The organism is Paraburkholderia rhizosphaerae (genome assembly GCF_004366595.1).
GTDB lineage: Bacteria > Pseudomonadota > Gammaproteobacteria > Burkholderiales > Burkholderiaceae > Paraburkholderia > Paraburkholderia rhizosphaerae.
This window is the reverse complement of the sequence record NZ_SORE01000001.1, coordinates 288,069-403,411: the sequence shown is the minus strand read 5'-3', so window position 1 is coordinate 403,411 and position 115,343 is coordinate 288,069. Positions and strand designations below refer to the sequence as shown.

Below are 115,343 nucleotides of genomic sequence, written 5' to 3'. Positions count from 1 at the left end.
GTATGGGGACACAACGCGCGCCATCATGTCGAGCGCGAGGAATATCGGCGAGTGATCGAGCGTCCAGCGGCCGAGCAGCACGTCGAGCGGACTGCGCCGGAACGGGCTGAACAGTGCGCCGTCGGCGACGCGCCGCCAGAACGATTCGAGCGCCTGTCGCGCGCCCGCCGCACCGTCCTTCGCGAGACCGCTGACCAGCACCGCCGCGTTCATCGCACCGGCCGATGTGCCCGAGATGCCTTCGATCCGCAAGCGCGGTTCTTCAAGCAACCGGTCGAGCACGCCCCATGTGAAAGCGCCGTGCGAACCGCCGCCCTGCAAGGCCAGATCGATAAGCAATGGCGGTTCGTTGCCTGATGCTTGAAGAGGAACGGATGGATCGGTCATCGCGTCTTCCGGATCGTCGCAGTATCACGAAGGGTATAAGGCAACTGCCGAATGGTAAAGATTTCGATCGATAACGATGCGCGATGCGCGTTGTGCGATTCAGCAAGCATCGTTGACTCTTTCCGTCGACGCGTACGATAGGAACCGGCTGCGCAGCGACTCCCGAAAAACCTCACCTTGACGCAAGTTCGCGGCCACTCACACGATTCGCGCGATATCTGCGCCGCGCGGACGGAGCGATTAAGCTTCGACTCAACAGGGCACGCCGGCATTTCCCCGACAAGGGGACCTCAACCCCAGGAGGTCAACATGATTGAAGTTGTCCAGGCATTCGACCGTGAACCGATCACGCAGCTTCCGGCCGACGATGCCGCCGCGCTCGAGCGCAAGCTCGCCACCGCGTGGAAGCTGTTCAAGGACCGCAAAGGCTGGCTGAAGCCGCATCAGCGCATCGACGTGCTGCGCAAGCTCGCAACCCTGATGGAAGCAAAGCGTGAGCACTTCGGCCGGCTGATCGCGCGCGAAGGCGGCAAGCCCTATACCGATGCGCTGATCGAGACGGACCGCGCGATCGATGGCGTGCGCAATGCGGCGGAACTGCTGCGCACGCGCGCCGGCTCGGAGATTCCGATGGGCATTACGCCGGCTAGCGACAATCGCCGCGCATGGACGATTGCCGAGCCGATCGGCGTCGTCGCCGCGATCTCGGCCTTCAATCATCCGTTGAACCTGGTCGTGCACCAGGTTGCACCTGCGATCGCCACCGGGTGCCCGGTCATCGTGAAGCCGGCGAGCGCGACGCCGCTGAGCTGCTTTGAACTGGTCGATCTGGTCAACGAGGCCGGCATGCCGGAAGGCTGGGTGCAAACCTTTTTGCCCGAAGCACGCGGATTGTCTGAAGCATTCGCGACCGACTCGCGGGTCGCTTTCCTCAGTTTCATCGGATCCGCGCGGGTCGGCTGGCATTTACGGTCGAAGCTTGCACCGGGTGCGCGTTGTGCACTGGAGCATGGCGGTGTTGCGCCGGCGATCGTCGACAGAAGCGCGGACCTGGACCGCATCATCGATCCGATCGTCAAGGGCGGCTATTACCACGCGGGCCAGGTCTGCGTGTCGATCCAGCGTATCTATGTGCATGCGGACCTGCAGAAGGAATTCGTCGATCGCTTTGCCGCGCGCGTGGCCGCTTTGCGAGTGGGTGATCCGGTTCGGCCCGAAACCGAAGTCGGGCCGCTGATCACGCCGTCGGAGTCGGAGCGTGTGGAAGGCTGGATCAGCGAAGCGGTAGCGGCGGGGGCGACGCAGCTCGGCGGGGGCCGTGTCAGTGCGACCACGCTAACGCCCGCCGTGCTCGTGAATCCGCCGAAAGACGCGAAGGTCTCCACGCTCGAGGTCTTTGGGCCGCTGACCTGTGTTTATCCGTTTCAGTCACTGGACGAAGCGATTGCCGAGGCCAATTCGCTGCCGGTCGCGTTTCAGTCCAGCATTTTCACGCGCGATCTGGCGTCCGCGTTCGAAGCGGCCGAAGGGCTCGATGCATCGGCGGTGATGATCAACGATCACACCGCGTTCCGCACCGACTGGATGCCGTTCGCGGGACGGCATGAGTCCGGGTATGGCATTGGCGGCATTCCGTACACCGCGCATGAGATGACGGCGGAGAAGATGATCGTGTTCAAGACATGATCGTCATGCGCAAGCTGGGCGCGGGGTCGGGTGAGGGAGTCGCGGTGTCCGTTCGTGCGGCATACGTGCGGCATACGTGCGGCTCCTGAAAACGCTCACCTATACGCGATTCGTGATTCGATCAGCGGTAAAACGTCGTCGCGGAAGCTGGCCGATCGCCGGGTTGCGCACGAGTTTTTACCGTTTGGATTGCAGAGTAAATCGACTCGCCAGGCCGGTGGCTTCAATTTACGATGCTGTTGTCATCCGGCTAGGCTTGGCCGCGTGTTGACCGGGTCAACCCTTGTTCGGCCATGCGGGCACGCGGCTCCGGCGCTTGCCACTTTCAACCAGCGACAGGTGCGCGGCCTTACCGGACGCCTTCGGTGACATGCGTGTCTGCCGCCGCGGCGCAGGCGCCACCAATGGCACATCGCCGTCACTGGCGCCATTGACGCGACGACTCGGCGCCATTCTTCGCGCGGTGAGCGACAGCGCGGTCGTCGCAGCGGCGAACACATAAAAATTCGATCCGAGGTTGAACATCGTGCCGGCTATCGAGCACATGATCAACGCCGCGAACATCGCCTGACGCATCGAATGGCAGACCATCCGGCTGAGCAGCGGCGCCTGCACCGGAATGCGCGCGACGAGGCAGTTCCATGCGAACACGCCGAACAGCACCGCTCCGGCGAAGCCAAGGTTCGACAGCAGAGCAAGCACAAAACTGGAGGTTCGCGCGCTACCGAGCCCGATGCCGAACCCATAGGTATCGATAATATTCGTGATCGCCTGCTGGTTCCATGAACCGCGCTCGCGTCCCGAATCGCTGTCGGCCTTCGCCATCACGGTGTCGTTGAAAAAGCCGAGCACCGATTCGAGCATGCCCGGCTTGAATATCAGGCTGAACAACAGCGCAAGGATCGCGAGACAACCGACGGCAGCGAACAAATATCCCTTTCTCGCGCGGGCGTGCGGCCAGATCCGGTCGTCGCGGCTGCATAGCAGCACCATCAGGTAGGCGACCATGCCGACGTACGCGGTGGTCGACGTCGACAACATGATCAGCACGACCGACGCGAGCGCAATCAGGCCCGTCAGGCGCGGCCGGTAGCCGAACAGCCACATGTTGGCCGTGAACGCGAACAGCTGCATCGTGAAGCCGGCATACGTGGACGCTTCGGTGAATGTGCCGGTGATGCGTCGCAGCCCGCCCACTTCCTCGCCGTCGTGAATCGTGTAGCCCGCAGTCTTGATCCAGCCTAGCGCGTTAATTCCAACGGCGCCGCCAACCATATCGACGACGCCCGCGACCACATTCAGCCCGGCGAGCACGAGCATCGCCAGCGCCAGATGCCGGTAGCCGTCCTTTCTCGCGAGAAAAATCGTCATGCAGCAATAGATCACCACGTCGCTGATGAAGTACACGGACTGCGTGAGGTTCCCGGACACCGGCGCAAGCGGCACGGGCCCCACGGCATTCGGATCGGCAGCGTCCTTGCTGATTGCGAACACATTGGTCGCGCCCGCGAACGCACGCGGCAGGAACCACGCGCCGATCAGCGCAACGACCGCGAGCCACACCAGGGGGAAGCCGGGACTGCCGGGCGCGAGTGGTCGCCACAGTCCGGCCGGGCCGCCCATATTGAACGCACGGATAAAGAGGAAGATCAGGAACAGTGTTTCGGGAGGAAGGGTAATGCCGCCCACCGTCAGGGTGGCCGCGGCCGCGAACAGCCAACTGACGACGAGGATGTACATCGACCAATGGGATTCGACGTTCAGCGCGAGCATGCCCAACACGAGCACGACCACGGCGAATACCTGAATTTCCATGTTGGTCGATCCTTTTTAGACGCTAACCCCGGTAGTCGTTTATATCGCCAGCGGCGTCCGGCCGCCATCTGGATCAACCGCTGTTGGTGCGGTGCATAACAAAGCACTAGCGGTTGCGTTCAGTTGCGAGCGCACGGAACGTATCGTCCGGGCTGGAAGATCGACAGCAGGTAATCACGCATGCCGGGATCGAAACTCGGCTGATACACGGTGGCTGGCCACCATCGGCCGGAACCGAACGAAAACGCGACAGGAAACGACCCGTCCAGGTGCCGCTGCAGATCGTCGCGCGACGCGAATTGCGTGAAATCGATCACGCACGCATGGGCATGATGACCGGCAATGGCTTTCATTAAATCCGCGACGCTATCGGGCTTCGAGTACGGACCCGTGCGGATATCGACGATCGATGCATGCGTCGGATAGTAGAGGCGTGCTTCATCGTCCACGGTCTCGGCGACGCGCGGCGGCCGACGCAATGTGACGATCAGGTCGGCGTCCGTTGCAGGGCCGCGATAGCGCTGCAACGCCGCGACCGGTGACGCGTACCCGTTCGCCAGCGTGTCCTTCAGCATCGGTAGCCAGGCACTACCCGAGTACGCCGCCGCGTCGGTCAGCGCCGCCAGCAGGACTAGCACGCCGTAAATCACCGCTGGCCCGGCCGGAAAACGGGGTGTCGGAATGCGGGTCCGCAATCCGATTAGCCCGGCGACGACGAAGGTCAGCCCGTAGCTGAGCGTGCGCGGGTCATACAGGTCGTACTGGGTTCGAAACCGCAGACAGAAAGCAAGCAGCAGAAAGCCTGCGCCCATCAGCGCGAGCATCCGTGATTCGGGCGCGGTGGTGTTGTCGGCGGTTCGGTCCGCAGTTCTATCTTCCGCGCGCTTCGACCAGTATTTGCGCGTCAGCCATAGCAGCGCCGCCACCGAGACGCCGAGTATCACGACCTCCTTCGTCAGTTGCCGAACGAATCGAAACACGAGGAAAGCGGGCGTCTCCGGCGCGGGAATGCGCGGCATGCCGGTGGCAAGGCCGCTGAGCACTGTGTTGAGCTTCAGATAAGCGATGAAGAACAGCGCCGCGGCGATAAACGCGGGTAACGTCCTGAGCGCGGTGCGCGTGCCATACGCCCGCCACGCGCACAAGAAAATAACCGCCGCGAAAGGCGCGAAAAAATAGCGCGACGACACGCCAACGAGCAGGAAGAAGGTCAGCAGCGCGACGGCGCCATACGGATAGGACGCGTCGCGCCGATGCACGCGCGACAGCGCAAACAGGCTACCGCAGCAGGCGAGCAGAAAGAGGTTTTCCGACCACGTGTACAGAAACAACCCGATCGTGAACGGATTGATGACCACGAACGTCGGCACCAGCACGTTGCGCAACGTGCGTTGCAGCAGCAGAAACGCGAAGAACAGCAGGATCACGTTCGTGGCCTTGCTGCTGATCATCAGGCTCGCGATGTCGGCGGAAGGCGCGGTCAGCGCGAGCGCCAGCGGATACCCGCACGGGAACATCGAGAAATACGCGCCTGCGATCGAACAGCCTTCGCCGCGCTTGAGCGATTGTGCGAGAAGCAGGTAGTTCCATGAGTCGTGCGTCAGGAAGCCAAATGCGGCCGCGAGCGACGCGCCCAGAACCAGCACGACGAAGATCGCGAGCAGGTACACGAATTTCGTCGAGTACCAGCATTCCCTGGACTCTTTGTCGAGCGGTCGTGAGCCCAGTTGAGCCGTGCGCATCGTTGCGTCTCCCGTTTTGGCGACTCGTTTATATCGCACGCGCAGCATGCGTTTTAGTGCGACGGGGCACATTCGATCGCAATGAAGCCGTCTGGCGGCGCGCTTCGTCAAAGTCGATGGCTATTCGTTCGGCATCCCACATACCACCGGCGCGCGCGCTTTTACAGTCTCCGGCATCGACCGCGTTCACAGCCCGGGCCGCATGGGCTGCGCGGTTCGCATACTTTCATCGGATCGTCGAGCGCTTTTTTCGCGCGAACGGTCAGACGCGCCGGCACACGACGCAGCACGGGAAGCCGGTCACAGTCATCGGGAGACCCCGGAAATGCCAGCTTCCAGCAGAGGCGCGCGCGTGACAATCACGCCCGCTGTTTCAGTTTCGCTCGATCTGATGCGCTTCGTGCTCGCGATCATTGTCGTGGTCGCACACATGACGCAGCGCTTTTTTCAGAACGAGTGGCCGGACATCACCGGCATCGGCATGATCGCGGTCGGCGGCTTCTTCGTGATGAGCGGTTATACGATCCGCGCGTTCTCGCCGTCCGTCGCCGAGTTCAATGGGCGCCGCTTCGTCGTCGATCGTGTGTCGCGAATGCTGTCCGTCACGCTGCTCGCGCTCGTCGCGACGCTCGCGCTCGACACGTATTCGTCGCTCGCAGCGCCCGGCTGGTACAACCACAATTGGGGTACGCAGGCGGACCATCCGGTGATCCGCATCGTAGCGAACGTATTGCTGCTGAACCAGGTGTGGGGCGTCGATATGTCGCCGCTGTCCAATTCGCCGTTCTGGAGCCTGGGCTACGAAGCGGGTTTCTATGCGATCTGGGGCTCGCTGCTTTTTTGCCGTCACACCGGCCGCACGCTGCTGATTCCGCTCGCGGTCGCGCTGCTGTATGGGCCCAATGTGATCGCGGTGCTGCCGTTCTGGCTGGCCGGTGTGTTTATCTACGACCGTTTCTCGACGCCGCCGTCGCGGCGCCGCGCGATCATCGCGATCTGCGTGTCGGTAGTGGGTGCGCTGGTCGTCGCGCTGCTGTATCGGCAGATGCACGCCGCGCTGACTCATGGGCTCGAAGCGATTTTCCAGCTGATCGGTTGCCCTCGCCGCGTGCAGCCATCGCTGATGTGCGGCAGCCTGTTGTTCGTGTTCGGGCTTACCGCGTTGTTTGCCGCGCTGGAGCTCGCGGGGCCGCGCGTGCATCCGGGCGCGCGGTTCGTCGCGTTTTCACGAAACCTCGGCGACGCGACGTTTCCGCTCTATCTGCTGCATTTTCCGGTGCTGGTTGCGATCGGCGCGGCGCGCGACGGACGCCCTTTGTCGACTGCCGGGATGGTGGTCGCGCTGGTTGCGCTGCTCGTGCTCGCGTTTGCGATGTTGCCGCTCGGAAACCGCCTGAAGAACGCGATGCGCGCGCTGGGCAAAAGAGGCTTGGCGGCGACGCCCGTGCGCGGCGTCGCCGGTGCGGATGATGTGATGCGGTGACAGGCCGCGTCGATTGAATACAGGGCTATCGACCGGTACTGAGTCACGGCCTTAAATCCGGTCTAACCCAGCACTGTGTGTCCGGCCGCAATGTTCCCGAGCTCGGAGCGACTCGCGATCTCGAGCGCTCAAGCTGGTTTACCCGTTGCGCCGCGTGAGCCAGTCGAGGCTGTTGCGCCACAGCCGCTCGTAACCGTGCCACGACGAGAACTCCGGCGGCAACCAGTGCACCGACATGTCGCTAGTCCACGCAAGCGTGCGGCCTGCGCCGAATTGGCCCGCGGCCAACAACGGGTGCGCGGTTCCCGGCACTTGCATCACGAGGGTGGCGTCCGGTTTCAGTTCGACTTCGTTATAGCCGAGCAGATGCGGCCACGCGCCATCGATGCCGTGGACCAGCGGATGCTGCGTCACGCATTCCGGCGTGAATCCCTCCGGTACTTCGACGCGGTCGTCATAGGGCAGACAGCGCACCGGCAACACCTCTTCGACCGGTGTATTCCGGAAGCGCGCGCTGCCATTGATACCCTGGAAGCTCAGATACCCGCCGATCATCATCAGGCCGCCGCCGGCCGCGACGTAGTCGCGCAACAGCTTCAGCCGGTTCGGACTGCGCTGGCTGTTTATCCATGTATCCGGGTGCAGCAGCAACGTGTTCGCGCCGATGTCAGACAGAATCACCGCGTCCCATTCGTTTAATGCTTCCAGCGTCATAGGGAAATGCGTCTGCGCATCGTGGCTGGGCATGTACGTGATCGCATAATCGCCGCGCTCGAATAGCGCGAGAAACTGTTCCGCGCCGTTATGATGGGTGATCGACGCGAACTGGTCGAAGCCTTTCGCATGCGTCGCAGTGGAAGTCCACGATTCGCCGGCCAGCAACACTTTCTTATTCATTCGGTTCCTTGTGAGTCAGGTATCCGCACCTGTACCGCGCGAGAACACGCGGGCTGGATTGTCCACCAGCATCGTCCCGATCTGTTCGTCCGTCACACCGTGGCGCTTGAGTCTCGGTACAAAGTGCTCGAGGATGTAGCCGTAGCCGAACCCGCCATAGTGCGTGAGCATCATCTTCAGAAAGACGTCCTGCGACAGCAGCAGCCGGCCGCCATAGCCGGCATCGATCAACGCACGAATCGCACGCGCATTCTCTTCGTCCGAGGGAGACTGCGCGTCTTCGTCCGCATAGTAGTAGTCCATCCCGATCATGTCGTATTCGAGCCAGGCGCCACGCCGTGCAAGCGTGTGCTGGTAGTCGACATCCGCGTGGCTCGGGTTCATATGACACAGCACGGTGTGTCGCAGGTCCGCTCCCTCTTCTTCGACGATGTCGAGTACGCGGTGGCCGTGCCTGGCCCAGCCCGGCAAATGGACCGATAGCGGGACGCCGGTCGCGGCGCTCGCGCGCGCGGCCCCGCGCAACGACTTCGTTTCTTCATCGGTGAACGCGGCCGATACGCCGATCTCGCCGATTAGCCCCGCGATCACGTCCGGCTTGCGGTCGAGCGCGCCGACTTCGAACATCAGTTGTTCGGCGAGATCGTCGATGCTCCGTTCACGCACATAGGCAGGATGCGAAGGCTCCAGATAAAAGCCCGTCGACATCACGACATGCAATCCTGTGCGGCGGGACACCTGTTGCAAAGCGACTGGATTGCGGCCAATGCCGATGTTGGTCGGATCGACGACGGTCGCGCCGCCGCGTTCGCGAAACTTCATCAATTCGTCGACCGCAAGATCGACATCGAGGAGCCGGCAGTTGTCGCGATTCATCAACGGATTCATCCGCAGCGCGCCAAGGATTCCGATATGCACCTTCTCCTCGCCAGTGTGGCGCCCGCCGCAGCACGACGCCGGCACCCATTTGTTCGACGCGTCGATCAGGATGTGCTCGTGCATCAAAGTCACGCCCATTTCGTCGACAGGCACGGGGCCGCGCACGGTCATCACGTAGCCGCTGTCGACGCCGATCGGCGTCGTGTCAGCGGGTCCAAACGTACGCAGGAAGTCGGTCATCGATAACCTCACGGTCAGTAAAGCGCTTTACAGCAGACGTTATGTCGATCAGGTTGTCCATGTCAATCGAACAAAAAATACGACAGTGGGTGCACCGGCTCAATCTGACATCGCTTAATGCCTTATTTTAGGCACTATTCTGGTGCCCGCCCGTCACCCCACCTCGGGTAACTACTGACCAGCGTATTGTCTGGAAATGCTTGACACGCGAGATATGGCCACGTTCAATCGGACCTAACGAAGTAAAGCGCTTTACAAACCCGGGGCGCGATGCCCTAACCCAAGTTCCTGAATCCGCCGACTCCCAATCGATGAGGCCCGCGTGACGCAACGTCGTTTCGTACCCGGTCTGAAAGACGTCGCCCGCACAGCGGGCGTGTCGATGGCGACCGTTTCTCGATACCTGAACGCCGACCTCGTGCTGCCGGCGGACACCGCGCAGCGCATCGACGCGGCGATCCGGCAGCTCGGCTACGTGCCGAACCTGCATGCGCGCAGTCTCGGCCGCGGCCGCTCGGATACCGTCGGCCTGGTGATTCCGGACATCGCGAATCCGTTCTTCGCGATGCTCGCGTCGTCGGTCGAGCAGGCGGCCGAAGCGAAAGGGCTGGGCGTACTGCTGAGCGCGACGTCGAACACCTCGAATCGCGAACTGCAATACGTGACGCGAATGCGGCGCAATCAGGTCAGCGGCCTGCTTTTCGTCAGCGCGCATCACCACACATCCGAGCTCGCGCAGGCGCTCAACGACACGCGCGGGCTCGTGCTGATCGACGAAGACATACCTGGCGTGCAATGCGCGAAAGTGCTGTGCGACAACTATCGCGGCGGGTGGCTCGCAGGCGAGCACCTGACCGGCTTCGGCCATCGGCGCATCGCGTTTATCGGTGGACCGTCGGAACTGGCGAGCACACGCGAGCGCTTTGCGGGCTTGCGTGACGCCGCTGCGGCGGCCGGTGCGGAAGTCGCGTTCGAACTGTACGGGCCGTATTCGGCTGGACAAGGCGAAGATGCGGCGCGCGCGCTGCTGAGCGTCGGCCGGCCACCGACGGCGGCGTTCGTATCGAGCGGTGAGATCGCATTCGGCTTACTGGATGCGTTGAACCGCGCCGGCGTCGCGGTACCGGACCGACTGTCGCTGATCGTGTTCGACGATGCCGGTCCACTGCATCTGTTCAATCCCCCTTTGACCGCGATCCGGCAGCCGATCGTCGAAATGGGCACGCGCGCCGTCGAACTGGTGCTGGCCGCCTCGCATGGCGACTCCGCGCAACCCGAAATCCGCCTGCCGGTGGAACTCATCAAGCGGGCGTCGGTGGCCTCGCCGCTGTCCGATTAACACAAGCTCAACTCCCTGGAGGTAGTCATGAACAAGGCATTACGCATTGCGTTCGTCAGTTGCACTGCTCTGTTTGGCCTCGTTACACGCACACCGGCAGCCGAACCGCCCACGTACGCACTGATCCTGATCAATCAGCAGGCAGTGTTCTTCAACCAGATGCGCAGTGGGGCGGAAGACGAGGCAAAAAAGCTCGGTGCGAAACTGGTCGTGTTCAACGCGAATGATGCGTCATCCACGCAGGTAAATGCGATCGACGACTACACGCAACAGAAAGTCGACGGCATTGCGATCGACGCGATCGACGTCAATGCGGTGCGCGGGGCGCTGCGTAACGCGAGCGCTGCCGGCATTCCTGTGGTCGGTATCGACGCGGTATTGCCACCGGGACCGCAGAAGGCGCAGGTCGGCGTCGACAACATCGTCGGCGCAAAGCAGATGGCCGCATATTTTCTCGACTACGTATCGAAGAATCTGCATGGCACCGCGCACGTCGGCATTGTCGGCGCACTAAGCTCGGTGATCCAGAATACGCGCCAGAAGGGCTTCACGGATGCATTGACGGTGAACAGCAAGGTGACGATCGCCGGCGTCGTCGATGGACAGAATACGCAGGACGTCGCGCTATCGGCCGCGGAAAACCTGCTGACTGCGAACCCTGACCTCGATGCGATCTATGCAACCGGCGAACCAGCCATGCTTGGCGCGATTGCGGCGGTACAGGCACAAGGCCGCGCGGGCAAGGTCAAGGTGATCGGCTGGGATCTCGCGCCGGAGGTCATCCGTGGCATCGAACGCGGCGTGGTGCTCGGCGTCGTGCAGCAAGATCCGGCCGCGATGGGCCGCGCGGCAATCGCCGCGCTGAACGATGCGCATACCAGCAAGCCGGTGCAGTCGGTCATCGCAACGCCGTTGACTATCGTGACGAAGGCGAACGTCGGCGCCTATCGCAGCCAGTTTGCGGCGGCGAAATGAGCACGAATCCGCACGCGACCATGCAGCCGGGCGCCGCCCATTCCGCCTCTTCGCGCGTGCCTGTGCTCGCGTTGAAGGGCATTCGCAAAAGCTTCGGTTCGTTTCCGGCATTGCGCGGCATCGACCTCGACCTATACCCGGGCGAATGTCTCGGACTGATCGGCGACAACGCTGCCGGCAAATCGACGTTGACCAAGGTGATGGCCGGCACCTACCTGCCGGATGATGGCGCGATTTTCGTCGAAGGCGACGAGGTGCGCTTCAACGGTCCGGCCGATGCGCGTGAACGCCACATCGAGATGGTGTACCAGGACCTGAGCCTGTGCGACACGGTCGACGTCGCCGGCAACCTGTTTCTTGGCCGCGAACTGTGCAAGGGCGGGATGTTGCAGCGCAAGCGCATGCAGGCCGAAGCGCGCACGCTGCTGGAACGGCTGAAGATCCGCATTCCGAATCTGAACCGCACCGTCGAACAGCTGTCCGGCGGCCAGCGGCAATCGATCGCGATCGCGCGCGCCGCATCGTTTTCACCGCGTGTGCTGATCATGGACGAACCGACGTCGGCACTCGCGGTCGCGGAGGTCGAGGCGGTGCTCGAGTTGATCAATCGCGTGAAGGCACAGGGCGTGGCGGTGGTGCTGATCACGCACCGGCTGCAGGACCTGTTTCGCGTATGCGACCGGATCGCGGTGATGTACGAAGGGACGAAGATCGCCGAGCGGCGGCTCGAAGAAACGACCCTTGAAGATCTTGTCCAGTTGATTGTCGGAAGGAGACACGGATGAGCACCACGTCGTACACCGAACGCGAACTCGGGTCGCGTTCACGCGACTACTTCGCCGCCCATGCGCAGGTGTTGTCGATTGCCGCATTTTTCGTCGGCTGCTGCGTGTTCTTCTCGTTCGGCAGCGCGAACTTCCTGACCGCGAGCAACGCACTGAACGTCATGCGCCAACTCGCGCCGATTCTCGTGGTCGGCATCGCGATGACGTTCGTGATCACGACCGGCGGCATCGATCTGTCGGTCGGCTCGATGGCCGCGTTGTGCAATGCGCTGGTGGCGATCCTGATCCAGCACGGCGTGCCCTGGCCGGTCGCGGTCGTCGCTACGCTGCTGCTGGGCGCCGCCATCGGCTGGCTGCAAGGCTGGATTTCCGCAAGCCAGGCGATTCCGTCATTCATCGTCACCCTCGCTGCGATGACGACATTGCGCGGCATCGCCCTGTATTCGACGAAGGGATTCTCGGTCGCGATCGATCCCGGTACCGGCTTCGACTTTATCGGCACCGGCACACTGTTCGATATCCCGGTGCCGGCGTTGATTGCAGTGATGGTATCGGTGGCAGGCTACATCTATCTGAATCGCGGGCGGTACGGCAGGCGCGTCGTCGCAGTCGGATCAAATGCGGAAGCAGCACGGCGTGCCGGCATGCCAACGCTGCGCATCAAGGCTTCGGTATTTCTGCTGACCGGTCTCGCGTCCGCAGTCGCCGGGCTGATTCTCGCGTCGCGTCTCGGCTCGGGCTCGTCGAATGCCGCGGTCGGCTTTGAACTGGAGGTGATCGCGGCGGTCGTGCTCGGCGGAACATCGCTGATGGGTGGGCGCGCAACGATCATCGGCACGATACTCGGCTCGCTGACCATTGCGGTGATCGGCAACGGGTTGATCCTGATGCATATCTCGCCGTTTTTTACGCAGATCGTCACGGGCGCGATCATCCTCGGCGCGATCTGGCTGAACACGCGCGTATTCGGCCGCTACAAGTCGGCAAAGAAATAAGGCACTCGCATGCAGATGAATACGGACATCAAGCAACACTCGCACACGGAGCGCCTGTTCGCGTCGGCTACGGACGTGTGGCAGGCAATGCAGGAGCACCGATTCGTCGTCGATATCGAGCGCGACCGCTTGCCGGCAGACTCATTCGCACGGTATCTGTCGTATGAAGGACGTTTCGTCGAAACGGCAATGGCGATTTTCGGCTACGCGCTGGTGAAGGCCGATACGATCGCGCACAAGCACTGGCTGATCGGCGTACTGAACGCGTTGTCGACCGAACAGGTGCCGTACTTTGAACGCACGCTTGCCGCGCTGGGCCTGCCCGCGTCCCACATCGACGCGCCGCTGCCGGTCCCGGTCACCGCATTCGATTCCGGCATGCTCGAGATCGCGCGGCAACGCACGTATGAAGAGGTGATCGTCTCGATGCTCGCCGCCGAATGGATGTACGGCACGTGGTGCACGCGTGCAAACCAGACGCCGAGCAGCAATCCATTCGTTCGCGAATGGGTCGCGCTCCACGCCGAGCCGACCTTTCTCAACCAGGTGCAATGGTTGAAGGACCAAGTCAACGGATGGTCGGAACAGCGCTTCGACTTCGCGCGCAGCAGCGCGATTTTCCGCAAGGTACTCGCGCTCGAGATCGATTTTCACAGCGCATGTTACGCCGCCTGACACTATTGACGGAGAAACGATGAATACACCGGCAAAACCGGTCTTCCGGACCAAACCGAATGCGATCGAAACGTTGTTCGGTACACGCAAGGCGGTACTGGGCATGATTCATTGCCTGCCGTTGCCGGGCGCGCCTCGCTACGACGGCCAGCCGATCGACGAGATCGTCGATTTCGCGGTGGAAGAGGCGAAGGTCTATGCGCAATTCGGGCTCGACGGCATCGTCGTCGAGAATCACGGCGATATTCCCTTTGCGAAGCCCGAAGACCTCGGGCCAGAAACCGCCGCGGCGATGGCGGTGGTGGCCGGCGCGGTGCGTCGCGCGGTGGGCTTGCCGATCGGCATCAACGTGCTCGCGAACGGCGCGCTGCATGCGATTGCCGTGGCCAAAGCGACCGGCGCGTCGTTCGTGCGGGTCAACCAGTGGGCCAATGCGTATGTCGCAAACGAAGGCTTTATTGAAGGGCCGGCGGCGGCGGCAACGCGCTATCGCGCGCGTTTGCGCGCGCAGGATATCCAGGTCTTCGCGGACGTCCATGTCAAACATGGCGCACACGCGATCACTGCCGACCGCTCGCTGGCCGAACTCGCTCGCGACGTCGAATTCTTCGATGCCGACGCGGCGATCGTCACCGGTCAGCGCACCGGCGATTCTGCGACGATGGACGAGCTTCGCGCGATCGCGCAAGGCACGTCGCTGCCCGTCGTGATCGGCTCGGGAGTGAATCCGTCGAATGTCGGCGAACTGTTCACGGTTGCAGACGCGGTGATCGTCGCGAGCTTTTTGAAGCGGGATGGCGTGTGGTGGAATCCGGTCGATCGCGAGCGCGTCTCGACGTTCATGAAAGAAGCCGTGAAGGCGCGTGCATGAACGGGCCGAACCGACTATTCGTGGTCGGCAATGCGGTGTCCGATCTGACCTTGATGGTGGAGCGCGCGCCGCACGCGGGGGAGTCCATTCTTGCGGACCATATGCAACGCGCACCAGGTGGCAAGGGCCTGAATCAGGCAGTCGCCGCGCACCGCGCGGGCGCCGCCGTCGTATTTCAAGCGACCATCGGCGACGATGGCGAAGGCTCGGACATCGCCGGGCGCCTCGCCGCGGAGCGCATGTATGAGTTGCGGCTGACGCGCCACGCGCTGCCGACTGATCTTTCTGTGTTGACGGTTGCACGTAGCGGCGAAAACGCCATTATCACGACCGCGGGCTGCACGCGCGCACTGAGCGCAACCACCCTCGTCGCGCAAGTCGCAGATATCACGGCGGCGGATACGCTGCTGATGCAGGGCAATCTGTCGCTCGAATGCAGCCGCGCGGTGATCGATCACGCGCGCGCGGCGGGCGCGAAGGTTATGGTCAACGCGGCACCGTGGTGCTGGCCGGACACATCGGCGCTCGCGCTATGCGAAGGGGTGGTTGCGAACGAGGGCGAAATTTGTGCGATCGCCGGTGTGGACGACCCCGAGCTCGGTGCAGCGCAGTTACTCGCACAGGGTCCGCGGTGGGTGATCGTTACACTAGGCGCGCGCGGTGCGCTGGTCGCACGCGGCGACGAGCGCTTGCATTTGCCTGCCGCGGCGGTCGTGCCTGTCGACACGTCGGGCGCAGGCGATGTTTTTTGCGGCGTGCTCGCCGCACTCTACACGCGAGCGGTGCCGTTCCTGCATGCGATTGAATGCGCGCAACATGCCGCGGCAATCACGGTTGGAAGGCCCGGTACTTTTTCGGCCATACCTTCCGCCGACGAAATCCGGCACGTGATACGCACCACGACCGGCCGCGCCGCGGCACACAATACAACGAATGACGTGCTCGTGTGGACGGGCAGCTTCAACCAGGGAAATTAGTGTTGGTGTGGACGGCGCGACGCGCCAACTTTCCCGAAAATTCTCACCGTTTTCCAATTGATACGAGCCCGCTAGAACTTCACCCTCAACTGAAACCCGATCGTAAAAGGCAGGTTATCCGAAGGAATAGGCGGCACGATGATGAAGTTCATCCCGACGCGCTTGTACTCGGTCATCACGATCGGCGCCGCGACCGGGCCGACCGAATGATTTCGTCCGAGGCCCCAGTTGCCGTAGTTATAGCCGGAGATAATGCCGCCAATCACGGCTAGCCGCACAAAGCCCCAATGTGCGAACTCCGGCGCCCAAACACCGCCGCCGTAATACGAAGGACGGCGCAACGAATTGCGAAAGCCGCCCGCAGTGAGCATCCATTCGTTGTTGAGCCAGCATTCGACGCCAAGCCCCGGATTGAACTCCTCGAAGTTCGTGCCCGGATCGGGATCGATGTGATACGACGCGAACATTGCGTCGACCCACACACCGCCCGAGCACCAGTCAGCGTGCGCGGACGTCGCCGCCAGGCCGACCGTAAGCGCCACGATAAAGCGCTGCAAATTTTTCTTGATGTTCTTGATCTGCCGAAAACGCATGTCCTCTCCGCCGGCAGTCGAATGCCGGTGTCGTTCTAAAACCGCGGTCTTTTATCGATTTGCTTCCCGTGCTTCCCGCCGCGCACTCTACCCCACATTCTGTAACGATCGTGTGGAATATCCGTTCGATACGACAGGTTGACGAAATGGCTTGGCCGCAGCAGGCTGGACAATAGCGGAAGGGCGATGACAGAGCGGTGAACGTCCGGTAAGAACGTTCACCGTAGGCTTCACGTAATGATGCTCAGCCGTCGAATTAGAGACCGAGGTCCGACAGCCCCGGATGATCGTCCGGGCGACGGCCGAGCGGCCAGTGGAACAGGCGGTCGCTTTCGCGGATCGGCATTTCGTTGATGCTTGCGTGACGATGCGCCATCAGGCCGTTGTCGTCGAACTCCCAGTTCTCGTTACCGTACGCGCGGAACCACGTGTTCGAATCGTCATGAAACTCGTATGCAAAGCGCACCGCGATACGGTTGCCGGTGAAGGCCCACAACTCCTTGATCAGCCGATAGTCGAGTTCGCGCTTCCATTTGCGACGCAGAAGTTCAACGATCGCCTCGCGGCCGGTGACGAATTCCACGCGGTTGCGCCAGACGCTTTGCGGCGTGTACGCGAGCGACACCCGCTCAGGGTCGCGCGTATTCCAGCCGTCTTCAGCGCCGCGTACTTTCTGGATCGCGGTTTCGCGCGTGAATGGCGGAACAGGCGGGCGGGTTTCGATTTCTGCCATGATGAGCTCCTAGGTTCGATTACGGTCTCTTGCTGTGGATCGCTGTCCGCCGGATGGCGAACGGGCATGGGGGTGATACGCATCAAGTACATGTTCGGCCGCGCTGCGCGCATCGAGCGCCGCGTCGGGGTCACCGCTGACGAGCGCAACGCCAATCGCGCCGTCAATCAGAATCAACAGTTGGCGCGACAGCCGCGCCGCGCGTCGCGCATCGATGCCTGCCGATGCGGCGAAGTCGTCGCATTGCGTGCGCACGAACGCGAGCAGACGTTCCTTATGCTCGCGCGCGACCACGCGGATGGGGTCGTCAGGCGACGCGATTTCGCCGGCCGCGTTGAGAAACGCGCAGCCATGAAACTGCCCGGAAGCAAACCATTCGCGCAATACGTCGAACATCCCGAGCAGACGCGCATGAGGTCGCTTTCCATGACGTTGCGTCCCTTCGATAAACCATTTCATCCAGCGCTCGTCACGCCGCTCGAGCGCGGCCGCGACCAGCGCATCCTTTGATTCGAAATGCGTATAGAAGCTTTTGCGCGCGGTGCCAGACTGCCTGACGATTGCATCGACGCCAGTTGCATGAATGCCGCCCGCGTAGACCAGCGCTTCGGCCGCTTCGAGCAGCCGCTCGCGCGCGGAACCGGATTCGGTCATTGGGGAATCGTTCGAGGTAGCCATGCGACGAATGGTAGAACGATCATTCTACCTACGTCAAGTATGCTCAAGTATGTTTTTTGCGGATACGCACGATGGCGTGCGCGATTGCCTGCGATACGGCGTTGCGCGCGTGCGCGAGCGTGCCGGACGATGCGGGGTCAAACCATTGGAGGAGACGGGACGTGAAGAAAACCGCTGTCTGCGCGGCCGTCGTGCGCGCGCTGCTGATCGTCGCAGCTGCGACGTTTGTATCGACTGCCTGTACGCCGCTGGAGGTGGTCACGCATACCGTCAGCACCAATGAGTCGCGCGTGCCCGTCGGCCAGTACAAACTCGACGCGAATCATTGGAGCGTGATATTCGACGTCGATCACTTCAAGTACTCGCGCTTCGTGATGCGCTTCGATCGCGTCACCGGTCAGCTTGACTGGCGCGAACGCGGGATGGAAAACAGCTCGGTGGCGATCACGATCGATGCGGCCAGCGTCGACACGAATGTGCCGCAGCTCGACAAGATGGTGAAGGGCGACGACATGCTCAACGCTGCGCGCTATCCGGAGATTCGCTTCGTCAGCACGCATTTCGAGCGTACCGGCGAAGCGAGCGGCAAACTGACCGGCGATCTGACGATTCACGGCACCACGCAGCCGGTCACGCTCGATGTGAAGTTCAACGGGTATGGCCGCGACCCGCTGACCAAAGCGGATACGCTCGGCTTTTCAGCGGAAGGCCGTTTCAGCCGCTCGAGGTTCGGGCTGACGACGTGGTATCCGGCCGTCGGCGACGATGTGCACGTGCGCATACAGGCGGAATTCGACAAGCCGCCGGCGGGCGCGGCGGGTTGATTCAAGCAGCGCGGATCAATGCCGCGCGATTGGGAAACACCAAGTCTCGATGGTGGATTGGATCATACGGTCCAGTCGAGAATCACCTTGCCGCTTTCGCCAGACAACATCGTCGCAAACGCGCGCTCGTAATCGTCGAGCGCAAAGCGATGCGTGAGAATCGGCGACAGGTCGAGCCCGCTTTGCAGCATCGCGACCATCTTGTACCAGGTCTCAAACATCTCACGGCCATAAATGCCCTTGATTTCGAGCCCTTTGAAAATGACCTGATTCCAGTCGATCGACGTTTGCGCCGGCGGAATGCCGAGCAGCGCGATCTTGCCGCCATGGTTCATCGCTTCGAGCATGCTGGTGAATGCGCTCGGCACGCCCGACATTTCGAGGCCGACGTCGAAGCCTTCAGTCATATGAAGGTCCGCCATCACATCGCGCAGCGTCTCGCGCGATACATTGACCGCGCGCGTCGCGCCCATCTTGCGCGCCAGCTCGAGCCGGTAATCGTTGACATCGGTGATCACGACGTTACGTGCGCCGACATGTTTTGCAATCGCAACCGCCATGATGCCGATCGGCCCAGCACCGGTAATCAGCACGTCTTCACCGACCAGGTTGAACGACAGCGCGGTATGCGTCGCGTTGCCGAACGGATCGAAGATGGCGGCGAGATCATCGGAAATCTCGGGCGGAATCTTGAACGCATTGAACGCCGGAATGACCAGAAATTCGGCAAACGCACCCTCGCGATTCACACCGACGCCGACCGTATTGCGGCACAAATGGCGCCGCCCTGCGCGGCAATTGCGGCAAAAGCCACAGGTGATGTGCCCTTCTCCGGATACGCGATCGCCGATCGCAAAGCCCTTCACTTCCTGGCCCATTTCGACGATCTCACCGACGTACTCGTGACCGACATGCATTGGCACTGGTATCGTCTTTTGCGCCCAGTCGTCCCACTTCCAGATATGGATGTCGGTGCCGCAAATGGCGGTGCGGGTGATGCGGATCATCACATCGTTATGGCCGACTTCGGGCTTCTTCACGCGGGTCAGCGTCAGACCCGGCGCGCGTTCGAGTTTTGCCAGTGCTTTCATGTGTGTTCCTGCGAATGTTCGAATGATGCGAAGCGCGGCGTTCAGATCACACCGAGCGAGCGGCCGACGCGCGCAAACGCGTCCACCGCGCGATCGATCTGTTCGGACGTATGGGCGGCGCTCATTTGCGTGCGAATCCGCGCGCGGCCGCGCGGCACGACCGGGAACGAAAAACCGACGACATAGACGCCTTCATGCAGCAGCGCATCGGCCATGCGTGACGCGAGCTGCGCGTCGCCGAGCATCACCGGAATGATCGGATGCTCGCCCGGCACGAGCGTGAAGCCGAGCGCGCTCATCGAGCGGCGGAAATGCGCGCCGTTCGCCCGCACCCGTTCGCGCAGACGCGCGCCTTCGTCGCTCGCGAGCAACTCGAGCACCTTCAGTGAAGCGGCCGCGATACTTGGCGTCAGCGTATTCGAGAACAGATACGGGCGCGAACGCTGACGCAGCAGATCGACGACTTCCTGACGGGCCGCGACGTAGCCGCCCGACGCGCCGCCGAGTGCCTTGCCCAGCGTGCCGGTGATGATGTCGACGCGCGACAGCACGCCGCAATGTTCGGGCGTGCCGCGGCCGTGCTCGCCGATGAAACCGACCGCGTGCGAATCGTCGACCATCACGAGTGCGCCGTAGCGGTCCGAGAGGTCGCAGATGCCGACGAGGTTCGCAATGATGCCGTCCATCGAGAACACCCCGTCGGTGGCGATCAGCTTGAAGCGTGCACCTGCGGCATCGGCCTCGCGCAGCTTTGCTTCGAGATCGCCGAGATCGTTATTCTTGTACCGATAGCGCTTTGCCTTCGACAGCCGCACCCCGTCGATGATGCTCGCATGGTTCAGTTCATCGCTGATGATCGCGTCGGATTCGTCGAGTAGCGTTTCGAACAGTCCGCCGTTCGCATCGAAGCAGCTCGAGTAGAGGATGCAATCGTCGGTCTGCAGAAAGGCGGACAATGCGCGCTCCAGTTCCTTGTGCACCGTCTGCGTGCCGCAAATGAAACGGACCGACGCCATCCCGAAGCCGTCGCGGTCGAGTCCTTCCTTCGCCGCGGCGATCAACCGCGCGTCGTCGGCGAGGCCCAGATAGTTGTTGGCGCAGAAGTTCAGCACATCGGCGCCGCTTTCGAGCTTGACTTCAGCCGCTTGCGGACTCGCGATCACGCGTTCGGTCTTGAAGAAACCGTCCGCGCGAATCTGGTCGAGCGTGCCGCGTAGATGGGTAAGGAAAGCATCACGCATGAATGAAGCTCCTGATCGGTTGAGCGGGCCGCGGCACGTGTGAACGGCGACGCGGCGGCCTGCCAGGCCTGTTATAGTCGGTTGTCAGCTTTACCGGACATATTCGATTTTTCGAATTTAAGTTCGATATATCGAACAACTCTAAACGATAGGTCAGCAAATGGCAAGTTCGGTATCCCGCCGTACCGCACGCGGCGCGGCCGCAGCAGCAGCGCCGGTGGCGTCGACGGTGGCGGCGCCGCCGCGCGTCGGCGAGCAGATCCAGCGGCTGCGCGGCGAACGCAAAATGACGCTCGACGATCTGTCGCGCGCGGCCGGCGTGTCGAAATCGATGCTGTCCGAAATCGAGCGCGACAAGGCGAATCCGACCATTGCCGTTGCATGGCGACTGACGAACGCGCTTGGCGTGAGCCTCGATTCACTGTTTGCGCCACCGAAGGCGCCTGAGGCAATCGCCGTGTCCGGACCGCACGAGATCCCTACGTTGAGCGGACACGAGGCGAAATACCAGTTGCGCGTCTGGGGGCCGATCGAACTCGCCGGCAAGTTCGAGTGGTATGAGCTTACGCTTGAGCCAGGCGGTGCGCTGGTGTCAAACGCACATGAACCGGGCACACGCGAGCACCTGACGGTGCTGCATGGCGCGATCGACGTTGAAGCAGCAGGTGCGACGAAACGGTTGAAGACCGCGGACACGGCGCGCTATGTCGCCGACGAGCCGCATGCGATCCGCAATGCGGGCAAAGGCGAGGCGAAGGCGCTGCTGGTCGTGATTCACGGCTGATTTGCGGCGCGGTTGGAGCCTGGTTGGGGCCGGTTGACGGTGCTTGCGGAAGATACTGTATATTTGTACAGTATACGGCCTATCGACAGCGACCGGAGCCGCCATGAACAGCCCGTCCACCGATTCCGACGCCGCATTGGCGGCGTTGCGCTACCGGCATGCCGCACGCGACCTCGAGCACATCGTTCGCCGTATCGCGTCGCGCTATATCGCGCAGCACGTCCCGCTGACATGGCGGCTGCTGCACGCGATCGAAGCAGAAGCGCTCGCCGATCTCGGGTTCGCGAGCCGGCACGACGCGCTGATGCTCGGCCTGTTTCAGCGGCCGACCGGCCTGCCATATCCGGAAACGGATGACCTCGTGAACTTCGGGACATCGAATGCGCTGCCGGCGGTGTTCGCCTTTGCGGTCGTCGCGTATGAGCAGGCGCAGCAAGGAGCGTCTCAACTTGCCGCGCGCACTCAGCCAACGCGAAGCAGGCGGCGCACGCGTGCATGGGGTGGATAGTGGCGTGAGCCGTATGTCCGTTGATGCGTCGGCCGATGCGCGGCGGTCGCGCCATTGAAAGAGCCATCCGCTTGCGTCTACTATTCGCGCAACTCACGGAGAATCGCGCGTGGCTTCTCCTTCACACTCACAGTCATCGGGCACTGGCGACCTGTTCGATCGCGAACGCGAAGACTGGCTGCGCAACCCCGCCATCGCATTCGATGCGTGGCTCGCTACCCAGCAGTTCCGCGCATCGTCGGCACAGGTCTACCGCGCACAGTGGGGACTCTTTCTCGACTGGCTCAGCGTGCGGCGCAAGACGCTTGCGACCGTCGACCGGCGCTCGATCGCCGACTTCGTCGCGGGCCTGTCCATCCGCAAACCACAGCGTGCGCGGTATTTGCGCCTGATCGAACGGGTTCTCGATCACATTCACTATATCGAAGCCGCTTCGACCAATCCGGCGCGGTTCATCGCACAAGATGGCGAGGCGGGCTGGCGCAATGCACGCGACAACGAGCCCACCGGGTTTCTGTCCACCGCCGAACGCGCAACGCTGATGGCTCATCTTGCGTCGCCTGTTATGGCTGCATCGGGTGCACAGCGTTGGCGCGAATATCGCGATCGCGCGCTGGTAGCCGTTTTCCTCGGCGGCGGACTGAAAACCGGCGAGGCTATCGCTTTAACGCTGCGCAACGTCGGCAGCGACACCGCGTGGCTCACCATCGATGATGACAACCCCCTGTTGTCACACCGCACGCGGCTTCTGCCATTTGCCGTCACGATGCTTGGTGCGTGGCTCGAAGTGCGCGCAACAGTAGGACTTCCAGGTACATTGGTGTTTCCCGCTTCGTCGTCAGGACGGCCGATGCATAAGGCAACGACGTTGCGATCCATCGATGCATTGATCGATGCGGCCGGAATTGCCGCATCGCGTGAAGCGCGTGCAAGCCCGCAAACGCTGCGTAATTCATTTGCAGCCGATCTGTTTGAAAGCGGCGTCGATCCGGAACGCGTCGGCGAATGGCTCGGCTTCGTGCAACCGGTGTCGGCCCATCGGCTGCATCGCGCGTGGAAAACGTGGAGTAGCCAACAGGTGGCGCACATCGCCATTGACGGTGAGTCCGACTCAGCTGAAGCGTGAACCGGTGATGCGCGTACGCGCGGCCCCTCACCGAAGCAACACTTCCCGTAAAGGCTCACCCTGGCAATCCCGAATAAGCTCACCTTGACACGAAAACCGTTGTGCAACATGGGGTTACGTCGGCGCGGAGACCGCGCCGACCGACAGGAAGCGCGTCACCGCTTCGAGCCGCGACGTACCCGTTCCCGACGAGTGCTCGCACTCCGGGCAGGACAGTTCATAACGGTGATCGACTTGTGAAAGTTCGGGCTCACCCGCCTCACACTTCGGACAACGTGTGGGCAAAACGACATGGCCATCGACCGCGGTACCGATCGATGCAAGTTCATCGGCAGTCAACCTGTCCGCACTCGCGAGGGCGCATAGCAAAGTCGCGACGGAAGGGTCGATACCTTGCTGCGCGCGCAGCGCCGCGAGCTGTCGTGTCATTAGATCGAGTTCGTCCGATTGCTCGCGCAATTGCGCATCGAGCCGATCAGCGCGCGCCTTGGCCGCCGCGAGTTGCTGGATGAAGTCGAATTCCTTGCGGCTCGCGTCGCGAACACCCGACTGATAGGTAGCGGCCATACTGCGTAGGGAATCGAGCTCGACCAGCATCGGCTTGACGCGCCGCTCCGCTTCGGCCACTGCGTCCTTGATCTGTTGTGCGTAGTGCTCGGTGCTTTCCCGCATCTGCTCGTGCAACGAGTCGACCCGGTCCCGCAACGCGGCGTTTGTCGCCTGCTCGGCCTCGAGGCGTTTTTTTAGTGTGTCGTTTTCTGCATCGAGCCGGCGGACCGACGCCTGCAGATTTTCCTGATGCGCGCTGCCGTGCGTCGACGCAGCGGTGAGTTGTGCCTCGAGCACGCGCACGCGTTCCCATGCGGCGTCCGCGCGCGCTTCGCTGCGCGCGATGGCCTGTTCGGCGGCCTCGTGCCGGATTTTGCCGTCGTGCATTTCCTGTTGCGCGGCCGCAATGGACGCCCGCATTTCGGTGCGTTCCTCGTCGAGCGACGCGCGCGCGTCAGCGAGTGCTTCCTCGTACAGTGTGCCGAGCAATTCGCCGGCTCGTTCTTCCAGTGACTTCGGAATTGCGCCGGCACCGATGCGCACGCGCGACGCGTGACGGATGCGCTCCCAAAAACTGTCAATGTCCTTCGGGATGTCGCTTGCGCTGCCGGTTTGGGTCAGGTCGCGGACCGCGGCCATCGACGGTCGGATACCGAGGTCGAAGAACAATCGTTTGCACGCGTGCAGTGAAAGCTCTTGACGCCGGGCGCCATTCTGCCGCATCGAATCCAGTTCTCGCCGGATCGCCTCGCGCTCGTCATCGAGGTTCATGGTGCCCCATCGAAGGTAGGATTCGATGAATCATAACAAGTTACGTATCATTTGCTACGTTTTTTCGGTGTTTACGCCCCGTATTCCTTGCAGTCTGCTTCGAGCGAGCTATCGACTACGCTTACCGGCGAATCCAAAGGGGCATCCGTGAAACAAAGCGAAGAATAGACGATAACCCACTGTACTTAAAAGATTTTCACGGTTCGTACCATTGCGACCCTATGTTTCACGACGCGAAACGAACTGCAACGTCGGGTTTGCCTCGCATTTTTTTTCGAGACTCACGGGCTTCTCTTGAGAGATATAAAAGTAAACACCCTTGAACCTTGGTTAAAAACGTTAACGCCACGGCAAACCGTTACCGGGTAAGGGTCTCCGGCATATCAGGTGAAGTTTTACGGGAGCCTGGGTGAGCCGGCACGGGATGGTGCAGTGAAGGGATTCGGGGCGCTCGGTGAGTCACTGCGGGAAAGTTCGTGAGCGGGTTCGGGAATACCCGGCAAAAACAAGTTGGGGCAAAGGTGAGTGTTTTCGGGGGGGAAGCTCGATTGCGTCCATATTCTGCATGAAGCGCGACTTTTCCACTGGAGCAGGCCAAGGTGAGACGTTCCGGGACGTCATCCGAACGTCGTTTTTGGCCTTTTTTGCCCGCCCAAAATGAAACCGGTGAGCAGGAACAGGAGCGCAGCGCCCTTTCAGGTGAGGTTTTTCGGGGAGGGACGGCGGTGGCGTGCTGGATTTGGTCTCCGCCGACGCTAAAGGTGAGCGTTTTCAGGAGTCAGGGACGTGCTTTTGCGCCTGACCGGTGGTTTTGAACGGCTAAACGGCAAAAGGTGAGGGAATACAGGGGCCGAAATTCCCGCCGCGGAAGGTCTGGAACCCGGATCGGACCGGGCAAAGGTGAGCGTTTGCGGGACGTGTCGCGATCGCCAGAAGACGTTGAGGTGAGGAAATACGGGACCAGGTTTGCGGTCACTTACGTGAAAAGCACGGTGGATGGGGGTGAGTCCGATCGGAAATTTACAATCCGGCTAGCGAATGGTGAGCGTTTTCGGGAGGTTCTGGATGCGGACCAGGATTAGGGGGCCGTGGCGGGTACCGGACTGAGGTGAGAAGTTTCGGGATCGGCGTGGCGGTCACGCGCTGCTTTATATGTACATCGTAAGTACCAGAATCGATTGGGGATTTTGTGCGGAGCCGCGATAGGTGAGGGTTTCCGGGAGATCGTACTTCAACCTCATATGGCTCACGGTTGCTGCCCGATACCAACATTGAGGTGAGCATTTTCGGGAGTCGGCGACGCGCTTTGGGCAGGTCGCTATTCGCAAAGTCCCGTTTTTCGCGATGTCCGGCGTGGTCAAGGTGAGCGTTTTCGGGAGTGTGGGCGCATCGGGCGTGTGATGCCTGCGCGGATCCCGCGTGAGTCACGGCTGGTGAGGTGTCCGCGGGGAGCGTCGGTCCGGTTGGCGTGGATGCTTGACGGTCGGCTCGGAGGCGCGATGTGATGGGCTTTCGCGGCCGGTCCGCACATCGGGCTTCGCCCGCGAAGCATAAGCTCGCATGTTCGCGGGTCGGGCGTTCGGCGTGATCGTGCCAGCCGGTTGGCGTCGCGAGCTACGCGCGCCACCTCAGCTTCGCGTGCTGGCTGCTGTGCGTTCGCCGCGCCACTCGACGCCCTGCACGTCCGCTAGGCCCGCTAAGCCCGCTAAGGCCCGCCCGCTAAGCCCGCTAAGCCCCGCTAAGCCCCGCTAAGCCCCGCTAAGCCCCGCTTGGCCCCGCTTGGCCCGCCACACCCACCCCGCGCCCCGCAAACGCGCGTCTCGGCGTTGCAGACTCAACCGATGGACATGCCGATTTCCGATGCGGGCCGACGCCACCCCCAAGCCGGACCACCCGCGAAATACATCCCCGGTTCGCCAGGCGGGTCGCCGGCCGTCCATTTTGGCGTCGCAAAATTACGACGTTCATCAAGGTGAGCCGATACGGGAGGCTGCAACCTTCGCAATCGACGGCCTCGTTGAGCGCGATTTTTCCAGATGCCGCGACAAGCAACGAACGAAGGAATCGACCGGAATTTTGACAGGTGAGTGTTTCCGGGACCGCTCGAGGTGAGTCGTGGCCCGTAAACCCGCATCACCAGGAAATGGTGAGGCACGCCCTATAGACGCACATCACCCCAGTCGGTATCCTTGCGCAAAATCCTCCTCGACCCGACGCATGGCCACGAAGCGCGCGAAGAAAACCGATGTGGTGAGCCCGAGTTCGGCTGAGTTGCGCAAGGCCGTCGAAGCCATCGCGATTCAGCCGAAGAGCGGCAAGATCACGCTGCTCACCCGCAAGCTGTTCAACGTGCTGCTGGCGGTCGCGCAGCAGGCGGACGAGTCCGGCGATACATACCGGGCGCTGCTGTCCGACATTGTGGCGAATTCGGCGTTCGATTCGAACGACACCGCGCTCGTCAAGGAACACCTGCGGCGGATGGTGTCGGTCCAGGTCGAATGGAGCACCGGGACATCGAGTCAGAAGCCCGGTCGCAAATGGGGCATCTCGACGCTGATCGCCGATGCCGAAATTCTCGAAGATCCGGCCACCCGTCGCGTGTGGGTCGAATTCTCGTTTGCGCCGAAAATCAAGAAAAAGCTGCTCGACCCTGTCCAGTACGCGCGGCTGAGCCTGCAGTTCCAGAGCCAGTTGCGCAGCAGCGCCGGCCTCGCGCTGTACGAGATCTGCGTGCGCTATCTGACCAACCCCAGCCATTTGACGATGCGCGAGTCGTGGGAATGGTGGCGGCCCATTCTGTCCGGTACGCCCGACACGGAAGCCGGTGACGAGGCAAAGCGCGAATACAAGTACTTCAAGCGCGACTACCTGCGGCCAGCCATTGCCGAGGTCAACGCCGTCACCAACATCTTTGTCGAACTGATCGAGCATCGCGAAGGCCGCCGTGTCGCTGAGATCCAGTTCCGCGTGACCGAGCGCAAGCAACCGATGCTGGCTCTTGACGAGCATCCGAATGTGTTCGACAGCACGCTCGTCGACCGGATGGTGAAGATCGGTATCCCGCTGAAAGAGGCGCAAACCCTTTACGCCGACAGCGAGGAAAACCGGATTCGCGCCGCGCTGCAGATGACCGAGCAGCGGATGCGCAGCACGACGCTTCCGCCCGTGCGCAGCGCGCCGGCGCTTTTCAAGGATGCGTTGAAGAAGGGCTACGCGCCGCCGGTCGAAGCGCTGCCGTCGGCAACGGGCGGCAAGGCTGTCGCGGTGCCTGCCGACGACCTGAAGGCGCGTCTGTTGAGCGAATATGCGGCGTACCGGCGCAAGGAAGCGCAGGCGCTCTACGAAGAACAGGGTGACTCCGAGCAGGCGCTTGCGCGCCAGTCATTCGAAGAAGACGAACTGCCCGCACTCGGCGCGCACATGCGCGACGACTGGCGCCGCCGCGGCCTCGATTCGAAGCTCGCCGAGACGGCATTCTTCGACTGGCTTGCCCGCAAGACCTGGGGCGAGCCGACGGACGGCGACCTGCTCTCCTTCACGTTGAGTCAATCGCGCGCCGCCTAATGGGCCTGATGGCTAGTCGCCATGTTCCGCGAAGTTTTAGTTTCACGAACAGCCCGTACGAAACGCGTGCCGGTGCGAGCGTCCGCACCGGTCACGGCGGTTCACCTTTGCGCTATTTCTTCTGCAACATCTTCTCGATCTGGTGAAGGATATCGTCGCGTTTCTCGCGCGACAGACCTCGCAAACGGAGTTCAATGCGATCGTCTCCGTATGACTTCAGATCGCCGACGGACACTCCATCAAACTTGATCTCGAGCCGCTGCGCGTAACGCTGGCGGCCGGCGGGCTTCGCGCTTTCCTGCGCGCTCGCCCTGCCCTTCACGATATCGGCGACCTGCCGGGTGCTGAGGTCATCGGACAAAATCTTGTTGATGAGGCGCAACGTGGCGTCGGTGCCGCGCGCCGAGTGATAGCGGCCGACCTGATAACCCATGTTCGAGCCGAATCGGTCGGGTCTCGCGACCATTTCCTGCATCACGACTTCAGGGAGCTTGGCGATCGATAGCGCGACGGCAACCGTCGACTCATCCAGTCCGAGATGCTCGGACAGTTCCTTCTGACTCTGGAAGTGCTTGTCATCGAGAAATCGCTTCCAGACGACCGCGTTGTCGAAGACCGTCTGTGAGTCGCGTTGAACATTCAGGTCGTAACCGAGCTTATAGCTCTGAATCCCGATGGGCAGATCGATCACGATCGCCTTCACGGATTCCTTGTTAGCTTCCTTCAGCGCCCGCACGCGTCGTCCGCCATCACTGACGAAGTAGGTGCCAGGATTGTCGTAGTCGGGAATGACGTGGATCGCTTGCTGCTGACCTTGCTTGGCAAGATTGACCGCGAGCTCTGCAATCGAAGACTTCAGATAAAAATGACGTGGGTTGAACGGGCTTGCCTTGATCGTTTTGAGCGCGAGTTCAATTACCTGTCCGGGACGGTACCCGTGCTCGGCGCGCCATGCACGGTATTGCGGCGATTCGCTAATGGCTTCGGCCGATTCGCCTTCGTTCGATGCCGGCGGAGCAATTGACTGGCTCGAGCGGCCGGCGACCTCGTTCATTTTGCGTGGGTCGTTCTGTACAAGGCCCTCGATTGCATTCAGTCGATCGAGTGCCGTGCGCTTCTCGCTGCTGGTTGTATCGGGGCGCGCTTGAAAGCCTTTGGCGAATTGGGAGGGTTTCATTCAGGGACCTTTATGCGCATAAATTCAGGGAAGCAGGGCGGCAATCTCGTCAGCACACGCTCGGATTTCCACGCTGGCGAGTTTGGCTCCGCGATCGTTCATTTGCAGTACCGTTTGCCCAAGGGCCATGGCCTGCTTGTACGCCTCGCGGGTAGGGATTTGTGTCTTGAGTAGCGGGAAGCCAAGCTCCTCCAGCGCGCGTTTGAGTTCGCGGGTGAGCATGCGTTTCTCTTCGGTTTTGTTCAGCAGGAATACCGCACGTAGGTCTTCGTTCATCACCTGTGCTTGCTGGATCAGCTTGACGAGTCCGACGCTGGACCAGTAGTCAGCAGGTGAAGACGACGTCGGAATAACCGCCACCGTCGCGGCCAGCAAAACGACGCCGGACACCTTCTCGGTAATTGAGGGCGGACAGTCGACGACGATCACGTCATAGTCGCCGATGAACTTCTTGATCTCGCGATGGATCTGTCCACCGGCTTCGGAGAGGTTGACGACCGGAAACGGGATGCCGGCGTCGCCATCGGACGAGGCACTGGCCCAGTGAACTAGCGTGTTCTGTCCGTCGGCATCGACGACGAGGACGCGTTTCCCCTTTTCATGAAAAGCGGCGCCGAGATGCATCGCGATCGTGCTCTTTCCGACACCGCCCTTTTGTTGTGTGACTGCGATGATTTCAGCTGCCAAGCTCCACCTCCCCGTTTTTGGACGCTGCTGAATTCTACCTTGATGTATTTTTGTTTCAATGCGTTTTGTCGTGACACTGCGACAGATTGGCCATTTGGCCTAGGTTTATGCGCATAAAGGAGTGGTGTGTTCGCATAGCCGTGCCGTTGACGCTCACTAGAGCGCGATCGGAATTCAGAGCCGAAAGCTAGGGGATAGGTGGTGGGAGTGGATCGTCGTGCCAAAGGCTTTAGTCGATGTCGAGTCCGGAAGCGTCAAATGGGCGACGCGTCGAGAACAGCGCCGCTAATAGCCGCTAGAGAATGGAAGATCGTTTCTTAAGCGCGAGGTCCTAAGCGCAGACGTGTGAAGGTGGACGATAGAGCGAGCCGATAGACCAAACCGTTAAACCGCACAGCCTTAACACCGACCACAACCGCTTTACGCCCCGCGCTCACGCTTAGGCGCGAGCGTCTTTATGCGCATAAAGTCCTGCGCTGACTCGCAAAGCGTAACGCCGCTAAAATCGCAACATCTCCCCCCTGTCCCGCCTTGCTGACCGAACACCAACGACGCAGGCCATCGACACCAGGAGCCTCACCGATGATCACGATCTACCACAACCCCCGCTGCTCGAAATCGAGGGGCGCATGCGAACTCGTCGACACGACCTTCAACGTCACTAACGATCCGGTCAAGATCGTGGAGTACCTGCGCGAGCCGCTGACGGTTGCGCTATTAAAGGAACTGAACCGTATGCTGGGTTGCTCGGTGCGGGAAATGATGCGCGACACCGAGCCCGAGTACAAACAGCTAGACCTTGGAGCGGACGACATGGACGACAATCAGCTATATGAGGCGATTGTCAAACATCCAATCCTGCTGCAACGCCCGATCCTCGTACGCAATGGGAAAGCGGTAATTGGCCGGCCACCGGAAAACGTCAAAGCGCTATTCGATAAATAAATCGAATAGCAACCTTTAGCAAAACAGTAGAAAATCAACCTCAGCCCTTCGCGACTTGCAACACCGCATCCTTCGTGACGATCTGACCAGGAATAATGCGAAGCTGCGTAAACGCATCTGCAATGCGTTGCTGCTCGGCCAGCACTTGCGCGTCGACGGGCCGATACACATGCGCGTAATGTCGAAGACTGGCGTCGATCACGCTTGCATCGAGGCCCTGGATCGGTGCAAGCTGCGCAGCCGCCTCCGCGTAGTGACCGCGCAGCCATTCGCCTTCCTTTCCGACTTCGTCGATTACTGCCGCGATGACCTCGCCATTTTCCTGCGCGTACGCACGTGCGCTCAAAAAGAACTGGTGATGACTGACGATGCCTTCGCCATCGGTTAGCAGTCGGGCGTTGGTTTGCCGCTTAGCCGCTTCGAGAAACGGATCCCAGATCGCCCATGCATCGACGGCACCGCGCTCAAACGCGGCGCGTGCATCGGCAGGCGGCAAGAACACGGGTTGAATATCGGTGTACTGCACGCCCGACTTTTGCAGTGCGGCGACCACGAACCAATGGACGTCGGAACCTTTGTTAAGTGCGATCTTTTTCCCCTTCAGATCGGCCACCGACTGTATCGGCACGTCGTGACGCACCAGAATGCCTTCCGCGTGCGGTGTCGGCACTTCATAGGCGGTATAGACGAAGTTCGCGCCGGCGGCTTGCGCGATCACCGGCGGTGCCTCGCCGACATAACCGAAGTCGATCGACCCGACGTTGAGGCCTTCGAGCAATTGCGGGCCCGCGGGGAATTCAGTCCATTTGACGGAGATGCCAAGCGGCGCGAACCGTTTTTCGAGGGTGCCGTGCGCCTTGAGCAAGACAAGTGTGCTCGCCGCTTTCTGATAGCCGATGCGGATCGCGTTCGCGCGCGCAACGGCAAGCGAGGGCAGCGCGGTCGCGGCCAATACGGCGCCGGCGCCGGCCAGAAACGCACGGCGCGTCAATGAGGAGTGACGGATCATGACGGGAAGTGGATGTCGACTTGACGAAGTACGGACGCAACGTGGACCGGTTGCGCTCAACGATAAGTCGCCCACGAGCCATCGCGAACCGATAAATTTGCATAAGCAAATCACGTCAAAGCGGCGCGCGCGACGCAAACTTCAATCGCCGCGCACTTATTCGCGCGTGCCGCGGTCGTCCACGTCGTCGATCCCGCTCATTGCGCGCGACGCCGCGCGCAGCAATCCGATGTGCTTGCGAAAGTTGCGGCACCCACTGCAGGTCGGCAGATGCGCACCGACAGCCAGCCATTCGAGTGCGCCGAGCCGTCGTTCGAGCGCGTCGGATAGCAGCCGCGTGATGTCCTTACATTTCCCCATGTACATCCCCGCTGGAAAGGCCTTTTTCGGTCAGGCACGTGCGCAACCGCAAGCGGGCGCGATAGATCAGCACGCTGCAGTGGTTCGCCGTCATTTCAAGCTCGCTGCAAATTTCGGTGGTCTCCAGATCGAGAAACTCGCGCATCATGAAGACGCGTCCAATCTGCTCGGGCAAAAGCTCGAGACACATTTCGAACAGCGTCCAGAACTGCTGCTGACGCAATGCCGTCTCGGGCGTGGGCCACGAACGCGGTTGCGCGTCGCGCGACCAATGCCCGTTGTCCTTGAACAGTTCGCGATCCAGCAATTCCTCCCCATCGAGTTCGTCGTCGAGCGCGGACAGGTTGATCGTGCGCTGCCGTGCACGCAGCGTATCGACCAGCTTGTGTCGCAGGATGCCGAATACCCATGTCTTGTGCTCCGATTGGCCGCCGAAACGGTCAGCCTGCGTCCATGCAGCGGCTAGCGCCTCCTGGACCGCATCTTCCGCAGCGGCGGCATCGCGCAGTTGAAGCCGGGCAAAACGTAACAGGTCGCGGCGCAACGTTGCCAGGTAAGCGGGATCGTTGAACGCTTGCTCATCGATCGTGGCTTTCATGCTTGCGCCCGCTGGTCAGCACGGCGTAAGGAGCGCAAACGCAAGGCTGCAAAAAAAACGCTGTGCCGAAACCAGCGGCTGTCGAGGTCGATCGTATTCATTCGCGGATGAAATAGGCACCCAGGCGGGCTTGGCGCCTATTCTCCCGCACGTTATCGCGCATGCGAATGAATTTTGCCGATCAATGCATGAATCAGACGGTCGGTCCAGACCCAGTTCAGTCGCACGGCGTGCGCAGTTATGACGAAGATGGCGGCGATATTCTGTTTTTCGCGGCGCGATGCCGGCAACCAGGCGCCCCAGGCGAGGCGCGCGTCACGAACTCTTACCACCGCCGTCGAGCCCGGCACCGGTCCGCCAAACGTTCTTGCCCTGCTCTGACAATTCGCCGCAGCTATGTTCGGCATCCGACTGGGTGTTGTCGACAGCCATCTCGCCGCCCGGCTGTTCCTGCGCTTTCTGCCGTTGCCCTTTGCGAGCCGCCACGGCTTCGTCATGTGATTTGCCTGATGAAATGCGGGTCATCTGTTAGTCCTCCGTATGAGTCGATGTAACTGACGCGCACCACGAGTCTCATGCCGCAATGTTTGCGCTACGCGACACGTGCGACCTGAAAAAGATTCGAGGAAGCATCGCGCGCTACGTTCAGCGTGACATCTGAAAGCATTGCACTGAGGAATGCGCGGTCCCCGGTACAAATTGCTTCTCGTTCGCGAGCCGACCGCAAGCTTGACTCGCAAGGAAAAGAGACGATTTATCCACAAGGTTCTCCACGAAAACTGTGGATAACACCGGTAGCAATCGACTTATCCACAGATCAATAACCAAAGCCTGAATCCCGGTAAGATGATTGGCGCGTGTCTTTTTGCGCGCCGCACCAACCGCAACACATCATAGGAACGACAACATGGCTTATCAGATTGCAGTCATTGTAGGCAGCCTGCGCCGGGAGTCTTTTAACCGCCAGCTTGCGCACGCACTCATCTCGCTGGCCCCCGCCGATTTCAAGTTCGAGTTCGTCGATATCGGCGGCCTGCCGCTGTACAACCAGGAATACGACGCGGACTTCCCCGAGTCCGCGCGCCAGTTCAAACGTCAGATTGAGTCCGCGGATGCGTTGCTGTTCGTCACCGCCGAGTACAACCGCTCGATTCCCGGCGTACTGAAAAACGCACTCGACTGGGGTTCGCGTCCGTGGGGCCACAGCTCGTGGACCGATAAGCCGGCTGCCGTCGCCGGCACATCGCCGGGCGCGATGGGGACCGCGTTGTCGCAACAGCATTTACGCAACGTGCTCGCGTATCTCGACGTGCATACGATGGGCCAGCCTGAAATGTTCATCAAACATGACGCTTCGCGAATCGATGCGAACGGCAAGATCATCAACGACGATACGCGCAAATTTCTGCAGAACTTCGTCGACACTTACGTAGGCTGGGTGAAAAGACATAAGGGCTGATCGGCTGATCGCGGCGCGCGACGTGCCGGTCCGATCGCGCGTTGATTCGCGCAAGCCAATAATTCCGTTTCAAGGCGAGCCGCGCGATGTAGACGGCGCCGCTGTCTGATGGAGTTCACCGCGCGGTCTTTGACAACCGCGCGGCCAGTAGTCTTGTCTTTAATGCTCGGTCAATGATGGTGATGGTGTCCCGTGACCCGCTCCCAGCCGTGCCGCACGGCGGCCTTGAAACGATCCCAGCTTCCCTCAGCTGCGGTGCGCTCCCAATCGTGCCGCGCTTCAAGCTCGACATCTTCCTCCCACGGGCGATCCTGATAACGCGTGTCGCGCCCCATCTGTGCCCCATAACGATAAGCCGGTACGTATTCGTCGTACCGCGCGCCTTCACGCGCGCGGTACTGTTCGTCGTAGTGCGTGCGGAAGTCCTCCTCGTACTCGAGGAATTCGTCCGGGATCGGCGCACCGAGGCCACTGCTGTCAGCCAGGTTCTGCCGCGCTTCGTACTCGTTCGTCATACCAGGAAGCTCCGTGGCGGTTTGGCCGCGCATGCCGGGGTCGCGTGTCGCTCGTTCGTCGGGCGTGCCGCTGCTGCGAACGGCGCTCGGATCCCCTCTGTTCCGGCCCGCTTCGCGTAGCACGCTTTCGTCGGGCGTGCCGCTGCTGAGAACAGCACTCGGGCCGCCTCTGCCCTGGTCGGGGTCGCGCACGACGCCTTCGTCGGGCATGATGCTGCTGCGAACAGCACCCGGGTCGCTTTTGCTGTGCCCCGTGCCGCGTACCGTTCCTTGATCGGGCGCGCCGCTGCTACGAGCAGCGCTCGGGTCTCTGTCCGGGCGGGCTGCACGAGCGGTGTCCGGCGGCGCATCCGCATCCGGTCCCATCTGCGGCGGCTGGTGCTCATCACGCACGCTACGATTCGTCGGCACGCCAAAGTCCGGCGCGCGCGTTTGTTGCGCGGCGCCTGTACTTTGTTGCGGTTCGCTACCCTGGACCGCTTCGCGTTGCCATAGGCCATGGCCTGGCAGACTCGTTGCACGGCCGATGTCCGAAGGATCGGACTGATATTGCGCGGCGCCCTGAACGGCTCGCGCCGGGTATGCGGAATCTTCGGCACGCTCAGGCGGCATGCTTGGTTTCGGCGAACTCTGTCGTGTCACCCCGGCAGCACCGGTGGCTTCCCGCTCGAAATCCGCACCTAACCCGCCCCCGGATACTCTCGAAAACTCATCGCGTGGCGGCGCAGATGGCGCAGGTGCAACCGGCCGCGCCGGCTGCACACCCGCCGACCTCGCCGCTTCCGCTTCCCGTATCGCCGCGTCGTCCAATTCGCGTCGTCCAGTGTCCGCCAGATCCGGTCGCAATACCGCGCCGGACCCGGGCGCACCGCCTGCGGCGATCGCAGTCCGCGCGGCCTCATCGTCGATCGGCGAATCGTGCGGCGGCGCATCCACACGTTCAAAGCGCCGTTCTTCCTCCATCGCGCGCAACGGCTCGCGCGGGGGCTGTGCCGCGGTCGGCAGCGCAGCCGGTCCGCCGATACCCAGTTCGTCGAGCATCGAATGTTCGCGTCGCGCCTGCTCGGCATGTCGAGCGTCATCGCGCTCCTGTGGCGAGACAAAGGGCCGCTCGCTGACGTCGCGTGCGCCGAGCCGCATCAACGTATTGTGCGCAAGTTCAGCGTGCGAGTCGGACGCCGCATCAATGGACACGAGCACTGCGCCGCGTCGCACCGCTTGCGTGTAGTGCTCGACGATCGGCTCACTGGCGGTCGCCCCCGAGGTCGAAAACAGACTCGCAAAAAAACGCTCGATGTTCGCGAGTACGCCTGGCGATTCGTCGGCGATCGCGTCCGACGCCGTTTCCGGATTCGCGCGCAGTTCGACTTCTTGAAAAGCGAAGCCGGACTCCATCAGCGCATTGCGCGCACCGTCCGCTTCCGCATACGTATTGAACAGGCCAAAGACCGTTTGTCGCATCGCTGCCTCCCGACGGTTCGCTTGAGCCGGCGGCGCCAGAGCGCGCCGTCTTCGCTCGCACACGCTAACCACAGACGCCGCAACGATCGTGCCGGGCGCGCATGTTCCGCGCCGGCCGCGTTGCGCAGCGCGCGCTTGCGCGACGCACGGTCGTGATACCCGCATCGCCGCGTCGGGCACGCGCGCAAGCGGCATCCGTCGAGCGGACGCCGCCTTTTTTACAACGCCCGGTAATGCGCGGCAGCGCCGCTCAATGGGTCGGATGCGCGGGCGAATGCGCGAGTTCCTGCTGCAGTGTCTGCAGGAATGTGTCGAGCAGCGCGATATCGAAGGGTTTCGGCAACACGTGCGCGTCCACGTGCCGCGCCCGGTCGAGTTCTTCCGCGTAGCCGGTCACGAGCACAACCGGCAGCTTTGTTTCGAAGCGCTGGATCGCTTCCGCGAGATCGATGCCGTTCAGTTTGCCCGGCATATGAATGTCGGAAATCACGAGGTCGAACGGCAACGGCTCGCCGCTCTTCGCGCGTTTGGCGCGCGCATCGTCGAGCAGGCGCATCGCGGTGTCCGCGTTGAATACACACGTCACTTCATGACCCATCATCTGCAACAGCGCTTCGGTGCCGGCTGCCACTTCGTCATTGTCTTCGACGAGCAGAATGCGCAGACCCTGCTGCATGTCGTTGCCGGCGACGACCGGCTCCGCCGGCGCCTCGACCTGCGTCGGCTCGCCGGTCGCGCGCGGCAGGTAAAGCCGCACCGACGTGCCCGCGCCGGTCGCGCTGTCGATCGCCGCGAGCCCGCCCGAGCGCTCGCAAAACGCGAACACCTGTGGCAAGCCAAGGCCGGTGCCCATGCCCTTCGGTTTGGTCGTGAAGAGTGGTTCGAATGCGCGCGACAGCACGTCGGGCGGCATGCCGACGCCGGTGTCTTCGAGCGATAGTTGCACAAAGTCGCCGGTCAGCGGAAAGCCGTCTTCGTGACGAAACGTGATGTTGCGCGCCCGCACCATGAAGCGTCCGCCGCTCGGCATCGCATCGCGCGCATTGACCGCGACGTTGATCAACGCGAGCTCGAGCTCCGCGACATCGACGCGAATCGGCCACACGCCAACGCCAATGTCCATCACAAGCGACACCTTCGCGCCGAGCGACGCGCGCAGCAGTTCGCGGCAGCCCGGCAACCAGCGCTCGATCGCAAGCGTCTCGTTGAGCAGCGGCTGCTTGCGTGCAACACCGAGCAACTGGCGCGTGAGCGACTGGCCGCTCTTCAGCGCACGTTCGATTGCCGACACTTCGCGATCGAATCCGGCCGCCTTGCTTCTACGCAGAATCTGCACGTTCGCCGACACGATCATCAGCAGATTGTTGAAGTCATGCGCGACGCTGCCGACCAGGTTGCCGAGCGCTTCCATCTTGCGCGATTGCCGGTACGCGGATTCGATCGACCGACGCATCGATGCTTCGGCCTGCCACCGTTCCCACGCTTCCTCTTCCGCGGCAAGGCGTTTCAGCGACACCCAGATCACGCACCACAGCACGACCGACGGCACGAACATCGCGAGAATCAGGACGCTCAAATGCCGGTACCACGCGGCCCAGATCGCCGACATGCGATAACCGCACGCGACGTACACCGGATAGGAACCGACGCGCCGGAACGCGACGATCTGCTTGTCGCCGTACATCATCGAATGCACTCTGACCACGCCCGCGCGCCGGCCTTCGGCAAGCGCTTCCGTGAACGGCGAGCGCTGCGGTTCGGCGGCGGCTCTGGGGCTGGGTGGATAGTGTGCGAGCACGGCGCCGTCGGTGCGGGTCAGGCCCATTGTCATCGGCGCGCCGATACCGCCAAGCAGATCGTGGTAGAAATCGCTGAAATACGCGGAGCGCAGCGCAACCGACACGATGCCCGCAAACGCGTTCGTGTCGTCACGGCGCGCGACGCCGGTGTTGAACACGATTTCGCCATCGGCCGCGCCGCCGGTCATTACCTTCGATACATGCTCGATCACGCTGCCGTTGCGGATGCCGATGAAATCGTCACGCGCGGCAATCGACATCGGTGGCGCCGGATAGAAGCGGCTACTGGCAAGCAACGTCCCTTCGCTACTGAAGATCGACATCGACGCGACTTGCGGGTAGCCGCCGCCGATCGAATCCAGCTTGTCGTGAATCTGCGCTTCGCGCGCGCGAATGCCGGCGTCGTCGAGGCCTTGCACCAGATCGACGACGCGCTCGTCGAGCGCCTCGTTCATATCGAACACTTTTAGCGCGTGCTCTTCCGCGACGCGCACGGTGCGCAACGTCAGGTCGGTCGCTTCCGCTTCGCGGGTGTGAAAGTCGTTGAACGCCATCACCGCCACGAACACGCACGGCAGAATGATGGCCGCCACCAGCAGCGCGATCAGCGTGATGCGCCGCACCGCGAAATTGTGTTCGGGGACGGCGGGGAATACGGTCTCTTCCGGCCGGCCGCCGGTGCCGCGGGATTCTTGAGCCGGTTCGCGCCGATCAGAAGTCATGGAGGACACCGCGGCAAGAGTCGGGAAGGGCGTGCACGACGTTTACTATCATAAGGCGGCCAGCGGCCATTACCGCGGCTCGGACAGCGTTCGGCGAGCGCGAACGCCCATGAAACAGTGACAAATCCGGAAGCGCAAACGTACACAAAAGCATATTCGGCGACATTTCATTCAGTAATAGTTAAAACGCCCCGATAAAACCGGTCATTTGAGTGACTTTTGATCGTGTAACCCCAATTTGGCGAGTTGCCTTTTCGCCAGTTTGATTCGAAAATCGCCTCCCAGACAATCAATGCGCTCGCCATGTCCGGGCGCAATAGCGCGAGGGCGCCCCGACATCCCAACCAAACGAGACGAAAGGGTCGTTCAATTGCCAGCGTCGCGGCACGGCATGCATTACGCCCGTCTTGCCGCGACGATTCTGCTACGGGGTGGGGTTCGAAAAATGCCGGCCATTATCGTCTTTCGACGCGCACTCGGGTTTTCTCACGTGCGCCGATTCTGCCCCGCGCAGCGCCGCACCCATTTGCCCTTTTTGTGCGCCCGACGTCATGGGGCGCGCGGCAGCATTTCACCTGTACGACAGCAAACGGCCAGCCGCTAAAGAACCGCCGGCAGCCGCCGATAATACGCACGAGACAATTCCGTTTACCGATTGATTTGCCGCTATGCCTTTGCCCATCGTGATCGCTGACGATTCGCTGCTCGCCCGGAAAGTGCTGACGAAAGCGCTGCCGGCGGACTGGGACGTCGAGATCACGTACGCGTCGAACGGCCGCGAAGCACTCGCACTGTACCGCGCCGGCAAGGCATCGGTGATGTTTCTCGACCTGACGATGCCGGATATGACGGGCTATCAGGTGCTGGAAGCGCTGCAGCACGAAGATCTGAATACTTTCGTGATCGTCGTGTCCGCGGACATCCAGCCGATGGCGCAGGAACGCGTACGCACACTGGGCGCGCTCGCCTTCATTCCGAAGCCCGTGACCCCCGAGGCGGTCCTACCCATCCTCAAGGAGTACGGCTTGTATGGCTGAGCCAGTTCTCAACGAAGACCAGCGCGACGCGCTGCAGGAGGTCGCGAATCTCGCGATGGGACAGGCCGCGCAGCGTCTCGCGCTGCTGCTCGACGCGTTTATCGAACTGTCGGTGCCGCGCGTGCGGGTGGTCGCGGTGCGCGACGCGGCGGACGCGTTGCGCGAGATGACCGGCATCAGCGAGACGGTGGCGGCGGTGCGCCAGGGATTCCGCTCGGACATCAAGGGCGAGGCGCTCGTGATCTGCAAGAGCGGTAACGTTCAGCAACTGTGCGCGCTGGTCAGCGATCCGTACGCCAAATCCGCGTACGAGGCGACGACCGAGGAAGAGCTGATTTTCGATATCGCAAATCTGCTGACCGGCGCGTGCGTGTCGTCGATCTTCGAGCAGCTTGGCCGCGCGCCGGTGTTCACCGCCCCTGGCATGCTCGGCCTCACGATGTCCCTTGACGACGTGTTCCAGCCGAAGGTGCTGGCCTGGAGCGTCGCGCTGCTAGTCGAAGTGAACTTCTCGCTGGAAGACCAGAGTTTTCGCGCGCATCTCGTGATGTTGATGGCTGAAGACTCGATCCGGCATATCCATCACGCCCTTGACGCGTTGTTGTCCAGCCTATGAATGTCTCGACTGCCTCTTTGAGCGATCTCGTGGTGGAACGCGTCGGCTTCGGCATTTTCGTGCTCGACCGGCAAATGAACGTGCTGATGTGGAACCGCTTCATGCAGGACCACAGCGGTTTGTCGGCGGAGCAGGTGGTCGGCAAGTCGATTTTCGCGAGCTTCCCGGAACTACCGCGCGTCTGGCTCACGCGCAAGCTCGAGAGCGTTTTCCAGCTCGGCAGCTTCGCGTTCAGCTCGTGGGAGCAGCGGCCGTATCTGTTCAAGTTCGACCATGACCGGCCGATTACCGGCGGCGTCGACTTCATGCAGCAGGACTGCACGTTCATGCCGTTGATGCGCGATCGCGAAGTCGAGGCAGTCTGTGTGACGGTATCGGACGTGACGCATGTGAGCATCGTGCAGCGCGAACGCGAAGAAGCGGTCGCCAAGCTGCAGGAGTACGCGGACCGCGACGGCCTGACCGGTATTGCGAACCGGCGCTACTTCGAAGCGCGGCTGCGCGACGAATACACGCGCTGGCAGCGTTATGGCGGGGACCTGTCCATCCTGCTGTTCGATCTGGACCATTTCAAGAAAATCAACGATCAGTTCGGGCACGTCGCCGGCGATTCCGTGCTCCGCGAGATGGCGCAACGCGTGGCCGGCGTGGTGCGCGTGCAGGATACGTTCGGGCGCTTTGGCGGCGAGGAGTTCGCGCTGTTGCTGCCGTGTACGCCGCTCGAGGACGCGATGCTGGTGGCTGAAAAAATTCGCAACACGATCGGCGACACGCCGGTCGACGTGCAAGGCGTCAGCGTGCCGGTTACCGCAAGCGTCGGCGGCGCGTCGGCGCGTACTGGCGTACCGGCTTACGAAGCGCTGATCAACGAGGCCGATGCGGCCCTCTACACAGCGAAACGGCAAGGGCGCAACCGCTCGATCGCATTCATCTGATGCTTGAGCCACGGCGGCTGCGGCGGGGCTGGCCGCGCGGATCGCGGCGGGCGCTCTGCCTGCGGCCGACTGTTTAGCGGCGGCTTACGAGGGCTGGTATACTTTCGCCCGATCCTGGCTTCCCAGCCGGCATATTCATTATTCGCGCGTGTCCGCGCGCGCGGGCGGCTTGCCCTGCGGGTAGGCATGACTTCTTGATCGCCTCGTCGCGGGCGCCTCAGCGGAGATAGTCTTGGCCGTTTCCAATCCAGTCGTGGACAACAACACGCAAACCGACGCCGCTGCCGTCACGTCGGGCAGCTCGTTCTACCTCGCCATGCGCATTCTGCCGGCGGCGCAGCGAGACGCGATGTACCACGTTTATGCGTTCTGCCGTGCAGTCGACGATATCGCCGACGGTGGCCAGCCGCCCGCCGAACGCGCTGCCGCGCTCGAGCGCTGGCGCGCCGACATCGATGCTTGCTACGCAGGTTCGCCGCGCGACTCGCTACGTGAATTGACCCGGCATATCCATACGTTTCATCTGCAGCGCGAAGACTTCCACGCGATGATCGACGGCATGGCGATGGATGCGCAAGCGGACATCTGCGCGCCGGACGAGGCGACCCTCGATCTTTACTGCGATCGCGTCGCGAGCGCGGCAGGCCGTCTGTCGGTGAGAATATTCGGGATGCAGGAGGAGCAGGGCCGCGACCTGGCTCACCATCTCGGGCGCGCGCTGCAGCTCACCAACATTCTGCGCGACATCGACGAAGACGCCGGGCTGAACCGCTGCTATCTGCCGCGCGAACTACTCGCACGCGAGGGCATCGCGGTGACCGACCCCGCGACGATCGCCGACGATCCTTCTCTTCCGCGCGTGTGCGCGACGATCGCCGAACGCGCGAAACAGCACTTCCGGGCGTCCGACGCGATCATGGATCAATGTCCGCGCATCCAGGTGCGCGCGCCGCGCATCATGTCGGCGGTCTATCACTGCCTGCTCGATCGCACCATCGACCGCGGTTTCGATATCCCGCGCACCAAAGTCCACAAGCCGCGTGCGCGGCTGTTGTGGATCCTCGCGCGGTACGCATTCTTCTGATGCGCATGCTGGTCCACGTGATCGGCGCAGGCCTCGCGGGCCTCGCCGCTGCAGTGCAATTGCAGCGGCGAGGGGCGCAGGTCGTGCTATACGAAGCGGCGGAGCAGGCGGGCGGGCGTTGCCGTTCGTACTATGACCGCACGCTCGGCGCGACCGTCGACAGCGGCAATCACGTGGTGGTGTCGGGCAACCATGCCACTTTGAATTACCTGCGCGCGGTTGGCGCGGGCGACGAACTGGTCGGGCCGAGCGAGCCGGAGCTGAATTTCATCGACGTCGCGACGCGTTCGCGTTGGACCGTGCGGCCGTCGCCGGGACGTGTGCCGTTCTGGATGCTCGACCCGGCGGCGCGAGCGCCACACACGCATATGGCGGACTATCTGTCGCTCGTGCCGCTGCTATTCGCGAAGCCGGGCCGCACGCTCGCGCAGACGATGCGCTGCAACGGCGTGCTATGGGACCGCATGCTGCGGCCGCTGCTGACGGTGATGATGAACGTCGAGCCGCGCGACGGCACGGCCGGGCTCGCTGCGATGGCGTTGCGCGAGACGCTCGTCACCGGCGGCGATGCTTGCCGGCCGCTGGTTGCGCGCAATGGGCTGAGCAGCGCATTTGTCGATCCGGCGTTGCGCCTGTTGCAGCATGGCGGCGCGACGATCCGGCTCGATGCGCGGCTCGACGGCATCGACTTTGCCGACGGCCGCGCGAGCGCATTGCATGTCGGCGGCGAGCGCATTGCGTTCGAAGCGGGCGAAGCGATGGTGCTGGCGGTACCGCCGCATGTCGCGCAGGCATTGGTGCCGGGCTTGCAGGCGCCGCAGCGCTTCTCGCCGATGGTGACCGCGCACTTCGCGGTCGAGCCGCCTGCCGGCCATCCGCCGACGGCGGCGCTGATCAACGGCACCGCGCACTGGCTGGTGGCCGCCGAGGGGCGTTTGTCCGTGACGGCCTACGGCGCCGACCGTCTCGCCGGCATGCCGCGCGACGCGCTGGCGCAGACGCTCTGGACCGACGTCGCCCAGGCTGCCGGCCTGCCGGCACAACCGCTGCCGGTGTGGCAGATTGGAGTCGACCCGCTCGCGACCTTCGCCGCGGTGCCCGACGAGGAGATGCGCCGCCCGGCGGCGCGCACCCGCTGGAATAACCTGATGCTTGCGGGCGACTGGACGGCTACCGGTCTGCCCGCGACGATAGAAGGAGCGATCCGCTCGGGCCAGAAGGCCGCGGATCTGCTTCTGAACGAACCGATGGAACGTCGATGAACGATTTATCCGTGGCCCAGCAGTTGCAATTGGGCGAAGCAAACCCCGCGGGCGGCGGCGCGCAAGCCGCGCAGCCGGCGGCGCCCAGTGTTGCGCTGGACGCGGCTGTTGCGCGCGCAACCGACGCGATTCTCGCCGCGCAGAAAGCGGACGGCCACTGGGTCTACGAACTGGAAGCCGATGCGACGATACCGGCCGAATACGTGCTGCTGGTTCACTATCTCGGCGAAAACGCGGACATCGAACTCGAGCAGAAGATCGGCCGCTATTTGCGGCGCATCCAGCTGCCCAATGGCGGCTGGCCGCTCTTTACCGATGGCGCGCTCGACGTCAGCGCGACGGTGAAGGCCTATTTCGCACTGAAGATGATCGGCGATCCCGAAGATGCCGACCATATGCGCCGTGCGCGCGAAGCGGTGCTGGCACACGGCGGCGCGGAGGCGGCGAATGTGTTCACGCGCGTGCTGCTCGCGCTGTTCGGCGTGATTTCGTGGCGCGCGGTGCCGGTGATGCCGATCGAGATGATGCTGCTGCCGCAGTGGTTTCCGTTCCATCTGTCGAAGGTGTCGTACTGGGCGCGCACGGTGATCGTGCCGCTACTGGTGCTCGCGGTGAAGCGTCCGGTTGCGCGCAACCCGCGCGGCGTGCGGATCGACGAGCTGTTCGTCGGTGCGCCGGTCAACACCGGCATGCTGCCGCGTGCGCCGCATCAGAGCAAGGGGTGGTTCCGCTTCTTCCGCTCGATTGATGCGGTTCTGCGCGTGAGCGATGGGCTTTTTCCGAAAGCGACGCGTGAACGCGCGATTCAGGCGGCGGTGGCATTCGTCGACGAACGCCTGAACGGCGAAGATGGCCTCGGCGCGATTTTCCCGGCGATGGCGAACTCGGTGATGATGTACGACGTGCTCGGTTACCCGGCCGATCACCCGCATCGTGCGATTGCGCGCCGCTCGGTCGACAGGCTGCTCGCCATTCACGAAGACGAAGCGTACTGCCAGCCGTGTCTGTCGCCGGTGTGGGATACGTCGCTGGTCGCGCACGCATTGCTTGAAACCGGCGATGCGCGAGCTACTGCCGCGGCTGCGCGCGGCCTCGACTGGCTGGTGCCGCTGCAGGTGCTCGACGTGCGCGGAGACTGGATTTCGCGTCGGCCCGACGTGCGGCCCGGCGGCTGGGCGTTCCAGTACGCGAACGCGCATTACCCCGACGTCGACGATACGGCGGTGGTCGTGATGGCGATGCACCGCGTCGCCGTGGACACGCAAACGCAAGCCTACGATGCGGCGATTGCGCGGGCGCGCGAGTGGATCGTCGGCATGCAGAGCAGCGACGGCGGCTGGGGCGCGTTCGAGCCGGAAAACACGCACTATCACCTGAACAGTATTCCGTTCTCCGATCACGGCGCGCTGCTCGATCCGCCGACCGCGGACGTATCGGGCCGCTGCCTGTCGATGCTCGCGCAGATGGGCGAACTGCCGGCGAACAGCGAGCCCGCGCGGCGCGCGTACGACTATCTGCTGAAGGAGCAGGAAGCCGACGGCAGCTGGTATGGCCGCTGGGGCATGAATTACATCTACGGCACCTGGAGCGCGCTGTGCGCACTGAATGCGGTGGGCATGCCGTTCGACCATCCGGCAATGAAACGCGCGGCGCAATGGCTCCTGTCGATCCAGAATGCGGACGGCGGCTGGGGCGAGGACGGCACCAGCTACAAACTCGAATACCGCGGCTATGAGCGTGCGACGAGCACCGCGTCGCAGACTGCGTGGGCGGTGCTTGCATTGATCTGCGCCGGCGAAGTCGACCATCCGGCAGTGGCGCACGGCATCGAGTACCTGGTGCGCGAGCAGCGCGAGCATGGGTTGTGGGACGAAACGCGCTTTACGGCTACGGGCTTTCCGCGTGTTTTCTATCTGCGGTACCACGGCTATCGCAAGTTCTTCCCGCTGTGGGCGCTCGCGCGCTACCGGCAGATGAAGCGGGCCGGCGAAACGCGCGTCAAGGTCGGCGTGTGAGCGCTAGTGCGCCGCCGGTGGCGGGCCATGTCGGCGCCGCGTTGCCTGTTATCGCCGTCACCGGGATGGCGTTCGAAGCCCGCATTGCGCGAGGCAATGGCGTCGATACGGTTTTCGCGGCGCGTGCCGATCTGCTCGAGCACGCGCTGAACGCCGCCGTTGCGCGCGGCTGCGCGGGCATCATCAGCTTCGGCACAGCGGGCGGGCTCGCGCCCGATCTCGAGCCCGGCGCGTTGATCGTTGCTGATGCGGTCGACGGGCCGCTTGGGCCCATTTCTATCGATATCGCCTGGTCCGATCGGATCGCCGCAGCGCTCGCGGCGACGCAGCTCGCATCAAGGCTGCACCGCGGCCCGCTGGCGGGCGTTGCAGCGCCGCTGACGGGCGCGGCGGACAAGGCGGAGCGCCATCGTTCGAGCGGCGCGCTCGCGGTCGATATGGAATCTCATCTGGCCGGCGCGATCGCCCATGCGCACGGCCTGCCGTTCGCGGTATGTCGCGCGGTGGTCGACCCGGCGTGGCGCACGCTGCCGCCCGCCGCGACGGCCGGCTTGCGGGACGACGGCAGCACCGCGATCGTGCCGATCCTGCGTGAACTGATCAAACAGCCGTCGCAGATTCGTCCTCTGATCCAACTCGCCGCGGATGCGCGCGCGGCCCGCGCCGCGTTAGTGGAGGCGCGACGTGCGCTGGAGCAGGCGGGCGCGCTTCGGCTCCAGTCCCGATAAACCGCGTCGACGCCTTCCTTCTGAATGGCACGTCATGAAGTGACAGCGGCCGCGCGCCTGCGGGTTGGGGCGTCGGCTGGCTGTAACGGCGAATGGGGGCCGTGAGGCGCTGCGGCAGGCCACGAAGACGGGCCGTAATGGCCTGCCAAAGTAGTCGCCTGGGCCGTCGGCCGGTGCGCCATGGCGGTGGCGCCGTGAGGCGGTGGCAGACCGCGAGGACAGCGCAGTGGCCGTGCCAAAGTAGCCTTGTGATTGCGGAGTTGCGGTCGCCTGGGCGCCGGCACATGCGAGGCCCCGGCTGGCGCGTAATGGCGATGCAGCGGTGGGCAGAGGCCGGCCGCGAGGACAGCGCAGCGGCCCAGCCAAAGCTCACTCGCTACTGCGGCGCCGCAGTAGCCGGCGCTGCTTCGCCCGGATCGGAATAGTCCGGCGCGGCCGCGCCGCCCTTGCTGTTACCACCCGACGAGCTATCCGGATCACTGTTATTCGGCAATGCCGGCGCGGAGTCGTTGCCGCCGCCTGCCGGCGCGCCCCCGGCACCCGGATCGGTGTACATCGGCACGCCCGCCGGCGCGGCACCCGAAGCCGGCGCGCCCGGCTCGGCACCGGAGTCTTCGGAATCGCCGTAGTCAGGCAGTGCCTGCGCCGGCGCACCCGCGCCGCGCAGCAGCGCGCGACGCTGCTGCGTGTACGCGTCGCGCACGAACGAATACTTGTCGAGTGCCGCCTGTTGCAGCAGGTTTGTCGCGCCTAGCAGATCCGAACGCACGCTGACGAACTGCACGCCATACAACGCCGTGCGCGGCTCCCAATCCAGGTAGTGAATCGGATTGAAGCGGAAATCGACTGCGAAGCCGATACTGTCGCGGAACGAACTCGGCCCGAACAGCGGCAGCACGAGATACGGGCCAGAAGGCACGCCCCAGCGTCCGAGCGTCAAGCCGAAGTCCTGCCGGTGTTTCGGCAGTCCGGCAGGCGTCGCGAAGTCGAGCAGGCCGCCGATGCCGAACACCGTGTTCATCGTGAAGCGCATCAGCGTCTCGGCCGCCTCGGTGATATGCAACTGCAGCAGGCTGTTGGCCAGATTGTCCAGATCGCCGATATTCGAAAAGAAGTTGCTGATCGCCTGACGAATCGGCTGCGGCGTGACCTTCTGGTAGCCCTTCGCGATCGGCACGGCGACGGCCGTGTCAACCTTGTCGTTGACGTTGAAGATCACGCGGTTCATCGGCTCGAGCGGGTCCCCGGGCTTGCGGTCCGGGCCCGTCGCACATGCGCTCATGAGGCCGGCGGCAAGCATCGCCAATGCGGCGGTTCGCATTTTCATGCATCAATCCTTTGTTTTTTCTTCGTCGTTACGCGGCGCACCCGCGGTTTGCCCATCAGTACCGGTTGAAATACCACAGCGCCGATCAACGTGCAGAAGAGCGACAGCGCGAGCAGCTTGCCCATGCTCGACGTGCCGGGGTGGTGCGACAGCCACAGGCTGCCGAACGCGGTCGCGGTGGTCGCCGCACTGAAGATCACCGCGTGCGTGAGGCTGGATTGCAGCAGGCCGGTTTCGCCGCGGCGCCATGCCATCACAAAGTAGATCTTGAACGCGACGCCGACGCCGAGCATCAGCGGTAGCGCGATGATATTCGCAAAGTTAAGAGACATGCCGAACACCACGCAAAGCTCAAGCGTGACAACGGCCGACACCAGTAGAGGAATCAGCGTGCGCAGCACATCGCTGAACCGCCGCAACGCGATCCATAGCAGCGTCGTGATCGCGACGAGCGCCCAGCACGCCGCCTGCACGAACGAAAGAATGATGACGTTCGCCGAATGCAGGATCGAAATCGGGCCACCGATCGTCGCCGGCTCGGCGTTTTTTACTGCTTGAGCGAAGCGGCGCAGCATCACGTCGTCGCCGGGGTCGGTGCCGGGCGGCACCTTCGGCGAAATCTCGACGAGTGCCTGGCCGGTCGGCGCGATCCAGTCGCGCACGATGTCGTGCGGCAGCGTCGCCTCGGTGATCGGCGACGGTTGCAGCAGGTTCGTGAGTTGCCGCAGCGCGATCCGCAGCGGCTCGGAGATCGCGGTTTCAGCACGGTCGCGGGTCGCGGCATCGGCGGCGGCCAGTTTGGCCAGCGCGGCCGACAGATGCTGTGCTTCAGCGGCTCCCGGGCCCGGGTGGTCGCCGGCGGCGAGCGAAAGCTGGTTCGCGGTGCGCTTTAACGCGTCGACCCGCACCGCGTCGGTTGCCGCCGGCGCGGGCGTCTGCGTGAGTGCCGGCAGTAATTGCTGCGCCGCGGCGGCGATCAGTTCGAGTTTTTGCGGTTGATCGGGCGGAATGAAAGTGGAGAGCGTCGTCGTGCGGCCGACTTCCGGCAGTTTCGACAGACGCGCCGCAATCGCGTCCGCGCCAGCGAGATTCGGCGCGAGCGCGCGAACGTTGTTCACGCCGGCTTCCGGTGAATCTTTCAGCGACAACAGCGTCGCCATCGATTCGGTATGCGGATCCTTCAGATGCAGCGGGTTGAAGTCGAAATGCAGACGCGCCAGCAGTGGCAATGCGCCGATGATCACGGCCAGCGTGATGATCAGTACGGGTTTGCGATTGCGGTCGAGATAGTCGTCGACGGGCGCGAGGAAGCTAAAGCCCGGAGACCCCGCTTCGCCGGGCGGATTGAACACTTTCAGCAAGGCCGGCAGCAAGGTCATGTTCGTGAAATACGCGATGAACATGCCGACGCCCGCAATTTTTCCCAATTCCGATACGCCGCGATACGCGGTCGGCAAAAACGAAAAGAAGCTTTCGGCGACGGCCACCGCGGCGAGCGTCAGCGGCACGCCGATGCTGTACGCAGTATTCACGAGCGCGGCCGCGAGCCGGTTGTCACGATGGCGCTCTTCGCGGTATTTGACGCCGTACTGAACGCCGAAGTCGACACCGAGCCCGACGAACAGCACCATGAACGCGACCGAGATCATGTTCAGCGCGCCGACCATCATCAGGCCGATCGCGGCCGTGATCGCCAGACCGACGAAGAGCGTGATCAGCACCGCGACGATCATGCGGCCCGAGCGCAACGCGAGCCACAAAATGAACAGGACTACCGCGAGCGTGATGATGCCGTTGACGGCCGCACCGTCCCGCACCGATGCGAACTCTTCGTCCGCGAGCGGCTGCTGGCCGGTCAGGCGCACCCGTGCGCCGTATTTCTGCTCGAGGTTCAGCGACGCGGCCGTCTTGCGGATCTGGTTCGATGCGTGCGCGCCCGCTTGCAACGCGCCATAGTTGACCACCGGCACGACCGTGACGAATGCGCGCGCGGGCTGCTTCGCTTCGCTCTTGTCGACCAGCGCGCGCCACGACATGACCGCCTGCTGACCCGCGAGCACGCGGTCGAGCGTGCTCGCGCTTTCCGACAGCAGATGGCTCATGTCGCTCAACTTCACCTGACCGATCGTCAGCGGCAGCTGAAGGCTGGTATTGAGCGTGTTCGCGAGGCCGGTGAGGCTGGGGTCGTGGGCGAGCGAATTGATCAGCGGCCGTGCCTTCGCAAGCTGCGAGGTGGTCGATTCGACGTCGCTCACCGATGGAAACAGCAAACCATTGCGTTCGAAGAATGGCCCGCCGCCCGGCTCGGTGACCCGTACGAACTCATTTTTTTCTTTTTGCAGTGCGGCACTGAGTTCGTCCGCGGCGGCGCCGGCAAATTCGGGCGCACCCGCCTCGACCACGACGAGGATCGTGCCGCCGCGATCGGGAAACGCCTGATCGATTGCGTTGTCGAGCGCAGCCCACTTCTCGTCGTTCTCGACGAGCTTGCTCACATCCGTGTTGATCTTGAAGTGGTGGGCGACGTAAAAGCCGCTCGCGATGGCAAGCGCGAGCGACACGCCGATCACCTGCAACGGACGGCGCACAGAGAAGACCGCTAGGCGGACGATGGATGACTTCAGCATGTAGGCGCAGAGCCCCTGTCATTGAATGGCATTTTCTGCAAGAGCGCTCAAGTATACCGACGCAACCTGGGCCGTAGGCGGATCGAAGGACGGGCATGCGTGTCAAAGCGATGTGACAAAGCCGTTATACTGGCCCTTCGCCCGCTGCCTTGCTGTGCTGGCGCCCATTGTTCAACGTACCGATCCACATATGAAACGTTACCTGACTGTTTTTATGGCAGCTGCCTTCGTGTCCACCGCGGCTATTGCACAAACCGCGCCTGAGGCTGTCGTGAAGAGCGCGGTGCAGGGCACGGTCGAGGCAATGAAGGCCGACCCTCAGGCACGCGGTGGCGATATGAATAAAATCACCGCCGTCGTCGAATCGCACTTCGTGCCTGCGACGAACTTCCAGCGTACGACGCGAATTGCGGTTGGCAATGCGTGGAAAACCGCCACGCCGGACCAGCAGAAACAGTTATATGAGCAGTTCCAGTTACTGCTGGTACGCACTTATGCATCATCTTTATCGCAATTGCGCGGCCAGGACGTGAAGTTCCGCTTTCTGCCCGCGAACGTCGGCGCCAGTGGCAATGATGCTGTCGTGACCTCCCATGTGCTGAGCAGCGGCGGCGACGATCAGATCGACTACCGGTTGGAGAAAACCCCCAGCGGCTGGAAGATCTACGACATCAACATGTTGGGCGCGTGGCTGATCCAGGTCTACCAGACGCAGTTTCAGGAGCAGCTGTCGAAAGGCGGCATCGATGGTTTGATCAAGTTCCTGACCGAGCACAACGCGCGCAACGCAGCTTGATTGCGCCGCATCGTTTCTGCACGGCGCTTCCTTCTTCTTTCTTCCGAACCGGGCCGGGCGCTGCATCACGTTTTCTTGCTGCGATGCTCGACGGCGAACTTGATCAACTCGGCCTGGCCGTCGATATCCAGCTTGCGCTTCAGATTCAGCCGATGCGTTTCGACGGTCCGCACCGATAGTCCATTGCGCTGTGCAATCTGTTTGCTCGACAGACCTTCGGCCAACGCATCCAGAATGTCCCGTTCGCGAGGCGTGAGACGCGCAAGCGGCGATTGCGCAGCTGATGCGTGGATCATTCGCACGCCGAGTCCCGCGCTGAAGAATGTCTGCCCGCCCAGCACCGCGCTAATCGCGCGGATGATCTCGGTGGCGGGCGAGTCTTTCAGCACATAGCCGCTTGCGCCCGCCTGAACCGCTTGCGTGACGTACTCGATGTTGTCGTGCATCGACAGCATCAGTACGCGGATATCCGGGAAACGCTGGCGGAATATGCCGGCGAGCGTGATGCCATTCATGCCGTTCATGCCCACATCCATCAGCACGAGATCCGGCCGGTGTTCGGATGCAAGCGCGATCGCTTCGTCGGCGTTGCCCGCCTCGCCGACCACCGCGAAGCCCGGCACGGCTTCGAGGCGGGCGCGCAGGCCGTCGCGCACGAGCGGATGATCGTCGACGAGGATCAGGCGGGCGGTGTCGGGCGACGCATCGCTCATGGTCGGTCCTCCTGCGTAACCCGTGCGCCTGCGCTGGATGTCTCGGCTGATGTTTGCGCACGGGTGCTGGCCGCAGGCACCGGTACCGAGGCCTTCACGACCGTGCGCCCCGGCTGCGACGCGAGTGACAGCGCACCGCCCAGTGCTTCGAGCCGCTCGCGCATGTTGCGCAAGCCGACGCCGGCATACGGGTCAGCCTGCACGCGTTCGACGTCGAAGCCGCATCCGTCGTCTTCGATGGTCAGCGCGATGGTTTGCGCGGAGATGTCGAGCGCGAGTAGGGCCTTCGATGCGCGGGCGTGCCGCACGATATTCGTCAACGCTGCCTGCGCGATGCGGAAGAGGACGGTATTGACCGCGTCGGGCAGCAGCATTCCCTGTGCCTGGCCGCGTCGCGCGAATTCGATCGTCACGCCGGATTCAGCGCTCAGTTCGCGCGTGAGTTGTTCAAGTGCGGCGGCGAGGCCAAGGTCATCCAGCATCGAAGGCCGTAACGCGTGCGAGATACGCCGCACCTCGCGCAGGGTGTCCGCGAGCCGCGTCAGGCTAGTGGATAACGCGGCTTCCGCGGCCGGCTCGCGCACGTCGCTGCGTTCGAAGCGCGCGAGCGCTGATTCGAGCAGCAGCTTGATCGACACCATCATCTGGCTGATGCCATCGTGCAGCTCGCGCGACAACCGCGCGCGTTCATTCTCCTGCGATGCGACGACCTGTTGTGCGAGGCGCCTGAGCTTCGCATCAGCGCTGCGATATTCGCTGACGTTCAGAACCAGCGCGCATAGCGAGATCACGCACAGGCCCGCGAGTGCGATGCCGCCGATCCACATCATCGTGCGCTCGATGTTCGACGACGCGCGCTGATCGATGCGACTCAGCGTGGTGTCGACGTCGTCCAGATAGATGCCTGTGCCGAGCATCCAGCCCCAACGTTCGAGCGGCACCACATAGCCGAGCTTCGGCGCGAGCTTACCGGTCGTCGGACGATGCCATACGTATCGCACATAGCCGCCGCCTTGCGCCGCGGCGGCGGTCAGCTGCTGGATCGTGAGCGACCCGGCCGGATCGCGCAGCGTCCACAGATCGCGCCCAACCAGATCGGGCTCGCGCGGATGCATCAGCGAGCGGCCGTGCATGTCGTAGACGAAAAAGTAGCCATCCTGACCGAACTCCAGCTTTTCCAATACCGCGAGCGCGCGGCTGCGCAACGCCGCGTCGTCGTCCGGATTCGCGCCGGCCGCTTCGTAGAGCGGCGCGATCGCGCTCATCGCGAGATCGACGTAGTGACGCAACTCGATTTCCTTGCTCGCGAGATACGCGGCCTGCATCGTGGCGTGCTCGGTTTGCGCGAGCATCGTGGCCTGGTGGCGCACGCCGATTCCAATGCCGCCGATCGCCACCAGGAACGGCACGATCGCGAGCAGGAATATCTTCGCTTTGAGATTCATCGCTGAAAAGTCTGCCAGATGGCATACGTAGTAATACGTAGCGCGCATACGTAGTTGTGCGCTTGTGACACCGGGGGCGAAAGCGAATACTACACGCCCGGAGCATGGTAGACATACGATCGTCCGTCGGCTCCTCGCATTCACTGATTGAATTCGTATAACTAAACAGGAGACTCCATGAATCGGGCTTCCGGATTCCTGGTATGGACGGCAGTCGCGCTGCTCGGCGCGTTCGCGTTCGGCACGATTGCACTCGCAAACGGTGAACGCGTCAGCGCACTGTGGGTCGTGATTGCCGCGGTTTGCGTGTATCTGATCGCCTATCGCTTTTATAGCCGCTTCATTGCGAACAAGGTCTTGCAACTGGACGGCGATCGCATCACGCCCGCTGTGCGGCACAACGACGGCCTCGACTATGTGCCGACCAACAAATACGTGCTGTTCGGTCACCATTTCGCTGCGATCGCCGGCGCCGGGCCGCTCGTCGGTCCTGTGCTCGCCGCGCAGATGGGTTATACGCCCGGCATGCTATGGATTCTCGCCGGCGTCGTGTTCGCGGGTGCGGTGCAGGATTTCGTCGTGCTGTTTATCTCCGCGCGACGCGACGGCCGCTCCCTCGGCGACCTGGTCAAGATGGAACTCGGCACCGTGCCGGGTGTGATCGCGCTGTTCGGCGCGTTCCTGATCATGGTGATCATCCTCGCGGTGCTCGCGCTGATCGTCGTGAAGGCACTGACGAACTCGCCGTGGGGCACATTCACGGTTGCCGCGACCATTCCGATCGCGCTGTTCATGGGCATCTATACGCGCTTTATCCGGCCCGGCCGCATCGGTGAAGTGTCGATCATCGGCTTCGTGCTGCTGATGGCGGCGATCGTGTTCGGCCAGCAGGTGCATGACTCGGCGGAACTCGCCGCGTGGTTCACGTTCAGCGGCACGCAACTCACATGGATTCTGATCGGTTATGGCTTCGTCGCGTCGGTTTTGCCGATCTGGTTGCTGCTCGCACCGCGTGACTATCTGTCGACGTTCCTCAAGATCGGCACAATCGTCGGGTTGGCAATCGGCATTCTGGTGGTCGCGCCGGAACTGAAGATGCCGGCATTGACGAAGTTCGTCGATGGCACGGGCCCGGTATGGTCCGGCAATCTGTTCCCGTTCCTGTTCATCACGATCGCGTGTGGCGCGGTGTCCGGGTTCCATTCGCTGATTTCGTCGGGTACGACGCCGAAGATGCTCGATAACGAGCGCAACGCGCGCTTTATCGGCTACGGCGCGATGCTGATGGAATCGTTCGTCGCGATCATGGCGCTGGTGGCTGCTTCGGTGATCGAACCCGGCATCTACTTCGCGATGAACGCGCCGGCGGCCGTGCTCGGCACGACGCCGGACGCGGTCGCGCAGACGGTGTCGCAATGGGGCTTCCTGCTGACGCCGGACATGCTGACCGAAACGGCGAAGGCAGTCGGTGAAACAACCATCGTCGCGCGTGCCGGCGGCGCGCCGACGCTCGCGGTCGGCATGGCGCAGATCCTTCATCAGGTCATCGGCGGGCAGGCGATGATGGCGTTCTGGTATCACTTCGCGATCCTGTTCGAAGCGTTGTTCATTCTGACCGCGGTCGATGCCGGCACGCGTGCGGGCCGCTTCATGCTGCAGGATCTGCTGGGCACATTTCACCCGGCGTTGAAGCGCACGGAATCACTGCCGGCCAATCTGATCGCAACCGCGCTGTGCGTGGCGGCGTGGGGTTACTTCCTGTATCAGGGCGTGGTCGATCCGCTCGGTGGCATCAACACGTTGTGGCCGCTGTTCGGTATCTCGAATCAGATGCTCGCCGGCATTGCACTCGTACTCGGCACGGTGGTCCTCTTCAAGATGAAGCGCGAGCGTTACGCATGGGTCACGCTGGTGCCGACCGTCTGGTTGCTGATCTGCACGTTGACCGCGGGCTGGCAGAAGATTTTCGACGCGAATCCGAAAATCGGCTTTCTTGCGCATGCGGCGAAGCTTCGTGCGGCAGCGGATGAAGGCAAGATCGTCGCGCCCGCTAAATCGCTCGCACAGATGCAGCGCGTGATGTTCAACGACTACGTCGATGCGGCGCTCGCGGGCCTGTTTATTCTCGTGGTCGTTAGCATTGCGGTGTATGGCGTGCTGGCGGTGCTGCGCGCGCGCCGCGCCGATCGGCCGACGGTGCTGGAGGCGCCGTTCGACACGATGCCGGCCACTCGCGCGCGCGGTGCGAACTAAGCGAGGCGTGCGCGATGTTCTCGAATCTTCGCGACGACCTCAAGACCGCAGGCCGCTATCTGGGCGACACGCTGCGCCTGATGGTGGGCCTGCCGGACTATGACACCTATGTCGCGCATATGCGCGACACGCATCCCGACCGTCCGGTGATGACCTACGACGAGTTTTTCCGCGAACGTCAAAACGCGCGATATGGGTCGGGTGCGGGAAAGTGCTGCTGAGCTGAACGGGAGCGGGCGTCACGCTGCATCAGAGGCAACGCAGCGAAGCCAAGCCAAGCCGCAAAATGTAAAAAGCGCAACGGTGTGAGCCGTTGCGCTTTTTTTGCTCTCCGCATGAATTGAAGCTGGCGGCCGCAAACCGCCGTGCGCGATCAGTTCATCGCGGCAGCCGTCTCGACCTTCTTGCCCTTGCCGGTACGCTTGATTTCTTCCAGCTTGATCTCGACGTGGCGCGAGAACACGTACTCTGCCGGACGCTGCTTGTCGAGCGGAATATCCTTCGCGAACGCGCCGGTGGTCTTCGGGCCATTCATGCTGACCTTCAGCGCCTTCAGCGGATGCGTGACGGTATCCACCACCGCAGTCGCTTCGAAGCCGCTGTGGACCATGCAGTCCGCGCACTTCTCGTAGTTGCCGGTGCCGTACTGGTCCCAATCGGTGGTTTCCATCAGTTCCTTGAAGGTCTTCGCATAACCTTCGCCGACTAGGTAGCACGGACGCTGCCAGCCGAACACCGTACGCGCCGGGTTGCCCCACGGCGTGCACTTGTACGTTTGATTACCGGCGAGGAAGTCGAGGAACATCGCCGACTGGCTGAACGACCAGTTCTTGCCGTTGTTGCCGCGCTTGAAAATTTCGCGGAACAGGTGCTTGGTCTTTTCGCGGTTCAGGAAGTGCTGTTGATCCGGTGCGCGCTCGTACGCGTAACCCGGCGACACGGTGATGCCATCGACGCCCAGCGGCTTCAACGTATCGAAAAACGCGGCGACGCGCTCAGGCACCGCGTCGTTGAACAGCGTGCAATTGATGTTGACGCGAAAACCGCGGCGTTTCGCTTCGCGAATCGCGGCGACGGCCTTCTCGTACACCCCTTCCTGCGACACGGAATGGTCATGCATGTCCTTGTCACCGTCGAGGTGCACGGACCAGACGAAATACGGATTCGGCTCGTAGTCGTCCATTTTCTTTTCCATCAGCAGCGCGTTCGTGCAGAGGTACACGAACTTCTTGCGCGCCATGATGCCCTTGACGATTTGCGGCATTTCCTTATGCAGCAGCGGCTCGCCGCCCGCGATCGACACGACGGGCGCACCGCACTCGTCGACAGCTTCGAGGCATTCAGCCAGCGACAGCCGCTGATTCAAAATCGGATCCGGGTAGTCGATCTTGCCGCAGCCATTGCAGGCAAGGTTGCAACGAAACAGCGGTTCGAGCATCAGTGCGAGCGGATAGCGCTTATTCCCCGACAGGTGCTGGCGCATGATGTAGGCGCCCACCCGAACTTTCTGTAGCAGCGGAATAGACAAGACGTTCTCCTTAAACTTCGCGTGCAGCGAGTGGTTGCGTCAGTTTCGACGGCAACTTGAATTCAACTTTCTCTTCACGGCCCGCCATTGTCGTGACTTCGACGGGGCTCAACGCGCGCAGCGCATTAATCACGTGTTCGACCATTTCTTCCGGCGCCGATGCGCCGGCCGTGATGCCGACGGTTTGCGCATTCGCGAACCATTCCGGCTTGACTTCCGTACCGTCGGCGACCAGGTAGCTCGGCACACCGGTTTCGCTACCGATTTCGCGCAACCGGTTCGAGTTCGAACTGTTGGTCGCGCCGACCACCAGCAGCACGTCGACCTGGCTGCTCAACTCGCGGACCGCCGCCTGCCGGTTTTGCGTCGCGTAGCAGATATCGCGCGTATCCGGTCCGACGATGTCGGTAAAGCGGTTCAACAGCGCATCGATAATGCCACGGGTGTCATCGACCGACAGCGTCGTCTGCGTAACGTACGCCAGGGGCGTACCGATGGGCAGATCGAGTTTTGCAACTTCGGCTTCGCTTTGGACCAGCAAAACCTTGCCCGGAATCTGGCCGATCGTGCCCTCGACTTCCGGATGCCCGGCGTGGCCGATCAGAATCAGCGTGCGGCCCGCGGCGACGTACTGGCGGCCCTGCACATGCACTTTCGTGACAAGCGGGCAGGTTGCGTCGAGCACGTCGAGGCCGCGCTGTTCCGCCGCGCGTTCGACGCTTTGCGCGACGCCGTGCGCGCTGAAAATGGCGACCGCGCCTTCGGGCACTTCATCGAGTTCTTCGACGAAGCGAGCGCCCTTTCTGCGCAGGTTATCGACCACATGCCTGTTGTGGACGATTTCATGGCGCACGTACACGGGTGCGCCGTGTTGCTGCAACGCGCGGTCGACGATTTCGATCGCGCGTACAACGCCCGCACAAAAGCCGCGGGGTTGAGCAAGGATGACTCGCATATGCTGGCGAACTCCGACTGACGCGGGGTCTTTGACGATGAAATCGGTAAAAACGACTCGATCGCCGCGTCCATTATTAGTTGACGTCTTAAAACCGACAAAAAGCCACAGGTTGAAGACCAAACGCGCATTCTAACGCTAACGTGGCCCGTTTGCCTCCACGCCCTTTCGGGCGGCGGCGCGGCGCGGCAAAAATGACTCGATGCGCAGGCGGCACGCAACCTTTAAACTATGGGCCCGCGCGGCCGGAGCTACTGTGACGCCGCTTGCTGAATGTGGAATCTAGAGGCTCGCTGGATGGAAGTCCACCATTACGATCATTGTCCTGTTGCAAACGCGCCGCAGTCGGCGGCCACGTGTGAGTCCGGCGTGAGGCGGCGAGTGCCGGCCATTCCGGTCATTCGTGCGGCCAGGCGATCACCCGGCGAAGAGGCCCTCGCATGAGCGCGGCGGTGCTGTTCATCCTCAGTTGTCTGTCGCTTCTGATCTGGTGCGTGCTGCTGTTTGCGCGCGGCGGGTTCTGGCGCGCGCGTCCGGCCGTGCCGCTCGCGACAGATGCACGCGACGCGTGGCCGGCCGTCGTCGCGGTCGTTCCAGCGCGCAATGAAGCCGACGTGATTGGTGCCGCGCTGACGTCCCTGCTCAAGCAGGACTACGCGGGCGCGTTTCACGTCGTGGTGGTCGACGATCACAGCACCGACGGCACCGCGGACGCCGCACGCGCCGCCGCGCTCCAGCTTCAATGCCCGGACCGTTTGACCGTGGTGCTCGCCAAGCCGTTGCCGGCGGGCTGGTCGGGCAAGGTGTGGGCGCAATCGCAGGGCATCGAGGCGGTCCGGGCGCACGGTCTGCCGTCCGACTACCTGTTGCTCACCGATGCGGATATCGGCCATCCAGCCGATGCCGTCGCGCAACTCGTCGCGCGTGCCGATGCCGAAAAGCGGGATCTCGTGTCGCTGATGGTCCGTTTGCGCTGCGATTCGTTCTGGGAAAAAGCGCTGATCCCGGCGTTCGTGTTTTTTTTCGCGAAGCTGTATCCGTTTTCGTGGGTCAATAATCCGCGCAATCGCACCGCGGCTGCCGCGGGCGGTTGCATGCTCGTGCGTCGTAGCGCGCTCGAGGAGGCTGGCGGCATCGAGTCGATCCGTGACGCGCTGATCGACGATTGCACGCTTGCCGCGCGCATCAAGCATCGCGGCGAAGGCCGTCACCCGATCCGGCTGGACGTGGCCGCGCGTAGCCTGTCGTTGCGACCCTATGACGACTGGCAGGAAATCTGGAACATGATCGCGCGCACCGCGTTCACGCAACTGCACTACTCGGCGTGGCTGCTGGTTGGCACGGTGGCCGGCATGGTGATCATTTATATGGTGCCGCCGGTGGTCGCACTGACGCTCGGTCCGCTTGGCTGGCCGGCGTGGCTCGCATGGGGCGCGATGTGCTGCGCGTATGCGCCGATGCTGCGTTACTACGGCCGTTCGCCGTTCTGGGCGCCGTTTCTGCCGCTCATCGCGCTGTTCTACGTGAGCGCGACGATCGGGTCGGCGGTGCGGTACTGGCGGGGCAAGGGCGGGCAGTGGAAGGCCCGCGTCCAGGCGCCGGCGCAGGAACGATAGGACACGCATGCTCATGACTGCATCGACCACCTGGCGCCGCCTGCTTTGCATCGGCGCACTGTGGCTCGGTTTGATGCAGATTGCATGGGCCCAGCAAAGCGGTAACGCGCGGACGCAGAGCGACGTCGCCACGTCGGCATTGGCCGCGGACCTCACCGCCGCGAGCAACCCGTCGCCGGACAGCGTCCACGCGACCAGTGACCATGTTTCGGACTATCTCGCGAAGAAGTTCGGCGTCGCGAAAGAAAAGGCGGTGCAGATCTCGAACGCGGTCCGCGTTGCGTCGGAAAAATACGCTCTGCCGCCGGCGCTGCTGCTCGCAATCATTTCGATCGAATCGCGCTTCAAGGAAAAGGCCAAAGGCCGTAATGGCGCAACCGGTCTGATGCAGGTGGTGCCGAGCGCGCATCGGCCGTTGCTGAAGAACGTGAAAGATCTGACGGAACCCGTCACCAATATCGAAATAGGGTCGGCGATCCTGTACGGCTACGCGAAGTCCGCGGGCGGCGACCTGAACGCGGCGCTGAAGAGCTACGGTGGTTCAAAGGCTTATGCCGATATGGTGAGTCTGCGGGCGAGGACGTTCGCGCCGGTCGTCGAGCCGCAAGACGGGACCGCGGTGACATCGCCGAGCATCCGGGCCGACGCCTGCGACGCGCGTTGGACGACGTTCTGCATTCGGCCCATCGCGTGGCCGGGCCCGACGGCCGACCTGACGGAAAGCGCGTCCGACCCGACAGCACCGCAGGCGATGCCTCTGCCGGGCGTGCTGTTGCCGCTGCTGCGTTAAACGTGCAGCCGACGCCGGCCTACCGCTGCCGTGTCGGGACTTAGTCTTACAGCCGTCACGCCTGCGTCAGCATCATGTACATCTGAATCACCATATCCGGCGAAAACGTGAACGGCACCCATCCGTGGCCAGTGTGACGCATCACCAGCAGGCGGTCGCCATTCGACTGCTTCTGCACGGCCATCATCGGATTTTTCGTCGAAACGAAACGCCAGCCCGCAGGCAGATTGGCTGGCGCTTCCGGCTGCATCGACGCGCGCGCATTCGACAGTTCCTCGATGAGCTGGCCGACCTGCAACGGATGCAGCAGTACTGTCTGGCCGCCGATGGTCATCGCGATTTCGTTCTGGCTTGGCCGCTCGATGTGCAGCGTGGGTTTGTCAGCGGGTTGCGGTTGCGTGTCTCGATGGGCGTCGGTGCGGCTGCTGTCGACGTCGCCGCTGGCGACCGGGTCCGCATGCGCGTCCGTTTGCGCGGATGACGCGGTGGCCGCTGACGTGCCGGCCGATGCCGACGTGGTGGATGCCGCAGCGACCGATGCCGCGGCGGCGTGAATGAGATCATCGACGCTCGCTTCGAGCGCGCCGATCTGTTCCTGAAGGTTCATGCGACGGTTCTCTGAGAAGACCCGCGATTTTACCTTTCGGATAGTCCTTTTACGCTCGGCCGCAGCGGCCGACGTTGTAACAAAATGCAGCGCGCGCGTGGACCCATCGTGCGCGCCGCTGTGAAACCGCGCGCTTGCCGCGTGCGCTTCACCGGTTCAGATACCCCGCCTCGCGAAACCAGTCGAGCGCATCCTTTAGCCCTTCGCGATACGGTCGCGCGTGGTAGCCCAGTTCGCGCTGCGCTTTCGCCGACGTGAAGTACATCTTGTTCTTCGACATCTTCAGCGCGTCGACAGTCACGAACGGTTCGCGCTTCGTCACCTTCGCGACGGCTTCGGCGCCAAGCGCGAGCGGGTAGAGCGGCCAACGCGGCAGACTGATGGTCGGCGGCTTGCGATTCGACAGCGCCGCGATGTCGGCGAGCATCGTCTGCAGCGGCAGATTCTCGCCGCCGAGAATATAGCGTTCGCCGATCTTGCCGCGCTCGAGTGCGAGAAAATGCCCGGCGGCGACATCGTCGACATGCACGAGGTTCAGGCCCGTATCGACGAACGCTGGTATCTTGCCGGTCGCCGCTTCGACGATGATGCGCCCGGTCGGCGTCGGCTTCACGTCGCGCGGGCCGATCGGCGTCGACGGATTGACGATCACCGCCGGCAAGCCGTCGTTTGCGACCATCCGTTCGACCGCGCGCTCCGCGAGCACCTTGCTGCGTTTATAGACACCGACCGCCTGCTGCGGCGTCATCGGCGCGGTTTCGTCGACGGACTGCCCGGAGCCCGTCACCTTCAGCGTCGCGACGCTGCTCGTATAGACGATGCGCTCGACGCCCTCTTTCAGCGCGGCGCGCATCGTCGCTTCGGTGCCTTCGAGGTTCGCGCGCTCGATCTCGCTTGGGTCGGGCGCCCACAGCCGATAATCGGCCGCGACATGCATCAGGTAGCGTACGCCGCGCAACGCAGCGCGCATCGATGCTTCGTCGCGCATATCGCCGACCGCCACTTCCGCGTCGAGCGCCTCGATATTGCGGCGCGGACTGGTCGCGCGCACCAGCACGCGCACCGCGAAGCCTTTCTGTTGCGCGATGCGCGCCACCGCCGAGCCGACGAAGCCCGATGCGCCGGTGACGAGCATGAGATCGCGATTCTGATCAGTCATTCCTCTGTGGTTCCCCGCTTGACAGTTGTCGGATTGTACGTGGGCGGAGATGTCGCGTGGCGGTTGCCGGCATGTCGCGCGACGGGGATCGATGTTGCGTGTGCGGGCATTCGGTCTGCGACGCGACTAGAATGCCCGCTTGAAGGACGGCTTTAAGGACACACAGGAGAAGAGAGCATGACCAGCACAGATCTCGATTCGCGAATCGAAACGTACTACGCGCGCGTCAGAGGCGTGGTGCAAGGCGTGGGCTTTCGCCTGGCGACGGTGCGCGAGGCGCACGCGCTCGGTATCAAGGGCTGGGTGGCCAATCTCGACGACGGTTCGGTTGAAGCGCTGTTGCAAGGACCCGCGAACCAGGTCGACCGGATGCTCACGTGGCTTCGGCATGGTCCGCCCGCCGCGCGTGTGACCGAAGTGACCGGCGAAGAGCGCATGACGGACAAGCGATACGAGCGTTTCGAGCAGCATTGACGCCAGTGCAACTGCGTGCGGCGTAATGTGGCGTCGCGCGGTGCGAATACGGCCCGCGCCGGCAACGCCGTCTCACGCTGATGTCACCGCGCGACCAGCAAGCTCTCCGCAAAACCCCAATCCTCCTCGACCCACTGTTGCCGGCATGCGAAGCCTGCATCGTGTGCGATGGCTTCGATTTCGCTGACGCGGTACTTGTGGCTGCTCTCGGTCCAGATCGTTTCGCCGGCTTCGAGCGTCACGTTCAACTGCGCTGCGCGCACCTGTGCCGTGACGCGGCGCTTTGCACGCAAATGCATCTCGACGCTGCGCGCATCCGGATTGAATCGCGCAACATGCTCGAACGCATCGAGATCGAATGTGCCGCCCAGTTCGCGATTGATACGCGCGAGCAAGTTCAGATTGAAGGCTGCGGTGACGCCAATCGGATCGTCGTAGGCGGAGATCAGCACGGGCACCGGCTTTTCGAGGTCGGTGCCGAGCAGCAGCGCATCGCCGGGCATCAGCATGCCGCGGATGTCGCGCAGAAAGCGTGTGGCCGCGAGCCGGCCGAAGTTGCCAATCGTGCTGCCGAGAAACAGCACCAGTAGCGGTTCGTCGCGCGAGCGGCGCTTGCTGACTTCGGCGAGCCCGGCGAGATAGTCGCGCTCGTAACCGACGATCGAAAGGCGCTCGAGATCGCCGAGCTCACGGCGACATAATTGCAAAGCGGTGCGCGAAATTTCAATTGGCGAATAGGTGGTCGACGTCGTTGGGCGTTTCTTGCATAAAGCTTCCAGAATGCGCCGCGTCTTGCGGCCGCTGCCGCTGCCGAGCTCCGCGACGATCGCATTGTGCGGCACGTGCGCGACGATATCGCCCGCATGCCGCGTTAGCAATCGCTCTTCGGCGCGCGTGACGCCATATTCGGGTAGTGCGGTAATCACTTCAAAGAGTGCGGAGCCGACTTCGTCGTACAGATACATCGACGGCAGCTCCCGTTGTGGCGCATGGGTCAGGCCGGCTCGCACGGCGTCGGCGAATTCGGGAGAGACGTCGTGCGATAGGGCTGGCTGGGTCATGTTCGCTCCATGTTGTGTCGTCCGGCGGCGGCCTGCAATGCTGCCGGTCATTGGGGTTCGCGCGCACGAGCGATGCGATGATCGTCGCGCACGATAGGCGGGCATAGCCGCGGCTTGACGTGCAATTAAAAAGGCATTGCGTTCAGCATCCACGGCGGCGAAGACACCGTGTCAAGCAAGAATCGCGCTTACGGGTTACGTCGATGTGTCCCGACGTGAATGGACCGTGAAAGGCGTGAAGGTTACGTTCTACTCCAATGTGCGAAATCATGCACGCACCCATTCGTATGCCGGTTGCTACCCATCGGATAGACGAGGCGTCTAGAATGCCGGCTTGGCCGGCAATGGATGCCCTCGCCTGACACCTCTGTCGATCATTATCCGCACCTTCGAAACAATCGCTTGCATGAACAACTATATGGCCGCGGTACAACAGGTTGCACATCAGGTTGCACATCGCCGATCGGCGTGCGGCAGGATTGCACGTCCTGTTCCCGAATGGACTTTGGCTCGATGAGCACCTACCAGCCTGGGCGCGGCATCGCATTGTCGGTTAGCGCATCTGCGCTCTTCGCATTGCTGTCGGTCTACGCGACGTTGCTGGCGCCTTTAAGCGGGCTCGATATTTTTGCGTGGCGTGTGCTGTGGACTGCGCCCGGTGCGCTGGCGCTGATTGCATTGCGCTCGCGTCTGCCCGAACTGCGCACGCTAGTGACACGCGCGGTAACCGAGCGCTGGACGGCGCTCGCGCTGATCGTCAGTGCGGCATTGCTGGGCGTACAGCTGTGGGTGTTCTTGTGGGCGCCGCTGCATGGACGCATGCTCGAAGTGTCGCTCGGCTATTTCCTGCTGCCGCTGACGATGGTACTGACCGGGCGCTTCTACTATCGCGAGCGGCTCGACTTGCTGCAATGGGCGGCGGTCGGTTGCGCGGCGCTCGGTGTCGCGCACGAGTTGTGGGTGACCGGCGCGTTTTCATGGCCGACCGTGCTTGTCGCGCTCGGCTACCCACCGTACTTCGTCTTGCGTCGCAAGATCAACGCGGACTCGCTGACCGCGTTCGCCGTCGAAATGACGCTGCTATTCCCGGTCGCGGCCGTGATGGTTGCAACCGGCGGCTCGTTGAACCTGCTGGCCGGCCGGTTCGATATGTGGCTACTGTGGCTGCCGGGCCTCGGACTGCTGAGCACGGTTGCGCTCGGATCGTATCTGAAGGCGAGCCGGCTGTTGCCGATGGCGCTCTTCGGCATTCTCGGATATGTCGAGCCGGTGCTGCTCGTGCTGGTGTCGGTGACATTGCTTGGCGAACACCTGTCTACTGCCCAGCTCGCGACGTATGTGCCGATCTGGCTTGCTGTCGCGTTGACCGCATTGCATGGCGCGCGGCTGATCCGGCTGCAGATGCGTTAGAAGGCTGCCACGTGTTCATGTGGGTGGCGCAGGTCGCACGATCGGATCGTAGCCACCCAGATTGGCAAGCGGGTGAGCCGTTTGTGATCGCAACTGCGCGGCGACCTTTTCGACGGGCGTTTTGTCGAGTGAACCCGCAACCGCGTTCGCGACAATGCCCGTCAGCAGCAGAAAGGGTGTCACCACCGGCCCAACCGCGGGAATGTACGGGGTGATCATCGCCGCTGTATTGATCGTCGACGCGGCAAGTTCGGCATCGGCGGCTGTGCTGCCTTTTCCTTGCTTCGCTTTCTCGATGTAACTGGAAAGCTTGATCCCGTATTCGGCCAAGGCTGGAACGAGCAGGCCCGCACTTGCGTAGCCCATCAACTTGACACCCCCAGGAATCGACCAGTTTTTACCTCCCCATACGTTGGCCCGGTTGAGTTCGACGTTGAACGAAAACTTTTGAAAAGAGCTTTTTAACTGATTGGCGTTCTCCTGGAGTTCCGTCGCCAGCGCATTTAACCTTGCGCGGCTCGTATTGACCCACGGCACGCCACGTGTGCTGAGCGGTTGATAAGCTTGCGCCACGCGCCCGGCAGACTGAACGATCCGGCGAGCGGATTCGTCGATCCCAGTCTGAACTTCGATGTCGGCTATCGGTGTGGCGACGGGGCGGATGTTCTCAACAGATGAAGCCGGCGATGTCGTGCCCGAGGTCGACGGCGTTGCATCTCCAGTGACATCTCGCACCGCGAATTCGTCGCGAAGTGGCGCATGCTGTTGCAGTTCCCCGGTATCTGGGTCGATCCGTTCTGAGGCCGCGAGGCTGCCGTCAGGCCGGTACTCGTAGCTGATTCCCCGTACCGACTCCGCACCGCCGCGTGATTGCCCGACCTTACCTGGCAGCTTTGCCTGCGGGTGATCTGCCTTGTACTGACTTGCGGATACGAGCGCGGCGTCGACATACAAGCCGATCGATGAATCGATCGTTCCTTGCGCCAATGCAGCGCCGGCCGCGACATAGTCGAGCGTCGGGTCTTCTCCCTGGGCCAATTTTCTGGCGGCGGAATCAACGTACATCGCGCCGCGAGTAAAGTCTGATGCGATCGACACCCCCCTCGTTGCGAATTGCACCGCGGCCGGGATCGGCTGATGGAACGGCAACATCGGTTTCTGGCGTTGGGACAGCGTCGGCAACTTCTCCTTGACGAGTTGTGAGTTGTTGAAGCGGACGTAGCCGTATTCTCCTGCTCTCACCAAGGCTGCCGTCGGTCCGCCGTACTTCACGAAGTCCTTTTCGGCCTGTGTTTGTGGGTGTGTCTGCTGTGTCGTGAAGACGATGCTGTTTTGCTGCGGGTAGCTTTCCGAGGCCAGCCTTTCGTAGGAATAGGCCAGTTTCAGGTGCGTTCCCGCGGGTGTTAGCGGTGGTGGCGCGATGAAGTCGGGCGGAGGCGTTCGTGCCGTGTCCTGTCTGGATGCGGATAGTGTCGTGACGCCGAGATCCTTCGTACCGACCAGCACGTCTTTGCCTGTACTGGTGTCGTAGAACGACAGTCTTCCCGCGTAGTCGTCAGGGCTTCCCTGATACTTGCCGCTCGATGTGTACGGCGGATCGACTGATCGGGGCGTGGCAAGCCGACTGTCGTTAACCGTCGCTGTCATCAATGCGCAGGCGAGCTTGACCTGATCGTTGGCGTCGGATATTGCGTTTTCCAGAGCGCCCTTGCGCTCGCGCAGCAAGCCGACAATTTCGCTTTTATCGGCGGAGCCGCTCGCCGGCAACCTGGTGATGACGGCAGCCTGATTTTTATCCAGCGCATCGTTGAAGTTCTTGACTCGCGTGTCAATGATGCTCTTCTTCAGAGCGGCATCCTGTTCGAGCAGAAGGTGGGTTTCAGCCGTCTTGTTTAGCTGTCTGGAGATAGTTTCGGCATCGATCTTGCCGATGTTCTGCTCGCGCCACGCACGCAAATCGAGAACTGACTGTTCCCATGCTTTTCCTAACAGCAGGTCGATCTTGTCTCTCGCATATTGCGCCGCCTTCAACGAGAGTTCGCGCGCGTCGGTTGCCGACACGACCCAATCCGCGCTTTTATCGACGTTACCCCGGGTGAGCCGGTTATCCGCATCGAGCGTGAACGAGTCCGGCACATAGGGGTGTACGTTGGAAAGATGCTTGTGGCTAGCTTCGTTCCATGACTTCTCCTCGTCGTCGTACGCCTGTTTCGCATGAGCGAGCTGCTGCTTCGCGTTTTCGTATTTCGCATAGTCCGCGGGCCAAGGAAGGCCCGAGAACGGGTCGGCGCCGGTCGTCATTTGATGCTCGGCGTCGTTGAACTCGCGCTCCGCGGTGCGTACAGCTTCCGCTGACTTGTCAAGCGAGCGCCGGTCATGGCCGAGGTCATATTCGACTGACCCGCGTATGCAGTCGCTCACACGGTTCCACGCATCGATCTGTGACGTTGCAAGCATCTGCTTCACGTTGTTGAGCAGCGTGGTGTGGTCTGCATCAGTTGCCATCGACCTGTTTAAACCATGCGTCACCGCTTTCCGGGGCGCTAGCGTAGAACCGTTCCTTGCGCGAGACGCCGGCTTGCCGTTCGCAGCGGCGGGCATGCGATTCGTTGTACGACCGGCATTACCATTGTCTTGCTGTCGAGCCGCTTGCTTCGTGTCGGGCTGGTTACCGTCCTCGGCGTGCGAGCGTGGATCGATGGAGTGTGAATTGACCAGCATAAGCGCATGTCTCCCGTTATGGTGTTGCCAGGACTACCGGGACGATTAGACCAGGAGCAAAGGTGACTGGGGTGTTGCCTGAGTATGCGCGACCGAACTCCGCGACCGACGCATGCGGATTTGGTTGCCCCCGCAACTTTATAAACGCGGCGCTGAGATAGATGAGTAGTTGCGGCTGAAGATCGAACGAGTCGATTGTGACTGCATCTGACTATAAACATTTTGTACCGGCGTATGCTTGTTTTCGCCGATCAGATCGAGCGTCATATTGGCGACGGTTAGGAATGGCGTGAGAACCGGGCCTATTGCCGGGATATACGGCGCCATTGAACCGATCAGATGCATCGATGACTGTGCCATTTTGAATCTGTCGTCATTTGTCAAAGAACCTTGGCGTGATTTTTCTTTATAGTCGGAAACCTCATCCGCAAACTTTTTGACCGACAGTCCGAGACCAACCACGTTTGCCGCGGTGAGTGATTGAGCGGCGCCCGGCACATTCCAGCTTTTATTGCCAAGAAGCTTCAATGTTGTTTCGTTTTCCGACAGATTTTGTAACTGACCATTCAGTCCTCTAGCGGTTTCGATCAATTCCTTGCAATACGCAACCTCTCGTTCACGGTGATTGTCGATCCTTGGCATCTCATTGGTCTGTGCGGCGTGTTCTGCCGCAGCAACACTCGACGCCGATCGCTGGATTTGCTGCGCCGTCTGCTCGATATTTGCTAGCGCGTGTGAGGCTGAACCGTCATTTGCATCCCGTTTCTGGCGTCTTTTCGAAACGAAGTCGCGTTCCGGCTGTTTATCGGTGCCGACGCGCATGTTGTTCACCGTTTTGTCCGATAGTGTCGAGAAAAGGTTGGCCTGATCGTCGATGTCGGCAATGGCGTTCTCGAGATTCGTTTGGCGTTCTTTCATCAATTCGCCGGTTTTGTCAGAGTTGCCGCTGTTACTAGCGACAGCGGCTGCATTGGCGTCCAGATTGGGCTGGAACGCTTTCACCTGGGCGTCGATGTTGTCTTTTCGCGATTGTGCATCCTGCGCGAGGAGCATGTAGGCCTCGGAATCCTTGAAAAGCTGCCTTGCTATGTCTTCTGCGCCTTCATTTCCTACGTTTTTTTCGCGCCAGGCCCGGATGTCCTTTATCTGCCCCTGCCAAACCTTGGCTACGTCCGCGTCGATTCTGTCTTTGGCGGTCTGTGCAGCTTGAGCAAGGTCTTTCTGCGTGTCCGCGGGTGATTTATTCCAGACTGGCTGGTTTTCCGTTCCGGGGCCGGTTGCGGCCGCAGAACCCGCTTCTCCGGCGGCGGAATGAGCGGTGAGCAGATGGGCAGTGGACGGACGGCGGGCTTTTGCGGGTGCGGCGCTGGCGTTGGGTTGCCCGAATTGTTCTTTCGGTTGCGAGAACGCTCGCTTTGGACTTTCCTGTGCAATCGGCTGCCCGGATGTGTGGGTACGACCGTCTTTAACATCATCGAATTGCGTGGAATTTCCACCGGTGGGGCGTGTATTTGTTTGCATGTCTAATTGACTTTGTGTTGAAGGCACGATCAATTAAACGCGAAAATTAGCTGCTCCGGTCATGCGTAAATATGCTTTATGGATAACGTGATGATCGGTTATCGGCCAGCAGGGTTCGGATCGGGCCTCAGTCCACGCGCGCCGACGTTGCGGCGTCATTCGCGATCAACGCCACTTTGCCCGTGCAATTGCGCCGTTTCAATCCGCTGCTCGATCGACGCACGTAGTTCGGGTCGCCATCCGGCGCCAAGCAGCGCTTCGGTCAACAGAAATAGCGGCCCGATCATCAGGCCGATCAGATCGTCGACGAATGCCGGCTTCCGATGCTCAAAAGCCACATGCCCGAAGAACTGGACGATCCAGCCGACGCCAAACAGGCCGATACCCGTTGCGAGCCAGACGGCTGTCGACTGCGCGGCAATCCATTGCCCGAACACAATGCAGACCGCGGACACGACCGCCATCATGATGCCGAGAGCCGTATCGAGCACGATGTAGTAAATCGTGCCGGCCACGAACAACGCCCACGCGGGCGACACCGTGAACGGCAGCATGCCGAATGTCGACGCTGGCCGACCGAGCAGCACGCTCAACGCGAGCACGATCATCGGGATACCCACAAAATGCGTCGTGACGTTGCGTCGGTCACGATGGTAGGCCGCATACTGTGCGAGCTGATCGGTCAGCGTTTTCATCGATGTGTCTCCCCGTCAATGCGCATTGCGGTTGGGGAACGCGCTCCGCTAGAACGGATTGTCGACGATTCCCGGCTTTGCGTCGGGTTCATCCTTGATCCGTTCAGGCAGATCCGCTTGCGCCTGCAGTGCGGCCACGACATTGTCGACTGCCTGCTTGAGTGCGAGCGCCGCCTTCAGGCCGCGTTTGTCCTTCGTCAGTTCAAGCGTGCCGTTGATGATCACTCGCGTAGTACCGTTCGTCACGCTGAGCGCATCGCCCTGAATGTTGAGCACGTCGGCATCGTTGGAATATGCGTTAAACACCTTTCAGCCCTCCTGGCCGCTGGTCTTTCACGTTTTCCGGAATGCCTGGAAAACGGATCCCGCTGGCGGCTTCGAGTTCATGTACTGTTTCGATGTTGTAGCGACTTGTCGCGACATTGTCCACGACGACAGCGAATGCGAGCCGCTTCGACGGCACGTAAACCACCTTGAATAACCGGGTTGGGACGAACACATGGTTTGGCCCGATGGTTTGCAGCTGCTGCCCGACGAACATCGGACCCGTGACGACATACGTGTCGTCGTACTTCATCGCGAGTTTGCGTACCGCGCTTTCGATGCGCGCCCACAAGCGTTCGTTGTTCTCACGATTCTGCGGAATAACGTTCGCGAGCGAGAACGATTCCGCCATCGCTTCCTTATTCCAGCGGTTGCCGGCGGCGCTCATATGGCCACGATCGAAACCGCTGCGTTTGTAGTCCGCGAGCGTTGCGCCTTCGCCGCCAGGAAGGCGCGACTCTTCGAAGAAGCGGTTCGTGCGTGTCATGTCTTTGGCGGCTTCGATATGATCGCGCGTCAGATGCTCGGCGGACCACAGCGGGCCATGCGTGATGCCGGAATGCAAAAGTGCGAAATCCGCGTAACACAGCAGCCGCGTTTTCGGCGCCATTTTCGTGTTGGTCAGCACCGGCCATTGGCCGCCGGGTGTGAATTCCGGGCAGGACGGCGCGGCTGACGCATGTACTGCCACAACGGTCAGTAAGCAGAGAAGCCACTTCTTCATAAATCGGGAACGAGGCGGAGGCGGGAGGTGAAAAGGGATTGGCAGAAGCCGCAAGGTGCGCAAGTATAGCGTCGCGCGTGGCGCGATCGGAAGCTCATGATTGCGCCGCAGCAATCCATTCCGGACAGGCTGCGATGCCGCTTTTTTGCCGCGAGCCGTAGCGGCAACAGCGCGCAAGAGCCCGCTCGGAGAAACGAACGACGGAGAGGAAATGGCACTACAGAACTATGCGGGCGCCTGCCATTGCGGCGCGTTGCGATTCACGGTGGATCTCGATCTCGACCAGACCATTTCCTGCAACTGCTCGATTTGCAGGAAGCGCGGACTGATCCTCGCATTTGCAAAGGTCGACCGCTTTCACCTGAATGCGGCGCAAGGCGCGACGCAGGAGTATCTATTCAACAAGCGGGCGATCAGGCATCAGTTCTGCCGCGTCTGCGGTGTTGAGGCGTTTTCGTTTGGTGCGATGCCGGACGGCACGCCGATGGTCGCGGTCAACGCGCGATGTCTCGACAATGTGGATCCCACAGCGTTGAAACCGACGCTATACGACGGCGCAAGCCACTAGCGCCACGCGTTGGACGACGCATGCTCGCCGGCAAAAGAAAGCGCCGCGCCCTCCACCCTGAGTAGCCTGTCGGCTTGCCGGCAAGTCCAGCGCGTGCTGGCCGCGCGGCCGCGGCACCGGTCAGCGCCCGAAAATACTGTGCTCCGCCTTGACCGGCTGGCGATCGACCGCTTGCAGACGCCAGAATCCGTTCATCGGCGAATGTGTAATTTCCGACTCCCAGGCCGCGACACCTTGCGATGAACTGACGCGTTCCCGGCGATCGATATGCAACCCCCGCAAGGTGCAAAGGGGCGCGGCCGCACTCGGCGCGCACAAGGTTGTGACGCCGTCCTGATCGCGCAACTCTCCCCAGGGAGGCAGAAAAACGCCTTCGTGTGCTTCCCTGGACCATCGACCCTGCTCAGTATCGAGCCATAGCACCGCATAGTCGTGATTGACGGTCGGATCCGAACCGTTGATAAGAATGGTGAGCCGCATTTCCGTTCCATTGCAAAGAGCCTGTGCGCACCATCAGTCTATGTCGGGTGATACGTTATGCAAGCCAAATGGCTATCGATGGGATTAAAAAACCCAATTGGGAACGCATCAGCCAACTTCTAGATTTAAGGCACGGCTCAGGCGCGCGCGTCCGGCCGGAGTCGTTCGCGACTGTCCTTGTTCCCCAACGCGCGTTCCCACAATACAAGGCATGCATGGAGGCTCAGATGACGCAATTGAAGGGATCCAGAACAGAAGAAAATCTGAAAGCCGCATTCGCCGGTGAATCGCAAGCTAATCGTCGGTACCTGTATTTCGCGGCGAAAGCGGACGTTGAAGGCCAGAACGACGTAGCCGCGCTGTTCCGTTCAACCGCCGAGGGAGAGACCGGTCATGCACACGGTCACCTCGAGTATCTGGAGGCAACGGGCGACCCTGCCACGGGCCTGCCATTCGGTTCGTCGCGCCTGAATCTGCAGGCCGCGATCGCCGGTGAAACGCATGAATACACGGACATGTATCCGGGTATGGCGAAAACGGCGCGCGACGAGGGCTTCGACGAAATCGCAAACTGGTTCGAAACACTAGCCAAGGCTGAACGCAGCCACGCGAACCGCTATTCGAGGGCACTCGAATCGCTGGTGGATTGACGACGCGATGGCCGGCGCTGCCATTTGATGCCGTCCGGCGACGGCATGCCCCGAGCATTGCGCGAGAACGTGCGGCGAAGCACCGCAAGTTCTCGCGCGGTGTTGCGTGCCGGTTTTTCCCGCAATATGGCGCGCCGCGTACACAAGAACGATGAAACGGAGACTGACGTCATGCCCCACAAGGAAGGCAGTCTCGAAGCCCCCACCCGACACGCGCTCGACTGGCGATCCGACAGCTTTTATGAGCAGAGCGCGATCGACAACGAACTGACCCGCGTTTTCGATATTTGCGCGGGCTGCCGCCGCTGCGTGTCGCTGTGCGGTGCATTCCCGACCCTGTTTGATCTCGTCGACGAAACCGACACCGGCGAGGCGCACGACGTGGACAAAGCGAATTTCGGCAAGGTAGTCGACCAATGCTATCTGTGCGACCTCTGCTACATGACGAAATGCCCGTATGTGCCACCGCATCCCTGGAATGTCGATTTCCCGCATCTGATGCTGCGCGCCAAGGCCGCGAACTACAAGCGTGGTGACGCGAAGCTGCGCGACCGGTTCCTGTCGAATACCGACGCGCTCGGGCATCTCGCCGGCATCCCGGTCGTCACGCAGACTGTCAATGCGGTGAGCGGCACGCCTGCCGCGCGCGGACTGATGGAAAAGGCGCTCGGCGTCGACAAGGACGCGTGGCTGCCGTCATTCGCTCCGCGCAAATTTCGCAGTGCAGCGAAGCAATCACCGCAAACGCCGATACGCGACGGCGAGCGTACCCCCGGCAAGGTCGCGGTTTATTCGACCTGCTACGTTAACTTCAACGAGCCGGGCATCGGTCACGACCTGCTTGCCGTGCTTGCGCACAATGGCATCCCGTACGAACTGGTGACGAGTGAAGCGTGTTGCGGGATGCCATTGCTCGAACAAGGCAACCTGGAAGGCGTCGCGCGGAAGAAGGAGAAAAATCTGCCGGTACTCGCGCACTATGCGCGTAATGGTTACGCGATCATCGGCGCGATTCCGAGTTGTGTGATGATGTTCAAGCACGAGTTGCCGCTGATGTTCCCGGACGACCCCGACGTGCGCGCGGTCAGCGAAGCGTTTTGGGACCCGTTCGAGTACTTCGTGTCGCGACACCGCGACGGCCTGCTGAAGACGGACTTCAATACGCCGCTAGGCAAGGTCTCGTATCACGTGCCGTGTCATGCGCGGGTGCAGAATATCGGCCGCAAGACTTCCGAGACGCTCGCGCTGGTGCCGGATACGCAGGTGACCGTGGTCGAGCGCTGCTCGGGCCATGCCGGCACATTCGGCGTGAAAAAGGAATTCCACCAGATCGCGATGAAAATCGGCACGCCGGTCTTCAGGGCGATGGCGCAGCCACAGCCTGACTACATCTCATCGGATTGCCAGCTAGCCGGTCACCACATCGAACAGGGGCTCGACGCAAACGGCCTGCCGAAGGCACCACTCGCGCATCCGCTGACGCTGCTGCGCAAAGCGTACGGCCTATAACACTCCTACTTCGTAAGGACATCCGATGACGATCGCAAGGAACTCCCTGTTGTCGCTCGAGAATTATTCGAAGTCGCGCATGACAATGCGCGATCGTGTAATCGAGCACAAGAAGCGCCGCACGGTGAGGCTGGGCAACCACCTCACGTTTCTCTTCGAGGATGAGTTGACGATTCGTTACCAGATCCAGGAAATGCTGCACATCGAGAAGATCTTCGACGAAGAGGGCATTCAGGGCGAACTCGATGCCTACCTGCCGCTGGTGCCCGACGGCAGCAATCTGAAGGCGACCATGCAGATCGAGTACGAAAACGAGGTTGAACGCCGTGCGGCGCTCGCGCGGCTGATCGGCATCGAAGACCGGGTGTTCGTCGAGGTCGAGGGCGAAGCGCCGGTGTACGCAGTCGCAGACGAAGACCTCGATCGTGAAAACGGCGAAAAAACCTCGGCCGTGCACTTCGTGCGCTTCGAGTTCACGCCGAATATGAAAGCGCGCTTGCGCGACGGCGCGGCGCTGCGAATTGGCTGCGATCACCCGAACTACCCGACACCTGTGCAGACGATCGACCAGAACGTGCGTGCGTCGTTGCTCGGCGACTTGCGATAGGCGAAGCCGTCCGCCGACTCAAAGCGCCTTGCGATAGACGACGAACCCCGAGCGGTCGGCGATGCCGTCGTAAAGGCGCATGGCAGTCGCGTTGGTCTCGTGCGTAGTCCAGTAGACGCGTTCCGCGCGCGCGGCGCGCGCCTCGTCGTACACGCGTTCGATCAGCGCGCGGCCGACTCCTTTGCCTCGCTCCGATTCAGCGGTAAAGAGGTCTTGCAGATAGCAGGTTGGCCCTGCCATGGTCGTGTGGCGGTGATACAGGTAATGCACGAGGCCCACCAGCTTGCCGTCGCGTGTCGCGACCAGCGCATGCATCGGCTCCAGTCCGTCGAAGAAGCGCGCCCACGTCAATAGTGTGACTTCGCGCGGCACTGCGCTTGGGCCAGTACGCTCGTAAAAGCGGTTATAGCCTTCCCAGAGCGGCAGCCACGCATCGAAATCGTCGGGGTGCACCGGTCGAATCTGAAGCTGGGTGGCGCCAGTCATGACTACGTCTCCTTATGTGTGAATGCCCGTTGGCCGACCAGCATAGGACATTTCAGCGCGTAAGGGTACGCCTGCGCTTTCGCCCATCCCTGCGGTGGACGATGCTTTACGGCAGCACTGCGAGCGTAGACGGCTTCAACCGGGTGACGAATGGCGCAGCGTCTCACGCACTTTTTTTGCGGCGAGAAGCGGCATGTAATCGACGATGCGACCGTCCGCCTTGTATTGCGCCAGCGTATCGGAATACAACTTCGAGACGGTTTCGGGAGGGGTGTTGGTTTCAGCTGCAATAGCCTTCACGACTTCTTCGGCGTTGGGCTGAGGCTGGGCCATGAATCTCTCCGTTGTGGCGGTCAGATGGAAGGAGGGTGAGAAATCACATTACAGGTCGCGCGGGGCCTGGATGCCAATTGAATCCGGCTATCGCGCTTTTTACCGATCGCGTGGCCATGGCGCGATGCGGGTTATCACAAACCACTGAGCTGGCATCAATTTGTGACGACGGACCGGTTGAATGACAAACGAAAGTCAAGATACAGCAAATCGATAAGCACCACGATTCGTGTTCGTGTACGATCCCACACCAAAATCTTCACAACAAACGGAGACCAGAAGTGTTTCGATCGTTCGCGAAGCGAGCCGCGCCGCTCGCCGCCCTCTCGCTTGCGGCCCACGCCTACGCTGCTAGCTCGCCTGACGCCGCCATTCCCGAACACGCGGCCGATTTCATCGAACATGACTTCCACTTCTCGGACGGTACGATCCTGCCGGAAGTCCGCATTCACTACGTGACGCTCGGTACGCCGCAACGCGACGCGCGCGGTGACGTGACGAACGCGGTGCTGTTGATGCATGGCACAACCGGCACGGGCAAAGCGTATCTGACACCGCTGATGCGCAAGGAGCTCTTTGCGCAGGGCGAGCCGCTCGATGCGAGCCGCTATTTCATTGTGATTCCGGACGGCCTCGGCCGCGGCGGGTCGAGCAAACCGAGCGACGGGATGCGGACGAATTTCCCGAAGTACGGTTACGGCGACGTGGTCGACGCGAATCATCGGCTGCTCGTCGATGGTCTGAAGATCAACCATCTGCGGCTGGTGCTCGGCACGTCGATGGGCGGCATGCAGACATGGATGTGGGGCGAGCGCTATCCGGGCATGGCCGACGCGCTGATGCCGATCGCGAGCCAGCCGATCGCGATGGCGGGCCGCAACTGGTTGTGGCGGCAGATGGTCGTCGGCGCGATCCGCAACGATCCGGGCTGGCAGGGCGGTGCGTACACGACCGAGCCCACGCAATGGACCCGCGTGATGCCGCTTTTCACGCTGATGACGAACAACCCCGCGCGTTTGCAATCCGCGTCGCCGGACCGCGCGTCCGCCACGCGGACTTACGACACGCTTGTCGCCGATGCCGGGAAAACCGATGCGAACGACGCGCTGTACTGGTTCGAATCGTCGTGGGACTACGATCCCGCGCCGGAACTGTCGAAAATCCGCGGGCGGCTGTTCGCGGTCAACTTCGCCGACGACCTGATCAATGCGACCGACCTTGGCGTGATGCAGAAGCTGATCGGCGATGTGCCGGGTGGCCGCTTCGTCGAAATGCCGGAGACCGCGCAGTCGTACGGACATCAGACACTCGCGCATCCCGAAGTGTGGAAACCGTACCTCGCGCAACTGATGAACGGCAGCTGACGCACACCCTGGCGCTCGCCGTTACGCCGGCCTTTCATCGCAGGTGCGAAATGCGATAATCCGCGTTTCGCACGCCGCGAGGCCAGCCCGAGCCCGGAGAACCATTTTGACCCGCATCGATAACCCCACACGAGACCAGGAAGCCGGCTCCGCCGATTCCACGCAAGACATCACGCGCATCGACGATACGCGCATCGGCGCGGTGCGCCCGCTGATTTCGCCGGCGCTGCTGCTCGACGAGCTGCCCGTGCCGCCGGCGGTGCAATCGCTTGTCGAGCAAAGCCGCGCCGAAGTGGCGAACGTGCTGCATAACCGCGACGACCGGCTGGTGATCGTCGTCGGTCCGTGCTCGATTCACGATCACGATCAGGCGATCGAATATGCGCATCTGCTGAAGGCGAAGGCCGTTGCGTTGCGCGACGATCTGCTGATCGTAATGCGCGTGTACTTCGAAAAGCCGCGCACGACAGTCGGCTGGAAGGGCTATATCAACGATCCGCGCCTTGACGGCAGCTTCCGCATCAACGAAGGCCTGCGCCGCGCGCGCGAACTGCTGCTCGAGATCAGCGCGCTCGGTTTGCCGACCGGAACCGAATTTCTCGATCTGTTGAGCCCGCAATACATCGCGGACCTGATCGCATGGGGCGCGATCGGCGCGCGCACGACCGAAAGTCAGTCGCATCGTCAGCTCGCGTCGGGCATGAGCTGCCCGATTGGCTTCAAGAACGGCACCGACGGTGGCGTGCAGATCGCGGCGGACGCGATCGTTGCCGCGCGCGCAAGCCATGCGTTCATGGGCATGACGAAGATGGGCATGGCGGCCATCTTCGAAACGCGCGGCAACGACGACGCGCACGTTATTCTGCGCGGCGGCAAGAAAGGGCCGAACTACGACGCCGCGGGTGTCGAGCAAGCGTGTTCGGCGCTGCGCAAGGTCGGTTTGCGCGAGCAGGTGATGATCGACTGCTCGCACGCGAATTCCGGCAAGTCGCATGAACGGCAAGTTGAAGTGGCGCAGGATATCGAGCAGCAGCTGTCGGGCGGCGAGCGCCGCATTATCGGCGTGATGGTCGAGAGCCATCTGGAAGCGGGCCGCCAGGATCTGAAGCCCGGCGTGCCGCTTAAACGCGGCGTATCGATCACCGATGCGTGCCTCGGCTGGGCGCAGACGGAGCCGGTGCTCGACGGGCTCGCGCAGGCAGTGCGTGCGCGGCGACGGAAGGGCTGACGCGACGAGGTCAGCGCCGCTTGCCCATTTCGTGCAACATGGAGGCGACGCCCGACCATGCGTCGCCTTTATCAATCGTTTGCATCAGGAGCGATGAGCACGATGACCGAATATGCGAAATCCGCACCGACGCGCGAAGAAGTCGACGCGCTAGCGGGAATCACTGTCGTGGAGTTTGGCACTGACTGGTGCGGTTACTGTCAACGCGCGCAGCCTCTGATCGATAAAGCATTCGCGCAGCATGCGGGCACACGCCACTTAAAAATTGAAGATGGACCGGGGCGTCCACTGGGGCGCTCGTTTCGCGTCAAGCTATGGCCGACGCTGGTGTTTATGCGCGACGGGGTCGAAGTCGCGCGTGTCGTGCGTCCGACCGACGTCGCGCAGCTCGAGGAAAGTTTTGCCGCGCTGAACTAAGGGGCTACCGCATCGACTCTTGCGGTGCGTGCTCAAATCGGAGCTCGGATAGTCCGATGAGGTTGCGCGATGCAAATCCAGCCCGGCAGTACGACTTCGCCAAACGCGCGAGACAATCCGATTCAATGGAACGGCGAGCAAACGCCTGGGGCGGGCTCGCGCTTTTCGAGCGACGAAACACGACGCGAACGCCACAGCGCGCAGCGTACCGGAGGCCCGGCCACGGGTCAGATCGTGTCTGCGCAAACGCCGTCGAATTCATCGGCCATTGCCGGCATACCATCGGCCGGAAGGGTTCGTACCGCGATGGATGCCGGTCGAATGCGCCGGGGCGGAGCGTCGACCAAGTCCACTTGTGTTGACTCGTCATTTCGCGAATACCGCGGAGGCGACGGATTGCAGATGACGGCGTGGTCGCATGTGCCGTTCGACCAGCTCCGTTATCAGGGGCAGCGCGGCATTGACGGAAGAGGTGCCTGTGAAGGATGGGCCCGCGAGGCGATCCGCCGGCTCGATCGCGCCCATGCCGCATCTTCGACGAGCCTGCTAACCGTCGCGCACGCGATGAGTCGAGACGCAAGCCGGCGACGGATCGGCATCGCCGGCGATCTATTTAGCCGCGTAGGCAGATTCCAGCTTAATGCCAGTTCGCTCGGCTTACGCAGACTCCGGTTGAGGTTGACCGTACGGTCCAGCCCGGACGCCCCGCGCGACGATAAGATCCGCTCGACGGTGCGCTCGGTTGGCAACGAATTGCGCGAGAGTGAAGTTGCATTGGTGCGCGTAGGCCTGAATTCGACTCGACCCGCTGGCCAGCAGTACGGCCACGCGCTTCTCATACAGCGGCTTCCTCACGACGAGTACACCATCTTCGACCCTAACAACGGCGCGTTTCTCTACCGCAGCCAGCAGGATATGCAACTGGCGCTTCGCGCGTACATGACCGGGGCGTTCACCGAGCCGGAACTGGAACTGGAAGCGGCGCCCGAAAGTGTCGAGTATTTCGCGCCCGCGGTAGCGCCGATCGACGAGGTCCGGCTGCCCCAGTCGTCGCCGTTGCAGTCGCCGCCGCTCCTCGCGGTGCCACATGCAGGTTCGTCGACGCGGACGTACTACGAGGCGAACGCGGACGAATCAAACGAACTGTCGGACGTGGCGCTTTCGGCGGCCGCCGGCGGAGCGCGCCGGCTCCGCGACGTTTCCGGGGGCCTCGCGCGCTACGCGCTAAGGGAGGTCGCGCGAGGCCACGCGTCGAACCTGACAGACGCGACGGAAAACATGCGCGACCGACTTGCAGACTACAGACGAAGGTCGGAGTCCATCGATGACATCCGTGGTTTGAACGAACAGGATCTGTTTGGCCCCGCGGTTGAGCTGCCGAATTGGACGAGACGCCCTGGCGGGTTCCGCATGACCACCCCTGAGCAGCTGACTGATGATTTGCGGCAGCACTTCAGCGCGTCGCGAGATACGGAAAACACGCTGGTGCCTTATCGCAATGGCTTTGCGGAAATCCGGATGTCGTTCAGACGTCCGCCGAACGATACGGGACATTGCACAAGCTGCTCGAGCAGCCACGCGGCGAGTCGATACTCGGTCACCGTGCAGCGGCGCCGCCTGTCCGACGACTTCGCACAAGACGGGTACGAACTGCACGATCCGGAAAGCGGTGTCTTCAGGTATGCGAATTTCCGGGAGATGTCCGACGCGCTAGGTACCGTGATGGCAAGGGGCTACCCCGAGCACGGGGGAATCGATCATGTCGATACAGTCTACTTCGGCCACCACGATGACGGTCCCGTAGTGCATACCGGTGAAGGGCCGCGCATCGTGCAGGTGCACGAATCGCGCGCGCCCAATACGACGCTGGGTGGCATCGAGCCGCTGCTTGGTATCGCGGTTAACCCATTGCAGGTCACACCGACGGTCCCAACCTTCGATGAGCCGGACCTTGGATGCGATATCTCACATCTCGACCTGAAACGGTCAACGGAGGTCGCGGACGATCGTCAGCCTTATGTACTTTACCGGCCGTCGACCCTCGCTCCGAACGTGGTCGCAGCACACGGCGGCTTCGAATGCGAAGATACGGCGTTGCGCAACGTGAATCTGGACTTGCACGACTTTGACCTCGCGTCGCAAGCGGAAATGGTCGATAGCGCAGGCTATCTCGCGACGTTTCGCAGCCCGCGCGCGGCGCTATCGCGTTTGCCGGATGACGCGGCGAATGGTTTTATGTACTTCGTTGCGCCTACACCTAACATGGTCGACGTTACCCGGTCGCTGGGCTGGAGCGCACGCCAACCCGAGCGGCCGGAAGTGGCGGCGATGGGGCGAATCGACTATGCACAGATCCGCGGCTGGTGTACGGTCACGAATGGCGTGGCGAGCCAGTTCGTCCGGAACCCGGCATATCGGTGGGACATCTACAATCAGACGCGGACGGCCGGCGAGCAGACCCAATTGTCGCGTCTGCCTCTCGCGAGCGACGCGTGGACCAACCCGCGATCGCGTGCGTGGGTCGCATGGGACAGAAAGGGCAAGGCGACGCGATTCAACGAGAGTCCCGACCTGTCGGTCGCACACTTTTACGATAACGCTGCCGACAAGGTGCGCAGGCTCAACGAGCGGCAGGCCGCCGGACTTGACTATCGAGGTCCATTGACGCTCGAGGCGTATGGCGGTAACAGCATAGACACTCATCTGTTTATCGCCGGAAACGGCGCGACTTATGTGGCAAGCCGCTACAAACAAGCGGCGCTCGACTCCGCCAGCCGGCATCGGTTTTCGATCGGCGAGGACGGCCGTTTCCATCTTGCCGACGACTACGCGAAGGTGCTGCGTGTCGGGAGCGACGGCTATGTCTATCTGGGTGTGATCCCTTCCAATCCGAACAGTACGAACGGCGTGTTCGACTATATCGACTCGCAGCTCATCCATCGTGAAGACGGCAAGTTTCTGACGACCGGCAAATCCGTGTGGACTCCCTATGTGACGTCAAAGAGCGAGGGATCGCGATCACTTTGGGAACTCAGGAAGCCCGATGAAAAACCTGCGAACCCGCCAGCGATCAACACGCACACTTATTCGGGGAAGACGATCGACGCGCGTGCGCTTTATCTTTTCGAAAATGACCCCGATGCGGCGCTGCCTGAGGGTACGACGCATTTCGTGACGTCGGTGCCGGGCAACTCATTCAGTGGCGATTTTGCCGTTTTTCATACGTTGATCTCGCCTGCGGAGATAGGCAACATCTCCGGCTGGCTCTCCGCACACAACGCCGCGTGGCTGTTCAAGGACGGCTACAGCCTCTTTTCGCCGTCGCCGGGGTACCTGGAGGCGAGGACGCCAGATGGAGCGGCTCACTGGGGCGCTCACGTCGATACTCGCACGGGCACCGCGAAGTTCAGCGCGCCGCCGGCCGCATCCAATTACCGGATTGAAGACGAGGTATGGCAAAGGATTCGCCATAGAGAAGTGAATCGCGAGTTGCTTACGTCGCAGCTTGCATCATGATGAAGCCCTGCATCGGAACATCGCCGTTGCGAGCGTGCGGCGCAGGCGAGGTATTGCATGGCAGCGCGCGTTCCTGCGATCGTTTCGATCAGCACGACTACAGGCGAAAGCGAACCGCCGAAGGTTACGAAACATGCGAAGGCGTCGCGCGCGAAGCGCTGCGACGCGCCGGCACGAGTGGGGAGCGGCAGTCTTCGGGCGTGGCGGACGCAGCGCCCGAGATGCGTTCGAATGCAAATCGCGCGGACGTGCCGCGATCTCGCGTTGCGCGCGCACCTGACGACTCTCCGACTTTGCGTGCCTATTCCACAACAGCCGATACGTCGAACGGATTGTCGGGCGACGAGCTGTCCGCAGCCGCCGGACAACGTCGCGTGATGGCGAACATGTGCAGCGGCCTCGTGGTCTACGCGATCGCCGACATTGCGTGCGGCCGCACGGCGGACCTGATCAGCGCAACAGAGAACCTGCGGCAAGACTTGAGCGACGCGACGCGCAGGCGCACGACGATCCGCACGATCGGTGAATTGCAGGAAGCGAATCAATATGCGTTTGTTGCACCCGTAGCGAACCGTCTCCGGCACGCGGGCGGGTCCGCCATCCGTTCGGGCGCGTACCTGATCGACGATCTGCGCAGGCACTTCGCAAATGCATACTTCCGCGATCACGCAATAAGGGGTTATCTAAACGACTTTGCGGAAATCGGACTGACGTTTCGCGGGAATGCAAGCGACGCCGGGCCGCACGGAAATGGCAGCGACACGGACAGCGATCGCGAAGTAGCAGAGGGCCATTCGATCGTCGTGCAACGATTGCGGCCTTCCGCTCACTATGAACACGACGAATACCAGGTCTACGATTCGAACTTCGGCGCGTTCCGATACAGGGATTTCGCGCAGATGTCGGCGGCGCTGCGCGCTTTGTTTGACACGGGTTACCGCGAGTTTGGCGGCATCGATCACGCGGACACGACCCTTTTCGCGAATCTCGGCAGCGAACAACGCGTGGTGCTTCCGGGTCCCGCACTCGATGCACCGCGCGGATCTCCGGTCGCTTGCTTGCCGCTTGGCAGCGTCGAACGTGCGCTCGGTATCGGCGGTAGCCCCGCGATGACGCCGCCCCACGCTGCATTGCCGACCTCGCCTGCGCCGCCCGATATCGGGCCACCGCGTTTGCCGCTGTATCCCGGGCACGATGAATTGAAGCGCGGGTTACCGCTTGCGGCCGACCGCAAGCCCTACGCGTTGTTCCGGCCGTCGTCGGTGCGTCCCGAAACGGTGAAAGCGCGCGGCGGCTTCGACAGCGAACAGACGAAGTTGCGCGATATCGACATGAATCTGCATGATGCGGATCTGGCATCGCGGCCGCACGTCACGGACAGCGCCGGTTATCTGGGCACCTTTCGAAGCGAGCGTGTCGCGCTCGGGCGATTGCCGGAGCGCGGCGCGCACTTCATCTATTACGTCGCGCCTGCGCCGAACATGATCGACGTGCGTGCGAGCCTCGGTTCCGGGGCCCGCGCGCCGGGGACCGGCGAGGTAGCGGCCATGGGCCGTATCGACATGACTCAGATTCGCGGGTGGCGAATGGTCGAAAATGGCGTCCCCGGAGCATTCGTCACGAACCCGGACTACCGGTGGGACGTATACGACCAGACGCGCATCGCGCGGGCGCAACCTCAGCTCGCACGCTTTCCGGTCGCGAGCGATAGCTGGCAGCAAGCCCGCTTTCGCCAATATGTGTCGGGCGGCGGCGACGCAAACGCGCGCAGGTTCAAGCAGGACCCGAACATCGCGCACGCGGCGTTTTATGACAGCGCATGGCAAAAGATACGCGAGTTGCAGATGCGGCAGTCGATGGGCGTCGACTACCGAGGGCCGATGACGCTACTGGCGTATGGCGGTAGTCGCTGGCGCACGCATATCTTTGTCGACGAGCTGCGCAATGTTCTGGCCGACAGCGCGTATACGCGCTTCTCGGCGCGGCCCGGCAATCGTCACGAATTCACGATGGGCGATGATGGCCGCTTCCATGTGGCCGGCGACGATCGTTCGGTGCTGCGCGTCGGCAACGATGGCTACGTGTACCTGGGCAAAGTGCCCGACAATCCGGCGTCGCTTAACGGCGTATTCGCCTACGATGGGCATCATCTGATTCATCAGGAAGACGACAAGTTTCTGACGATCGGCAAGACTGTCTATACGCCATTCGTCACGACAGAAGACTACGGGTCGCGCTCGGACTGGCGGCTTGAGCGGCCGGACCGGCGGCGCGCGGCTCCGCCGGCGGCGAACCTGCATACGTATCGCGGCAAGGACGAGGGTAGCGGCGAGCAACTGCATGCGTTCGAGTGCGATCCGGATTCGGCGCTCCCGGATAGCGCGGATCACTTTGTCACCAGCGTGCGAGGCAACGCGTACCGCGGCGATTTCAGCGCTTACGTCGACCGGATCACCGCCCGCGACGTGCGTGATGCCGCGCGCGCGCTCGATGCCGCGCAAGCGGCCTGGCTGTTCCGGGATGGTTATTACGCGATTCCCGACGGAGCAGGCGGCCTCGAGGTGCGCACGTTGGGCGGAAAGGCGGTCTGGCGGTCTGCCCAGGCATTTGCGGCCGTTAAGCGTGGCGCGCAGCCGGATCGGCCCGTAAGAACCGCGGCAAGCTACCGGATCGGCAATGACACGTGGCAGCGGATACAGCGTCGCGAAAGCCTTCGCGCGCATCTCGTCGCGATGATGACGCAGGCGTACTTCGTCAACTGATCTGGATGGGCGGCTTCGCGCGACGCACGCTTCATTCCGCCGTCGGAGTGGCGTCGCCGAAGAGGCTATTCAGGTCTTTCTCTTCCGTCGACAGATTGAATTCCTTGCGCACCGCTGCGACGATTGCGGCGACGTCGCGTTGATAACCGCCGAGATTGCCGAAGTGCTTGATGTCCCAGTTGCACCCGGTCGCATCGGGTTCCTGTAATTGCGGCCGCGGCACGCGAATCTTCACGCCCTCGTCGACAACCTCCTGCAGGCGCTGGATGCGCCGGCTGACTTCGTCCTGCAACTGGGATGCGGTGCGGGTCTTGCGGATCATGTCTGTCTCCTGCGGGCTCTTGCGAAGCGTTCAGTCTAGCGCTTCGGCACTACCGCGCGGACACCGCAGCGAGCCGCGCTTCGCGCCCATGCGGCGCCGTGAAATCAAGCAAAGGCCCGCGCGGCACGATACCGGTCGGGTTGATCGTCCGGTGGCTCTCGTAGTAGTGCCGTTTAATGTGTTCGAAATTTACCGTGCTGGCCACGCCCGGGTGCTGGTAGATATCCCGCGTGTAGGCCGACAGGTTCGGATGGTCGGCGATGCGCCGCAGGTTGCATTTGAAGTGCCCGAAGTAGACCGCGTCGAAACGCACGAGCGTCGTGAAAAGCCGGATGTCCGCTTCGGTCAATTGACCGCCGGTCAGAAAGCGTTGCGTCGCGAGCCGGCTTTCGAGCCAGTCGAGCGTATCGAACAGCGGCACGACCGCTTCTTCGTAAGCCTGCTGCGTCGTCGCGAAGCCGGACTTGTAGACGCCGTTGTTGACCGTGTCGTACACACGCGCGTTGATCGCGTCGATTTCTTCCCGCAAAGCGACCGGATAGTAATCGCCCGCTTTCGCGCCGAGACCGTCAAATGCGCTATTCAGCATCCGGATGATCTCCGACGATTCGTTGCTGACGATGGTGTCCTGCTGTTTGTCCCACAGAATCGGCACCGTCACGCGGCCGGTATAAGCGGGATCGGCAGCCGTATAGATATCGCGCAGCAGGCGTGCGCCGTTCACCGTGTCCGGCACGACACCCGGTCCATCGGCGAAGGTCCAGCCGTCGTCGAGCATCAGCCAGTGCACGGCTGATACGCTGATCGACGCTTCAAGTCCCTTTAACGCGCGCATGATCAGCGTGCGATGCGCCCACGGGCACGCGAGACTGACATACAAATGGTAGCGGCCGCTTTCGGCCCTGAACCCCGCGTGCCCGCTCGGGCCCGCGGCGCCGTCCGGCGTCACCCAGTTGCGAAATACCGCATCCTTGCGCACGAACCGGCCGCCCGTCGATGCGGTGTCATACCAGATGTCGTGCCACTTCCCGTCGATCAGCAATCCCATGTCGGAGGCTCCTTCGTCGGCGGACGCACGCATCGCGCGCCGCGCAATGTTCGATAAAACTGCATACCCGTGTGGCGAACCATGCCGCCATATTCCTGATCATGCGCTGCTTCGATCGTTTTGCCGTGCGATACTTTCGACGAATTTGTGCGACGGAGTCGAACATGTTGACTGACGAAGAACTGACCCTCCTCGAGGCGATTCGCGAAAGCGGCAGCTTGTCGCGTGCCGCGGCGCGCCTCGGCAAGGCGCCTTCGACGGTTTCGCATGCGGCGCGCCAGCTCGAGACACGCTTCGACGCGCTGCTGTTCGATCGCCGGCGCTATCGGCTGCAACTGACGCCGGCCGGCCATCTGCTTGCCGAGGAGGCGGCCCGTTTGATGCAGGACGTCGCGCGGATGACGCAACGTGTGCGCCAGGTGGCGAGTGGCTGGGAAGACCGTTTGTGGATCGTCTCCGACGAGCTGATGGAGTTCGAGACGTTGATGCCGCTCGTTCATGCGTTCGACGCGCTGCAGTCAGGCGTGAAGCTTCGCTTCACGAACGAAGTGCTGGGCGGCACGTGGGAAGCATTGCGCGACGGCCGCGCGGATCTGATTGTCGGCGCAACCAATGAACCGCCGGCCATTCCGGGTCTGCGCTGGTTTGAACTGGGCGTCGTCGAATGGGTGTTCGCGGTGTCGCCGCGTCATCCGCTTGCCGCTGCCAAAGGGCCGCTCAAGCGCGATCAGATTTCGAAGCGGCGCGGCGTGGTGGTCGCGGACTCGTCGCGCGCGAGCGGCCGCGCGTATGGCGTCGTCGGCGGTCAGGCGTCGCTCGCGGTGCCGACGATGCGCGCGAAGATCCTTGCGCAGCGAGATGGACTCGGCATCGGCTGGGTGCCTCGGCAGCGCATCGCATCGCTGCTCAAACGCGGCGAATTGATCGAAAAAGAGACGGCCGACCCGCGCGAGCCGAATGTGCTATACGTTGCATGGCTTGGCGACCACGAAGGTCGCGCGCTGCAGTGGTGGATCGATCAGCTTCGCCAGCCGCGTCTTGCGAAGCGTCTCGTACACGGCATCGATATGTTCGTTCGATGAACTTTGGGTGACCGTCGCAACAAAACGAAATAAACGTCATCAAAGCAATCGGAAACGCGGAATAAAAAGGCGCGTCCGTCCGTTAATCGCATAAGCGAGCTTGCCGTACGTTTGCCGTTGCTTGTGCATCTATTTCGAATAGCTTTCGTCGCTAACCTATTTGCTGCCTTCAATTTCATGACGACCCGAATCGAGTCCAGGCACGGACACACGGCGCTACCGCACGCCAACGAACCCACGCAGTACACACGCGTCGCGATGGTGCTGCATTGGGTGATCGCGCTGCTGATCATCGCCAACGTCGCGCTCGGTCTGAGCGCGGATTCATTGCCGGACGATTGGGTGCGCCCGGTTATCGATACGCATAAGTCGATCGGCATCACAGTGCTCGGTCTCGCGCTGTTGCGTATCTTGTGGCGCGCTTCGCACCGTCCGCCGGCGTTGCCGAGCGAGTTTCCGGCATGGGAGCGGACGGTGGCGCATATCGCACATTTCCTGTTGTATCTGCTGATGATCGGTTTGCCGCTTTCCGGCTGGGCACACGACTCCGCATGGAAAGATGCGGCAACGCATCCGATGCAGTATTTCCACCTTTTCGAATGGCCGCGGATCGGGTTCATCATGAACATCGATCCTGCCGTCAAGGAACAGCTCCATCTGCACGACAAGCTCGGCACGCTGCATGAGTGGCTCGGGTACGCGTTGTACGCGTTGCTCGCGATGCACATCGGCGGTGCATTGAAGCATCAGTGGCTGGACCGCCATTCGGTCATTAAACGTATGGTGCCTTGATGTGTGCAGATCTGGTGATCGAAAAAGAAGCGCCGCAAGCGCAGGACGATCGTTCCGGTGGTACGCCTAAGCGATCGCTCGAAGACGCGCTGGCCGCGCTGTCGCCGCGTATCGTGCCGCGTCGGGCGACTTGGGCGGGGCGGCTGATTCACGGCGGCGTCACCGCGCTGTGGCTGCTGCTGTTTGCGCGTGCGTTTTTTCTGCATGGCGTGGTCGCATGGGCGACCGGCCTAGCGTACGTGCTGTACGACACGCTGCTGCTGTTCTTCGTGACGGTGAAGGCGTGGCCGCTCGCGAAGCGGATGATGTCGTCGTCTCAGTCGTCGGCTGCCCGGCAGCGCATGCCGGAAATGGGCATCATCGTTGCGTCGCATAACGAAGCAGCGGTGCTGCCGGTGACGCTGGCGGCATTGCTCGAGCAGGTGGATGGTCCCGCGCAGATCGTGATTGCCGATGATGGTTCGAGCGACGGCACTGAAGCGTTGCTAACCACGCGTTTCGGCCTCACGACACCCGCGCTCGGCGAGATGAGCGCGCCCAGCCGGCGTTACCCGAACCTGTACTGGCTGCGTCTGCCGCATGGCGGTAAGGCGCGCGCGCTGAACGCCGCGATCGATCGCATGACGACTGAAACCGTGATGACCGTCGATGCGGACACACTGCTGGCCGCCGACGCGACACGCGCGATGCGCGTGGCGTTTGCCGGCAGCGACAAGCTGGTTGCCGCGACCGGCATTCTGGTGCCGATGTGCAGCAAATCCGTCGGCGGGCGGCTGTTCCAGTGGTTCCAGACTTACGAGTACATGCGCAATTTCATCTCGCGCTTTGCGTGGATGCGCGCGGACAGTCTGCTGCTGGTGTCGGGCGCGTTCGCGTCGTTCAGGCGCGAAGCGCTGGTCGCGGTCGGCGGTTTCGACGGACAGTGTCTGGTCGAAGACTACGAACTGATTCACCGGTTGCGGCGCTATTCAGTCGATCACGGTCTCGGCTGGGATGTGCGCGTGATTGGCGACGCGCATGCGCAAACCGACGCGCCCGATACGCTCGCGAGTTTCCTGCGACAGCGGCGCCGCTGGTTTGCCGGGTTCCTCGAAACGCAGCACTGGAATCGCGATATGACGGGCAACCGCCGCTACGGACAGCTCGGCATGCTGATGCTGCCGGTCAAGGCATTCGACACGATACAGCCGGTGTACGGGCTGACCGCGTTCGGGTTGCTGCTGGCGTTTCTGTTTGGCGGCCACGGTGTGATCGTCGTATCGATCTTCAGCGTGATTTTTCTGAAGACCGCGCTCGATCTCGCGTTCTACCTGTGGAGCATTCACCTGTATCGCCGCTGGACCGGGCTGCGCGCCGGCTCGAGTCTGTGGATGGCGGCGGCCGCGGCAATCGCGGAGCCGTTCACGTTCCAGCTGTTGCGGCACACCGGCGCGGTGCTCGGCTGGTTCCATTTCCTGCGTGGCGGCAAATCGTGGGGCAAGCAGCATCGCTCCGGGTTGATTGCGCCGACCCATCACAATCCGTAACAACTTCAGTTTCCAGGTCCCTTACCTGACAGCAACCGCGGCGCGCAATGCGCCGCGGCTTCGCGCTCCTTCCCTGCCTGCAGTTTTCGTCTGCCCTTCCGAGGCGTCCCCGGCCGTTGCTGATCGCCAACGTTTCCGCGCGTTGACGGCATACGCATATACCCTGCCTCACCACAGCCGTGCCTGCATCCGCGGGCATGGTTTTTTCTTGACTGTCAAAAAGCTTCCGCACTTCGAGTAGACTGGGGAACGAATTCAGTAATTCAATAGAAAGCTTTTACACTTCGTCTTCGCCTCGCGGAGGCCAAGTTGCGCCAGGAGGACGTTATACATGCACGCAGTCAGTCCCGTGGAAAGCAGTCCAGTCGAAACCCCGGCGGGAGCGCCGGTGCGCGATCTGCGCCGTGTCCACATTCATCCTGACAACTGGTATCCGCTCGCGTGGTCGCATGAGGTTAAGCGCGGCAAGGCGCACGGCGTGCGCTTCGCGGGCGAGCCGATCGTGCTGGTGCGTACGGAGTCCGGCAACGTGTTCGCACTCGAAGACCGCTGCGCGCATCGGCAAGTGCCGTTGCACGGCGGCGTGGTCGACGGCGAAGCGATCCGTTGCTGCTATCACGGCTGGACTTACGACTGCTCGGGCCGCTGCATCGACGTTCCTTATCTGGGTCGAGAACGGCTGCCGAACGGCGTGCGCGCGTATCCCTGCCGCGAAGTCGAAGGGTTGATCTTCGTGTTTCCGGGCAAACGCGAACTGGCGGAATCGACGCCGCTGCCGCCGCTCGGCTCGGTCGCGAACCGCGCGTACAAGACACGCCGCTTCGGCCGCGAAGTCGCGTGCCACTACTCGTTCATGCATGAGAATCTGATGGACATGAACCATCAGTTTTTGCATCGCCGCCAGATGGGTCAGATGCGCGCGCGATCGCTGAGCAGGCGCCGCGGCGATGATTGGGTCGAGGTCGATTACACGTTTTCGCGTGAAGCCGGTCAGCAGCCGATCGGCGAGGCGCTCGTGTTCGGCCAGAGCCGGCAAGGGCAGAAGAAGCACAAGGATGTGATGACCATCCGCACGCAGTACCCGTATCAGACGCTGCAAATCCGCACGTCGGAAGGCACGCTGGTGATGGACCTGTGGATTGTCTACGTACCGCTCGATGCCGAACAGCGCACCAATCGCACATTCGGCCTGCTTTCGGTCAAGCGGCCAAAGCTCGGGTTTCTGCTGGATGCCGCGTGGCCGCTGCTTATCTGGTTCACCGAGCGAATTTTCAAGGAAGACCGGTGGATCGTCGAGCGCGAACAGGAGGCCCACGATGCGCAAGGGGCTGACTGGAATCACGAAGTCTTCCCGGTTATCAACGAATTGCGCGATCTGCTGCGCAATTGCGGTGCGCCGCCCGCGCGTCGCGTGGTGCCGATCGAGCCCGAACCGGCGGCGCAATCTTGCGTCAGCTAACGCGGAGGCGGCCACGGTGAGGTGAGCGCGCTGCTGGCCGTCCGCGGCGCGCGACGCAACCGGATAGAGCGCGTTGCGTTATGCTGGGTGCAGCGCGCTCGTGTTGTGTACACGGGCATTCGCGCCGGCGAGTGAGGAGGCCGCGTCATGTCCGAAGTAAGCGACGGAAGTTCGACCGTCTCCGATCTGGAGATTCTTTCGGCGCGTACCTTCGATGCGCCGCGCGAACGCGTTTTCCGCGCATGGACGGACCCGGTTCATCTCGCGCGATGGTGGGGCCCAAAAGGCTTTCGCAATACTTTTCATGAATTCGACCTCACACCGGGCGGCAACTGGCGCTTCGTGATGCACGGACCGGATGGCGTCGATTACAGGAACCACAGCGTATTCCTTGAGATCACCGAACCGGAGCGCATCGTCTTCGACCATATGTCCGGGCCGCATTTCCGCGTGATCGCTTCGTTTGATGAAGCGGGCGCAACGGCCGGCAATACGAAGCTCACCTATCGGATGCTGTTCGATACCGCAGCGGCATGTGCTCAGGTGAAGACCTTCGCGCTTAAAGCGAACGATGAAAGCTTTGACCGGCTTGCGGCGGAGCTGAAACGGATGGCGGCGGGTTAGTCCCCCCGGCTTTTCTACCGCATGCCGTACGCGCGCAAATCAATAAGCTCCTGTGTTGCGCGGAACACAGGAGCTTCTTTGTCGCCGCCCCGGCTAGCGGTTAAACCGAAGCCCGAGCCGGAACCGCAACCGAGCGCGACGCGCCATCAGAAGCGGTGACGCAGACCGACCGTCGCCGCTGCCTGATTCTGCGACGACGACAGCATGCTTGCGGTGCCCGAATAGATGCCTGCAGCACCGATGTCGTCGCCCGTCGCCCGCTGGTAGACGACTTGCGCATAGACGTCGGTACGCTTGGACAGCGCGTAGTCCGTTTGCACGCCGATCTGATGCAGGTGGCCTACATTGGTCTTCTTGCCTGCCACGCTATAGTCGCCGTCCGTGTACGTATAGGCGATGCCCGCGCTTAGTGCCGGCGTGAAGTTGTACTTCGCGTTGATTTCGTAGTTGTTCAGATGCGAGGACGAGCCGGGTGAGTTCGCGAAGTTGTCCTGGCGCGTTTGCGTCCACACGACGCCGACCAGCGCCGGGCCGAATGCATAGCTCGCACCGACACCGAATTCACGCTGGCGGAAGCCGCCGACCGTGTTGCTGATCGCGCTCATCTCCGGATCGGTCGTCGCGCCGTTCGACGTGGCGCCCGGGTTGTTCTGTTGCGCGTAGCCCAGCGCGACGCGCAGCCCCGCATATTGATAAGCCGCACCGAGGCTGTACTCGCGGTTATTCGCAAAGCTGCTCTGATTCGAGAAGCCGTATGTGCCGCCGAACGTGAAGCCGCCGTAGTTGGCGCTCGTGTACTTGATCGCGTTGTTGACCGGGAAGCCGCCGTTCGTGTTCAGGTTGTCGTTGTTGAACGGATGCGCGAAGTACGTGCCGCCCCAGCTACCGGTTGCGGTGAGCGGCGCGACGTAGTCCTGCATCGAATCCCACTGGCGGCCGAAGGTGACGGTGCCGTAGTCGCTCGACAAACCGAAGTACGCCTGACGGTTGAACAGTGAGCCGTCGTTCGCGAGTTTGCCATTGTTGATGTCAAACCCGCTTTCCAGGTTGAAGACGGCCTTCAGCCCGCCGCCCAGATCTTCGGACCCGCGCAGGCCCCATCGGCTTTGATCGATACCGCTACCGATGGCGGCGCGACCGCTGCCGTTGACATTGTTGGTATAGGTGAAGCCCGCGTCGATCAAGCCGTACAGCGTGACGCTGCTTTGTGCGTGAGCGAGCGGAACGAATGACGCGGCAGCGGCCGCAACGATCATGGTCTTTTTCATCTGAGCTTCCTTCTGTGTTCTGTGGGTCGCGCATCGACTTACCGGCGAACCGGGACGCGCGCATTCCCTTTCGGGGAACCGGCGCAGTATAGGTAGGCAGCCTAATCAATATCCCTCGATTAATTGGCAATTCATTTTTGCGGAACATGCAATAAATACGAGAATGGCATATAGGGTTTTGTTTCTATTTAATTTGTTCGTCTCAAATAAAATGTGTTTTATTTTAGAGATTGAAATGTCGTTGCTTAATGGCAACGCAGATTCGTCGTAGAGCGTTGATGGGCGCGGCTTGTCTCGAAAAAATAAAGAATTATAGATAAGTCGGTTTGTAAATCGACGTCATAAAACGGGAGCCTGTGATTCAGATATAGATAAGACTCGTCCTAATCCATTTGGCTATAAAAAGTAAAAAATGATGGCGAATCGATCGTCCCAATAAAATTCATTGGCTTTTATTTACTTTCTTTGCCAGACTTTGCAATTCGGAAGGTGTTCCCTGGTTTTGTAACCCGTTTGCCGCCCACTGCATCCGCTTGCTAGACTGCCGTCGCATACCGAAAATCGGCCGTCGCCGGTGCGGTGGCATCCATTGCAGTGGGCGTTTCAATCGGAGGTTCCATGGCTTATATGCTGCTCATCGTCGAACCGGTCGATCAGCGCGACGAACGGGGCGAAGTTGCCGGCCGCGCGGTCTTCGACGAAATGGTGCGTTACCGCGATTCGCTGAATGAGCGCGGCGTGCTGATCTCGGGCGAGTCGCTGTCGACCGCGAAGAAAGGCAAGCGGCTGCAGGTGCGCGACGGCAAGGCGCGCGTCGTCGACGGCCCGTTCGCTGAAGCGAAGGAAATGATCGGCGGCTTCTTTATGGTCGACTGCGACACGCAGGAAGAAGCGGTCGCGCTCGCGGCCGAGTGTCCGGCCGCGCGGTGGTGCACGATCGAAGTGCGCAAGCTCGGGCCCTGCTACGAGTAGACGGAGGACGCGCACACGGTCGAATTTTGTAGGGTTTTCCCTGGCGCGTGCGCAGTGCGTCGTCTGTCGATTCCGCCGAAATCGATTCGTCGTGCTGGCAAGGAGACGCCGGACGAACCCTTCCGTTCGCGCTCCCGTGGCCCAATAAACGGAGAAAACAATGCGATTCATGATCATGGTGAAGGCGAACGCGGACAGCGAGGCGGGCAAGATGCCGGAAGAAGAGCGGATCGCGGCAATGGCGGCCTATCACGAAGAACTGGCGAAGGCGGGCGTGTTGCTCGACGCAAGCGGCCTGCAGCCGACCTCGAAGGGTTGGCGCATCCGCTACGAAGGCGGCAAGCGCAGGATCATCGATGGTCCGTTTGCCGAGACCAAGGAGTTGCTGGCCGGCTACACGCTAATCCAGGTGCGCTCGCGCGAAGAGGCGATGGAGTGGGCGCGACGCTTCCCGGCGCCGTTCGGCGAACACGCGGATGGCGAGATCGAAGTGCGGCAGCTGTTCGGGCTCGACGATTTCGAACCGAGCCCGTCCATCGACCGGTTTCGCAAGCTCGAAGGCAACCACCACTGATACGAGGCGCACGATGCACAAGCAGATCTTTCTGAACATCGCAGTCGACAATCTCGAGCGCTCAAAGGCGTTCTTCGCGAAGCTCGGCTTCACGTTCGAGCCGAGGTTCACCGACCAGAACGCAGCCTGCATGATCGTCGGCGAAAACATCTTCACGATGCTGCTGACGAAGCCATTTTTCAGCACCTTCACCAGCAAGCCGCTGAGCGATCCGTCAACCAGCACCGAAGCGCTCATCTGTCTGTCGTGCGACAGCCGCGCCGAAGTCGACGATCTGGTTGCGAAGGCGGTCGCGGCGGGCGGCACGGCGCCGCGCAAGCCGCAGGACTACGGCTTCATGTATGGCCACGGCTTCGAAGATCCGGACGGCCATATCTGGGAACTTGCGTTTATGGACCCGAATGTGCCGATGCCGGAACGGCCGGCGGAGTCGGCCACACCGGCAGCGAATTGAGGCCGGCCGTGTCGACGGCCGCGACGCATCGTGCCATCGAGGCGGTGTGGCGGATCGAGTCCGCGAAGGTCATCGCACACGTCGCGCGCATCGTCCGCGACGTCGGCGTGGCCGAGGAACTGGCGCAGGATGCACTGGTCGCCGCGCTCGAACACTGGCCCGGGGCCGGCGTGCCCGACAACCCGGGAGCGTGGCTGATGGCAACCGCGAAAAACCGCGCGCTCGACCGCTGGCGTCAGGAAGTGCTGCACGCCAGAAAGCGCGAAGAACTCGGCCACGACCTCGACGCACTGGAGGCGCATCTGGTGCCCGATTTCGTCGATGCGCTTGATGCCGCCCGCGAAGACGATATCGGCGACGATCTTCTCCGGCTGGTCTTCACCGCGTGCCATCCGGTGCTGTCGACCGATGCGCGCGTTGCATTGACGCTGCGCCTGCTGGGCGGCCTGACGACCGACGAAATCGCGCGCGCGTTTCTTGTGCCGGAACCGACTATCGCTCAACGCATCGTGCGAGCGAAGCGCACGTTGTCGGCGGCGAAGGTGCCGTTCGAAGTGCCGCAGGCCGACGCGCGCGCGGTGCGGCTCGAGTCGGTGCTCGAAGTGATCTATCTGATTTTCAACGAGGGCTATTCGGCAACGGCTGGCGATGACTGGATGCGTCCGACGCTATGCGAAGAGGCGTTGCGGCTTGGCCGTGTGCTTGCGGGGCTGATGCCGGACGAAAGCGAAGCGCACGGCCTTGTCGCGCTGATGGAAATCCAGGCGTCGCGTGTTCCGGCGCGCATCGACGCACAGGGCAAGCCGGTGCTGCTGCCGGACCAGGACCGCAGCCGCTGGGACCCGTTGCTGATCCGGCGCGGTTTGGCTGCGCTTGCTCGCGCGGAGGCGCTTGGCGGCGGCAGCGGCCCTTATACGCTGCAGGCCGCGCTCGCGGCGTGTCATGCACGTGCGCGCGCCGCTGATGAAACCGACTGGGAGCGCATCGTTGCACTCTACGATGCGCTCGTGCAGGTTGCGCCATCGCCGGTGGTCGAACTCAACCGCGCGGTCGCAGTTGGCATGGCATTCGGGCCGGCCGCCGGCCTCGAGATTGTCGATGCGCTTGGCGCGGATGCCGCGCTGTCGAACTATCACTGGCTGCCGAGCGTGCGCGGCGATCTGCTTGCGAAGCTAGGCCGGCGCGACGAAGCGCGCGCCGAATTCGAACGTGCGGCCGCGATGACGCGCAATGCACGCGAACGCGATCTGCTGCTCGAACGCGTGCAGCAAATGAGCGGCGACGTGCACTGATGCACTGAATCAACCGTGGTGCCGGCTTGCGTCTGTCTCTGCGGCACGCTCGCGCGGTTGCTTTGCGTCGTCATCCGGCTCGGGCCGCTGATGGTCGACAAACGGCGAATCGGTATCGGTGCCACCTGAGCGCAATGCGGTGCGTGCTTCTTCGGCAAGCTGCACATAACGCTTGCGAAAGCGTGTCAAGTCCTTTTCACCGAGTTCTTCCAGATCCAGCAACGCATTGTGCGCACCCTCGAGCGCGCGAATCAGCTCGTCGAGCTTGATCTGCATCGCTGCGGTGTCGCGGTTCTGCGTGTTCTGGATCAGGAACACCATCAGAAACGTAACGATCGTCGTCGACGTGTTGATGACCAGTTGCCATGTGTCACTAAAGTGAAAAAGCGGTCCGCTCACGCCCCACACGACGACGAGCGCCACTGCAAGCGCAAACGTGGCCGGCCTGCCTGCCATGGTCGAAAGCGCGGTCGAAAATCGGGAGAACCAGTTCTGGGTCACGAGCATCCCCTCGTCGTCGATAGACGTTCGCACGCCAGATAGAAGGCGTGTTCATCGGTGCCCTTGCACATTGTGTGCCGGGTCCGCCGTTGCGGCGCAGCAATGCAGCATCGGTTCGCCCGAAATGCGAAATTTCTCCTTGCGCATGTCGATATGACGGTGGCTTACTCGTCGTCGGGATGAAGCCACGATGTCCGGTGACGCTTCGCCACCCAATCAATCGTCGACAGACAGGAGCCGCGACTATGTCCAAGCCAGCCACGAGAACCATCCCTGAAGGCATGCATTCGCTCACACCGCATATTGTTTGCGCCGGTGCGGCCGAAGCAATCGAGTTCTACAAAAAGGCGTTCAATGCAGTCGAACAGGTTCGCTTGCCGGGGCCCGGCGGAAAATTGATACACGCGTCGCTGAAAATCGGCGATTCGACACTGATGCTCGTCGACGAAATGCCCGAGTGCGCCGGCGCGGTCGGTCCGAAAGCGCTGAAGGGCTCGCCGGTGACGATCCACCTGTACGTCGACGATGTCGACGCGACGGTCGCGCAGGCGGTCAAGGCCGGCGCGAAAGTCACGATGCCCGTCGACGACATGTTCTGGGGCGATCGTTACGGTCAGCTGGAAGACCCGTTCGGCCACCGCTGGTCGGTTGCGACTCACAAGGCCGATTTGACGCCTGAAGAAATTCAGGCCGCGATGCAGGAGATGATGAAGTCCCGATAGCGACCGGCGCTTTACGTCTGCACGTATTTCCGCTCACTAAACCGCACGCATCGCACGGAGGCACGCCGCGCTCGCTGCCGCCGTGCGAGTTCGCGGCCCAGGTGACCCAAGCGGGCCAAGCGGCCCAATGGCTATAACGGGTCAAGCGGTTCGAACAGCTCGGCTGCACGAGCATTCACGGAGTCTCGATGGACAGGATTGCCACATGCTTCTGGTTCGACGGCCAGGCGGAAGAGGCCGCGAAGTTCTACGTGTCCGTCTTCCGCGACGGCCGCATCACCGACGTGATGTACTACAACGACGCGGTGCCCAGCAAGGCGGGGCGGGTGCTGAGCGTGTCGTTCGAAATTGAAGGGCGCCAGTTCATCGGCTTGAACGGCGGTCCGCAGTTCACGTTCACGCCGGCAATCTCGCTCTTCGTCAAGTGCGAAACGCAGGCAGAAGTCGACGAACTATGGACCAGGCTGCTGGAAGGCGGCACGCCACAGCAGTGCGGCTGGCTGACGGACCGATTCGGCATATCGTGGCAAATCGTGCCGACGGTGCTGGGCAAGATGCTAAGGGACGCAGACCGTGCGAAGTCGACGCGCGTGATGGAAGCGATGATGGGCATGGTGAAGCTCGACATCGCTGGGCTCGAGAACGCATACGCTGGCAAATAACATTTAGCCACGCTGATCACAGGATCGTTGCGCGCGCAAGCTAAACCAAGGTTTGCTTGCGGCGCAAATTTTTCGCCGCATAATCCAGTCAATCGATCTGACGAACGTCAGATAGCGCGCGCCTTGCCGGGGCTTCGCGCTCCATCTGTACACTGTCGGCGGCGCATGATCGCCCGATAAAATCCCGCAATCGAAACTAAGCATTGCCTACCGCGGCAAGCGGGGCAGGCGGACGGTACGTCCGTTGTGGACCTCGCCGACGCGCGGTACCCTTCCGCAGTTCTTTTCACCAGCACGGAGCTTATACGATGAATACGGTCACGACCAAAGACGGCGCGCAGATTTTTTTCAAGGACTGGGGAAGTGGCAAGCCGATCGTTTTCTCGCATGGTTGGCCGCTCGATGCCGATGCGTGGGACCCGCAATTGCTGTTTTTTGTGCAACAGGGATTTCGCGTGATTGCGCATGACCGTCGTGGTCATGGCCGCTCGTCGCAAACCGCGAACGGCAACAATATGGATACGTATGCAGACGATCTCGCCGCCGTGATCGAACATCTTGATCTGAAAGATGCAGTGCTGGTCGGCCATTCGACAGGTGGTGGCGAAGTGGCGCACTACATTGGCCGTCATGGTACGAAGCGGGTCGCAAAGGCCGTGCTGATCGGCGCGGTGCCGCCGATCATGTTGAAGACAGCCGCGAATCCGGGCGGCTTGCCGATGGACGTATTCGACGGTATTCGCAAAGGCGTTGCGGATAACCGCTCGCAGTTCTACAAGGATCTGGCCGTGCCGTTCTTCGGCTATAACCGTCAGGGCGCGAAAGTATCGCAGGGCACGATCGACGAATTCTGGCGCCAGGGCATGCGCGGCGGCATCGTCGGCCAGTACGCGTGCGTGAAGGAGTTTTCCGAGGTCGACTACACGGCTGATCTGCAGAAGATCGACGTGCCGACTTTGGTGCTGCACGGCGATGACGATCAGATCGTGCCGATCGATGCGGCAGGGCGGATGTCGGCGAAGATCGTGAAGAACGCGACGCTGAAGGTGTACCCGGGCGCGCCGCACGGGATGTGCTCGACGCTGGCGGATAAGGTCAACGCGGATCTGCTCGAGTTCATCAAGGGCTAATAGTGCACTGCGATGCATGCGAGGGGCGGTCGTTGCCTCGCATGCACTGCTTTGGCTCCTTGGCTGCTAACGTGGCCGGTGCACTTCAACGGACCCCCTAACTCGCATTAAGCCTCACTAACTCGCATCGGCGCGCACACGCTCGCGTTGCGCGTCGACCAGCTCGGCGAGCTTACGCACCTGCGCGCCTTGCGCGTCGAAGTTGGACGGTTCGAGCCATGTATTGAATGCCGGGCGAATGGCCGGCCATTCGCTGTCGATGATCGAAAACCACGCGGTATCGCGATTGCGCGCTCGATACACAATCGCCTGCCGGAAAATCCCTTCGAACGTGAACCCATAGCGCAGCGCCGCGGCGCGCGACGGCGCATTGAGCGAATCGCACTTCCATTCGAATCGGCGGTAGCCGAGCGTGTCGAATGCGTGTTGTATCAGAAGAAAAATCGCTTCGGTACCCGCACGGGTTTTCTGCAACAGCGGCGAGTAGGTGACGAAGCCGACTTCGATCACTCCGTGTGTCGCGTCGATACGCATTAGCGCGAGTGTGCCAACCGCTTTGCCGGTTGCGAGATCGATGACCGCGTAGTGACACGGATCGGCTAACCCGGCGATGCGCGACACGTGGGCCCGGTAAGCGTCGAGCGAATCGAATGGCCCGACGCTCAGGTACGTCCAGTCGCGCGCATCGGACGCGCGGCCATATGCGTCATATAGCTCGTCAGCATGCCGCTCGACATTCAGTCGTTCGAGCCGGCAGTAGCGTCCAGTCAGCGGCGTGTCGTCAGGCATTTTCGCACCATGCCAGTCGGGCACCGGCGCCCCGATCGGTTGACCGAATTCATTGGTTCTCTGCTGCACGTTGTCGCTCCTCGTGTGTTGCCTTCTGTCGTGACTGGAAGTATGCCTGTCGCGAGCGGTTAGACAAACCACGACACACAAAACGCGAGCGGAGAACGCGTGTTCAGCGAACGAAAGATGCGTGGCACGGCGGCTTACCTCTAGCCGACCGCGCCACGCGCCAATACAACAGGGCGGCTTACAACTGGGTCATTCCGCCGTCGATCACAATCTCGGTGCCAACGATAAACCCCGATTCCGGCGACGAAAGATGCAGCACGGTGGCGGCAATCTCGCTGGAGTTGCCGAAGCGGCCGAGCGGAATCTGTGCTTTGATCTGCTCACGGGTGTTGTCATCGAAACCGAGCTTCGTATGAAGCGGCGTGGTGACCGGCCCCGGGCTGATCACGTTGACGCGCACACCGCGCGGCAGCAACTCCGCCGACAGCGTTTTCGCTAGCGAGATCAGCGCGGCCTTGCTCGCCGCATACACCGACGACGACGGCATGCCGATATGCGCGTTGATCGACCCGTTCAATACGATGGACGCGCCTTTGTTGAGAAGCGGCGCCAGCGCCTGAATCTGGAAGTACGGGCCTTTGACATTGATGTCAAAGCTCTCATCCCACATCGATTCAGGGACGTCCGCGAGCGGCGCGAAGCGGGCGACGCCGGCGTTGATGAACACTGCGTCAAGGCGAATGCCCGCGTCGGCGAGCTGTTTTGCGAGATCACGTGCGGCGACGGCCGAGCCGGCGTCATTACGGATAGCTAGCGCCGATTTGCCGAGCGTCGCGGTGGCCGTTGCGAGCGCAACTTCATCACGGCCCGTGATAATGACGCGCGCACCTTCAGCTGCAAAAGCTTGCGCGGTGACGAGTCCCATGCCGCCGTTGCCACCGGTGACGAGTACGGTCTTACCTTCAAAGCGATTCATGACGTTCTCCTATGAACGTGGGTTCGGTATGAAGGCAATTGTGGTCGTGCGGGCCAGGAATGACGTACGAATGAGTTGGCCCTGTCATTCGATAAAATTGGATGAGTTTTGCATGTCTTGCGCTTCAGTAGCAAACGGTCCACCAACGGCGCGCGCCGGCCAAAACGCACCCGCTCCGCACGTACAATGCATACTGGCAGCTGTTGTGTGGCACCCGTCAAGACCGATGAACCGAGAGAGGGACGATATGGAAATTGATCCGACCGAGTGGTTTCCGTTAGACGAATTCAAGCCTGTGCGCGAAGGCTGGTACGAAGTGCAACTGGTGAGCGGTGAAACCGCGTTCGCGCGCTTTACCGAAGGCGAGTGGACCGAGAAGCCGCCGCTCGTCTTCACGCACTGGCGCGGCCTAAGCAAAGACCCGGTGCAATCCGGCGAAACCGAGAGCATCGGCGCCGAAGTGGCCGCCGCGGAAGGCGTACGGGCTGTCTGGAATGCGTTTTTCCCGGGCGCCGGCGGCGACGCTCACAAGCCGCTGGAAGCCGGTCCGCACGAGGAACCGACCAACGGGCCACATTGATCGGTGCGGTGCAGCGGGCGGCGCGAGGCGCGGTCCGCTGTGCGCTTGGCCGCCTGCGCCGCAGTGGTTGGCGGCGTTTTGCGGCACTGCCGCATAGCGCGGGTCAACACCGCCATCATCCCTCCCAGTCAGCCTCGCGATCAGTCCGTCAACCAGCGTCGCCGCAGTTCTTCACCGCTACCTTGGCGTCACCGCGCCAACGGCAGCCAGATTTCGACACCACCCAGCCCTGTCATCGAATTGAACTGCTCGCCGTAACGCTCGAAGTTCGGCGCGTCGGCCGGCGTGAGCCCCGACTTCGGCAGCCAGGCATTCCAGACCGTATTCCACGTGCGCCTGATCGACGACACATGCTCGCGGTGCGCAAACACTGCGTAGCGTTGCGCAGGAATGCGAACACGGCCCATTCCGGCGGGCAACGCGGAAAAATCGCGCACTTCCACGCCGCACAGATAGCCGAAATTACCGGCGTCGTCGGCGTTGTAACAGACGCCGTAAGCGACATTGCCTACCTGTCCGGGCACTGTGCCGATGGATGGCACGAAGCGCTGCCATTGCGCCGGAATGCCGGAGCTGCTTTCGCAGTGGTAACGCTCGCTGATTCCCGCGATCAGCAACGGCTCGCCATCAACGAAGCGCGGCGGTTCGAGGTTCGTCATCAGGGTTTCGTCCATTTTGATTGGCTCCATAAGTGCGAGGTGATCGACATGCCGTTGCGCGCGCAACGCTTCCGGCGTGATGCCGAACTGCTCGCGGAACGCGCGCGTGAATGCCTCGTGAGAGCCGTATCCGGCGTCGACGGCGACCGCGAGAATGTCCGGTGCGCCGCGCGCGAGCCGCCGCGCGGCTTCGCTTAGACGGCGCGCACGAACGTAACGCATCACCGGCTGGCCGGTCGCCGCTTCGAACGCGCGTGACAGATGAAAGCGCGACACGCAACCGCATCGCGCGATGTCATCCAGCGTGATTTCGCCCGCAAAATGACTTTCGATAAACCAGAGCGCTTTCGCGACCGGATTCATATCGGCTCTCGAATGGCATAAGCGCAGCATAGGCGCGGCGCCCGAGCGTCATTTGATCGCGCTTGCGCATCGTGACGCGCGGGTCAGGCGCCTGGAATATCGTCCGCGGTAAAACCGAAGAACACCTGCACTTCGACGATCTTGCCGTTCTCGATCCGGAAGAACTCGGTGTTACGAAACGCCGCACGACCGGCCGGTTTGCACGCGTATCGGACGAATGCCTCATTGCGCTGCGTGAACAGCTTTTCGATCCGGAAGTACTCGACCTGATCGCTGAACGGCCAGCATCGTTCGAAGTAGGTGCGTCGATCGATGTGGTCGTCCTGCGGGCTGGTGAATGTGAAATTGTCGGCAAGCAGCGCTTCGAGCGCCGCGCGGTCTTTTGTCTCATACGCGGCGTAAGAGCGGCGAACGATTTCATCGATGCTGGCGTTGTCGTTCATCAAACACCCCCTCGATTTACGCTGTGCACGAATCAGACCTGATCGGTCGCGGCGCGGCCGCTACTGCCGTCCGTCGACGACTGTGCGGCGCGCGGCGTGGGGGTGCGCAGCAGCAATGCGCCGAGCGTCGCAGCCACCGCGGCGAAAATCGCGCCGACCAGAAACGCAAGGTGGTAGCCGTCCGTCAGCGCTGCACGCATGTCTTGCGTCGCATCGAGCGCGCCCGTCTGTGCAGCCGCGAGGCTCGCGAGTACCGCGAGCCCGAGCGCGCCGCCCATCATGAACGAGGTATTGACGATGCCGGACGCGAGCCCCGAATCGCTCGGCTCGACGTCATTCATCGCGGCAAGCAGCACCGGATTGAATGCGACGCCCGCGCCGATGCCGAGCAGCACCATGCCGGGCAACACGTCGACCGCGAACTGGCCGGCGACCGGCGCACGCGCAAACAGCAGCAGCCCGATCGCGGCGAGCGCCAGGCCCACCGCGATCGGCCGCCGGATGCCGTAGCGCATCACGATGCGCGCCGACAGACCGAGCGAAAAAACCGCCATGATCAGATTTGCCGGCAGGAAGGCGAGGCCAACCTGGAACGGCGCATACCCCAACACGCGCTGCATATACAACGCCGAAATAAAGAACCATGCGAACATCGCGGCGGCCCATAGCACGCCGATTGCGTTGGCAATCGCGACATTACGCATCCGTACAAGCGCAAGCGGCATCAGTGGATGGCGCACCCGCGCTTCAATGATGACGAACGCTGCCAGCAGAACAAGCGCGAGGCCGATCAGGCCGAGCGTTTGCGCGGACGTCCAGCCGATTTCATTGCCATTGACGATCGCATAGACGGCGAGCATCAGCGACGCGGTAACCGTGATCGCGCCCGCCACATCGAGCCGCTCGCCGTGCGCATGACCACGGCCCGCCGGCAGCAGCGCGATGCACAAGCCATACACGCCGATGCCGATCGGCAGATTGACCAGAAAGATCCAGTGCCAGCTGAGCAGATTGGTCAGCAGGCCGCCGAGCAGTACACCAATACTGCCGCCGCCCGCGCAAACGAAGCCATAGACGCCCATCGCCTTAGCGCGCTCGCCGGGTTCGGTGAAGAGATTCATGATCAGCGACAGCGACACCGCGGATACGACCGCGCCGCCAAGCCCTTGCACCGCCCGTGCGCAAACCAGCATCACCTGCGAATTCGCGAGCCCGCATGCGAGCGAAGCCAGGGTGAACAGCGTGATGCCTGCGAGAAACAGTTTGCGATGCCCGTAAAGATCGCCGAGGCGCCCGCCGAGCAGTAAAAAGCCGCCGAACGTCAGCATGTACGCGTTGACGACCCACACCAGCGACGTTTCAGAGAAACCGAGATCGGCTGCGATGGAAGGCAACGCGACATTCACGATTGTCGTGTCGAGCACGATCATCAGCACGCCGAGGCAAAGCACGACAAGTGCCAACCAGCGGGTTCGTCCTTCGATATTGTGCGTCATGCGGCCGTCTCCATGCGCGATGCATTGTTCGTGATGCTATGGAAAACGGCCAGTCTAGTACCGTGCGCGTGCCGTTTTCAACCGCGTGGACGCATTGAAAATTCAGGCAGGCAACTTGCGGAATCCGATTGCGAGCCGGTTCCAGCCATTAATCGCGGTGATCAGCAGCGACAGATCGACGAGTTCGGCTTCGGTGAAATGCGGTTTGACCGCTTCCCACACGTGATCGGGCACGTGGTCCTGCGACACGAGCGTCAGCGCTTCGGTCCATTCGAGCGCGGCGCGCTCGCGCCCGGTGAAGAACGGCGTTTCGCGCCACACTACGACGGTGGCCAGACGCCGGTCGGTTTCGCCTTCCTTGCGCGCATCCGTCGTGTGCATGTCGACGCAGAAAGCGCAGCCATTGATTTGCGATGCGCGCAGCCGCACCAGGTGAGTCAGCGATTTTTCGAGGTCGCTTTTGCCGATGCGTTCTTCGAGCGCGAGCATCGCTTTGATCGCATGCGGGTTGGCCTTATAGAAGTCGAGGCGTTCCATGTTTCTCTCCGGTTGTAAGTTCAATGCGCCCGGGTGGCGCGACAACCGAAGATTAAGCAAAAAACTGGTCACAGGTAATGACCAGTTTCTGGAATTTTGGGGTAACCAGTTCGAAGGCCATCCTGCCGTGCCGGCGCGATGGAAAGACGAAGGCTACTTCACTGCCCCGAGCGCAAGCCCCTTGACCAGATACCGCTGCAACCACGCGAACACGACCGATACCGGTAGCGTCGCGCACAGCGTCGCGGCCATCACCAGATGCCATTCGACCGTGTACTTGCCCGCCACCATGTCGGTGACCTGCACGGTGAGCGTCTTGTTTTCCGGCGAGCGGATCAGCGTATAGACCACCGCGAACTCGTTCCACGCGTTGATAAACGTGAAGATCGCGGTAACGACGATGGCCGGCACCGCCAGCGGCAGGAACACTTTAAATACCGCGCGCGTGCGGCTGCACCCTTCGAGCCACGCCGATTCTTCGAGATCGCGCGGCACCGTCTGGAAATACGACGACAGCATCCACACTGCAAACGCGATGTTGAACGCGGCGTACGACACGATCACGCCGATTTTCGAATCGACGAGGTTGCCGTCGCCATACGGAATCATCGCGGCGAGGCGGAACAGGCCGACCACCAGAAGAATGGGCGACAGCATTTGCGTGACGAGCAGGAACTGCCGATACACGCTACGTCCGCCGAACGGAAAACGCGCGAGCGCATACGCGGCAGGCAGGCTAACCGCGAGCGCCAGCGCGGTCGACAGGAAACTGATGATCACGCTATTGCGCAGCGCGACGCCGAAATTCGCGGCTTCCCACATATCGGCGAAATTCTGCCAGTGCCAATGCATCGGCAGCCAGCGCGCCGGGTAGACGAACACTTCCTGCGCGGGCTTCAACGCGGTGAAAAACATCACCGCAAACGGAAACAGGATGACCACGACGAGCGGCGACAGCGCGATCCAACACCACAGCGAGCGTTTCATTTTCGTGTTCATGCGGCGTCTCCTTCTTTCGACGGCTGCATGCGCAGATACGCCATCGAGAACACGAACAGCATCACCAGCATGATCAGCGACACTGCGGCCGCCTGGCCGGGCCGCCCGAGCCGGAAGCCGAGTTCGTACAGATAGGTGACGAGAATATGCGTGCCGTTATCCGGACCGCCTTGCGTCATCACCCAGATAATCGGGAACGAGTTGAACACGTAGATCACGTTCAACAGGATCGCCATGTTGATGAATGGCCGTAAAAGCGGCAGCGTCAGCTGACGGAACTGCTGCCACGCGCTCGCGCCATCGATGCGCGCGGCCTCGTAAATATCGCCCGGCACCGACGACAAGCCGCCGAGCAGGATAGTCACGGTAAACGGAATCGACACCAGAATACCGACGCCGATTTCCACCGGAAACGCGAGCTCCGGCGTTGCGAGCCAGTGAATCGGCCCGCCGATCAGGCCGAGGCGCTGCAGCGTGACGTTCACCATCCCGTAGTCGTCGTTGAACGCCCAGCGCCAGACGACCGCGCTCATCGTCAGCGACACGGACCACGGCAGCATCACGATGGTTCGCGCGATGCCGCGGCCGTAAAAATCCTGGTTCAGCACGAGCGCGACCGGCACCGAGATCAGTATCGTTCCGCCGACCACGAACGCAGTCCAGACGAGCGTGTGACGGGTCGCTTCGAGAAACACCGGGTCGGCGAACACCGCGAGGAAGTTCTGCAGCCCGTTGAAATCGCGAATCGCGCCGAAACGCGACACGTCGTGCACCGACTGGTACACGATATTGAAGATCGGGTAGCTGATGATGAACAGCGCGAGAATCAGGCTAGGCGCGATTAGCAGCCACGGCGTGATCATGCGCGGCGTGACAGACCCGGCAGTGGGTAGCGCGGCGGGCGCGGAAGCGGAGGCGGAACGGCTCATGCGTGCTCGATCAGGAAAACGCCGGCAGTAACGCCGGAAAATGAATGGCCTGCGGCGTGACCTGTGCCGCCGACGGAGGGCGGCGGCACAGGCCTGTCGAAGTCGACGGACGCCGCGCGCGACAACAGTCGCGATGCGGCGTCAAAACAACACCGGCTTGCTACGTGGCTTAGTGGCCAAGCGACTGGTCGGCTTCGTTCGCGGCCTGCTTCAACGCGTCAGCCGGTTTCGCCTTGCCGAGATACACCGCCTGCATCGCGTTCGTCACAGCCTTCGCCGTGTCTTCCCAACCGGTGATCGTCGGTGCGAAGCGTGCGTTCGGCAGCAGCGCGATAAACGCCTTCGTGTCCGGATCGTTGAAGGCCGGGTCAGCTGCTTCGGCCTTCGTGGTCGGCAGGAAGCCTTCCTGGCTCGTGAACTCGACGCGCGGTTCCTTCGTGAACAGATAGTCGAGGAACTTCCATGCGGCCGGCTTCACCTTCGAGTTCTTGAACATCACGATCGAGTCGGTGACCGCGTAAGTCGCCGGGTTCGTGCCGACCGGCAGCGGATCGATACCGTACTTCAGGTTCGGCGCTTCTTTCTTGATCTGCTTCGCGAGGAACGGCGCGGAGATGACCATCGCGACGCGGCCCTGCTTGAACAGGTTCTGCACGTCTTCACGGCTATAACCGGTGACACCCGGTTGCGTGAGGCCTTCGTCGATCATCGTCTTGTACAGCGTCGCGGCCTTGATGCCGGCCGGCGAATCGAAGGCGGCCTTGCCCTTGCTGACCACGTCGCCGCCATTGGTCCACAGCGCGTAGTAGTAGTAGACGTCCGTTTCGATTTCCTTGCCCTGCAGGCCGAATCCGGGGACGCCCTTTGCCTTCAGCTTCTTCGACGCGTCGATCACGTCATTCCACGTTTTCGGGCCATTCGGATAACCGACGCTCGCGAGCAGATCCTTGTTGTAGTACAGCGCGCGCGCGGACGCGGCGATCGGCAGGCCATAGGTCTTGCCGTCAATCTGGCCCGGCGCCAGGAACGGGCCGATAAAGCGGCCCTTGAAGCTCGCATCCATATAGCCGTCGAGCGGCTCGGCGACGCCGTCCTTCACGAAATCGAGCAGCCAGCGCGTGCCGACGATCGCCAGATCGGCGTTCGCGTTACCGGAGATATCCGTTTGCAGCTTCTGCTGCAGCGTGTCCCAGTTCACGTCTTCGATCTTGATTGTCGTGCCGGGATTCGCCTTTTCGAACTGGCGCGCCATTTTTTCGAAGTACGGTGCGGTCTGGTCGCTGTAGTGGGCGACCGTGACGCGGACCGTTTCGGCCTGCGCCGCGAGCGCGGCCCCGACGAGCGTAAGCGCTACGGCGAGCTTGCCGAGCGTGAGGGAAGCACGAGCATGCAACGACATTTCTCTCTCTCCTGGGTGGTCTGCTGCCGTCGCCGGCCGCTTTGGGTTGAATTGTTTGAAAAAATCCTACAGGACGAAAAAAATGTTGTCACGTAGGGATGCCGATAATTTTTGGACGCCGTATCGTTTGCATAACATCCTGTAAAGATGGGCTTTTTGTTGCGTTGCGGCCGAATGGCCGAGGTGCCGGGCCCGGTGGCGTCAAATGGCCTACGTCTGTTGTTTGTGTCTCACATGTTGGAAATTTACATAGCATCGGGCGTGAGTCAGGCAGCATAAAAAGCGTGAGGACGGACATGAAACGTGTGGTGTTGGTGACAGGCGCGTGCGGCGGGATCGGCAGCGTACTGACGAAGCGCTTTATCGAAGCGGGCGATCACGTGCTGGCGCTCGACCGCAAGGCGGACGCGCTGGCGGCATTTGTCGACAGCCTTGGCACCAGTCAGATCACGCCGCTCGCGGTCGATCTTGGCGACGCCGATGCGGTGCGCGACGCGGTTGCGCACGCAACGGCCGCGACCGGTCCGGTCGATGTCGCGGTGGCGAACGCCGGCTCGGCCACTGGTCTGACGCTCGCGAAGACGGACGCGCAAACTTGGCAGCAGGACGTGCATTCGAATCTGAACGGCACATATCACACGATTGAAGCGGTGCGCGAATCGATGATCCAGCGGCAGCGCGGCGCAATCGTGCTGATCGGCTCGGTCAACGGGATGGCGATGCTCGGTCACCCCGCCTATAGCGCGGCGAAGGCGGGATTGATCAGCTATACGAAGTCACTCGCGGTCGAACTGGGCCGTTATGGCATTCGCGCGAATATCGTCTGTCCGGGCACGGTGAAGACGCCGGCGTGGCAAGCGCGCGTCGACAAGAACCCGCAGGTCTTCGAGAACTTGAAGAAGTGGTATCCGCTCGGCGATTTCGCGACACCCGACGACATCGCGAACGCCGTGCTGTTTCTCGCGTCGCCGCTCGCGCGTGTAATTACCGGCGTCGCGCTGCCGGTGGACGGCGGTTTGATGGCGGGCAACCGGCTGATGGCCGAGGAGCTGACGCTGGAATCACTGTGAGCGTATGCGCGCGCGCCGCGCCACGTGCGCCGCGCCCCGCATGAATGATGACGCAAACCCGACGCAAACCCGTCGCAAATGCAGCAGCGGACAACGAAGAGGACAGCATGGCAGCAGTGCAATTGAGCGGCATTTACAAGCGTTACGGCGACACGCAGGTGGTGCACGGCATCGACCTGCATATCGACGACGGCGAGTTCGTCGTGCTGGTCGGCCCGTCGGGCTGCGGCAAGAGCACGCTGATGCGGATGGTCGCCGGTCTCGAGGAAATCAGCGGCGGCGATCTGACGATCGGCGGCACTCGTGCAAACGGGCTTGCGCCGCAGCAGCGCAATATCTCGATGGTGTTTCAGAGCTACGCGCTGTATCCGCATCTGTCGGTGTACGACAACATCGCGTTCGGGCCGCGCATTCGCAAGGAGGCCGCGTCGGCATTCAAGCCGCGCATCGAGGCCGCCGCGAAAATGCTGAATCTCAGCGGTTATCTGGACCGTCTGCCGCGCGCGCTGTCCGGCGGCCAGCGGCAGCGCGTCGCGATGGGCCGCGCGGTAGTGCGCGAACCGTCGCTGTTCCTGTTCGACGAGCCGCTGTCGAACCTCGACGCGAAACTGCGCGTGCAGATGCGCACCGAGATCAAGGCGCTGCATCAGCGGCTGAAGAACACCGTGATCTACGTGACGCACGATCAGATCGAAGCGATGACGATGGCCGACCGCATCGTCGTGATGAACGCCGGACGCATCGAGCAGATCGGGCGTCCGCTCGAGCTATACGACCGGCCGGCCAATCTGTTTGTCGCGAGCTTCCTCGGTTCGCCTTCGATGAACTTCGCCGAAGGCGAGGTGGTGGCCGGCGACGGCGGGCTTGCGCTGCTATTGGCCGATGGACTGCGCATTGCGCTGACCGGTCAGCTGCCGGTGCAGCCGGGCGCGAAGGTGACGTTGGGCGTGCGGCCCGAGCATATCGAAACGAGCGCCGCGCAGGACGGTATTCCGATGGCCATTGAAGTGGTCGAGCCGACCGGCGCGGAAACCCATCTGTACGGAAAGGTCGGCGGCAGCGCATGGTGCGTGACGACGCGCGAGCGCGCGGTGCTCGAGCCCGGCCAGCGCGTGACGTTGCGGCTGCCGGCCGAACATCGGCATCTGTTCGATACGGAGAGCGGACGCAGGCTTGCGTAACACCGTGCGCCGCGTCGCCCGCGGCGCGGATTCCTGACCTTGAACCCAAGAGGAACACCCGGTTGTCCGCAGCGAACCTGATCCCTCATATCCGCGATGCGCTGCCGTCGCTACGGCCCGCCGAACGCAAGGTCGCCGACATGGTGCTCGCCGACGTCGACTTCGCGATGCGCGCGAGCATCACCGAGATCGCGCAGCGCGCGGACGTTTCCGAGCCGTCGGTGACGCGCTTTTGCCGCGCGGTCGGCGCGCACGGGCTGCGCGACTTCAAGATGCGGCTGGCGCAAAGCGCCGCCGGGGGCATGCCGTACGCGTCGCAGGCGGTCGCTCATAACGACGACATCCAGACGCTGTTCGATAAGGTCGGCGAAGCGGTGGTCGAAGGCATCACGCATGCGCGCAGCGCGCTTGACCCGATTGCGGTCGAGGCGGCGCTCGCCGCGCTGACCAGTGCGCGGCGTGTGTTTTTCTTCGGCGTGGGCGCGGGCTCCGGCCTCGTCGCGCAGGACGCGGCACTGCGTCTGCTGCGCCTCGACCTCGCCGCGAGCGCGTTTACCGACGCGCATCTGCAACGCCTGTACGCAGGTCTGATGGAACCCGGCGACGTCGCGTTTGCGATCTCGCACTCCGGGCGCAGCGTCGAAGTGAACGAAAGCATGCAGATCGCGAAGGAACGCGGCGCGACGACGATTGCACTGACCAACGTCGGGTCGCGGCTGGCGTGGCTCGTCGATATTCCGCTGTTACTGCGCGCGCCCAATGCGATCGGGCCGCATACGCCGGGCGTTTCGCGCCTCGTGCACTTGTGCGTGGTCGACGCGCTGGCGATCGGCATCGCGCTGCGGCTCAGCCCGAAGGCGCTCGAGAAGATGCGCGAAGCCGGCGCACGCGTATCGCACGAACCGGAAGCGGCCGGCGGCGATCGCCAGACCTGACACTCTTCGCGGTCCTCAAGCACCCAGGCGTCAGGCTTTTTTGACGACTGGACAACCGCTTGCGCAACTAAAACAATCTATATTGCAAGCATAAGAACGAATCTCCGACGCGATCCCGTCCGCCGCATTGCCGCATCCGCGGACCGCGCCATGGCACCGAGCAAACGCGCTGCACTCTCGCAGATAACCGGTCGTTAACCCTTAAGGGGGAAGCCATGTCCACGTCACCGCTCTACGACAGCGACGCGCCGCACGGAATCGATGGGATCACTGAGCAAGCGGATGCGCGGTTGCACAATCGCGACCTCGCGCCGGTTCCGCACGATAAAAGGACGTGGACCGGTTACAGCATCTTCGCGATGTGGATGTCCGATGTGCACAGCGTCGGCGGCTATACGTTCGCGGCCAGCCTGTTCCTGCTTGGCATTTCCGGCTGGCAGGTGCTGATTGCGCTGACGATCGGCATCCTGGTCGTCTACGTGCTGATGAATTGGGTTGGCAAGCCGAGCTACGTGCACGGTATTCCGTTTCCGGTGATGGCGCGCGTCAGCATGGGCGTGATGGGCGCGAACCTCGCGGCGGTCATTCGCGGTGTAGTCGGTATTGTCTGGTATGGCGTACAAACCTTTTTCGCGTCGAAGGCAGTCGCCACGCTGCTTGTGCTGTTCATTCCCGCTTCGGCATCGCTGACGCAGTTCAGTTTCCTGCGCCTCGACGGCCTCGGTTGGGTCAGCTTCCTGTTTATGTGGATCTTCCAGCTGATTATTTTCCAGCGCGGCATGGACACGATCCGCAAATTCATCGACTTCTGCGGGCCCGCCGTCTATGTGGTGATGTTCGCGCTGATGGCGTGGATTCTGATGCAAGCCGGGCTTGGCAGCCTGAGCCTCACGCTCGGCGGCGAAAAGCTGACCGGCGGCCAGCAACTGGCGTCGATGGGCAACGCGATTCTGCTGGTGATCAGCTATTTCGCCGCGCTGCTGCTTAATTTCGGCGACTTCGCGCGCTTCGCGAAAAGCGAGCAGCAGATGAAGGTCGGCAATTTCCTCGGCCTGCCGGTGAATTTCATTGCATTCGCGATCATCACGGTGATCGTCACGTCGGGCAGTGCGACCGTGTTCGGCCAGATGATCATGGACCCGGTGGAGATTGTGGCGCGCATCCAGAACAAGTTCGCGGTGGTGATCGGCAGCGTGACGTTTATCGTGGCGACAATGGGCATCAACATTGTTGCCAATTTCGTATCGCCCGCTTATGACATCGCGAACCTGTTCCCGAAGCATGTGAGCTTCAAGCGCGGCGGGCTGATTGCATCGATTCTCGCGGTGGTGGTGTGTCCGTGGATTTTCGTCGACAGCGCGCGGGCGATCACGATTTTCGTCAGCGTGTTCGGTGCGGTGCTTGCGCCGCTCTATGGCGTGATGATGGCCGATTTCTATCTGATCAAAAAACAGCAGGTGCAGACGGCTGAGCTTTATACGATGTCGCCGAAGGGCCGCTTTTACTATGACGGCGGATGGAACCGGATGGGGGTGATCGCACTGATCGTGTCCGGTTGCATTTCGATCGGCTGGGAGCTTTGCACGCAGTTGCTGCGCGTGTTGCCGCAAAACAATTTCGGTTGGCTGATCGGTGCGATTACCGGCGCGGTGGCGTACGTCGGGTTGATGCGCGCGGCGAGGCGCGTTTAACGTTCGGGATACGGCGTAAAAACGTCGACGAGTGGAATGGCGCCATGCGGGCTGGCTCGCATGGCGCTTTCGTTTTTTAAAAGGTCGTTGGCAACACACTCTTCCTGAAAGAGCCTCTAATAATTCTTGACGCCATTGACTAGGATGAGTGTCTCATACCCGACACGTCATGTCGACGCGACGCGTCGGCCGCTTTTCATTCTCCGCAGATTCATGCGGGCCAGCCAGAATCCATCTCCCGCGATGTCTACCGATACATCTTCTGCTGCGACTAGTGTCGAGCGCCGCGCATCAACGTGGCGCTATATTTTCGCCGGCCTGTGCGCGAGTCTCGTGACCATCGGGCTTGCGCGTTTCGCGTACACGCCTTTGCTACCGTCTCTCATTCAGGCGCACTGGTTCGCGACAGCCGATGTCGTTTATCTTGGCGCGGCCAATCTGATGGGCTATCTGATCGGCGCGATCGCTGGCCGGCCGCTGGGCCGCCATCTGACGAACGGGCACACGCTGCGCGTGATGATGGTGCTCGTTACCGCCGCATTCTTCGCGTGCGGCTATCCCGTGTCGGTCACATGGTTTTTTGTGTGGCGGTTGCTGTCCGGCGTGGGCGGCGGCGCGGTGATGGTGCTGGTGGCCGCAACCGTAATGCCGCACGTGCCGGGTGACCGACGAGGCCTGGCGAGCGGCGCGCTGTTTCTTGGGCTCGGGCTCGGCATTGCCGGATCGGGCACGGTGATACCGCTGCTGCTCAATCTGGGCTTGAGCGAGACGTGGATTGGCCTGGGCGTGCTGTCAGCGGTGCTGACCGCGGCAACCTGGACCGCCTGGCCTTCCGCGCATGCCCATGCCGCAGTGATGCACGCTCATCAGCAGTCTGCGATCCCGCATCAGCCCGCAGGCGCGCAGGTGCATGTGTTGTACACACAGTACGCGGTCGTCGCCTTCGGTATCGTGCCGACGATGGTGTTCCTCGTCGACTATATTGCGCGCGGACTCGGTGCGGGCACGCATATCGGCGCGCTGTACTGGGTCCTGTACGGCGTTGGCGCGATCGCCGGGCCGCCATTGTATGGCTGGCTCGCCGATCGGCTCGGCGGCGCACGCAGCATGCGCTTCGTGATGCTGGCGCAGGGCATGTTCGCGTTGCTGCTCGCGATGTCGGGCAACCGTGTCGCGATCGGCGTGCTGGCTGTGATGATCGGCAGTTTTCCGCCCGGCATCGTGCCGATGATGCTGGCTCGCGTGCACGAAGTGTTTCCCGGCAATCACGCGGGACAGAATGTGGCGTGGAGCCGCCTGACGATCATGTTCGCCGCATTTCAGGCGGCCGCGGGCTACATCTGCTCGTCGATCTTCAACGGCAGTGGCGGAAGCCATCGGATGCTGTTCGCGATCAGCGCGGCGGCGTTCTTTATCTGCGTGTTGGCCGATCTGATCGGATCGCGTTTTGCGGCTCGCGCTTCGCGCGCAAGCCGCGGGTGACCGTGGAAGAGCAAAACAAAAGAGACGTCGTACCGCACGTCTCTTCGCTCACATACATCGCATCGAATGCTCGCTGAAGCGCTAACGGTCAACC

The 115,343-nt window shown here is 62.1% G+C and carries 106 protein-coding genes (1 of these 106 only partly in view); 57 read left to right on the top strand and 49 right to left on the bottom strand.

The window, feature by feature from the left end; translation table 11 throughout:
- Positions 1–387: the 5' portion of a patatin-like phospholipase family protein gene (locus BX592_RS01730; RefSeq protein WP_166676290.1), read on the bottom strand. Its footprint begins 672 nt before the window's first position; 387 of the gene's 1,059 nt are visible here — the first part of the coding sequence; the start codon lies at positions 385–387; its stop codon lies off the left edge, out of view.
- A gap of 309 nt (positions 388–696) precedes the next feature.
- Between BX592_RS01730 and BX592_RS01725 the strand changes: the two genes are divergently transcribed.
- On the top strand, positions 697–2,073 hold the full coding sequence (locus tag BX592_RS01725) for an aldehyde dehydrogenase family protein (RefSeq protein ID WP_134189905.1): 1,377 nt from the start codon (positions 697–699) through the stop codon (positions 2,071–2,073).
- Positions 2,074–2,349: 276 nt separating this feature from the next.
- Here the strand turns inward: BX592_RS01725 and BX592_RS01720 are convergent, their stop codons facing one another.
- Positions 2,350–3,888, bottom strand: coding sequence for an O-antigen ligase family protein (locus BX592_RS01720; RefSeq protein ID WP_134189904.1), 1,539 nt, complete (start codon positions 3,886–3,888; stop codon positions 2,350–2,352).
- Between the two features lie 119 nt (positions 3,889–4,007).
- The gene (locus BX592_RS01715) at positions 4,008–5,630 is read right to left on the bottom strand and encodes a hypothetical protein (RefSeq protein WP_134189903.1); all 1,623 of its coding nucleotides are present in this window, start codon (positions 5,628–5,630) and stop codon (positions 4,008–4,010) included.
- A gap of 325 nt (positions 5,631–5,955) precedes the next feature.
- On the opposite strand from BX592_RS01715, the gene BX592_RS01710 reads away from it, so the two are divergent.
- Complete coding sequence (locus BX592_RS01710) at positions 5,956–7,113, top strand: acyltransferase family protein (protein ID WP_166676289.1); 1,158 nt, start codon at positions 5,956–5,958, stop codon at positions 7,111–7,113.
- Positions 7,114–7,251: 138 nt separating this feature from the next.
- Here BX592_RS01710 and BX592_RS01705 read toward each other — a convergent pair whose 3' ends face one another.
- A complete protein-coding gene (locus tag BX592_RS01705; RefSeq protein ID WP_134189901.1) occupies positions 7,252–8,010 on the bottom strand; it encodes a glutamine amidotransferase in 759 nt (252 codons plus the stop codon).
- 15 nt (positions 8,011–8,025) lie between these two features.
- Positions 8,026–9,129 carry a phosphotriesterase family protein gene (locus tag BX592_RS01700; RefSeq protein ID WP_134189900.1) on the bottom strand — a complete coding sequence of 368 codons (1,104 nt, stop codon included), beginning with the start codon at positions 9,127–9,129 and terminating at the stop codon, positions 8,026–8,028.
- Positions 9,130–9,451: 322 nt separating this feature from the next.
- Here BX592_RS01700 and BX592_RS01695 point away from each other — a divergent pair, with 322 nt between their 5' ends.
- Genes BX592_RS01695 through BX592_RS01665 form a run of 7 tightly spaced genes read left to right on the top strand, consistent with a single transcriptional unit; the run spans position 9,452 to position 15,746 of the window.
- Positions 9,452–10,468 carry a LacI family DNA-binding transcriptional regulator gene (locus tag BX592_RS01695; RefSeq protein ID WP_134189899.1) on the top strand — a complete coding sequence of 339 codons (1,017 nt, stop codon included), beginning with the start codon at positions 9,452–9,454 and terminating at the stop codon, positions 10,466–10,468.
- A gap of 27 nt (positions 10,469–10,495) precedes the next feature.
- Positions 10,496–11,443 carry an ABC transporter substrate-binding protein gene (locus BX592_RS01690; RefSeq protein ID WP_134189898.1) on the top strand — a complete coding sequence of 316 codons (948 nt, stop codon included), beginning with the start codon at positions 10,496–10,498 and terminating at the stop codon, positions 11,441–11,443.
- Positions 11,440–12,228, top strand: a complete 789-nt coding sequence (locus BX592_RS01685; RefSeq protein WP_243849237.1) for an ATP-binding cassette domain-containing protein — start codon at positions 11,440–11,442, stop codon at positions 12,226–12,228. Before BX592_RS01690 ends, BX592_RS01685 begins: the two co-directional genes overlap by 4 nt.
- Entirely contained in the window at positions 12,225–13,223 is a 999-nt protein-coding gene (locus BX592_RS01680) for an ABC transporter permease (RefSeq protein WP_134189897.1), read from the top strand. The genes BX592_RS01685 and BX592_RS01680 overlap by 4 nt, the downstream gene beginning before the upstream one ends.
- Before the next feature lie 9 nt (positions 13,224–13,232).
- Positions 13,233–13,898, top strand: a complete 666-nt coding sequence (locus BX592_RS01675) for a TenA family protein (protein ID WP_243849236.1) — start codon at positions 13,233–13,235, stop codon at positions 13,896–13,898.
- A gap of 19 nt (positions 13,899–13,917) precedes the next feature.
- The gene (locus BX592_RS01670) at positions 13,918–14,769 is read left to right on the top strand and encodes a BtpA/SgcQ family protein (protein ID WP_134189896.1); all 852 of its coding nucleotides are present in this window, start codon (positions 13,918–13,920) and stop codon (positions 14,767–14,769) included.
- Positions 14,766–15,746, top strand: coding sequence for a ribokinase (locus BX592_RS01665; RefSeq protein WP_134189895.1), 981 nt, complete (start codon positions 14,766–14,768; stop codon positions 15,744–15,746). The genes BX592_RS01670 and BX592_RS01665 overlap by 4 nt, the downstream gene beginning before the upstream one ends.
- Positions 15,747–15,817: 71 nt before the next feature.
- On the opposite strand, the gene BX592_RS01660 is transcribed toward BX592_RS01665, so the two are convergent.
- The 3 genes from BX592_RS01660 to BX592_RS01650 all read right to left on the bottom strand — a co-directional run bounded on the left by BX592_RS01660 (position 15,818) and on the right by BX592_RS01650 (position 17,750).
- On the bottom strand, positions 15,818–16,339 hold the full coding sequence (locus BX592_RS01660; protein ID WP_134189894.1) for a hypothetical protein: 522 nt from the start codon (positions 16,337–16,339) through the stop codon (positions 15,818–15,820).
- A gap of 256 nt (positions 16,340–16,595) precedes the next feature.
- A complete protein-coding gene (locus BX592_RS01655; RefSeq protein ID WP_134189893.1) occupies positions 16,596–17,072 on the bottom strand; it encodes a nuclear transport factor 2 family protein in 477 nt (158 codons plus the stop codon).
- Positions 17,073–17,081: 9 nt separating this feature from the next.
- The gene (locus BX592_RS01650; protein WP_134189892.1) at positions 17,082–17,750 is read right to left on the bottom strand and encodes a TetR/AcrR family transcriptional regulator; all 669 of its coding nucleotides are present in this window, start codon (positions 17,748–17,750) and stop codon (positions 17,082–17,084) included.
- A gap of 161 nt (positions 17,751–17,911) precedes the next feature.
- Between BX592_RS01650 and BX592_RS01645 the strand changes: the two genes are divergently transcribed.
- Positions 17,912–18,574, top strand: a complete 663-nt coding sequence (locus BX592_RS01645) for a YceI family protein (RefSeq protein WP_377681575.1) — start codon at positions 17,912–17,914, stop codon at positions 18,572–18,574.
- Between the two features lie 62 nt (positions 18,575–18,636).
- On the opposite strand, the gene tdh is transcribed toward BX592_RS01645, so the two are convergent.
- A complete protein-coding gene (gene tdh / locus BX592_RS01640; protein ID WP_134189890.1) occupies positions 18,637–19,665 on the bottom strand; it encodes an L-threonine 3-dehydrogenase in 1,029 nt (342 codons plus the stop codon).
- A gap of 41 nt (positions 19,666–19,706) precedes the next feature.
- Complete coding sequence (locus BX592_RS01635; RefSeq protein WP_134189889.1) at positions 19,707–20,906, bottom strand: glycine C-acetyltransferase; 1,200 nt, start codon at positions 20,904–20,906, stop codon at positions 19,707–19,709.
- Positions 20,907–21,054: 148 nt separating this feature from the next.
- Between BX592_RS01635 and BX592_RS01630 the strand changes: the two genes are divergently transcribed.
- From BX592_RS01630 to BX592_RS01620, 3 genes are all read left to right on the top strand, one after another.
- Entirely contained in the window at positions 21,055–21,690 is a 636-nt protein-coding gene (locus BX592_RS01630; RefSeq protein ID WP_208327831.1) for a helix-turn-helix domain-containing protein, read from the top strand.
- Between the two features lie 103 nt (positions 21,691–21,793).
- Positions 21,794–22,198: a DUF2471 family protein gene (locus tag BX592_RS01625; protein WP_134189887.1), complete on the top strand. Its 405-nt coding sequence runs from the start codon at positions 21,794–21,796 to the stop codon at positions 22,196–22,198.
- A 109-nt stretch (positions 22,199–22,307) separates the two neighbouring features.
- A complete protein-coding gene (locus BX592_RS01620; RefSeq protein ID WP_134189886.1) occupies positions 22,308–23,324 on the top strand; it encodes a tyrosine-type recombinase/integrase in 1,017 nt (338 codons plus the stop codon).
- A 114-nt stretch (positions 23,325–23,438) separates the two neighbouring features.
- On the opposite strand, the gene BX592_RS01615 is transcribed toward BX592_RS01620, so the two are convergent.
- Positions 23,439–24,644, bottom strand: a complete 1,206-nt coding sequence (locus BX592_RS01615) for a DNA-binding protein (RefSeq protein ID WP_134189885.1) — start codon at positions 24,642–24,644, stop codon at positions 23,439–23,441.
- A 2,217-nt stretch (positions 24,645–26,861) separates the two neighbouring features.
- Between BX592_RS01615 and BX592_RS01610 the strand changes: the two genes are divergently transcribed.
- Positions 26,862–28,208 carry a replication initiation protein gene (locus BX592_RS01610; protein WP_134189884.1) on the top strand — a complete coding sequence of 449 codons (1,347 nt, stop codon included), beginning with the start codon at positions 26,862–26,864 and terminating at the stop codon, positions 28,206–28,208.
- Positions 28,209–28,320: 112 nt separating this feature from the next.
- Here BX592_RS01610 and BX592_RS01605 read toward each other — a convergent pair whose 3' ends face one another.
- Positions 28,321–29,385, bottom strand: coding sequence for a ParB/RepB/Spo0J family partition protein (locus BX592_RS01605; protein WP_134189883.1), 1,065 nt, complete (start codon positions 29,383–29,385; stop codon positions 28,321–28,323).
- Positions 29,386–29,409: 24 nt separating this feature from the next.
- On the bottom strand, positions 29,410–30,072 hold the full coding sequence (gene parA, locus BX592_RS01600) for a ParA family partition ATPase (RefSeq protein WP_134189882.1): 663 nt from the start codon (positions 30,070–30,072) through the stop codon (positions 29,410–29,412).
- A 582-nt stretch (positions 30,073–30,654) separates the two neighbouring features.
- Here parA and arsC point away from each other — a divergent pair.
- Positions 30,655–31,017 carry an arsenate reductase (glutaredoxin) gene (gene arsC, locus BX592_RS01595; RefSeq protein ID WP_134189881.1) on the top strand — a complete coding sequence of 121 codons (363 nt, stop codon included), beginning with the start codon at positions 30,655–30,657 and terminating at the stop codon, positions 31,015–31,017.
- 40 nt (positions 31,018–31,057) lie between these two features.
- Here arsC and BX592_RS01590 read toward each other — a convergent pair whose 3' ends face one another.
- The 4 genes from BX592_RS01590 to BX592_RS01575 form a co-directional block, all read right to left on the bottom strand.
- Positions 31,058–32,026, bottom strand: a complete 969-nt coding sequence (locus BX592_RS01590) for a sulfonate ABC transporter substrate-binding protein (RefSeq protein ID WP_134189880.1) — start codon at positions 32,024–32,026, stop codon at positions 31,058–31,060.
- Positions 32,027–32,182: 156 nt separating this feature from the next.
- Positions 32,183–32,386: a zf-HC2 domain-containing protein gene (locus BX592_RS01585; RefSeq protein ID WP_134189879.1), complete on the bottom strand. Its 204-nt coding sequence runs from the start codon at positions 32,384–32,386 to the stop codon at positions 32,183–32,185.
- Positions 32,373–32,984: an RNA polymerase factor sigma-70 gene (locus tag BX592_RS01580; protein WP_134189878.1), complete on the bottom strand. Its 612-nt coding sequence runs from the start codon at positions 32,982–32,984 to the stop codon at positions 32,373–32,375. The genes BX592_RS01585 and BX592_RS01580 overlap by 14 nt, the downstream gene beginning before the upstream one ends.
- 315 nt (positions 32,985–33,299) lie before the next feature.
- A complete protein-coding gene (locus BX592_RS01575) occupies positions 33,300–33,509 on the bottom strand; it encodes a hypothetical protein (RefSeq protein ID WP_134189877.1) in 210 nt (69 codons plus the stop codon).
- Between the two features lie 382 nt (positions 33,510–33,891).
- Between BX592_RS01575 and BX592_RS01570 the strand changes: the two genes are divergently transcribed.
- Complete coding sequence (locus BX592_RS01570) at positions 33,892–34,443, top strand: NADPH-dependent FMN reductase (protein WP_134189876.1); 552 nt, start codon at positions 33,892–33,894, stop codon at positions 34,441–34,443.
- A gap of 170 nt (positions 34,444–34,613) precedes the next feature.
- On the opposite strand, the gene BX592_RS35100 is transcribed toward BX592_RS01570, so the two are convergent.
- Together BX592_RS35100 and BX592_RS01560 are read right to left on the bottom strand one after the other, a co-directional pair.
- Positions 34,614–36,419, bottom strand: a complete 1,806-nt coding sequence (locus BX592_RS35100) for a hypothetical protein (RefSeq protein ID WP_377681574.1) — start codon at positions 36,417–36,419, stop codon at positions 34,614–34,616.
- A gap of 250 nt (positions 36,420–36,669) precedes the next feature.
- Positions 36,670–38,940, bottom strand: coding sequence for a hybrid sensor histidine kinase/response regulator (locus BX592_RS01560; protein ID WP_134189875.1), 2,271 nt, complete (start codon positions 38,938–38,940; stop codon positions 36,670–36,672).
- Between the two features lie 668 nt (positions 38,941–39,608).
- Between BX592_RS01560 and BX592_RS01555 the strand changes: the two genes are divergently transcribed.
- From BX592_RS01555 to BX592_RS01525, 7 genes are all read left to right on the top strand, one after another.
- Positions 39,609–39,977 carry a response regulator gene (locus tag BX592_RS01555; RefSeq protein ID WP_134189874.1) on the top strand — a complete coding sequence of 123 codons (369 nt, stop codon included), beginning with the start codon at positions 39,609–39,611 and terminating at the stop codon, positions 39,975–39,977.
- Positions 39,970–40,593, top strand: coding sequence for a chemotaxis protein CheC (locus BX592_RS01550; RefSeq protein ID WP_134189873.1), 624 nt, complete (start codon positions 39,970–39,972; stop codon positions 40,591–40,593). Before BX592_RS01555 ends, BX592_RS01550 begins: the two co-directional genes overlap by 8 nt.
- Positions 40,590–41,528, top strand: coding sequence for a sensor domain-containing diguanylate cyclase (locus tag BX592_RS01545; protein WP_134189872.1), 939 nt, complete (start codon positions 40,590–40,592; stop codon positions 41,526–41,528). The genes BX592_RS01550 and BX592_RS01545 overlap by 4 nt, the downstream gene beginning before the upstream one ends.
- Positions 41,529–41,760: 232 nt before the next feature.
- The gene (hpnD, locus tag BX592_RS01540; RefSeq protein ID WP_134189871.1) at positions 41,761–42,612 is read left to right on the top strand and encodes a presqualene diphosphate synthase HpnD; all 852 of its coding nucleotides are present in this window, start codon (positions 41,761–41,763) and stop codon (positions 42,610–42,612) included.
- Positions 42,612–43,874: a hydroxysqualene dehydroxylase HpnE gene (hpnE, locus tag BX592_RS01535; protein WP_134189870.1), complete on the top strand. Its 1,263-nt coding sequence runs from the start codon at positions 42,612–42,614 to the stop codon at positions 43,872–43,874. Before hpnD ends, hpnE begins: the two co-directional genes overlap by 1 nt.
- Positions 43,871–45,889, top strand: coding sequence for a squalene--hopene cyclase (shc, locus tag BX592_RS01530; protein WP_134189869.1), 2,019 nt, complete (start codon positions 43,871–43,873; stop codon positions 45,887–45,889). The genes hpnE and shc overlap by 4 nt, the downstream gene beginning before the upstream one ends.
- Positions 45,886–46,617, top strand: coding sequence for a phosphorylase (locus tag BX592_RS01525; RefSeq protein ID WP_341803003.1), 732 nt, complete (start codon positions 45,886–45,888; stop codon positions 46,615–46,617). The genes shc and BX592_RS01525 overlap by 4 nt, the downstream gene beginning before the upstream one ends.
- A 376-nt stretch (positions 46,618–46,993) precedes the next feature.
- Here the strand turns inward: BX592_RS01525 and BX592_RS01520 are convergent, their stop codons facing one another.
- Together BX592_RS01520 and hpnN are read right to left on the bottom strand one after the other, a co-directional pair.
- A complete protein-coding gene (locus tag BX592_RS01520) occupies positions 46,994–47,944 on the bottom strand; it encodes an MlaA family lipoprotein (RefSeq protein ID WP_134189867.1) in 951 nt (316 codons plus the stop codon).
- Positions 47,941–50,571: a hopanoid transporter HpnN gene (hpnN, locus tag BX592_RS01515; protein WP_134189866.1), complete on the bottom strand. Its 2,631-nt coding sequence runs from the start codon at positions 50,569–50,571 to the stop codon at positions 47,941–47,943. The genes BX592_RS01520 and hpnN overlap by 4 nt, the downstream gene beginning before the upstream one ends.
- A gap of 190 nt (positions 50,572–50,761) precedes the next feature.
- Between hpnN and BX592_RS01510 the strand changes: the two genes are divergently transcribed.
- On the top strand, positions 50,762–51,367 hold the full coding sequence (locus tag BX592_RS01510; RefSeq protein ID WP_134190006.1) for an MlaC/ttg2D family ABC transporter substrate-binding protein: 606 nt from the start codon (positions 50,762–50,764) through the stop codon (positions 51,365–51,367).
- A gap of 65 nt (positions 51,368–51,432) precedes the next feature.
- Here the strand turns inward: BX592_RS01510 and BX592_RS01505 are convergent, their stop codons facing one another.
- Together BX592_RS01505 and BX592_RS01500 are read right to left on the bottom strand one after the other, a co-directional pair.
- Positions 51,433–52,080, bottom strand: a complete 648-nt coding sequence (locus tag BX592_RS01505; protein WP_134189865.1) for a response regulator — start codon at positions 52,078–52,080, stop codon at positions 51,433–51,435.
- Positions 52,077–53,525: a cache domain-containing protein gene (locus BX592_RS01500; protein WP_134189864.1), complete on the bottom strand. Its 1,449-nt coding sequence runs from the start codon at positions 53,523–53,525 to the stop codon at positions 52,077–52,079. Before BX592_RS01500 ends, BX592_RS01505 begins: the two co-directional genes overlap by 4 nt.
- Before the next feature lie 177 nt (positions 53,526–53,702).
- Between BX592_RS01500 and BX592_RS01495 the strand changes: the two genes are divergently transcribed.
- Together BX592_RS01495 and BX592_RS01490 are read left to right on the top strand one after the other, a co-directional pair.
- Positions 53,703–55,778, top strand: coding sequence for a carbon starvation CstA family protein (locus BX592_RS01495; protein ID WP_134189863.1), 2,076 nt, complete (start codon positions 53,703–53,705; stop codon positions 55,776–55,778).
- A gap of 14 nt (positions 55,779–55,792) precedes the next feature.
- Complete coding sequence (locus BX592_RS01490; RefSeq protein WP_134189862.1) at positions 55,793–55,999, top strand: YbdD/YjiX family protein; 207 nt, start codon at positions 55,793–55,795, stop codon at positions 55,997–55,999.
- Between the two features lie 152 nt (positions 56,000–56,151).
- Here the strand turns inward: BX592_RS01490 and hpnH are convergent, their stop codons facing one another.
- Both hpnH and ispH read right to left on the bottom strand, forming a co-directional pair.
- Positions 56,152–57,306, bottom strand: a complete 1,155-nt coding sequence (hpnH, locus tag BX592_RS01485) for an adenosyl-hopene transferase HpnH (protein WP_134189861.1) — start codon at positions 57,304–57,306, stop codon at positions 56,152–56,154.
- Positions 57,307–57,316: 10 nt separating this feature from the next.
- On the bottom strand, positions 57,317–58,261 hold the full coding sequence (gene ispH, locus BX592_RS01480; RefSeq protein ID WP_134189860.1) for a 4-hydroxy-3-methylbut-2-enyl diphosphate reductase: 945 nt from the start codon (positions 58,259–58,261) through the stop codon (positions 57,317–57,319).
- Between the two features lie 440 nt (positions 58,262–58,701).
- Between ispH and BX592_RS01475 the strand changes: the two genes are divergently transcribed.
- Together BX592_RS01475 and BX592_RS01470 are read left to right on the top strand one after the other, a co-directional pair.
- Entirely contained in the window at positions 58,702–59,877 is a 1,176-nt protein-coding gene (locus BX592_RS01475; RefSeq protein WP_134189859.1) for a glycosyltransferase, read from the top strand.
- 13 nt (positions 59,878–59,890) lie between these two features.
- Entirely contained in the window at positions 59,891–60,667 is a 777-nt protein-coding gene (locus tag BX592_RS01470; protein WP_243849235.1) for a transglycosylase SLT domain-containing protein, read from the top strand.
- Between the two features lie 55 nt (positions 60,668–60,722).
- Here the strand turns inward: BX592_RS01470 and BX592_RS01465 are convergent, their stop codons facing one another.
- Both BX592_RS01465 and hpnA read right to left on the bottom strand, forming a co-directional pair.
- Positions 60,723–61,274: a hypothetical protein gene (locus BX592_RS01465; RefSeq protein ID WP_134189858.1), complete on the bottom strand. Its 552-nt coding sequence runs from the start codon at positions 61,272–61,274 to the stop codon at positions 60,723–60,725.
- 148 nt (positions 61,275–61,422) lie between these two features.
- Positions 61,423–62,433 carry a hopanoid-associated sugar epimerase gene (gene hpnA / locus BX592_RS01460; protein WP_134189857.1) on the bottom strand — a complete coding sequence of 337 codons (1,011 nt, stop codon included), beginning with the start codon at positions 62,431–62,433 and terminating at the stop codon, positions 61,423–61,425.
- Between the two features lie 177 nt (positions 62,434–62,610).
- Between hpnA and BX592_RS01455 the strand changes: the two genes are divergently transcribed.
- Positions 62,611–62,907, top strand: coding sequence for an acylphosphatase (locus tag BX592_RS01455; protein WP_134189856.1), 297 nt, complete (start codon positions 62,611–62,613; stop codon positions 62,905–62,907).
- An 83-nt stretch (positions 62,908–62,990) separates the two neighbouring features.
- Here the strand turns inward: BX592_RS01455 and egtD are convergent, their stop codons facing one another.
- Positions 62,991–63,968: an L-histidine N(alpha)-methyltransferase gene (egtD, locus tag BX592_RS01450; protein ID WP_134189855.1), complete on the bottom strand. Its 978-nt coding sequence runs from the start codon at positions 63,966–63,968 to the stop codon at positions 62,991–62,993.
- Between the two features lie 513 nt (positions 63,969–64,481).
- On the opposite strand from egtD, the gene rarD reads away from it, so the two are divergent.
- Complete coding sequence (gene rarD, locus BX592_RS01445) at positions 64,482–65,378, top strand: EamA family transporter RarD (protein WP_134189854.1); 897 nt, start codon at positions 64,482–64,484, stop codon at positions 65,376–65,378.
- A gap of 15 nt (positions 65,379–65,393) precedes the next feature.
- Here rarD and BX592_RS01440 read toward each other — a convergent pair whose 3' ends face one another.
- From BX592_RS01440 to BX592_RS01420, 5 genes are all read right to left on the bottom strand, one after another.
- Positions 65,394–68,099, bottom strand: coding sequence for a hypothetical protein (locus BX592_RS01440; RefSeq protein ID WP_134189853.1), 2,706 nt, complete (start codon positions 68,097–68,099; stop codon positions 65,394–65,396).
- 138 nt (positions 68,100–68,237) lie between these two features.
- Positions 68,238–69,620 carry a hypothetical protein gene (locus BX592_RS01435; protein WP_134189852.1) on the bottom strand — a complete coding sequence of 461 codons (1,383 nt, stop codon included), beginning with the start codon at positions 69,618–69,620 and terminating at the stop codon, positions 68,238–68,240.
- Between the two features lie 155 nt (positions 69,621–69,775).
- On the bottom strand, positions 69,776–70,315 hold the full coding sequence (locus BX592_RS01430; protein WP_134189851.1) for an Mpo1 family 2-hydroxy fatty acid dioxygenase: 540 nt from the start codon (positions 70,313–70,315) through the stop codon (positions 69,776–69,778).
- 48 nt (positions 70,316–70,363) lie between these two features.
- A complete protein-coding gene (locus BX592_RS01425; RefSeq protein ID WP_134189850.1) occupies positions 70,364–70,621 on the bottom strand; it encodes a hypothetical protein in 258 nt (85 codons plus the stop codon).
- Positions 70,614–71,363 carry a DNA/RNA non-specific endonuclease gene (locus tag BX592_RS01420; protein ID WP_134189849.1) on the bottom strand — a complete coding sequence of 250 codons (750 nt, stop codon included), beginning with the start codon at positions 71,361–71,363 and terminating at the stop codon, positions 70,614–70,616. The genes BX592_RS01425 and BX592_RS01420 overlap by 8 nt, the downstream gene beginning before the upstream one ends.
- A 211-nt stretch (positions 71,364–71,574) precedes the next feature.
- On the opposite strand from BX592_RS01420, the gene BX592_RS01415 reads away from it, so the two are divergent.
- Complete coding sequence (locus tag BX592_RS01415) at positions 71,575–71,931, top strand: GFA family protein (protein ID WP_134189848.1); 357 nt, start codon at positions 71,575–71,577, stop codon at positions 71,929–71,931.
- A 120-nt stretch (positions 71,932–72,051) separates the two neighbouring features.
- Here the strand turns inward: BX592_RS01415 and BX592_RS01410 are convergent, their stop codons facing one another.
- On the bottom strand, positions 72,052–72,411 hold the full coding sequence (locus BX592_RS01410) for a DUF3564 domain-containing protein (RefSeq protein WP_134189847.1): 360 nt from the start codon (positions 72,409–72,411) through the stop codon (positions 72,052–72,054).
- A gap of 227 nt (positions 72,412–72,638) precedes the next feature.
- On the opposite strand from BX592_RS01410, the gene BX592_RS01405 reads away from it, so the two are divergent.
- The 3 genes from BX592_RS01405 (at position 72,639) to BX592_RS01395 (ending at position 75,177) form a co-directional block, all read left to right on the top strand.
- The gene (locus BX592_RS01405; RefSeq protein WP_134190004.1) at positions 72,639–73,061 is read left to right on the top strand and encodes a rubrerythrin family protein; all 423 of its coding nucleotides are present in this window, start codon (positions 72,639–72,641) and stop codon (positions 73,059–73,061) included.
- A 171-nt stretch (positions 73,062–73,232) separates the two neighbouring features.
- Positions 73,233–74,570: a heterodisulfide reductase-related iron-sulfur binding cluster gene (locus BX592_RS01400; RefSeq protein ID WP_134189846.1), complete on the top strand. Its 1,338-nt coding sequence runs from the start codon at positions 73,233–73,235 to the stop codon at positions 74,568–74,570.
- 25 nt (positions 74,571–74,595) lie between these two features.
- Positions 74,596–75,177 (top strand): DUF3501 family protein, encoded by a 582-nt coding sequence (locus tag BX592_RS01395; protein ID WP_134189845.1) that lies wholly within the window; start codon positions 74,596–74,598, stop codon positions 75,175–75,177.
- Between the two features lie 18 nt (positions 75,178–75,195).
- Here the strand turns inward: BX592_RS01395 and BX592_RS01390 are convergent, their stop codons facing one another.
- Together BX592_RS01390 and BX592_RS01385 are read right to left on the bottom strand one after the other, a co-directional pair.
- On the bottom strand, positions 75,196–75,663 hold the full coding sequence (locus BX592_RS01390) for a GNAT family N-acetyltransferase (protein WP_134189844.1): 468 nt from the start codon (positions 75,661–75,663) through the stop codon (positions 75,196–75,198).
- 135 nt (positions 75,664–75,798) lie between these two features.
- Positions 75,799–75,996: a DUF3562 domain-containing protein gene (locus BX592_RS01385; RefSeq protein WP_134189843.1), complete on the bottom strand. Its 198-nt coding sequence runs from the start codon at positions 75,994–75,996 to the stop codon at positions 75,799–75,801.
- 281 nt (positions 75,997–76,277) lie between these two features.
- On the opposite strand from BX592_RS01385, the gene BX592_RS01380 reads away from it, so the two are divergent.
- The 5 genes from BX592_RS01380 to BX592_RS01360 all read left to right on the top strand — a co-directional run bounded on the left by BX592_RS01380 (position 76,278) and on the right by BX592_RS01360 (position 85,283).
- Positions 76,278–77,360: an alpha/beta fold hydrolase gene (locus BX592_RS01380; RefSeq protein ID WP_134189842.1), complete on the top strand. Its 1,083-nt coding sequence runs from the start codon at positions 76,278–76,280 to the stop codon at positions 77,358–77,360.
- Between the two features lie 106 nt (positions 77,361–77,466).
- A complete protein-coding gene (locus tag BX592_RS01375; protein WP_134189841.1) occupies positions 77,467–78,588 on the top strand; it encodes a 3-deoxy-7-phosphoheptulonate synthase in 1,122 nt (373 codons plus the stop codon).
- Positions 78,589–78,681: 93 nt separating this feature from the next.
- Positions 78,682–79,005 (top strand): thioredoxin family protein, encoded by a 324-nt coding sequence (locus tag BX592_RS01370; RefSeq protein ID WP_134189840.1) that lies wholly within the window; start codon positions 78,682–78,684, stop codon positions 79,003–79,005.
- Between the two features lie 402 nt (positions 79,006–79,407).
- Positions 79,408–82,521 (top strand): enterotoxin A family protein, encoded by a 3,114-nt coding sequence (locus BX592_RS01365; protein WP_166676288.1) that lies wholly within the window; start codon positions 79,408–79,410, stop codon positions 82,519–82,521.
- Positions 82,522–82,814: 293 nt separating this feature from the next.
- Positions 82,815–85,283, top strand: a complete 2,469-nt coding sequence (locus BX592_RS01360) for an enterotoxin A family protein (protein ID WP_166676287.1) — start codon at positions 82,815–82,817, stop codon at positions 85,281–85,283.
- A 31-nt stretch (positions 85,284–85,314) separates the two neighbouring features.
- On the opposite strand, the gene BX592_RS01355 is transcribed toward BX592_RS01360, so the two are convergent.
- Positions 85,315–85,605: a hypothetical protein gene (locus tag BX592_RS01355; protein ID WP_134189837.1), complete on the bottom strand. Its 291-nt coding sequence runs from the start codon at positions 85,603–85,605 to the stop codon at positions 85,315–85,317.
- 49 nt (positions 85,606–85,654) lie between these two features.
- On the bottom strand, positions 85,655–86,653 hold the full coding sequence (locus BX592_RS01350) for a glutathione S-transferase family protein (protein ID WP_134189836.1): 999 nt from the start codon (positions 86,651–86,653) through the stop codon (positions 85,655–85,657).
- Positions 86,654–86,817: 164 nt separating this feature from the next.
- Here BX592_RS01350 and BX592_RS01345 point away from each other — a divergent pair, with 164 nt between their 5' ends.
- From BX592_RS01345 to BX592_RS01325, 5 genes are all read left to right on the top strand, one after another.
- On the top strand, positions 86,818–87,735 hold the full coding sequence (locus BX592_RS01345) for a LysR substrate-binding domain-containing protein (protein ID WP_134189835.1): 918 nt from the start codon (positions 86,818–86,820) through the stop codon (positions 87,733–87,735).
- Positions 87,736–87,912: 177 nt separating this feature from the next.
- Positions 87,913–88,527 (top strand): cytochrome b, encoded by a 615-nt coding sequence (locus BX592_RS01340; protein ID WP_134189834.1) that lies wholly within the window; start codon positions 87,913–87,915, stop codon positions 88,525–88,527.
- Positions 88,527–90,053: a glycosyltransferase family 2 protein gene (locus BX592_RS01335; protein ID WP_134189833.1), complete on the top strand. Its 1,527-nt coding sequence runs from the start codon at positions 88,527–88,529 to the stop codon at positions 90,051–90,053. Before BX592_RS01340 ends, BX592_RS01335 begins: the two co-directional genes overlap by 1 nt.
- Before the next feature lie 331 nt (positions 90,054–90,384).
- Positions 90,385–91,512 carry an aromatic ring-hydroxylating oxygenase subunit alpha gene (locus BX592_RS01330; protein WP_134189832.1) on the top strand — a complete coding sequence of 376 codons (1,128 nt, stop codon included), beginning with the start codon at positions 90,385–90,387 and terminating at the stop codon, positions 91,510–91,512.
- Between the two features lie 147 nt (positions 91,513–91,659).
- Positions 91,660–92,136, top strand: coding sequence for an SRPBCC family protein (locus BX592_RS01325; RefSeq protein ID WP_134189831.1), 477 nt, complete (start codon positions 91,660–91,662; stop codon positions 92,134–92,136).
- A gap of 146 nt (positions 92,137–92,282) precedes the next feature.
- Here the strand turns inward: BX592_RS01325 and BX592_RS01320 are convergent, their stop codons facing one another.
- Positions 92,283–93,404 (bottom strand): porin, encoded by a 1,122-nt coding sequence (locus BX592_RS01320; RefSeq protein WP_134189830.1) that lies wholly within the window; start codon positions 93,402–93,404, stop codon positions 92,283–92,285.
- Positions 93,405–94,022: 618 nt separating this feature from the next.
- Between BX592_RS01320 and BX592_RS01315 the strand changes: the two genes are divergently transcribed.
- From BX592_RS01315 to BX592_RS01300, 4 genes are all read left to right on the top strand, one after another.
- Positions 94,023–94,376 (top strand): YciI family protein, encoded by a 354-nt coding sequence (locus BX592_RS01315; protein ID WP_134189829.1) that lies wholly within the window; start codon positions 94,023–94,025, stop codon positions 94,374–94,376.
- Positions 94,377–94,536: 160 nt separating this feature from the next.
- The gene (locus BX592_RS01310) at positions 94,537–94,950 is read left to right on the top strand and encodes a YciI family protein (RefSeq protein ID WP_134189828.1); all 414 of its coding nucleotides are present in this window, start codon (positions 94,537–94,539) and stop codon (positions 94,948–94,950) included.
- Between the two features lie 13 nt (positions 94,951–94,963).
- A complete protein-coding gene (locus BX592_RS01305; RefSeq protein ID WP_134189827.1) occupies positions 94,964–95,404 on the top strand; it encodes a VOC family protein in 441 nt (146 codons plus the stop codon).
- Between the two features lie 8 nt (positions 95,405–95,412).
- Positions 95,413–96,696, top strand: a complete 1,284-nt coding sequence (locus BX592_RS01300) for an RNA polymerase sigma factor (protein ID WP_134189826.1) — start codon at positions 95,413–95,415, stop codon at positions 96,694–96,696.
- 9 nt (positions 96,697–96,705) lie between these two features.
- Here BX592_RS01300 and BX592_RS01295 read toward each other — a convergent pair whose 3' ends face one another.
- Entirely contained in the window at positions 96,706–97,203 is a 498-nt protein-coding gene (locus BX592_RS01295; RefSeq protein WP_134189825.1) for a low affinity iron permease family protein, read from the bottom strand.
- A gap of 239 nt (positions 97,204–97,442) precedes the next feature.
- On the opposite strand from BX592_RS01295, the gene BX592_RS01290 reads away from it, so the two are divergent.
- The 3 genes from BX592_RS01290 (at position 97,443) to BX592_RS01280 (ending at position 99,711) form a co-directional block, all read left to right on the top strand.
- The gene (locus BX592_RS01290; RefSeq protein ID WP_134189824.1) at positions 97,443–97,919 is read left to right on the top strand and encodes a VOC family protein; all 477 of its coding nucleotides are present in this window, start codon (positions 97,443–97,445) and stop codon (positions 97,917–97,919) included.
- 188 nt (positions 97,920–98,107) lie between these two features.
- Positions 98,108–98,581: a VOC family protein gene (locus BX592_RS01285; RefSeq protein WP_134189823.1), complete on the top strand. Its 474-nt coding sequence runs from the start codon at positions 98,108–98,110 to the stop codon at positions 98,579–98,581.
- Positions 98,582–98,889: 308 nt separating this feature from the next.
- A complete protein-coding gene (locus BX592_RS01280; protein ID WP_134189822.1) occupies positions 98,890–99,711 on the top strand; it encodes an alpha/beta fold hydrolase in 822 nt (273 codons plus the stop codon).
- A 117-nt stretch (positions 99,712–99,828) separates the two neighbouring features.
- Here BX592_RS01280 and BX592_RS01275 read toward each other — a convergent pair whose 3' ends face one another.
- Together BX592_RS01275 and BX592_RS01270 are read right to left on the bottom strand one after the other, a co-directional pair.
- On the bottom strand, positions 99,829–100,569 hold the full coding sequence (locus BX592_RS01275) for a GNAT family N-acetyltransferase (RefSeq protein ID WP_134189821.1): 741 nt from the start codon (positions 100,567–100,569) through the stop codon (positions 99,829–99,831).
- 178 nt (positions 100,570–100,747) lie between these two features.
- The gene (locus BX592_RS01270) at positions 100,748–101,485 is read right to left on the bottom strand and encodes an SDR family oxidoreductase (protein ID WP_134189820.1); all 738 of its coding nucleotides are present in this window, start codon (positions 101,483–101,485) and stop codon (positions 100,748–100,750) included.
- A 247-nt stretch (positions 101,486–101,732) separates the two neighbouring features.
- Here BX592_RS01270 and BX592_RS01265 point away from each other — a divergent pair, with 247 nt between their 5' ends.
- Positions 101,733–102,065, top strand: a complete 333-nt coding sequence (locus BX592_RS01265; protein WP_134189819.1) for a hypothetical protein — start codon at positions 101,733–101,735, stop codon at positions 102,063–102,065.
- Positions 102,066–102,253: 188 nt separating this feature from the next.
- Here BX592_RS01265 and BX592_RS01260 read toward each other — a convergent pair whose 3' ends face one another.
- From BX592_RS01260 to BX592_RS01230, 7 genes are all read right to left on the bottom strand, one after another.
- The gene (locus tag BX592_RS01260; RefSeq protein ID WP_134189818.1) at positions 102,254–103,087 is read right to left on the bottom strand and encodes an AraC family transcriptional regulator; all 834 of its coding nucleotides are present in this window, start codon (positions 103,085–103,087) and stop codon (positions 102,254–102,256) included.
- An 83-nt stretch (positions 103,088–103,170) separates the two neighbouring features.
- Positions 103,171–103,530 (bottom strand): nuclear transport factor 2 family protein, encoded by a 360-nt coding sequence (locus BX592_RS01255; RefSeq protein WP_134189817.1) that lies wholly within the window; start codon positions 103,528–103,530, stop codon positions 103,171–103,173.
- A gap of 32 nt (positions 103,531–103,562) precedes the next feature.
- Positions 103,563–105,026: a DHA2 family efflux MFS transporter permease subunit gene (locus tag BX592_RS01250; protein WP_134189816.1), complete on the bottom strand. Its 1,464-nt coding sequence runs from the start codon at positions 105,024–105,026 to the stop codon at positions 103,563–103,565.
- A gap of 102 nt (positions 105,027–105,128) precedes the next feature.
- On the bottom strand, positions 105,129–105,563 hold the full coding sequence (locus BX592_RS01245; protein ID WP_134189815.1) for a carboxymuconolactone decarboxylase family protein: 435 nt from the start codon (positions 105,561–105,563) through the stop codon (positions 105,129–105,131).
- Positions 105,564–105,716: 153 nt separating this feature from the next.
- Positions 105,717–106,562: a carbohydrate ABC transporter permease gene (locus BX592_RS01240; protein ID WP_134189814.1), complete on the bottom strand. Its 846-nt coding sequence runs from the start codon at positions 106,560–106,562 to the stop codon at positions 105,717–105,719.
- Positions 106,559–107,425: a carbohydrate ABC transporter permease gene (locus BX592_RS01235; protein ID WP_134190003.1), complete on the bottom strand. Its 867-nt coding sequence runs from the start codon at positions 107,423–107,425 to the stop codon at positions 106,559–106,561. Before BX592_RS01235 ends, BX592_RS01240 begins: the two co-directional genes overlap by 4 nt.
- A 235-nt stretch (positions 107,426–107,660) precedes the next feature.
- Positions 107,661–108,890 carry an ABC transporter substrate-binding protein gene (locus BX592_RS01230; protein ID WP_134189813.1) on the bottom strand — a complete coding sequence of 410 codons (1,230 nt, stop codon included), beginning with the start codon at positions 108,888–108,890 and terminating at the stop codon, positions 107,661–107,663.
- A gap of 296 nt (positions 108,891–109,186) precedes the next feature.
- Between BX592_RS01230 and BX592_RS01225 the strand changes: the two genes are divergently transcribed.
- The 5 genes from BX592_RS01225 (at position 109,187) to BX592_RS01205 (ending at position 115,249) form a co-directional block, all read left to right on the top strand.
- Entirely contained in the window at positions 109,187–109,960 is a 774-nt protein-coding gene (locus tag BX592_RS01225; protein WP_134189812.1) for an SDR family oxidoreductase, read from the top strand.
- A 107-nt stretch (positions 109,961–110,067) separates the two neighbouring features.
- A complete protein-coding gene (locus BX592_RS01220) occupies positions 110,068–111,141 on the top strand; it encodes an ABC transporter ATP-binding protein (RefSeq protein ID WP_134189811.1) in 1,074 nt (357 codons plus the stop codon).
- A 62-nt stretch (positions 111,142–111,203) separates the two neighbouring features.
- Positions 111,204–112,076, top strand: coding sequence for a MurR/RpiR family transcriptional regulator (locus BX592_RS01215; protein WP_134189810.1), 873 nt, complete (start codon positions 111,204–111,206; stop codon positions 112,074–112,076).
- Between the two features lie 215 nt (positions 112,077–112,291).
- Positions 112,292–113,767 (top strand): NCS1 family nucleobase:cation symporter-1, encoded by a 1,476-nt coding sequence (locus BX592_RS01210; RefSeq protein WP_134189809.1) that lies wholly within the window; start codon positions 112,292–112,294, stop codon positions 113,765–113,767.
- Positions 113,768–114,010: 243 nt separating this feature from the next.
- Positions 114,011–115,249, top strand: a complete 1,239-nt coding sequence (locus tag BX592_RS01205; RefSeq protein WP_134189808.1) for a YbfB/YjiJ family MFS transporter — start codon at positions 114,011–114,013, stop codon at positions 115,247–115,249.
- Positions 115,250–115,343 lie beyond the last annotated feature (94 nt).

Coding starts and splice junctions, on each gene's coding strand:
- BX592_RS01270 (WP_134189820.1), bottom strand. CDS start 101,485: ATGAATCGCTTTGAAGGTAAGACCGTACTCGTCACCGGTGGCAACGGC.
- BX592_RS01315 (WP_134189829.1), top strand. CDS start 94,023: ATGGCTTATATGCTGCTCATCGTCGAACCGGTCGATCAGCGCGACGAA.
- BX592_RS01305 (WP_134189827.1), top strand. CDS start 94,964: ATGCACAAGCAGATCTTTCTGAACATCGCAGTCGACAATCTCGAGCGC.
- BX592_RS01335 (WP_134189833.1), top strand. CDS start 88,527: ATGTGTGCAGATCTGGTGATCGAAAAAGAAGCGCCGCAAGCGCAGGAC.
- BX592_RS01715 (WP_134189903.1), bottom strand. CDS start 5,630: ATGCGCACGGCTCAACTGGGCTCACGACCGCTCGACAAAGAGTCCAGG.
- BX592_RS01415 (WP_134189848.1), top strand. CDS start 71,575: ATGGCACTACAGAACTATGCGGGCGCCTGCCATTGCGGCGCGTTGCGA.
- BX592_RS01590 (WP_134189880.1), bottom strand. CDS start 32,026: ATGATCCGTCACTCCTCATTGACGCGCCGTGCGTTTCTGGCCGGCGCC.
- BX592_RS01575 (WP_134189877.1), bottom strand. CDS start 33,509: ATGACCCGCATTTCATCAGGCAAATCACATGACGAAGCCGTGGCGGCT.
- arsC (WP_134189881.1), top strand. CDS start 30,655: ATGATCACGATCTACCACAACCCCCGCTGCTCGAAATCGAGGGGCGCA.
- BX592_RS01655 (WP_134189893.1), bottom strand. CDS start 17,072: ATGGCAGAAATCGAAACCCGCCCGCCTGTTCCGCCATTCACGCGCGAA.
- BX592_RS01235 (WP_134190003.1), bottom strand. CDS start 107,425: ATGATCACGCCGTGGCTGCTAATCGCGCCTAGCCTGATTCTCGCGCTG.
- BX592_RS01285 (WP_134189823.1), top strand. CDS start 98,108: ATGGACAGGATTGCCACATGCTTCTGGTTCGACGGCCAGGCGGAAGAG.
- BX592_RS01510 (WP_134190006.1), top strand. CDS start 50,762: ATGAAACGTTACCTGACTGTTTTTATGGCAGCTGCCTTCGTGTCCACC.
- BX592_RS35100 (WP_377681574.1), bottom strand. CDS start 36,419: ATGCGACAAACGGTCTTTGGCCTGTTCAATACGTATGCGGAAGCGGAC.
- BX592_RS01520 (WP_134189867.1), bottom strand. CDS start 47,944: ATGAAAATGCGAACCGCCGCATTGGCGATGCTTGCCGCCGGCCTCATG.
- BX592_RS01295 (WP_134189825.1), bottom strand. CDS start 97,203: ATGCTCGTGACCCAGAACTGGTTCTCCCGATTTTCGACCGCGCTTTCG.
- BX592_RS01420 (WP_134189849.1), bottom strand. CDS start 71,363: ATGAAGAAGTGGCTTCTCTGCTTACTGACCGTTGTGGCAGTACATGCG.
- BX592_RS01545 (WP_134189872.1), top strand. CDS start 40,590: ATGAATGTCTCGACTGCCTCTTTGAGCGATCTCGTGGTGGAACGCGTC.
- hpnN (WP_134189866.1), bottom strand. CDS start 50,571: ATGCTGAAGTCATCCATCGTCCGCCTAGCGGTCTTCTCTGTGCGCCGT.
- BX592_RS01440 (WP_134189853.1), bottom strand. CDS start 68,099: ATGCTGGTCAATTCACACTCCATCGATCCACGCTCGCACGCCGAGGAC.
- BX592_RS01720 (WP_134189904.1), bottom strand. CDS start 3,888: ATGGAAATTCAGGTATTCGCCGTGGTCGTGCTCGTGTTGGGCATGCTC.
- BX592_RS01280 (WP_134189822.1), top strand. CDS start 98,890: ATGAATACGGTCACGACCAAAGACGGCGCGCAGATTTTTTTCAAGGAC.
- BX592_RS01320 (WP_134189830.1), bottom strand. CDS start 93,404: ATGAAAAAGACCATGATCGTTGCGGCCGCTGCCGCGTCATTCGTTCCG.
- BX592_RS01310 (WP_134189828.1), top strand. CDS start 94,537: ATGCGATTCATGATCATGGTGAAGGCGAACGCGGACAGCGAGGCGGGC.
- BX592_RS01250 (WP_134189816.1), bottom strand. CDS start 105,026: ATGACGCACAATATCGAAGGACGAACCCGCTGGTTGGCACTTGTCGTG.
- BX592_RS01400 (WP_134189846.1), top strand. CDS start 73,233: ATGCCCCACAAGGAAGGCAGTCTCGAAGCCCCCACCCGACACGCGCTC.
- BX592_RS01560 (WP_134189875.1), bottom strand. CDS start 38,940: ATGACTTCTGATCGGCGCGAACCGGCTCAAGAATCCCGCGGCACCGGC.
- BX592_RS01550 (WP_134189873.1), top strand. CDS start 39,970: ATGGCTGAGCCAGTTCTCAACGAAGACCAGCGCGACGCGCTGCAGGAG.
- BX592_RS01260 (WP_134189818.1), bottom strand. CDS start 103,087: ATGAATCCGGTCGCGAAAGCGCTCTGGTTTATCGAAAGTCATTTTGCG.
- BX592_RS01625 (WP_134189887.1), top strand. CDS start 21,794: ATGAACAGCCCGTCCACCGATTCCGACGCCGCATTGGCGGCGTTGCGC.
- shc (WP_134189869.1), top strand. CDS start 43,871: ATGAACGATTTATCCGTGGCCCAGCAGTTGCAATTGGGCGAAGCAAAC.
- BX592_RS01690 (WP_134189898.1), top strand. CDS start 10,496: ATGAACAAGGCATTACGCATTGCGTTCGTCAGTTGCACTGCTCTGTTT.
- BX592_RS01495 (WP_134189863.1), top strand. CDS start 53,703: ATGAATCGGGCTTCCGGATTCCTGGTATGGACGGCAGTCGCGCTGCTC.
- tdh (WP_134189890.1), bottom strand. CDS start 19,665: ATGAAAGCACTGGCAAAACTCGAACGCGCGCCGGGTCTGACGCTGACC.
- BX592_RS01390 (WP_134189844.1), bottom strand. CDS start 75,663: ATGACTGGCGCCACCCAGCTTCAGATTCGACCGGTGCACCCCGACGAT.
- BX592_RS01610 (WP_134189884.1), top strand. CDS start 26,862: ATGGCCACGAAGCGCGCGAAGAAAACCGATGTGGTGAGCCCGAGTTCG.
- BX592_RS01700 (WP_134189900.1), bottom strand. CDS start 9,129: ATGACCGACTTCCTGCGTACGTTTGGACCCGCTGACACGACGCCGATC.
- BX592_RS01455 (WP_134189856.1), top strand. CDS start 62,611: ATGACCAGCACAGATCTCGATTCGCGAATCGAAACGTACTACGCGCGC.
- BX592_RS01205 (WP_134189808.1), top strand. CDS start 114,011: ATGTCTACCGATACATCTTCTGCTGCGACTAGTGTCGAGCGCCGCGCA.
- BX592_RS01500 (WP_134189864.1), bottom strand. CDS start 53,525: ATGAATCTCAAAGCGAAGATATTCCTGCTCGCGATCGTGCCGTTCCTG.
- BX592_RS01220 (WP_134189811.1), top strand. CDS start 110,068: ATGGCAGCAGTGCAATTGAGCGGCATTTACAAGCGTTACGGCGACACG.
- BX592_RS01265 (WP_134189819.1), top strand. CDS start 101,733: ATGGAAATTGATCCGACCGAGTGGTTTCCGTTAGACGAATTCAAGCCT.
- BX592_RS01345 (WP_134189835.1), top strand. CDS start 86,818: ATGTTGACTGACGAAGAACTGACCCTCCTCGAGGCGATTCGCGAAAGC.
- BX592_RS01210 (WP_134189809.1), top strand. CDS start 112,292: ATGTCCACGTCACCGCTCTACGACAGCGACGCGCCGCACGGAATCGAT.
- BX592_RS01430 (WP_134189851.1), bottom strand. CDS start 70,315: ATGAAAACGCTGACCGATCAGCTCGCACAGTATGCGGCCTACCATCGT.
- BX592_RS01230 (WP_134189813.1), bottom strand. CDS start 108,890: ATGTCGTTGCATGCTCGTGCTTCCCTCACGCTCGGCAAGCTCGCCGTA.
- ispH (WP_134189860.1), bottom strand. CDS start 58,261: ATGCGAGTCATCCTTGCTCAACCCCGCGGCTTTTGTGCGGGCGTTGTA.
- egtD (WP_134189855.1), bottom strand. CDS start 63,968: ATGACCCAGCCAGCCCTATCGCACGACGTCTCTCCCGAATTCGCCGAC.
- BX592_RS01290 (WP_134189824.1), top strand. CDS start 97,443: ATGTCCAAGCCAGCCACGAGAACCATCCCTGAAGGCATGCATTCGCTC.
- hpnE (WP_134189870.1), top strand. CDS start 42,612: ATGCGCATGCTGGTCCACGTGATCGGCGCAGGCCTCGCGGGCCTCGCC.
- BX592_RS01570 (WP_134189876.1), top strand. CDS start 33,892: ATGGCTTATCAGATTGCAGTCATTGTAGGCAGCCTGCGCCGGGAGTCT.
- BX592_RS01240 (WP_134189814.1), bottom strand. CDS start 106,562: ATGAACACGAAAATGAAACGCTCGCTGTGGTGTTGGATCGCGCTGTCG.
- BX592_RS01470 (WP_243849235.1), top strand. CDS start 59,891: ATGACTGCATCGACCACCTGGCGCCGCCTGCTTTGCATCGGCGCACTG.
- BX592_RS01370 (WP_134189840.1), top strand. CDS start 78,682: ATGAGCACGATGACCGAATATGCGAAATCCGCACCGACGCGCGAAGAA.
- BX592_RS01475 (WP_134189859.1), top strand. CDS start 58,702: ATGAGCGCGGCGGTGCTGTTCATCCTCAGTTGTCTGTCGCTTCTGATC.
- BX592_RS01725 (WP_134189905.1), top strand. CDS start 697: ATGATTGAAGTTGTCCAGGCATTCGACCGTGAACCGATCACGCAGCTT.
- hpnA (WP_134189857.1), bottom strand. CDS start 62,433: ATGACTGATCAGAATCGCGATCTCATGCTCGTCACCGGCGCATCGGGC.
- BX592_RS01365 (WP_166676288.1), top strand. CDS start 79,408: ATGACGGCGTGGTCGCATGTGCCGTTCGACCAGCTCCGTTATCAGGGG.
- BX592_RS01350 (WP_134189836.1), bottom strand. CDS start 86,653: ATGGGATTGCTGATCGACGGGAAGTGGCACGACATCTGGTATGACACC.
- BX592_RS01585 (WP_134189879.1), bottom strand. CDS start 32,386: ATGGGGAAATGTAAGGACATCACGCGGCTGCTATCCGACGCGCTCGAA.
- BX592_RS01385 (WP_134189843.1), bottom strand. CDS start 75,996: ATGGCCCAGCCTCAGCCCAACGCCGAAGAAGTCGTGAAGGCTATTGCA.
- BX592_RS01705 (WP_134189901.1), bottom strand. CDS start 8,010: ATGAATAAGAAAGTGTTGCTGGCCGGCGAATCGTGGACTTCCACTGCG.
- BX592_RS01580 (WP_134189878.1), bottom strand. CDS start 32,984: ATGAAAGCCACGATCGATGAGCAAGCGTTCAACGATCCCGCTTACCTG.
- BX592_RS01355 (WP_134189837.1), bottom strand. CDS start 85,605: ATGATCCGCAAGACCCGCACCGCATCCCAGTTGCAGGACGAAGTCAGC.
- BX592_RS01675 (WP_243849236.1), top strand. CDS start 13,233: ATGCAGATGAATACGGACATCAAGCAACACTCGCACACGGAGCGCCTG.
- BX592_RS01505 (WP_134189865.1), bottom strand. CDS start 52,080: ATGAGCGATGCGTCGCCCGACACCGCCCGCCTGATCCTCGTCGACGAT.
- BX592_RS01405 (WP_134190004.1), top strand. CDS start 72,639: ATGACGCAATTGAAGGGATCCAGAACAGAAGAAAATCTGAAAGCCGCA.
- BX592_RS01465 (WP_134189858.1), bottom strand. CDS start 61,274: ATGAACCTTCAGGAACAGATCGGCGCGCTCGAAGCGAGCGTCGATGAT.
- BX592_RS01555 (WP_134189874.1), top strand. CDS start 39,609: ATGCCTTTGCCCATCGTGATCGCTGACGATTCGCTGCTCGCCCGGAAA.
- BX592_RS01255 (WP_134189817.1), bottom strand. CDS start 103,530: ATGAACGACAACGCCAGCATCGATGAAATCGTTCGCCGCTCTTACGCC.
- BX592_RS01245 (WP_134189815.1), bottom strand. CDS start 105,563: ATGGAACGCCTCGACTTCTATAAGGCCAACCCGCATGCGATCAAAGCG.
- BX592_RS01435 (WP_134189852.1), bottom strand. CDS start 69,620: ATGCAAACAAATACACGCCCCACCGGTGGAAATTCCACGCAATTCGAT.
- BX592_RS01615 (WP_134189885.1), bottom strand. CDS start 24,644: ATGAACCTCGATGACGAGCGCGAGGCGATCCGGCGAGAACTGGATTCG.
- BX592_RS01490 (WP_134189862.1), top strand. CDS start 55,793: ATGTTCTCGAATCTTCGCGACGACCTCAAGACCGCAGGCCGCTATCTG.
- BX592_RS01650 (WP_134189892.1), bottom strand. CDS start 17,750: ATGGCTACCTCGAACGATTCCCCAATGACCGAATCCGGTTCCGCGCGC.
- BX592_RS01325 (WP_134189831.1), top strand. CDS start 91,660: ATGTCCGAAGTAAGCGACGGAAGTTCGACCGTCTCCGATCTGGAGATT.
- BX592_RS01685 (WP_243849237.1), top strand. CDS start 11,440: ATGAGCACGAATCCGCACGCGACCATGCAGCCGGGCGCCGCCCATTCC.
- BX592_RS01605 (WP_134189883.1), bottom strand. CDS start 29,385: ATGAAACCCTCCCAATTCGCCAAAGGCTTTCAAGCGCGCCCCGATACA.
- BX592_RS01710 (WP_166676289.1), top strand. CDS start 5,956: ATGCCAGCTTCCAGCAGAGGCGCGCGCGTGACAATCACGCCCGCTGTT.
- BX592_RS01670 (WP_134189896.1), top strand. CDS start 13,918: ATGAATACACCGGCAAAACCGGTCTTCCGGACCAAACCGAATGCGATC.
- BX592_RS01635 (WP_134189889.1), bottom strand. CDS start 20,906: ATGCGTGATGCTTTCCTTACCCATCTACGCGGCACGCTCGACCAGATT.
- BX592_RS01340 (WP_134189834.1), top strand. CDS start 87,913: ATGACGACCCGAATCGAGTCCAGGCACGGACACACGGCGCTACCGCAC.
- BX592_RS01660 (WP_134189894.1), bottom strand. CDS start 16,339: ATGCGTTTTCGGCAGATCAAGAACATCAAGAAAAATTTGCAGCGCTTT.
- BX592_RS01665 (WP_134189895.1), top strand. CDS start 14,766: ATGAACGGGCCGAACCGACTATTCGTGGTCGGCAATGCGGTGTCCGAT.
- BX592_RS01395 (WP_134189845.1), top strand. CDS start 74,596: ATGACGATCGCAAGGAACTCCCTGTTGTCGCTCGAGAATTATTCGAAG.
- rarD (WP_134189854.1), top strand. CDS start 64,482: ATGAGCACCTACCAGCCTGGGCGCGGCATCGCATTGTCGGTTAGCGCA.
- BX592_RS01680 (WP_134189897.1), top strand. CDS start 12,225: ATGAGCACCACGTCGTACACCGAACGCGAACTCGGGTCGCGTTCACGC.
- BX592_RS01330 (WP_134189832.1), top strand. CDS start 90,385: ATGCACGCAGTCAGTCCCGTGGAAAGCAGTCCAGTCGAAACCCCGGCG.
- BX592_RS01410 (WP_134189847.1), bottom strand. CDS start 72,411: ATGCGGCTCACCATTCTTATCAACGGTTCGGATCCGACCGTCAATCAC.
- BX592_RS01225 (WP_134189812.1), top strand. CDS start 109,187: ATGAAACGTGTGGTGTTGGTGACAGGCGCGTGCGGCGGGATCGGCAGC.